Origin of the sequence: Streptomyces chrestomyceticus JCM 4735 (genome assembly GCF_003865135.1) — a bacterium.
Taxonomy (GTDB): domain Bacteria; phylum Actinomycetota; class Actinomycetes; order Streptomycetales; family Streptomycetaceae; genus Streptomyces; species Streptomyces chrestomyceticus.
In genome coordinates this window covers 2523644-2638986 of the sequence record NZ_BHZC01000001.1, presented here as the reverse complement: position 1 = coordinate 2638986, position 115343 = coordinate 2523644, and the positions used below count along the sequence as shown (strand labels likewise).

At 71.7% G+C, this 115343-nt stretch carries 75 protein-coding genes, 1 tRNA gene, 3 rRNA genes and 6 pseudogenes (1 of these 85 cut by a window edge); 58 read left to right on the top strand and 27 right to left on the bottom strand.

Features of this window, described 5'->3' with window-relative positions:
* The 6 genes from EJG53_RS10720 to EJG53_RS10695 form a co-directional block, all read left to right on the top strand.
* On the top strand, positions 1-567 hold the 3' end of the coding sequence (locus tag EJG53_RS10720; protein WP_125044660.1) for a ribonuclease J. 1119 nt of this gene lie to the left of the window's left edge; 567 of the gene's 1686 nt are visible here — the last part of the coding sequence; the start codon falls outside the window, past its left edge; it ends in the stop codon at positions 565-567.
* A gap of 694 nt (positions 568-1261) precedes the next feature.
* Positions 1262-2790 (top strand): 16S ribosomal RNA (locus tag EJG53_RS10715).
* 305 nt (positions 2791-3095) lie between these two features.
* Positions 3096-6216, top strand: a 23S ribosomal RNA gene (locus EJG53_RS10710).
* Positions 6217-6290: 74 nt separating this feature from the next.
* A 5S ribosomal RNA gene (gene rrf, locus EJG53_RS10705) occupies positions 6291-6407 on the top strand.
* Together the 16S, 23S and 5S rRNA genes form the textbook arrangement of a ribosomal RNA operon.
* Before the next feature lie 114 nt (positions 6408-6521).
* Positions 6522-7220: a DegT/DnrJ/EryC1/StrS family aminotransferase gene (locus EJG53_RS10700; protein ID WP_125044659.1), complete on the top strand. Its 699-nt coding sequence runs from the start codon at positions 6522-6524 to the stop codon at positions 7218-7220.
* 108 nt (positions 7221-7328) lie between these two features.
* Positions 7329-7404 (top strand) — tRNA-Thr (locus EJG53_RS10695).
* A 93-nt stretch (positions 7405-7497) separates the two neighbouring features.
* Here the strand turns inward: EJG53_RS10695 and EJG53_RS10690 are convergent.
* Positions 7498-10140 carry a SpoIIE family protein phosphatase gene (locus tag EJG53_RS10690; protein WP_241269455.1) on the bottom strand — a complete coding sequence of 881 codons (2643 nt, stop codon included), beginning with the start codon at positions 10138-10140 and terminating at the stop codon, positions 7498-7500.
* 287 nt (positions 10141-10427) lie between these two features.
* On the opposite strand from EJG53_RS10690, the gene EJG53_RS10685 reads away from it, so the two are divergent.
* From EJG53_RS10685 to EJG53_RS10645, 9 genes and pseudogenes are all read left to right on the top strand, one after another.
* Positions 10428-15938 (top strand): HAMP domain-containing protein, encoded by a 5511-nt coding sequence (locus EJG53_RS10685; RefSeq protein WP_125044658.1) that lies wholly within the window; start codon positions 10428-10430, stop codon positions 15936-15938.
* A 253-nt stretch (positions 15939-16191) separates the two neighbouring features.
* A complete protein-coding gene (locus EJG53_RS10680) occupies positions 16192-16851 on the top strand; it encodes a response regulator (RefSeq protein ID WP_031008240.1) in 660 nt (219 codons plus the stop codon).
* A gap of 229 nt (positions 16852-17080) precedes the next feature.
* Positions 17081-19903, top strand: a complete 2823-nt coding sequence (locus EJG53_RS10675; RefSeq protein WP_174856393.1) for a DNA translocase FtsK — start codon at positions 17081-17083, stop codon at positions 19901-19903.
* A 358-nt stretch (positions 19904-20261) separates the two neighbouring features.
* Positions 20262-21077, top strand: a complete 816-nt coding sequence (locus tag EJG53_RS10670) for a helix-turn-helix domain-containing protein (RefSeq protein ID WP_125044656.1) — start codon at positions 20262-20264, stop codon at positions 21075-21077.
* Between the two features lie 102 nt (positions 21078-21179).
* Complete coding sequence (rimO, locus tag EJG53_RS10665) at positions 21180-22673, top strand: 30S ribosomal protein S12 methylthiotransferase RimO (RefSeq protein WP_125044655.1); 1494 nt, start codon at positions 21180-21182, stop codon at positions 22671-22673.
* Positions 22670-23413 carry a CDP-diacylglycerol--glycerol-3-phosphate 3-phosphatidyltransferase gene (gene pgsA, locus EJG53_RS10660; RefSeq protein ID WP_125044654.1) on the top strand — a complete coding sequence of 248 codons (744 nt, stop codon included), beginning with the start codon at positions 22670-22672 and terminating at the stop codon, positions 23411-23413. Before rimO ends, pgsA begins: the two co-directional genes overlap by 4 nt.
* 45 nt (positions 23414-23458) lie before the next feature.
* Entirely contained in the window at positions 23459-24022 is a 564-nt protein-coding gene (locus EJG53_RS10655; protein WP_125044653.1) for a CinA family protein, read from the top strand.
* A gap of 109 nt (positions 24023-24131) precedes the next feature.
* Positions 24132-24514 (top strand): annotated as a pseudogene (locus EJG53_RS10650) (helix-turn-helix domain-containing protein).
* Between the two features lie 316 nt (positions 24515-24830).
* Positions 24831-25301, top strand: coding sequence for a Dps family protein (locus EJG53_RS10645; RefSeq protein ID WP_125044652.1), 471 nt, complete (start codon positions 24831-24833; stop codon positions 25299-25301).
* Between the two features lie 24 nt (positions 25302-25325).
* Here EJG53_RS10645 and EJG53_RS10640 read toward each other — a convergent pair whose 3' ends face one another.
* Positions 25326-26396: a methyltransferase domain-containing protein gene (locus tag EJG53_RS10640; protein ID WP_244955095.1), complete on the bottom strand. Its 1071-nt coding sequence runs from the start codon at positions 26394-26396 to the stop codon at positions 25326-25328.
* Between the two features lie 316 nt (positions 26397-26712).
* Here EJG53_RS10640 and EJG53_RS10630 point away from each other — a divergent pair, with 316 nt between their 5' ends.
* A complete protein-coding gene (locus EJG53_RS10630; protein ID WP_031008222.1) occupies positions 26713-27132 on the top strand; it encodes a PPOX class F420-dependent oxidoreductase in 420 nt (139 codons plus the stop codon).
* A 75-nt stretch (positions 27133-27207) separates the two neighbouring features.
* On the opposite strand, the pseudogene EJG53_RS10625 reads toward EJG53_RS10630, so the two are convergent.
* The 4 genes and pseudogenes from EJG53_RS10625 to EJG53_RS10605 all read right to left on the bottom strand — a co-directional run.
* Positions 27208-27444, bottom strand: a pseudogene (locus EJG53_RS10625) (hypothetical protein); the annotation flags it as partial.
* Between the two features lie 135 nt (positions 27445-27579).
* Positions 27580-28599, bottom strand: a complete 1020-nt coding sequence (hemC, locus tag EJG53_RS10620) for a hydroxymethylbilane synthase (RefSeq protein ID WP_125044649.1) — start codon at positions 28597-28599, stop codon at positions 27580-27582.
* Positions 28600-29467: 868 nt separating this feature from the next.
* Positions 29468-30304 carry an Fpg/Nei family DNA glycosylase gene (locus tag EJG53_RS10610; protein ID WP_125044647.1) on the bottom strand — a complete coding sequence of 279 codons (837 nt, stop codon included), beginning with the start codon at positions 30302-30304 and terminating at the stop codon, positions 29468-29470.
* Between the two features lie 127 nt (positions 30305-30431).
* Positions 30432-35209 (bottom strand): annotated as a pseudogene (locus tag EJG53_RS10605) (ATP-dependent helicase).
* Between the two features lie 143 nt (positions 35210-35352).
* Between EJG53_RS10605 and EJG53_RS10600 the strand changes: the two are divergent.
* From EJG53_RS10600 to EJG53_RS10590, 3 genes are all read left to right on the top strand, one after another.
* On the top strand, positions 35353-36339 hold the full coding sequence (locus EJG53_RS10600; RefSeq protein WP_125044646.1) for an AraC family transcriptional regulator: 987 nt from the start codon (positions 35353-35355) through the stop codon (positions 36337-36339).
* 100 nt (positions 36340-36439) lie between these two features.
* Positions 36440-37237, top strand: a complete 798-nt coding sequence (locus EJG53_RS10595) for an AzlC family ABC transporter permease (protein ID WP_125049303.1) — start codon at positions 36440-36442, stop codon at positions 37235-37237.
* The gene (locus EJG53_RS10590) at positions 37234-37542 is read left to right on the top strand and encodes an AzlD domain-containing protein (protein WP_125044645.1); all 309 of its coding nucleotides are present in this window, start codon (positions 37234-37236) and stop codon (positions 37540-37542) included. The genes EJG53_RS10595 and EJG53_RS10590 overlap by 4 nt, the downstream gene beginning before the upstream one ends.
* A 214-nt stretch (positions 37543-37756) precedes the next feature.
* Here EJG53_RS10590 and EJG53_RS10585 read toward each other — a convergent pair whose 3' ends face one another.
* Positions 37757-38683 (bottom strand): hypothetical protein, encoded by a 927-nt coding sequence (locus EJG53_RS10585; RefSeq protein WP_125044644.1) that lies wholly within the window; start codon positions 38681-38683, stop codon positions 37757-37759.
* A gap of 226 nt (positions 38684-38909) precedes the next feature.
* Here EJG53_RS10585 and EJG53_RS10580 point away from each other — a divergent pair, with 226 nt between their 5' ends.
* The 5 genes from EJG53_RS10580 (at position 38910) to EJG53_RS10560 (ending at position 44860) form a co-directional block, all read left to right on the top strand.
* Entirely contained in the window at positions 38910-39104 is a 195-nt protein-coding gene (locus EJG53_RS10580; RefSeq protein WP_031008196.1) for a DUF3046 domain-containing protein, read from the top strand.
* A 145-nt stretch (positions 39105-39249) separates the two neighbouring features.
* Positions 39250-40542, top strand: a complete 1293-nt coding sequence (locus EJG53_RS10575) for an AI-2E family transporter (protein WP_125044643.1) — start codon at positions 39250-39252, stop codon at positions 40540-40542.
* A gap of 219 nt (positions 40543-40761) precedes the next feature.
* On the top strand, positions 40762-41889 hold the full coding sequence (recA, locus tag EJG53_RS10570; RefSeq protein ID WP_125044642.1) for a recombinase RecA: 1128 nt from the start codon (positions 40762-40764) through the stop codon (positions 41887-41889).
* A gap of 6 nt (positions 41890-41895) precedes the next feature.
* Positions 41896-42588 (top strand): recombination regulator RecX, encoded by a 693-nt coding sequence (recX, locus tag EJG53_RS10565; protein WP_125044641.1) that lies wholly within the window; start codon positions 41896-41898, stop codon positions 42586-42588.
* A 955-nt stretch (positions 42589-43543) separates the two neighbouring features.
* A complete protein-coding gene (locus EJG53_RS10560) occupies positions 43544-44860 on the top strand; it encodes an alpha/beta hydrolase (protein WP_244955094.1) in 1317 nt (438 codons plus the stop codon).
* A gap of 163 nt (positions 44861-45023) precedes the next feature.
* Here the strand turns inward: EJG53_RS10560 and EJG53_RS10555 are convergent, their stop codons facing one another.
* The 9 genes and pseudogenes from EJG53_RS10555 to EJG53_RS10525 all read right to left on the bottom strand — a co-directional run bounded on the left by EJG53_RS10555 (position 45024) and on the right by EJG53_RS10525 (position 52165).
* A complete protein-coding gene (locus EJG53_RS10555) occupies positions 45024-45413 on the bottom strand; it encodes a rhodanese-like domain-containing protein (RefSeq protein WP_125044640.1) in 390 nt (129 codons plus the stop codon).
* Positions 45410-45949 (bottom strand): cupin domain-containing protein, encoded by a 540-nt coding sequence (locus EJG53_RS10550; RefSeq protein WP_125044639.1) that lies wholly within the window; start codon positions 45947-45949, stop codon positions 45410-45412. The genes EJG53_RS10555 and EJG53_RS10550 overlap by 4 nt, the downstream gene beginning before the upstream one ends.
* Positions 45950-46025: 76 nt before the next feature.
* Positions 46026-46112, bottom strand: a complete 87-nt coding sequence (locus tag EJG53_RS43855) for a putative leader peptide (protein ID WP_324607239.1) — start codon at positions 46110-46112, stop codon at positions 46026-46028.
* Positions 46113-46218: 106 nt separating this feature from the next.
* Entirely contained in the window at positions 46219-46902 is a 684-nt protein-coding gene (locus tag EJG53_RS42380) for a hypothetical protein (protein WP_244955093.1), read from the bottom strand.
* Complete coding sequence (locus tag EJG53_RS10545) at positions 46899-48353, bottom strand: FAD-dependent oxidoreductase (RefSeq protein ID WP_244955092.1); 1455 nt, start codon at positions 48351-48353, stop codon at positions 46899-46901. The genes EJG53_RS42380 and EJG53_RS10545 overlap by 4 nt, the downstream gene beginning before the upstream one ends.
* 163 nt (positions 48354-48516) lie before the next feature.
* A pseudogene (locus EJG53_RS10540) lies at positions 48517-49481 on the bottom strand (amino acid ABC transporter permease).
* On the bottom strand, positions 49478-50125 hold the full coding sequence (locus EJG53_RS10535) for an amino acid ABC transporter permease (RefSeq protein ID WP_030020338.1): 648 nt from the start codon (positions 50123-50125) through the stop codon (positions 49478-49480). The pseudogene EJG53_RS10540 and the gene EJG53_RS10535 overlap by 4 nt, the downstream one beginning before the upstream one ends.
* 290 nt (positions 50126-50415) lie before the next feature.
* Complete coding sequence (locus EJG53_RS10530; RefSeq protein ID WP_125044638.1) at positions 50416-51324, bottom strand: glutamate ABC transporter substrate-binding protein; 909 nt, start codon at positions 51322-51324, stop codon at positions 50416-50418.
* A 55-nt stretch (positions 51325-51379) separates the two neighbouring features.
* The gene (locus EJG53_RS10525; protein ID WP_125044637.1) at positions 51380-52165 is read right to left on the bottom strand and encodes an amino acid ABC transporter ATP-binding protein; all 786 of its coding nucleotides are present in this window, start codon (positions 52163-52165) and stop codon (positions 51380-51382) included.
* A 337-nt stretch (positions 52166-52502) separates the two neighbouring features.
* On the opposite strand from EJG53_RS10525, the gene EJG53_RS10520 reads away from it, so the two are divergent.
* The 4 genes from EJG53_RS10520 (at position 52503) to EJG53_RS10505 (ending at position 56765) form a co-directional block, all read left to right on the top strand.
* Positions 52503-53243: a response regulator transcription factor gene (locus EJG53_RS10520; RefSeq protein WP_031008168.1), complete on the top strand. Its 741-nt coding sequence runs from the start codon at positions 52503-52505 to the stop codon at positions 53241-53243.
* Between the two features lie 18 nt (positions 53244-53261).
* Positions 53262-54668 (top strand): sensor histidine kinase, encoded by a 1407-nt coding sequence (locus EJG53_RS10515; protein WP_125044636.1) that lies wholly within the window; start codon positions 53262-53264, stop codon positions 54666-54668.
* Positions 54669-54893: 225 nt separating this feature from the next.
* Positions 54894-55097: a cold-shock protein gene (locus EJG53_RS10510; protein ID WP_031008163.1), complete on the top strand. Its 204-nt coding sequence runs from the start codon at positions 54894-54896 to the stop codon at positions 55095-55097.
* A 231-nt stretch (positions 55098-55328) separates the two neighbouring features.
* A complete protein-coding gene (locus tag EJG53_RS10505; RefSeq protein ID WP_371858674.1) occupies positions 55329-56765 on the top strand; it encodes a DEAD/DEAH box helicase in 1437 nt (478 codons plus the stop codon).
* Between the two features lie 67 nt (positions 56766-56832).
* On the opposite strand, the gene EJG53_RS10500 is transcribed toward EJG53_RS10505, so the two are convergent.
* On the bottom strand, positions 56833-57831 hold the full coding sequence (locus EJG53_RS10500) for a TAXI family TRAP transporter solute-binding subunit (protein ID WP_125044634.1): 999 nt from the start codon (positions 57829-57831) through the stop codon (positions 56833-56835).
* Positions 57832-57909: 78 nt separating this feature from the next.
* Between EJG53_RS10500 and miaB the strand changes: the two genes are divergently transcribed.
* Together miaB and EJG53_RS10490 are read left to right on the top strand one after the other, a co-directional pair.
* Positions 57910-59391, top strand: a complete 1482-nt coding sequence (gene miaB / locus EJG53_RS10495; protein WP_125044633.1) for a tRNA (N6-isopentenyl adenosine(37)-C2)-methylthiotransferase MiaB — start codon at positions 57910-57912, stop codon at positions 59389-59391.
* A gap of 103 nt (positions 59392-59494) precedes the next feature.
* Positions 59495-60205, top strand: a complete 711-nt coding sequence (locus EJG53_RS10490) for a class III extradiol dioxygenase subunit B-like domain-containing protein (RefSeq protein ID WP_125044632.1) — start codon at positions 59495-59497, stop codon at positions 60203-60205.
* A 258-nt stretch (positions 60206-60463) separates the two neighbouring features.
* Here EJG53_RS10490 and EJG53_RS10485 read toward each other — a convergent pair whose 3' ends face one another.
* Together EJG53_RS10485 and EJG53_RS10480 are read right to left on the bottom strand one after the other, a co-directional pair.
* On the bottom strand, positions 60464-60730 hold the full coding sequence (locus EJG53_RS10485; RefSeq protein ID WP_125044631.1) for an antitoxin: 267 nt from the start codon (positions 60728-60730) through the stop codon (positions 60464-60466).
* Positions 60731-60767: 37 nt separating this feature from the next.
* The gene (locus EJG53_RS10480; protein ID WP_125044630.1) at positions 60768-61058 is read right to left on the bottom strand and encodes a gliding motility protein; all 291 of its coding nucleotides are present in this window, start codon (positions 61056-61058) and stop codon (positions 60768-60770) included.
* A 182-nt stretch (positions 61059-61240) separates the two neighbouring features.
* Here EJG53_RS10480 and miaA point away from each other — a divergent pair, with 182 nt between their 5' ends.
* The 6 genes from miaA to hflX all read left to right on the top strand — a co-directional run bounded on the left by miaA (position 61241) and on the right by hflX (position 70121).
* The gene (miaA, locus tag EJG53_RS10475; RefSeq protein WP_125044629.1) at positions 61241-62179 is read left to right on the top strand and encodes a tRNA (adenosine(37)-N6)-dimethylallyltransferase MiaA; all 939 of its coding nucleotides are present in this window, start codon (positions 61241-61243) and stop codon (positions 62177-62179) included.
* 107 nt (positions 62180-62286) lie between these two features.
* Positions 62287-62856 (top strand): hypothetical protein, encoded by a 570-nt coding sequence (locus tag EJG53_RS10470; protein ID WP_125049301.1) that lies wholly within the window; start codon positions 62287-62289, stop codon positions 62854-62856.
* Positions 62857-62960: 104 nt separating this feature from the next.
* The gene (gene dapF / locus EJG53_RS10465; protein WP_125044628.1) at positions 62961-63902 is read left to right on the top strand and encodes a diaminopimelate epimerase; all 942 of its coding nucleotides are present in this window, start codon (positions 62961-62963) and stop codon (positions 63900-63902) included.
* A gap of 184 nt (positions 63903-64086) precedes the next feature.
* Positions 64087-66414: a RelA/SpoT family protein gene (locus EJG53_RS10460; protein WP_125044627.1), complete on the top strand. Its 2328-nt coding sequence runs from the start codon at positions 64087-64089 to the stop codon at positions 66412-66414.
* A gap of 261 nt (positions 66415-66675) precedes the next feature.
* Positions 66676-68403, top strand: coding sequence for a M1 family metallopeptidase (locus tag EJG53_RS10455; protein WP_125044626.1), 1728 nt, complete (start codon positions 66676-66678; stop codon positions 68401-68403).
* A 230-nt stretch (positions 68404-68633) separates the two neighbouring features.
* Positions 68634-70121 carry a GTPase HflX gene (hflX, locus tag EJG53_RS10450; RefSeq protein ID WP_125044625.1) on the top strand — a complete coding sequence of 496 codons (1488 nt, stop codon included), beginning with the start codon at positions 68634-68636 and terminating at the stop codon, positions 70119-70121.
* Positions 70122-70273: 152 nt separating this feature from the next.
* Here hflX and EJG53_RS10445 read toward each other — a convergent pair whose 3' ends face one another.
* Positions 70274-71461 carry a trypsin-like serine peptidase gene (locus EJG53_RS10445; protein ID WP_125044624.1) on the bottom strand — a complete coding sequence of 396 codons (1188 nt, stop codon included), beginning with the start codon at positions 71459-71461 and terminating at the stop codon, positions 70274-70276.
* 692 nt (positions 71462-72153) lie between these two features.
* Between EJG53_RS10445 and EJG53_RS10440 the strand changes: the two genes are divergently transcribed.
* From EJG53_RS10440 to EJG53_RS10420, 5 genes are all read left to right on the top strand, one after another.
* Positions 72154-73737 carry a diaminobutyrate--2-oxoglutarate transaminase family protein gene (locus EJG53_RS10440; protein WP_244955091.1) on the top strand — a complete coding sequence of 528 codons (1584 nt, stop codon included), beginning with the start codon at positions 72154-72156 and terminating at the stop codon, positions 73735-73737.
* Between the two features lie 244 nt (positions 73738-73981).
* On the top strand, positions 73982-76321 hold the full coding sequence (locus EJG53_RS10435) for an IucA/IucC family protein (protein WP_125044623.1): 2340 nt from the start codon (positions 73982-73984) through the stop codon (positions 76319-76321).
* Between the two features lie 186 nt (positions 76322-76507).
* Entirely contained in the window at positions 76508-77263 is a 756-nt protein-coding gene (locus tag EJG53_RS10430) for a GNAT family N-acetyltransferase (RefSeq protein ID WP_174856392.1), read from the top strand.
* Between the two features lie 847 nt (positions 77264-78110).
* On the top strand, positions 78111-79907 hold the full coding sequence (locus tag EJG53_RS10425; protein ID WP_125049299.1) for an IucA/IucC family protein: 1797 nt from the start codon (positions 78111-78113) through the stop codon (positions 79905-79907).
* 41 nt (positions 79908-79948) lie between these two features.
* Complete coding sequence (locus EJG53_RS10420) at positions 79949-81922, top strand: ATP-dependent DNA helicase (RefSeq protein ID WP_125044622.1); 1974 nt, start codon at positions 79949-79951, stop codon at positions 81920-81922.
* Between the two features lie 384 nt (positions 81923-82306).
* Here EJG53_RS10420 and lexA read toward each other — a convergent pair whose 3' ends face one another.
* Positions 82307-83095: a transcriptional repressor LexA gene (lexA, locus tag EJG53_RS10415; RefSeq protein WP_030020363.1), complete on the bottom strand. Its 789-nt coding sequence runs from the start codon at positions 83093-83095 to the stop codon at positions 82307-82309.
* 542 nt (positions 83096-83637) lie between these two features.
* Here lexA and nrdR point away from each other — a divergent pair.
* Both nrdR and EJG53_RS10405 read left to right on the top strand, forming a co-directional pair.
* A complete protein-coding gene (nrdR, locus tag EJG53_RS10410) occupies positions 83638-84168 on the top strand; it encodes a transcriptional regulator NrdR (RefSeq protein ID WP_031009186.1) in 531 nt (176 codons plus the stop codon).
* Between the two features lie 119 nt (positions 84169-84287).
* A complete protein-coding gene (locus EJG53_RS10405; protein ID WP_125044621.1) occupies positions 84288-87164 on the top strand; it encodes a vitamin B12-dependent ribonucleotide reductase in 2877 nt (958 codons plus the stop codon).
* A 188-nt stretch (positions 87165-87352) separates the two neighbouring features.
* Here EJG53_RS10405 and EJG53_RS10400 read toward each other — a convergent pair whose 3' ends face one another.
* Both EJG53_RS10400 and EJG53_RS10395 read right to left on the bottom strand, forming a co-directional pair.
* Positions 87353-87874 (bottom strand): TerD family protein, encoded by a 522-nt coding sequence (locus EJG53_RS10400; protein ID WP_125044620.1) that lies wholly within the window; start codon positions 87872-87874, stop codon positions 87353-87355.
* Positions 87875-88213: 339 nt separating this feature from the next.
* Positions 88214-88801, bottom strand: a complete 588-nt coding sequence (locus EJG53_RS10395; protein ID WP_125044619.1) for a TetR/AcrR family transcriptional regulator — start codon at positions 88799-88801, stop codon at positions 88214-88216.
* A 122-nt stretch (positions 88802-88923) separates the two neighbouring features.
* Between EJG53_RS10395 and EJG53_RS10390 the strand changes: the two genes are divergently transcribed.
* Together EJG53_RS10390 and EJG53_RS10385 are read left to right on the top strand one after the other, a co-directional pair.
* Positions 88924-90351, top strand: a complete 1428-nt coding sequence (locus EJG53_RS10390; RefSeq protein ID WP_125044618.1) for an amidase — start codon at positions 88924-88926, stop codon at positions 90349-90351.
* 68 nt (positions 90352-90419) lie between these two features.
* Positions 90420-91025: a YdbC family protein gene (locus EJG53_RS10385; protein ID WP_031009175.1), complete on the top strand. Its 606-nt coding sequence runs from the start codon at positions 90420-90422 to the stop codon at positions 91023-91025.
* Between the two features lie 181 nt (positions 91026-91206).
* Here the strand turns inward: EJG53_RS10385 and EJG53_RS10380 are convergent.
* Positions 91207-91922 (bottom strand): annotated as a pseudogene (locus tag EJG53_RS10380) (TetR/AcrR family transcriptional regulator).
* 106 nt (positions 91923-92028) lie between these two features.
* Between EJG53_RS10380 and abc-f the strand changes: the two are divergent.
* The 5 genes from abc-f to EJG53_RS10355 all read left to right on the top strand — a co-directional run bounded on the left by abc-f (position 92029) and on the right by EJG53_RS10355 (position 97120).
* The gene (abc-f, locus tag EJG53_RS10375; RefSeq protein WP_125044617.1) at positions 92029-93687 is read left to right on the top strand and encodes a ribosomal protection-like ABC-F family protein; all 1659 of its coding nucleotides are present in this window, start codon (positions 92029-92031) and stop codon (positions 93685-93687) included.
* 75 nt (positions 93688-93762) lie between these two features.
* A complete protein-coding gene (locus EJG53_RS10370; RefSeq protein WP_125044616.1) occupies positions 93763-94422 on the top strand; it encodes a histidine phosphatase family protein in 660 nt (219 codons plus the stop codon).
* A gap of 11 nt (positions 94423-94433) precedes the next feature.
* On the top strand, positions 94434-95339 hold the full coding sequence (locus tag EJG53_RS10365; RefSeq protein WP_125044615.1) for an ADP-ribosylglycohydrolase family protein: 906 nt from the start codon (positions 94434-94436) through the stop codon (positions 95337-95339).
* 356 nt (positions 95340-95695) lie between these two features.
* Complete coding sequence (locus EJG53_RS10360) at positions 95696-96397, top strand: ribonuclease HII (RefSeq protein WP_125044614.1); 702 nt, start codon at positions 95696-95698, stop codon at positions 96395-96397.
* A gap of 66 nt (positions 96398-96463) precedes the next feature.
* Positions 96464-97120: a hypothetical protein gene (locus tag EJG53_RS10355; protein ID WP_125044613.1), complete on the top strand. Its 657-nt coding sequence runs from the start codon at positions 96464-96466 to the stop codon at positions 97118-97120.
* Between the two features lie 422 nt (positions 97121-97542).
* On the opposite strand, the pseudogene EJG53_RS10350 reads toward EJG53_RS10355, so the two are convergent.
* Both EJG53_RS10350 and EJG53_RS10345 read right to left on the bottom strand, forming a co-directional pair.
* Positions 97543-98094 (bottom strand): annotated as a pseudogene (locus tag EJG53_RS10350) (hypothetical protein); the annotation flags it as partial.
* A gap of 233 nt (positions 98095-98327) precedes the next feature.
* On the bottom strand, positions 98328-100493 hold the full coding sequence (locus EJG53_RS10345; RefSeq protein ID WP_125044612.1) for a RecQ family ATP-dependent DNA helicase: 2166 nt from the start codon (positions 100491-100493) through the stop codon (positions 98328-98330).
* Between the two features lie 126 nt (positions 100494-100619).
* Between EJG53_RS10345 and EJG53_RS10340 the strand changes: the two genes are divergently transcribed.
* From EJG53_RS10340 to EJG53_RS10310, 7 genes are all read left to right on the top strand, one after another.
* Entirely contained in the window at positions 100620-102317 is a 1698-nt protein-coding gene (locus EJG53_RS10340; protein ID WP_244955090.1) for a DUF4192 domain-containing protein, read from the top strand.
* A 113-nt stretch (positions 102318-102430) separates the two neighbouring features.
* Positions 102431-104518 carry a glycogen debranching N-terminal domain-containing protein gene (locus EJG53_RS10335; protein WP_125044611.1) on the top strand — a complete coding sequence of 696 codons (2088 nt, stop codon included), beginning with the start codon at positions 102431-102433 and terminating at the stop codon, positions 104516-104518.
* Between the two features lie 48 nt (positions 104519-104566).
* Positions 104567-105331: an NUDIX hydrolase gene (locus EJG53_RS10330; protein ID WP_125044610.1), complete on the top strand. Its 765-nt coding sequence runs from the start codon at positions 104567-104569 to the stop codon at positions 105329-105331.
* 206 nt (positions 105332-105537) lie between these two features.
* Complete coding sequence (locus EJG53_RS10325) at positions 105538-107952, top strand: ATP-binding cassette domain-containing protein (protein ID WP_125044609.1); 2415 nt, start codon at positions 105538-105540, stop codon at positions 107950-107952.
* Between the two features lie 192 nt (positions 107953-108144).
* Positions 108145-109077, top strand: coding sequence for a FadR/GntR family transcriptional regulator (locus EJG53_RS10320; protein WP_125049297.1), 933 nt, complete (start codon positions 108145-108147; stop codon positions 109075-109077).
* A gap of 584 nt (positions 109078-109661) precedes the next feature.
* Positions 109662-111221, top strand: a complete 1560-nt coding sequence (locus tag EJG53_RS10315; protein ID WP_125044608.1) for an RNA polymerase sigma factor — start codon at positions 109662-109664, stop codon at positions 111219-111221.
* 151 nt (positions 111222-111372) lie between these two features.
* Complete coding sequence (locus EJG53_RS10310; RefSeq protein WP_125044607.1) at positions 111373-112185, top strand: S1 family peptidase; 813 nt, start codon at positions 111373-111375, stop codon at positions 112183-112185.
* A gap of 227 nt (positions 112186-112412) precedes the next feature.
* Here EJG53_RS10310 and EJG53_RS10305 read toward each other — a convergent pair whose 3' ends face one another.
* Positions 112413-112643, bottom strand: coding sequence for a DUF7455 domain-containing protein (locus EJG53_RS10305; protein ID WP_003981845.1), 231 nt, complete (start codon positions 112641-112643; stop codon positions 112413-112415).
* A 446-nt stretch (positions 112644-113089) separates the two neighbouring features.
* On the opposite strand from EJG53_RS10305, the gene EJG53_RS10300 reads away from it, so the two are divergent.
* Complete coding sequence (locus tag EJG53_RS10300) at positions 113090-115210, top strand: DNA gyrase/topoisomerase IV subunit B (RefSeq protein WP_125044606.1); 2121 nt, start codon at positions 113090-113092, stop codon at positions 115208-115210.
* Positions 115211-115343 lie beyond the last annotated feature (133 nt).

Sequence of the window (115343 nt, the reverse complement as noted above, 5' to 3'; positions counted from 1 at the left end):
GTCTCGGGCCACGCATCGGCCGGCGAGCTGCTGTACTTCTACAACATCTGCAAGCCGAAGAACCTGATGCCGGTGCACGGCGAATGGCGCCATCTGCGCGCCAACGCCGAACTCGGCGCGCTGACCGGTGTCCCCAAGGACCGGATCGTCATCGCCGAGGACGGCGTGGTCGTCGACCTGGTCAAGGGCGTCGCCAAGATCGTCGGCAAGGTCCAGGCGGGCTACGTCTACGTCGACGGCCTCTCGGTCGGCGACGTCACCGAGTCCTCCCTCAAGGACCGCCGCATCCTCGGCGACGAGGGCATCATCTCGGTGTTCCTGGTCGTGGACTCCAGCACCGGCAAGATCGTCGGCGGGCCGCACATCCAGGCCCGTGGCTCGGGCATCGACGACGCGGACTTCGCCGCGGTGATGCCCAAGATCGACGAGATCCTCGCCAAGGCCGCCCAGGACGGCGTCGCGGAGCCGCACCAGCTCCAGCAGCTCGTCCGCAGGGCCATCGGCAAGTGGGTCTCCGACAACTTCCGCCGGCGCCCGATGATCCTTCCGGTGGTCGTCGAGGTCTGACCCTCAGGGGCCGCCTGCACAGGTACGAGGAGCGGGGCAACCGGATTTGCATCCGGGCGCCCCGCTCCAGTACGTTTACGGCTCCGCCTGACGGGGAACCCGGTACGCCTACGCGTCCGGTGGACCTCCCTGACAGGACGGAATTCCGGCCCAGAGAAATCTGATAGCGTCGGAACAGCCGAAAGGCAAACCCCTCCGACAATCATCGGAAACGAATTCTGTCCGGCCACGGACCGGAAATCGGATCTGATAGAGTCGGAAAGACCGAAAAGCGAAAGCCGGACGGTCGCCCCGCTCCGACAGGGGCCGGAAACGGAAAGCGGAAACGCCGAACGGATCTGGTAAGGTTGGAACCGCGAAGAAGCCGAAAGGCGGAAACGCACCGGCGGAAATCAGGACCGTGAGGATCTGATAGAGTCGGAAACGCAAGACCGAAGGGAAGCGCCCGGAGGGCCTGGTGAAACAGGCACAAAGGAAGCGTCCGTTCCTTGAGAACTCAACAGCGTGCCAAAAGTCAACGCCAGATATGTTGATACCCTGTCCACCGGCAGCAGCCGGAGGATGAGGTTCCTTTGAAAAGCCCACCAGCATCCACGCGGTGCGGGTGGCACACACAGCGAGGACGCTGTGAACGGGAAGCCTATTCCGCTTCCTGTTCCGCTCTCGTGTGTGTTACCGGGATGACCCGGAAACATTCACGGAGAGTTTGATCCTGGCTCAGGACGAACGCTGGCGGCGTGCTTAACACATGCAAGTCGAACGATGAACCTCCTTCGGGAGGGGATTAGTGGCGAACGGGTGAGTAACACGTGGGCAATCTGCCCTGCACTCTGGGACAAGCCCTGGAAACGGGGTCTAATACCGGATACGACACGGGATCGCATGATCTCCGTGTGGAAAGCTCCGGCGGTGCAGGATGAGCCCGCGGCCTATCAGCTTGTTGGTGGGGTAATGGCCTACCAAGGCGACGACGGGTAGCCGGCCTGAGAGGGCGACCGGCCACACTGGGACTGAGACACGGCCCAGACTCCTACGGGAGGCAGCAGTGGGGAATATTGCACAATGGGCGCAAGCCTGATGCAGCGACGCCGCGTGAGGGATGACGGCCTTCGGGTTGTAAACCTCTTTCAGCAGGGAAGAAGCGCAAGTGACGGTACCTGCAGAAGAAGCGCCGGCTAACTACGTGCCAGCAGCCGCGGTAATACGTAGGGCGCAAGCGTTGTCCGGAATTATTGGGCGTAAAGAGCTCGTAGGCGGCTTGTCACGTCGGATGTGAAAGCCCGGGGCTTAACCCCGGGTCTGCATTCGATACGGGCAGGCTAGAGTTCGGTAGGGGAGATCGGAATTCCTGGTGTAGCGGTGAAATGCGCAGATATCAGGAGGAACACCGGTGGCGAAGGCGGATCTCTGGGCCGATACTGACGCTGAGGAGCGAAAGCGTGGGGAGCGAACAGGATTAGATACCCTGGTAGTCCACGCCGTAAACGTTGGGAACTAGGTGTGGGCGACATTCCACGTCGTCCGTGCCGCAGCTAACGCATTAAGTTCCCCGCCTGGGGAGTACGGCCGCAAGGCTAAAACTCAAAGGAATTGACGGGGGCCCGCACAAGCGGCGGAGCATGTGGCTTAATTCGACGCAACGCGAAGAACCTTACCAAGGCTTGACATACACCGGAAAACCCTGGAGACAGGGTCCCCCTTGTGGTCGGTGTACAGGTGGTGCATGGCTGTCGTCAGCTCGTGTCGTGAGATGTTGGGTTAAGTCCCGCAACGAGCGCAACCCTTGTTCTGTGTTGCCAGCATGCCCTTCGGGGTGATGGGGACTCACAGGAGACTGCCGGGGTCAACTCGGAGGAAGGTGGGGACGACGTCAAGTCATCATGCCCCTTATGTCTTGGGCTGCACACGTGCTACAATGGCCGGTACAATGAGCTGCGATACCGCGAGGTGGAGCGAATCTCAAAAAGCCGGTCTCAGTTCGGATTGGGGTCTGCAACTCGACCCCATGAAGTCGGAGTCGCTAGTAATCGCAGATCAGCATTGCTGCGGTGAATACGTTCCCGGGCCTTGTACACACCGCCCGTCACGTCACGAAAGTCGGTAACACCCGAAGCCGGTGGCCCAACCCCTTGTGGGAGGGAATCGTCGAAGGTGGGACTGGCGATTGGGACGAAGTCGTAACAAGGTAGCCGTACCGGAAGGTGCGGCTGGATCACCTCCTTTCTAAGGAGCACTTCTTACCGGCCTTCGGGCTGGTCAGAGGCCAGAACATCGGCGAATGTCCGGTGCTGGTTGCTCATGGGTGGAACGTTGACTACTCGGCACACTCGGTATGGGGATCACTAGTACTGCTTCGGCATGGAACGTGTATCACCAGACGGGAGTGTCGGGCACGTTGTTGGGTGTCTGAGGGCACGGACTGAGAGTCTGTACCTTCAAACGCCGGCCCCAGTGAACTCGCCGAGTGTGGCGGGGTGGTGGGTGGCTGGTCGTTGCTTGAGAACTGCACAGTGGACGCGAGCATCTGTGGCCAAGTTTTTAAGGGCGCACGGTGGATGCCTTGGCACCAGGAACCGATGAAGGACGTGGGAGGCCACGATAGGCCCCGGGGAGCTGTCAACCGAGCTTTGATCCGGGGGTGTCCGAATGGGGAAACCCGGCAGTCGTCATGGGCTGTCACCCATACCTGAACACATAGGGTATGTGGAGGGAACGCGGGGAAGTGAAACATCTCAGTACCCGCAGGAAGAGAAAACAACCGTGATTCCGGGAGTAGTGGCGAGCGAAACTGGATGAGGCCAAACCGTATTGGTGTGATACCCGGCAGGGGTTGCCAGTGCGGGGTTGTGGGATCTCTTTTCTGCAGTCTGCCGGCTGTGGGACGAGTCAGAAACCGTTGATGTAGGCGAAGGACATGCGAAAGGTCCGGCGTAGAGGGTAAGACCCCCGTAGCTGAAACATCAGCGGCTCGTTTAAGAGACACCCAAGTAGCACGGGGCCCGTGAAATCCCGTGTGAATCTGGCGGGACCACCCGCTAAGCCTAAATATTCCCTGGTGACCGATAGCGGATAGTACCGTGAGGGAATGGTGAAAAGTACCGCGGGAGCGGAGTGAAATAGTACCTGAAACCGTGTGCCTACAAGCCGTGGGAGCGTCGCTATGCAGCTTGCTGCATAGTCGTGACTGCGTGCCTTTTGAAGAATGAGCCTGCGAGTTTGCGGTATGTTGCGAGGTTAACCCGTGTGGGGAAGCCGTAGCGAAAGCGAGTCCGAAGAGGGCGTTGAGTAGCGTGCCCAAGACCCGAAGCGGAGTGATCTAGCCATGGGCAGGTTGAAGCGGAGGTAAGACTTCGTGGAGGACCGAACCCACCAGGGTTGAAAACCTGGGGGATGACCTGTGGTTAGGGGTGAAAGGCCAATCAAACTCCGTGATAGCTGGTTCTCCCCGAAATGCATTTAGGTGCAGCGTCGTGTGTTTCTTGCCGGAGGTAGAGCACTGGATAGGCGATGGGCCCTACCGGGTTACTGACCTTAGCCAAACTCCGAATGCCGGTAAGTGAGAGCGCGGCAGTGAGACTGTGGGGGATAAGCTCCATGGTCGAGAGGGAAACAGCCCAGAGCATCGACTAAGGCCCCTAAGCGTGTGCTAAGTGGGAAAGGATGTGGAGTCGCAGAGACAACCAGGAGGTTGGCTTAGAAGCAGCCATCCTTGAAAGAGTGCGTAATAGCTCACTGGTCAAGTGATTCCGCGCCGACAATGTAGCGGGGCTCAAGCACACCGCCGAAGTCGTGTCATTGCAGCATGAGACCTAACGGTTGCTGTGATGGGTAGGGGAGCGTCGTGTGCCGGGTGAAGCAGCACCGGAAGGTAGTTGTGGACGGTTCACGAGTGAGAATGCAGGCATGAGTAGCGATACACACGTGGGAAACGTGTGCGCCGATTGACTAAGGGTTCCTGGGTCAAGCTGATCTGCCCAGGGTAAGTCGGGACCTAAGGCGAGGCCGACAGGCGTAGTCGATGGACAACCGGTTGATATTCCGGTACCCGCTTTGAAGCGCCAAACATCGAATCAGGCGATGCTAAGTCCGTGAAGCCGCCCTGAGCTCTTCGGAGCGTAGGGGAGTGGTGGAGCCGATGATCCAGACTTGTAGTAGGTGAGTGATGGGGTGACGCAGGAAGGTAGTCCAGCCCGGGCGGTGGTTGTCCCGGGGTAAGGGTGTAGCCCGTCATCTAGGCAAATCCGGATGACATGGAGGGTGAGACCTGATGCCGAGCCGATTGTGGTGAAGTGGATGATCCTATGCTGTCGAGAAAAGCCTCTAGCGAGTTTCATGGCGGCCCGTACCCTAAACCGACTCAGGTGGTCAGGTAGAGAATACCGAGGCGTTCGGGTGAACTATGGTTAAGGAACTCGGCAAAATGCCCCCGTAACTTCGGGAGAAGGGGGGCCATTGCTGGTGATGAGTCTTGCACTCTGAGCTGGTGGTGGCCGCAGAGACCAGCGAGAAGCGACTGTTTACTAAAAACACAGGTCCGTGCGAAGCCGTAAGGCGATGTATACGGACTGACGCCTGCCCGGTGCTGGAACGTTAAGGGGACCGGTTAGCTCTGTTTCGACAGGGCGAAGCTGAGAACTTAAGCGCCAGTAAACGGCGGTGGTAACTATAACCATCCTAAGGTAGCGAAATTCCTTGTCGGGTAAGTTCCGACCTGCACGAATGGCGTAACGACTTCTCGACTGTCTCAACCATAGGCCCGGTGAAATTGCACTACGAGTAAAGATGCTCGTTTCGCGCAGCAGGACGGAAAGACCCCGGGACCTTTACTATAGCTTGATATTGGTGTTCGGTTCGGCTTGTGTAGGATAGGTGGGAGACTGTGAACTCGTCACGCCAGTGGCGGGGGAGTCGTTGTTGAAATACCACTCTGGTCGTGCTGGATGTCTAACCTGGGTCCGTGATCCGGATCAGGGACAGTGTCTGGTGGGTAGTTTAACTGGGGCGGTTGCCTCCTAAAGAGTAACGGAGGCGCCCAAAGGTTCCCTCAGCCTGGTTGGCAATCAGGTGTTGAGTGTAAGTGCACAAGGGAGCTTGACTGTGAGACTGACGGGTCGAGCAGGTACGAAAGTAGGGACTAGTGATCCGGCGGTGGCTTGTGGAAGCGCCGTCGCTCAACGGATAAAAGGTACCCCGGGGATAACAGGCTGATCTTCCCCAAGAGTCCATATCGACGGGATGGTTTGGCACCTCGATGTCGGCTCGTCGCATCCTGGGGCTGGAGTCGGTCCCAAGGGTTGGGCTGTTCGCCCATTAAAGCGGTACGCGAGCTGGGTTTAGAACGTCGTGAGACAGTTCGGTCCCTATCCGCTGTGCGCGTAGGAGTCTTGAGAAGGGCTGTCCCTAGTACGAGAGGACCGGGACGGACGAACCTCTGGTGTGCCAGTTGTCCTGCCAAGGGCATGGCTGGTTGGCTACGTTCGGAAAGGATAACCGCTGAAAGCATCTAAGCGGGAAGCCTGCTTCGAGATGAGGGCTCCCTCCTCCTTGAGAGGGTAAGGCTCCCAGTAGACGACTGGGTTGATAGGCCAGATATGGAAGCCTGGTAACGGGTGGAGTTGACTGGTACTAATAGGCCGAGGGCTTGTCCTCAGTTGCTCGCGTCCACTGTGTTAGTTCTGAAGTAACGAACTCGCCTTGTCGGCTGGAGTTCATCTTCATAGTGTTTCGGTGGTCATAGCGTTAGGGAAACGCCCGGTTACATTTCGAACCCGGAAGCTAAGCCTTTCAGCGCCGATGGTACTGCAGGGGGGACCCTGTGGGAGAGTAGGACGCCGCCGAACAATTTTTCAGCTCTGGTCCCTGAACCTCTGGTTCAGGGACCAGAGCTTTTTTGTTCTCACGGTGCAGTGCGGCGCGTTACTTCATGTTCACTTCATGTGGTCAGGCTCCGGGGTATGGGGACAGGGGAAACGCTCAGGTCGGCCGGTGTCCGCGAAGGCGACGAGGTGGTGGTGCCGGCGTTCGGCAGCCGCGAGACCGCCGAGGCGGTCGTGGAACTGGGCGCGCTGCCGGTCTTTGCCGACGTGGACGCTGACAGTTTCTGTCTCGACCCGGCCGCGGTGGCCGACGCGGTCACCCCGCGCACGGCGGCCGTCGTCGCCGTACACCGCTTCGGGCGGCCGGCGGACATGGACTGGATACGGGAGACCGGGCAGCGGTACGGCCTGCTGGTCGTCGCCGCCGACGAGCCCGGTGCCGGGCGGCCGGGCCAGGACGACGTACGGCGCAGGCAGGACCGCGCCGCCTATCTGGACGAGCGGCTTACCGGCGTGCTGACGCCGTCCGCCGTCGCGGGCCACACCTACGAGCAGTACGTCGTGCGGGTGCCGGGCAACGGGCGACCGGACCGGGACGCCTTCGCGCTGGCCCTGCGTTCCCGTGGCGTCGCCTGCCGCGTCCCCGTACAGGCGCCTGTGTACCGCCTGCCGGGGCTGCGGCGGGACGTGTTCCTGCCGCAGACCGAGCGGGCCGTGGACGAGACGCTCGCGCTGCCGGTACGCGTCGAGCTGTCGCGACGCGAATTGCAGAAGATGGCCGGTGCCTGCAACGCACTCGGCGGACTGCTGCGGCCGGCGCCGCAGCCGGCGTTCTGAAAGTCCCTTTTGCGGGGGAGTGGTGTGCACCCCGCGGGCACTCTTCCGGGTGAGCGCTCCTTGATTCGGTTTATCGGACGAGTTCGGGTAGAGTTTTCCTCGTTGCCGGCCCCAATAGCTCAGTCGGCAGAGCGTCTCCATGGTAAGGAGAAGGTCTACGGTTCGATTCCGTATTGGGGCTCCACAGGGAAAGGCCCCCGCCGTACGGCGGGGGCCTTTTTCGTCTGCGGATCCGTCTGCGGAAAGGCGGAAAGGGAGGGCCCGGCGGGCCCCCGGGTCACGCGTCGAGCGGGACCTCGGGGACACGCATGGCGAGGATGGCCATGTCGTCGGACGCCGGTTCGGCGGCGAAGCGCTCCACCGCCCGCAGGATGCGCGCGGCCACCGCGCCGGCGGTCAGACCTGTACAGGTCGTCAGCACGTCCGTGAGACCGTCGTCACCCAGCATCCGGGTGCCCTCGCGGCGCTCGGTGACGCCGTCGGTGACACACAGCAGCACGTCGCCCGGGTCGAGCGTGACGGTCTGCTCGTACAGCTCCAGGTCCTCCATGACACCCAGCAGGGGCTGCGGCTCGGCGGCCGGCTCGACCGTGCCGTCCTGGCGCAGACGCAGCGGCAGCGGGTGGCCCGCGCAGACGACCTTCAGGACGGCGCTGCCGTCGCGCTGCGGCCACAGCTCGCCGTACAGCAGCGTCAGGAAGCGGCTGCGGGCGCCCTCGTCGAGGATCGCGGCGTTCAGGCGCTCCAGGACGGCGGGGCCGCCGAAGCCCTCGCGGGCGAGCAGACGCAGCGCGTGCCGGGCCAGGCCGGTGACGGCGGCGGCCTCCGGGCCCGTACCGCAGACGTCGCCGATGGCGAAGCCGTACGCGCCGTCCCGGATGGGGAAGAGGTCGTAGAAGTCGCCGCCGACCTCGTTGCCCTCGCCGGCCGCGCGGTAGATGACCTCGACCTCGACGCCCGGGACCTCGGGCAGCTCCGGGGGCAGCAGGCTGCGCTGGAGGGACTGGCTGATGGCCGTGCGCTCCGAGTACAGACGCGCGTTGTCCAGGGCGAGCGCGGCCCGGCGGGAGAGGTCCTCGGCGAGTTCCAGGATCTCCTGGCGGAAGTGTTCCTCGCTGGGCTTGCCCAGGGTGAGCATGCCGATGACGCGGTTGCGGGCGACCAGGGGCAGCACGACGGTCTCGCCGCCCACCGCCGAGGCGGTCGCCAGGGTGGCGCCGGGGCCCTTGGAGGGGCGGGCCGAGTTGCCGAGGCCCAGGCTGCGCAGGGAGGTGCGCAGGGCCGCGTCGTGGGCGGCGTCGGTCGGCGCGTTCCACAGGCGGGCGCCGGGCGTGGGGACCGGCTCGGGCGGGTCGACCTTCATCAGGAGCGACTTGAGGCCGTCGATGCGGTCCTCGTCCTCGTGCAGGACGTAGGACAGCTCCGGTTCGGACGCCTGGTCGGCGACGGTGTAGACGGCGCACCAGGTCGCGAGGGTGGGGACGGTCATCTGGGCCATCAGGGCCAGCGTCTGGTCCCGGTCGAGGGTGCCGGCCAGCAGGTCGGACGCCTCGACGAGGAAGGAGAGGGAGCCGCGGCGCAGCCGTTCCAGCTCGGTCAGGCGGGCCCGTTCGACGGCCAGCGCGATGCGGTCGGCGGCGAACTGGAGGCGCAGCGCCTCCTCGTTCGTGTAGCGGCCGGGGGCTTCGGCGGCGACGCCCAGGGAGCCGGTCAGGCGGCCCTCGACCTTCAGGGGGACCGTGACGACCGAGCGCATGCCCGTACCGGAGAGCAGCGGTACGGCGCCCGGTACGGCGGTCAGGTCCTCGTGGACGGCCGGCATCCGGGCGGAGCCGTACCGTCCGGAGCCCGCCTCGACCGGGACGCGGGCGAAGCGCTGGCGGGCGGAGGGCAGGCCGGTGGAGGCCCGTACCTCCAGCTCGGTCTCGTCGTCGGTGGCCAGGAGCAGGTACGCGGCGTCGCCGTCGAGCATGTCGCGGGCGCGCTCGACCGTGCGCTGGAGCAGGCCGTCCAGGTCGTCGGGGGCCGGCGAGCCGATGAAGACCTCGAACGGGTCGGCGGGGCCGCGGCCCTCGGGCGGCTGAGCGGCCTGGTCGGGGGCGGGCGTGCGCAGCGGGCTCTGCAGGACGGCACGCTCGTGGTCGCGCACCAGGAGGCAGACCGTGTACGGCTCGCCGTCGGCGTCGCGGACGCGCAGGTGGGAGGCGTACACCGGGACGACCCGGCCGTCGGCGCCCCGTATGCCGTACGAGCCCTCCCAGCGGGAGAGCTGGAGGGCCTCGGCGATGCCGGTGCCCGTGCCGGGGGTGTGCGGCCAGGCCGCGAAGTCGGTGAGGGGCTTGCCGGCGACCTGCTCGGGGTCGTACGCGAAGAGGTCCCGGGCGTCCTCGTTCCAGAAGCTGATGCAGCCGCCGCGGTCGACCTGGACGACGGCGACGCGGACCCGGCTGTCGGCGACCGGCAGGGCGTCCACGGGCAGGGCGGGGCCCGCCGAGCGGGTGCCGGCCGGGCGCTCGGGCAGGTCGAGCTGGAACCACACGTGCTTCTGGGAGGCGGTGTACTCCACGCCCCAGCGGCTGGCCAGCGCGCCGCACAGCAGCAGCCCGCGGCCGCCCTCGCGGTCCGGATGGGCGAACGCGCGCCCGGCATTCTGCAGCGGGATCTCGCGCTCCGGATAGCGGTCCGCGACCTCGATGCGGACGCCGGTGTCCGTGCGCAGGCACAGTACGTCGGCGGCGGTGCCCGCGTGGACGACGGCGTTGGTGACCAGTTCGCTGGTCAGGACGACGGCGTCGTCGACGATGTCGCCGTAGCCCCAGCCCTGGAGGGTGTCGCGCACGAAGGCGCGGGCGGTGGCGACCGAGCGGCCGACCGGCTCGAACGTGGCAGCGGCCCGCGCGGTGATCACTGGTCTCCTCATGCGTGTGTCGGTGATCTGCTCTCCCACCATGGCGGCGCCCCTCCGAAAGCCTGGTGTGCTCGCCCACCGCCCGTGCTGGACGGCCAGGGCGGGTGGACAGCCGGATGCCAGGTTACTTACCTTCGCCGCGCGTGCGGATGCCGGTCACGTCTGATTGCGCCCCGATCGTGCTCGGGACGGTATGCGATGCTGCCGAACTGTTATGGCCTGGTTGGGCCATGGTGAAACACTGGGCAAGCTCAAAGAGAAGGCCCGGGTAGAACGGTCGACCCTGCGGGAGGGACACGGTGGAGTCTGGCGCAGCGGCGCGGGGCACGAGCACGCGCGCGAAAGGCGGACGTTCCCGGAGCAACGGGACGACTGAGGTGGATACGGCTGCGCTGAACCGGCTGCTGGCTGCTCTGGTCTCGATGCGGGACGGGAATTTCCGTAGGCGGCTGACGGTCTCCGGCGACGGACCGCTGTCGGAGATCGCCGCCGTCTACAACGAGGTGGCGGACCGCAATCTGCACCTGACGGGAGAGCTGGCGCGGGTGCGCCGGGTCGTCGGCCGTGAGGGAAAACTCACGGAACGGCTGGAGGCCGGAGCCTGTGAGGGTTCCTGGGCCGCGGCCATCGACGCCTCGAACGCCCTGGTCGACGATCTCGTACGGCCGGTGTCCGAGGTGGGCCGGGTGCTCTCCGCGGTGTCCGAGGGCGACCTGGAACAGCGGATGGACCTGCGCTCGCGCGGTACGGACGGGACCTCGGCGCATCCGCTGCGCGGCGAGTTCCTGAAGGTGGGCCGCACGGTCAACGGTCTGGTCGACCAGTTGTCGGCCTTCACCGACGAGGTGACGCGGGTCGCCAGCGAGGTCGGTACGGAGGGCAAGCTCGGCGGGCAGGCGCGGGTGCGCGGCATGTCCGGGTCCTGGAAGGACCTGACCGAGTCCGTCAATACGATGGCGTCCCGGCTGACGGCGCAGGTGCGGGACATCGCGCTGGTCACCACGGCGGTCGCCAAGGGTGATCTGTCACGCAAGGTGACCGTGCATGTCGCCGGCGAGATGCTGGAGCTGAAGAACACCGTCAACACGATGGTGGACCAGCTCTCCTCCTTCGCCTCCGAGGTCACCCGGGTGGCGCGTGAGGTCGGTACGGAGGGTGAGCTGGGCGGCCAGGCGCAGGTCCCGGGTGTCGCGGGGGTCTGGAAGGACCTGACGGACTCCGTCAACCTGATGGCCGGCAATCTCACCGCCCAGGTGCGCGGGATCGCCCAGGTGACCACGGCGGTCGCCAACGGCGACCTGTCGCAGAAGGTCACGGTCAGCGCGCGCGGCGAGGTCGCGCAGCTCGCCGACACGATCAACACGATGACCGAGACGCTGCGTACATTCGCGGACGAGGTCACGCGGGTCGCCAACGAGGTCGGTGCCGAGGGCCAGCTCGGCGGGCAGGCGCAGGTGCCGGGTGCCGCGGGGACGTGGAAGGACCTCACCGACTCGGTGAACAACGCCTTCCGCAACCTGACCGGGCAGGTCAGGGACATCGCGCAGGTGACGACGGCGGTTGCCAACGGTGATCTGTCGCAGAAGGTCACCGTCGATGTCGCGGGCGAGATGCTCGAACTGAAGAACACCGTGAACACCATGGTGGACCAGCTCTCCTCGTTCGGTGCCGAGGTGACGCGCGTCGCGCGGGAGATCGGCGTCGAGGGCGAGCTGGGCGGCCAGGCCGCCGTACCGGGCGCGGCGGGGACGTGGAAGGACCTCACGGACTCCGTCAACACCGCGTTCCGCAACCTCACCGGCCAGGTGCGCAACATCGCGCAGGTGACGACGGCGGTCGCGAACGGTGATCTGTCGCAGAAGGTCACCGTCGACGTGTCCGGCGAGATGCTCCAGTTGAAGAACACCGTGAACACCATGGTGGACCAGCTCTCCTCGTTCGCCGACCAGGTCACCCGGATGGCCCGGGACGTGGGCACCGAGGGCCGTCTGGGCGGTCAGGCCCGGGTGGACGGCGTCAGCGGTACCTGGAAGGAACTGACCGACTCCGTCAACTTCATGGCGGGCAACCTGACGTCCCAGGTGCGGCAGATCGCCCAGGTGACGACGGCGGTCGCGCGCGGTGACCTGTCGCAGAAGATCGACGTCGACGCGCGCGGCGAGATCCTGGAGCTGAAGAACACCATCAACACGATGGTCGACCAGCTCTCCGCCTTCGCGGAGCAGGTCACCAGAGTGGCCCGAGAGGTGGGCACGGACGGCAGGCTCGGCGGCCAGGCGCAGGTGCCGGGCGTCGCGGGCGTCTGGCGCGACCTGACCGACTCGGTGAACGGCATGGCGGGCAACCTGACCGCCCAGGTCCGCAACATCGCGCAGGTCGCGACGGCGGTGGCCCGCGGTGACCTGTCGCAGAAGATCGACGTGGACGCCCGGGGCGAGATCCTGGAGCTGAAGAACACCCTGAACACGATGGTCGACCAGCTTTCGTCGTTCGCCGACCAGGTGACGCGCGTCGCCCGTGAGGTGGGCACCGAGGGCATCCTGGGCGGCCAGGCCGAGGTGCAGGGCGTCAGCGGTACGTGGAAGGACCTCACCCAGTCCGTCAACTTCATGGCGAACAACCTGACGTCCCAGGTGCGCAGCATCGGCGAGGTGACCACCGCGGTCGCGCGCGGCGACCTGTCGAAGAAGATCACCGTCGACGCCAAGGGCGAGATCCTCGAACTGGTCACGACCGTGAACACGATGGTCGACCAGCTCTCGCTCTTCGCCGAGCAGGTGACGCGCGTCGCCCGCGAGGTGGGTACGGAGGGCCAGCTCGGCGGCCAGGCCCGGGTGCCGGGCGTCACCGGCATCTGGAAGGACCTGAGCGACAACGTCAACCTGATGGCCAACAACCTGACCATCCAGGTGCGCAACATCTCCCAGGTCTCGGCGGCGGTCGCCAACGGCGACCTGACCAAGAAGGTCACGGTCGAGGCGCGCGGCGAGGTCGCGCAGCTCGCCGACACGGTCAACACGATGGTCACCACGCTGTCGTCGTTCGCCGACGAGGTCACCAGGGTGGCCCGTGAGGTGGGCACCGACGGCATCCTGGGCGGCCAGGCCCGCGTACCCGGCGTCGCCGGTACGTGGAAGGACCTGACCGAGTCGGTGAACTCGATGGCCAACAATCTGACCGGCCAGGTGCGCAACATCGCGATGGTCACCACGGCCATCGCCAAGGGCGACCTGACCAAGAAGATCGACATCGACGCGCGGGGCGAGATCCTGGCCCTGAAGACGACCATCAACACGATGGTCGACCAGCTCTCCTCCTTCGCCGAGCAGGTCACCCGGGTGGCTCGCGAGGTGGGTACGGACGGCCAGCTCGGCGGCCAGGCCCAGGTGCGCGGCGTGGCCGGCACCTGGAAAGACCTGACGGAGTCGGTGAACGAGATGGCGGGCAACCTGACCCGCCAGGTGCGGGCCATCGCCGCCGTCGCCGCCGCGGTGACCCTGGGCGACCACAACGTCCGGATCGACGTGGACGCGGCGGGCGAGATCCTGGAGCTCCAGGACAACGTCAACACGATGATCGCCACGCTCCGCGAGACCACCCTGGCCAACGAGGAGCAGGACTGGCTCAAGGGCAATCTGGCCCGGATCTCCGGCCTGATGCAGGGCCGCCGCGACCTCAAGGACGTGGCGACGCTGATCATGAGCGAGCTGTCCCCGGCGGTCTCGGCGCAGCACGGCGCGTTCTTCCTCGCCGCGCAGCCCGGCGACAGCAACGAGATCGGCGCGGACGGCGGCGAGCCGGGCGCCTACGAGCTGCGGCTGATGGGCTCGTACGGCTACTCGATGGGCAGCATGCCGACGACGTTCCGGCCGGGGGAGACCCTGATCGGCACGGCGGCGGCGGAGAAGCGCACCATCCTGGTGGAGAACGTGCCCTCCGGCTATCTGAAGATCGCCTCCGGGCTCGGCGAGGCGCCGCCGGCCAATGTGATCGTGCTGCCGGTGCTCTTCGAGGACAAGGTGCTCGGCGTGATCGAGCTGGCCTCCTTCCAGCCGTTCACCCAGATCCAGAAGGACTTCCTCAGCCAGATCGCGGAGATGATCGCGACCAGCGTCAACACCATCTCCGTCAACACCAAGACCGAGTTGCTGCTCAAGCAGTCGCAGGAGCTGACCGAACAACTCAAGGAACGTTCGGGAGAGTTGGAGAGCCGGCAGAAGGCGCTGGAGCTGTCCAACTCCGAACTGGAGGAGAAGGCCGAGCAACTGCGCGCGCAGAACCGCGACATCGAGGTGAAGAACACCGAGATCGAGGAGGCGCGGCAGGTCCTGGAGGAGCGCGCCGAGCAGCTCGCCGTCTCGATGCGCTACAAGTCGGAATTCCTGGCGAACATGTCGCACGAGCTGCGGACACCGCTGAACTCGCTGCTGATTCTCGCCAAACTGCTCGCCGACAACGCGGAGGGGAATCTCTCCCCGAAGCAGGTCGAATTCTCCGAGACCATCCACGGCGCCGGTTCCGACCTGCTCCAGCTCATCAACGACATCCTGGACCTGTCGAAGGTCGAGGCGGGCAAGATGGAAGTCAGCCCGACCCGTATCGCGCTGGTCCAGCTCGTCGACTACGTCGAGGCCACGTTCCGGCCGCTGACCGCGGAGAAGGGACTCGACTTCTCCGTACGGGTCTCCCCGGAGCTGCCCGCCACGCTGCACACCGACGAGCAGCGGCTGCTCCAGGTGCTGCGCAACCTGCTGGCCAACGCGGTGAAGTTCACCGACAGCGGCGCCGTCGAGCTGGTCATCCGGCCGGCCGGCGACGACGTGCCGACGGACATCCGCGAGCATCTGCTGGAGCACGGGGCGCTGCGCGAGCCGGACGCCGACATGATCGCGTTCTCGGTGACGGACACCGGTATCGGCATCGCGTCCAGCAAGATGCGGGTGATCTTCGAGGCGTTCAAGCAGGCGGACGGCACCACGAGCCGCAAGTACGGCGGTACGGGCCTGGGCCTGTCCATCAGCCGGGAGATCGCGCGGCTGCTGGGCGGCGAGATCCACGCCGCCAGTGAGCCGGGCCGCGGCTCGACGTTCACGCTCTATCTGCCGTACAACCCGGGCGGGCTGCCGCCGCAGGGCTACCCGCAGCTCGTCGCGGGCGGGCTGGCGATGGACGCCGAGGCGCGCGACGCGGAACTCGGGCGGCAGGCCGCGGAGGACGCCGTACAGAACGGCGTCGCGCCGTCCTCGGGCACATGTCCGGGGATCGCCCGGCGGCGCCGCCGGGCGGCCGCCGTCGAGACGCCGCGGCCGGAGCTGCCGGCCGCGCCCGCGCCGTCGGCGCCGCAGCCCGCTGAGGAGCCCGCGCGGCCGCCCGTCGAGGAGCCCTGGATCGGCAACGGCCAGGACCTGGTGTCGTCCGGGTTCGACGGCGGCTTCCACGGCGAGAAGGTGCTGATCGTCGACGACGACATCCGCAACGTGTTCGCGCTCACCAGTGTGCTGGAGCAGAACGGCCTGTCGGTGCTGTACGCGGAGAACGGCCGGGAGGGCATCGAGGTCCTGGAGCAGCACGACGACGTGGTGCTGGTCCTGATGGACATCATGATGCCGGAGATGGACGGCTACGCGACCACGGCCGCGATCCGGCGGATGCCGCAGTTCGCCGGGCTGCCGATCATCGCGCTGACCGCGAAGGCGATGAAGGGCGACCGGGAGAAGAGCATCGAGGCCGGGGCGTCCGACTACGTGACCAAGCCGGTGGACACCGACCACCTGCTGACGGTGATGGAGCAATGGATGCGCACGCGGTGACACGTTCGTCAAATGAGGCTCGTAAGGTTCCCCGCATGTTGACTCAGTGTGGCCGGCCACGTGTGGGAGAGCGGTATTCGGGGAACCTTCTGGTCTCTCACTGCGTTTGTGCTACGTGCACAGTGACATCGCGGTGACAGGGTGTGGCGACAGGCGGGGTGCGGCTACGATGACCGGCACAAGGACGGGCGGCATGACAGAGCCGTCCCCTGGGGCGGCGTCCGGTTCATTGCCGGGGCGAGGAGGACGGGCCATGGTGCAGAAGGCCAAGATCCTCCTGGTCGATGACCGGCCGGAGAATCTGCTGGCGCTGGAGGCGATCCTCTCCGCGCTCGATCAGACACTGGTGCGGGCATCGTCCGGGGAGGAAGCGCTCAAGGCACTGCTCACCGACGATTTCGCGGTGATCCTGCTCGATGTGCAGATGCCGGGGATGGACGGGTTCGAGACGGCCGCGCACATCAAGCGGCGCGAACGCACCCGCGACATCCCGATCATCTTCCTGACCGCCATCAACCACGGCCCGCACCACACCTTCCGTGGTTACGCGGCGGGAGCGGTCGACTACATCTCCAAGCCGTTCGACCCGTGGGTGCTCCGCGCCAAGGTCTCGGTCTTCGTCGAGCTGTACATGAAGAACTGTCAACTGCGGGAGCAGGCGACGCTGCTGCGGCTGCAACTGGAGAGCGGGCGTGCCGCGGCGGACGAGGCCAGGGAGCCCGCGGGGCTGCTCGCCGAGCTGTCCGCCCGGCTCGCGGCCGTGGAGGAGCAGGCCGAGGCGCTGTCCAAGCAGCTCGACGAGTCGGCGGACGCGGCGGCCATCGCGACCGCGGCCCATCTGGAGCGCAAGCTCACCGGACTGCGGCGGGCGCTGGACGCCCTGGAGCCCGGCACGGGCAACGCCGCTTCCTGACGCGCGCCTTGCCGAGGCGCCGTCAGGCGCCCCAGCGGCCCGCTGGACGGCCTGCGGGCCATGGCGGCGGGTTCCCGGTCCCGGCGCGGCCCTGACGGGCCATCACCAGCCGTGCGCGGTGCCGGTGTCGTGCGCCGTCGGCGTGAAGTGTCCGGCGCGGGGTGCGACACGAATGGGTGAAGGGCCGAGCGCTCGTGTCACTGTGGCCGTCGCCTGTAATCTCGTCACCATGGCCTCACGTACGTCCGGCAAGGGTTCCCAGAGCACGGCGGGCCCCTCGAAGCAGCGCGCCGGACAGCCCGGGGGCGCCGCCAAGAAGGCCGCCGCGAAGAAAGCACCGGCGAAGAAGGCGCCCGCTCCGGCCAGGAGGGCGCCCGCCAAGAAGACCGCACCGGCCAAGCGCGCGCCGGCGAAGAAGGCGGCCGCCAGGAAGGCGCCGCCGAGACCCGCGCCGTCGCCCACCGGCGGCGTCTACCGCCTGGTGCGGGCCTGCTGGCTCGGGCTGGCGCACGCCGTCGGCGCGATGTTCCGCGGCTTCGGGCGCGGCGCGAAGAACCTCGACCCGGCGCACCGCAAGGACGGGCTGTCGCTGCTGCTCCTCGGCCTCGCCCTGGTCGTCGCGGCCGGCACCTGGTCCAACCTCAGCGGCCCGGTCGGCGACCTCGTCCAGTTGCTGGTCACCGGGGCCTTCGGCCGCCTGGACCTGGTCGTACCGATACTGCTGGGCGGTATCGCGCTGCGGCTGATCCGGCACCCGGAGCAGCCGGAGGCCAACGGACGGATCGTGATCGGCCTGTCCGCCCTGGTCATCGGCATCCTGGGGCAGGTCGCGATCGCCTGCGGGTCGCCCGGCCGAAACGACGGCATAGCGGCCGTGCAGGACGCCGGGGGCTATGTCGGCTGGGTCGCGTCCAAGCCGCTGATCTTCACCGTCGGCCAGACCCTGGCGGTGGCGCTGCTGGTGCTGCTCACCGTCTTCGGGCTGCTCGTCGTCACCGCCACCCCCGTCAACGCCATCCCGCAGCGGCTGCGGCTGCTCGGCGCCCGGCTGGGCCTGGTCGAGGTGTACGAGCCCGAGCCGGTGGCCGTCGAGCCCGAGGAGTACGACGACCGGCGCGACCGGTCCGGGCGGGGCGCGCGGCGCGCGGCCGGGCCGGACCCCGTGGACGATCCGGACGCCATAGAGGAGGCGGCGCTGGCCAAGCGCCGCCGCGGGCGCCGTACGCCCCTGCAGCCCGCCGACCGTCCCATGGACGCGGTCGACGTGGCCGCCGCGGCCGCCGCCTCGCTGGACGGGGCCGTCCTGCACGGCGTCCAGCCCTCACCCCTGGTCGCCGACCTCAGCAGCAGCATCTCCGGCGAGCGCCGCGACGGTGACCAGCACGACGGTGAGCGCCGCGACGACGAGCGGCCCACGCCCGGGAAGAAGCAGGACAGCGGCGCGGTGCCGCCCGCCCGCGGCCCCGGCCAGGCCGACACGGACAAGCCCTCGGGCCCGGTGCCGGACTTCACGAAGTCCGCGCCGGAACCGTCCGGCGAGCTGCCCTCGCGGGCCGAGCAACTGCTGTTGTCCAACGACATCACCTACGCGCTGCCGTCGCTGGACCTGCTCACCCGGGGCGGCCCCGGCAAGACCCGCAGCGCGGCCAACGACGCCGTCGTGGAGTCGCTGACCACCGTCTTCCAGGAGTTCAAGGTCGACGCGGCGGTCACCGGCTTCACCCGCGGCCCGACGGTCACCCGGTACGAGATCGAGCTGGGCCCCGCGGTGAAGGTCGAGAAGATCACCGCGCTGGCCAAGAACATCGCGTACGCCGTCGCCAGCCCGGACGTAAGGATCATCAGCCCGATCCCCGGCAAGTCCGCGGTCGGCATCGAGATCCCCAACAGCGACCGGGAGATGGTCAACCTCGGCGACGTGCTGCGCTCGGCGGAGTCGGTGGGCGAGGACCACCCGCTGCTGGTCGGCCTCGGCAAGGACGTCGAGGGCGGGTACGTCTCGGCCAACCTGGCGCGGATGCCGCACATCCTGGTGGCCGGTGCGACCGGCTCCGGCAAGTCGTCCTGCATCAACTGCCTGATCACCTCGGTGATGGCGCGCGCCACCCCCGACGAGGTGCGGATGGTGCTGGTCGACCCCAAGCGCGTCGAGCTGACCGCGTACGAGGGCATCCCGCACCTGATCACCCCGATCATCACCAACCCCAAGAAGGCCGCCGAGGCCCTGCAGTGGGTCGTGCGCGAGATGGACCTGCGCTACGACGACCTGGCGGCCTACGGCTACCGGCACATCGACGACTTCAACGCGGCCGTGCGCAGCGGCAAGGCGAAGCCGCCGGAGGGCAGCGAGCGCGAGCTGTCGCCGTACCCGTACCTGCTGGTGATCGTGGACGAGCTGGCGGACCTGATGATGGTCGCGCCGCGCGACGTGGAGGACTCCATCGTCCGCATCACCCAGCTCGCGCGCGCCGCCGGCATCCACCTGGTGCTGGCCACCCAGCGTCCCTCGGTGGACGTGGTGACCGGTCTGATCAAGGCGAACGTGCCGTCCCGGCTGGCGTTCGCGACCTCCTCGCTCGCCGACAGCCGGGTCATCCTCGACCAGCCGGGCGCGGAGAAGCTGATCGGCAAGGGCGACAGCCTGTTCCTGCCGATGGGCGCGAACAAACCCGTACGGATGCAGGGCGCGTTCGTCCAGGAGGACGAGGTCCAGCAGGTCGTCCAGCACTGCAAGGACCAGATGGCGCCGGTCTTCCGGGACGACGTCACCGTCGGCACGGCCAAGAAGAAGGAGATCGACGAGGACATCGGCGACGACCTGGACCTGCTGTGCCAGGCCGCTGAGCTGGTGGTCTCCACCCAGTTCGGGTCCACCTCCATGCTCCAGCGGAAGCTGCGGGTGGGCTTCGCCAAGGCCGGGCGGCTGATGGACCTGATGGAGTCGCGCAACATCGTCGGGCCGAGTGAGGGGTCCAAGGCGCGCGACGTGCTGGTCAAGCCGGACGAGCTGGAGGGCGTACTGGCGGTCATCCGGGGGGAGACGCCCTCATAGGGGCTGCTGTTCTCCGGCTGCCGTCGGCCGGAAGCCGTTCTTCCGGAGCCGTCGTCCGGGCCCGTCCACCGGGCGCGCGGCGACGGCGGCGGGAGTCCGGGTCGCACGCTCCAAGTTCACCCGTACGGGCGGTCCGAAGCGGCTGTCGGAGATCGAAAGCAACCGTTTCCTCCGTCGCTACGTCAAGTTGAGGGAGGTGGTGGAAGGATGATGCACCATCGGCAACCGGACCGGGCGTCCGGCGGCCTCACCCGGCCTTCTGATGGCGTACAAAGTCCGCTCTTCCGCTTGCCCGACCCTTTCGGTACACCCCTAGACTGAACCTCCAGCAGGTGGCTCACGCTCGAAAGGCGCCCACGTGTCCATCGGCAACTCCTCCGAAGACGACCGGCCCTCCATCGGCCACGCCATCCAGCAGGCCCGTATCGCGGCGGGACTGACCGTCGACGAGGTCAGTACCACCACCCGGGTGCGCGTGCCCATCGTGCAGGGCATCGAGCAGGACGACTTCTCACGGTGCGGCGGCGACGTCTACGCGCGGGGGCATCTGCGCACGCTCGCGCGCGCCGTCGGACTCGATCCGGAACCGCTGGTCGCGCAGTTCGACGGGGACCGCGGCGGCCGCCCCGAGCCCACCCCCGCGGCGCCGCTCTTCGAGGCCGAGCGCATCCGGCCCGAGCGGGGCCGCCCGAACTGGACGGCGGCGATGGTCGCGGCCATCGTCGTGGTCGTCGGATTCGTCGGCTTCACCCTCTTCAGCGGCGGCGGCAAGGGGAGCGCGGTCGCCGAGGGGGAGAACACCGTGGCGCCGGTGCTGCCGACCAAGCCCGCCGCTGGCAAGTCCGGCAAGACCGCCAGGCCCAGCACCGTCCCCGGTCCCGGGCCCTCGGAGAGCGCCATCGCGGGCGTCCCGAAGGACAAGGTCACCATCAAGATCACCGCGAAGGACGGGCAGAGCTGGATCTCCGCCAAGGACGCCAACGGCCGGCTGCTGGAGGATGGCCTGCTCAAGAAGGGCGAGTCCCGGACCTTCACGGACAAGAAGCGGATCGACCTGGTCGTCGGCAACGCCGGGGTCGTGCAGTTGTTCGTCAACGGCAAGGAGGTCGAGAAGGTCGGCGACAAGGGAGCGGTCGAGCGGCTGAGCTACTCGGCGGGCCCGCAGGCGGGCTGACCAGGCCGGGACCGGGCCGCGGCACGGGCCGGACCGGGGCGCCGGCCGGCCGGGGCAACCCTGGCAGCGATGGAGGTTGCGGGGACAAAGTACGCTGACTCCATGCCCGAACGCCGTACCGTCGCCCTTGTCACTCTTGGCTGCGCCCGTAACGAGGTGGACTCGGAGGAGCTCGCAGGCCGCCTGGCAGCGGACGGCTGGGACCTCGTCGAGGACGCCGCCGATGCCGATGTCGCCGTCGTCAACACCTGCGGTTTCGTCGAGGCCGCCAAGAAGGACTCCGTCGATGCCCTGCTGGAGGCCAACGACCTGAAGGACCACGGCCGCACCCAGGCCGTCGTGGCCGTCGGCTGCATGGCCGAGCGGTACGGCAAGGAGCTGGCCGACGCCCTCCCGGAGGCCGACGGCGTCCTCGGCTTCGACGACTACAGCGACATCTCCGGCCGGCTGCAGACGATCCTGAGCGGCGGCAGCGTCGAGGCCCACGCCCCGCGCGACCGCCGCAAGCTGCTGCCGATCAGCCCGGCCGAGCGCCAGGACGCCGCAGGCGTCGCGCTGCCCGGCCACGGCGCGGCGGAGCCGGCCCCGGCCCCCGCGGACCTGCCGGAGGGCGTGGCGCCCGCCTCAGGGCCCCGCGCGCCGCTCCGGCGCCGCCTGGGCACCAGCCCCGTCGCCTCCGTGAAGCTGGCCTCCGGCTGCGACCGCCGCTGCTCCTTCTGCGCCATCCCGTCCTTCCGCGGCTCCTTCATCTCCCGCCGCCCCTCCGACGTGCTCGGCGAGACGCGCTGGCTGGCGGAGCAGGGCGTGAAGGAGATCATGCTGGTCTCCGAGAACAACACCTCGTACGGCAAGGACCTGGGCGACATCCGCCTGCTGGAGACGCTGCTGCCGGAGCTGGCCGCCGTCGACGGCCTGGAGCGCGTCCGGGTCAGCTACCTGCAGCCCGCCGAGATGCGCCCCGGCCTGATCGACGTGCTGACGGAGACCGACAAGGTCGCCCCGTACTTCGACCTGTCCTTCCAGCACTCGGCGCCGGGCGTGCTGCGCGCCATGCGGCGCTTCGGCGACACCGACCGCTTCCTGGGCCTGCTGGAGCAGATCCGCGGCAAGGCGCCGCAGGCCGGCGCCCGCTCGAACTTCATCGTCGGCTTCCCCGGCGAGACCGAGGACGACGTCGCCGAGCTGGAGCGCTTCCTGACCGGGGCCCGGCTGGACGCGATCGGCGTGTTCGGCTACTCCGACGAGGACGGCACCGAGGCCGCCACGTACGACAAGAAGGTCGACCCGGACGAGGTCGCCGAGCGCCTCGCGCACATCTCCCGGCTGGCCGAGGAACTGACCGCGCAGCGCGCCGAGGAGCGGCTGGGGGAGACCGTCACGGTCCTGGTGGACAGCGTCGACGAGGAGGACGGGGTCGTGGGGCGCGCCGCGCACCAGGCCCCCGAGACCGACGGCGTCACCTTGCTGCGCACCTCACTCGACCTTGCGCCGGGTCGTATGGTCGAAGCAAAGGTCGTGGCCAGTGAGGGCGTCGACCTGGTGGCCGAGGTGCTGTCGGTGGACGGCGCGCCGTGTACTGAGGAGGCGGGCAGATGACCGGAGTCCCGGCTTCCGCGGCCGGTGGGCACCACCGCCCGGCGCCGGCCGTCCGGACGGCCGGGCTGTGGAACATCGCCAACGTCCTGACGATGGTGCGGCTGCTGCTCGTACCGGCTTTCGTGATGCTGCTGATGCACGGCGACGGCTACGACCCGGCCTGGCGCTCGTTCGCCTGGGCGGCGTTCGCCATCGCCATGATCACCGACCTGTTCGACGGCCATCTGGCGCGCCAGTACAACCTGGTCACCGACTTCGGGAAGATCGCCGACCCGATCGCGGACAAAGCGATCATGGGCGCGGCACTGGTCTGCCTGTCCATCCTGGACGATCTTCCCTGGTGGGTGACGGGCGTCATCCTCTTCCGTGAGCTGGGCATCACCCTGATGCGGTTCTGGGTGATCAAGCACGGGGTGATCCCCGCCAGCCGCGGCGGGAAGCTGAAGACCCTCGCGCAGGGCACCGCGGTCGGCATGTACGTGCTCGTGCTGACCGGGCCGCTGGCGTCGTTCCGGTGGTGGGTGATGGCGGTGGCCGTGGCGCTGACCGTCGTGACCGGGCTGGACTACGTACGGCAGGCGGTCGTCCTGCGACGGGCCGGGCTGGCCGAGGCGCGGGCCGTGCAGGCCGAGCAGCGGGCCAGGACGGCCGCCGAGGCGCACGGCGACGCCCCCGCCGGGAGCACGGGAGCCGCGGGCCGGTCCGGGGCCGTGGCGGACGACGGGAACTCCGTACGGTGAATCCGGAGCTTGCCGTCCGGGCGACCTTCCGAAGTGGCTGCGGAAATGTGCGCTGATACGGGCCGGGAGGCGGGCGACGGGGAGCCGGCAGCCGAGACGTGGTCCGTGGCGGCGCGGGCGCTCGACGCGCTCGCGGCGCGCGGGCAGACCCTGGCCGTGGCCGAATCGCTCACGGGCGGACTGGTGGCCGGAGCGCTGACCGGGGTACCCGGAGCCTCCCGGGTCTTCCGGGGCTCGGTGACGGCGTACGCGACCGGGCTCAAACGGGACATTCTCGGGGTCGACGGGCCGCTGCTCGAAGCGCGCGGAGCCGTGGACGCCGAGGTTGCCCGGCAGATGGCCCGTGGTGTAAGGCGTGTGCTGGGCGCGCACTGGGGTATCGCCACTACAGGGGTTGCCGGCCCTGACCCCCAGGACGGACAGCCCGTAGGCACCGTTTTCGTCGCGGCCGAGGGCCCCGGCGGAGCGGGCGGTGTGCTGCGCCTCACGCTGGACGGCGACCGCCGGCGGATCCGCCGGGACACGGTGGCGGCGGTGCTCCGGCTGCTGGTGAGCCAACTGACCGAGAACGCGGCGGCACAGGATACGGAACAACGGGGGGAAATTTGATGTTTGCAGCCCTGAGTGAACACGAACTCGCGCCCCGCACGGCCGAGGCCCGAGGCGGTACGGTGGGGCGAGAAGGATCCGGATCCGAGGTCCGAGGAGGGAGCCAGCGATGATTCTGCTTCGTCGCCTGCTGGGTGACGTGCTGCGCCGACAGCGTCAGCGCCAGGGCCGCACCCTGCGCGAGGTCTCCTCCTCCGCCCGGGTGTCGCTCGGCTACTTGTCCGAGGTCGAACGGGGGCAGAAGGAAGCCTCTTCCGAACTGCTCTCGGCGATCTGTGACGCGCTGGACGTGCGCATGTCCGAGCTCATGCGGGAGGTCAGCGACGAGCTGGCGCTCGCGGAGCTGGCGCGGTCCGCCGCCGCGAGCGACCCGGTGCCCGCACCGGTCCGTCCCAAGCTGAACTCGGTGTCCGTGACCTCGCTGGCCGGGGTGCCGGAGGACCGCGTGACGATCAAGGCCCCGCGGAGGCCGTGGACGTGGTGGCGGCCTGAGGCCGGCGGCCGTCGCGGCCCGAGACCGCCGGGTTCCCCGCGTGTCTCCCTGAGCGCTCTCTCGACTTTCCTGGACCCCGTCCGGCGCCGCCGGGCGGGGTTCGAGGCGTTACCGGGCCGGACGGGGGAACGCGAGGAAAGGGCGAGAGGCCCGACTGCCGGGGAGCGGAAGGCGGGAGGGGTGAGGACCTTTGTCCTCAAGGTGAAACGCCCGCGCATTACCGCAGCGCATCTGGGTACCCGATCCGTACAGACAGGACCAATCGTTTGTACGATGGGCGAAGCGGAGTCATTCGCCCTGAAAAGGAGTAAATGGATGTCTGTCGTCAAGAGCACGCTGTCCGACGACGCGCGCAAGGTGGTCGGGGACGCACTGCAGGGAGCCCTCGTCGACCTGGTGGATCTCTCGCTCGTGGCGAAGCAGGTCCACTGGAACATCATCGGCCCGCGTTTCCGGTCCGTACATCTTCAGCTCGACGATGTCGTGGACACGGCCCGCGCCTACGCCGACACGGTGGCCGAGCGGGCCTCGGCGATCGGCGTCTCGCCGGACGGCCGGGCCGAGACGGTCTCGAAGACCAGCGGCATCGACACGGTGCAGGACAACTGGATCAAGGACGCCGAGGTCGTCCGCGTGGTGACCGACGCGCTCGGCGCCGTCATCGCCCGGATGCGTGAGCGCATCCGCGTCACGGACGAGCCCGACCCGGTCTCCCAGGACATTCTCATCGGCCTCACCGCCGACCTCGAAAAGCACCACTGGATGTTCCAGGCCGAGTCCGCCTGACGTCCGGCGTCATGACCCGCCTTCTCAGCGCCCCTCCGACACCGTCGGTGGGGCGCTCGGCCGTTGCGGGCGGAGCCGGACGTGCTGCCCTTCGGGGGCGACGGTGAGGCCATGGCGGGCGATCTCCGGTTCACCGGCCCGCACCCACCGCTGGTGGGCCGCCTCGATCTCGTCCCAGAGCCGGCGCGGCCCGTGCTGCCGCACGAGGTAGGCGGCGGTCTGCCGGCCGTCGTAATCCACCGACGCCCACGACGTCGCGGCGTCGTCGGCCAGCCACAGGCGGGTGTGCGCCTCGTCGGTGCCGGAGTCCCAGGAGTGCCACACGTCGGGCACGCGCAGCCCGATCGCGAACTGCGCGTCGAGGCTTTCGCCGGCCACCGCCCAGGGAGACAGGGCCGTGCTGCTACGACGGGGACGCTGCCCCTCGCGCAGGAGGTCACGGTCGAGGTCGGCGGACGCGCGCCGGCCGCGCATCACCATGTAGGAGCCGTAACCGGCGAACCGGCCGTCGGCCGTGCCGTCCGGCCGACGCGTGAGGACGAGCGTGCCGTACGTGATCCAGCTACTGCTCCACGGCACGACGAGGCGGGCGCCGGGCAGCGTCTGCGCGAGCCAGGCGGCCGGGACGGACCGTACGGAGCAGGTACAGATGATCCGGTCGTACGGAGCGCCGGCGGCGTACCCGTGGGCCCCGTCACCGGTGATCACCGTCGGGGCGTGGCCGAGGGCTTCGAGGCGGGCGCGGGCCGTCTCGGCGAGCAGCGGGTCGACCTCGACGCTCACCACACGGCCGGCGCCGAGCCGGTGGGACAGGAGAGCCGCGTGGAAGCCGGTCCCGGTGCCGATCTCCAGGACGCGGTGCCCGTCGGCGAGCGCGGCGTCCGCGAGCATGCGCAGCACCGTGCTGGGCGCGGAGGCGGAGGAGGTGGGCTCCTGGAAACCGTCGTCGTCCTCGGTGAGCTGCGTGACGACCGGCACGTCACGGTACGCGGCCTCGGCCCAGCGCACCGGATCCGTGGCGCGGTCGCAGGGCACGTAACCGCCGTTCCCGTCCTGGAGCCAGATCCGGCCCGGCAGAAACCGGTCCCGCGGCACGGCCCGCACAGTCTCGGCCCAGACGGGCGGGACGAGGTGGCCGAGTGTGGCGGTGATGTGGGTCAGGAGGGTGGTTGTGGGGGGTGGGGTGGGGTTGGGGGAGAGGGGGCTGGGTGAGGTGGGGGTGGGGGTGACTGGCGCTCCGGCCCCTGGCGGTTGTGGTGCGGGGTGCCGAAGGTAGCGGACGGTGACGCGGTCGTGCGACCCGCGTGACGGCCGCGCCGCAGTGGCGTGTCTGTGAATCGGGAAGGTGCGGGCGGACGATCATGTTGGGGAGACGAACGCCGGAACAGCAACGTATGGAGGAGTGTCCGCTATGTCGAAACCCCCGCTGCCGCACGAGGCGGTTGCCATGCTGGAGAAGGCCAACCCGGCCGTCATCACGACCCTGCGGTCGGACGGGCAGCCGGTCTCCACGGCGACCTGGTACCTCTGGGACGACGGCCGGGTGCTCGTCAACATGGACGAGGGCCGCAAGCGCCTGCAGCACCTGCGGAACGACCCCCGGGTGACGATTACCGTCCTCGACGAGTCGAGCTGGTACACCCACATCAGCATCATCGGCCGCGTCACCGAGTTCCGTGAGGACAAGGACCTGGCCGACATCGACCGGCTGGCGCACCACTACCTCGGCGACGCCTATCCGCAGCGCGACCGCGCCCGGGTCAGCGCCTGGATCGAGATCGACCGCTGGCACGGCTGGGGCACGCTCAAGGACAGCAGCCAGGCGGGCTGACGTTCCATGGGCCGGACCTCCCCCGGAATTCGGGGGAGGTCTTGCCGATGTTCGTTCCTGTGGCCTGATCGACGGTCAGGCGGCGAGTTGGTACGCCTCCAGACATTTGATCATTCGGCGGACCACCAGCAGGGGAATCACGCCGAAGACGCCGAACGACATGTCGAGCAACTGCCAGTAGAACGGAATTCCCCGGATCGGGCCGCAGACGAGGGCCAGTGGAATGATTCCCGCGCAGGCGATGATGCCGAAGTCGACGACCCAGATGTTGCGGACCGGATCGCGGAACGGGCCGTAGAACGCCACCGCCAGATACGAATACGGCGCCGAAGCGCCTTACGCCCCTCCATGATCGGGAGCGTACGCCTGCCTTCTCCGGTCTTTCGGGCCGGGGTCGGTGGGCGAAATGCGGGAGGTCGGTCCGGGAAAGCGGTTCGGCGCGAAGGTTCAGAGCGGAATTCCGGTGTCGATCAGCGAGCGGGCGCCCTGACTGAGGAGTTCGGTGGCGGCGTGCGCGCCGAGTGCCGCCGGGTCGTGCGGGGCGTCGCTGCACAGATGGACCTGCGCGAAGGCGGCGCCGTCCGGGGAGAAGACCATGCCGCGCAGGGAGAGCCGGCCGTCCGGGCCGGTGACGCAGTAGCCCGCGATGGGGCTGTTGCAGTGCCCGCGCAGGCCCTGGAGCATGACGCGTTCGGCGGTCGCCTCGGTGAGCGTGGGCTCGTGGTTGAGCTGCTCCAGCAGGGCGGCGACGGCGGTGTCGTCGCGGCGGCACTCCAGGGACAGGACGCCGGCACCGACGGCCGGCAGCAGTTCCTCGACCTCGAAGATCTGCCGCGCCCGGTGGCTCAGGTTGAGCCGCGCCAGCCCGGCGCTTGCCAGGATCAGGGCGTCGAGGTGGGTGGGGTCGGCAGGTTTGCTGGCGTCGGTGGGGTGAGTGGGGTCGGTGTGGGTGGTGGGTCGGCCGTCCAGGAGGTCGAGGCGGGTGCCCACCGCGCCGCGTACCGGAACGATCCGCAGATCGGGGCGGAGGCGCAGGAGCTGCGCCCGGCGGCGTACGGAGGCGGTGCCGACCCGGGCACCGGGCGGGAGGTCGTCGAGGTGGCGCACCGCCGAGTGTTCCGGGGCGACCAGGACGTCCCGGACGTCGGCGCGCTCCAGGTGCGCGGCGACGACCAGGCCCGCGCGGAGCGGCACATCTCCGGGCACGTCCTTGAGGCAGTGCAGCGCGAGATCGATGTCGCCGCTCTGCAACCGTACGTCGAGAGCCTTGACGAACAGGCCCTTCCCGCCGACGCCGGACAGCTCGCCGTGCCAGCGATCGGCCTCGGTCCGGACCGGGACGGCCACGGTCCGCAGCCGCGGGTCGAGCTGGTGCAGCAACTGGGTGACGCGGGCGGTCTGGGCGAGGGCCATGGGGCTCGTACGGGTTCCGATGCGCAGCTCGCGGGCAGGAAAATCGGTGCTCACGGGCGGCCTCCGTTCGGTGGATCTCGGGCGGTGCCCGCCGTCGGCGGTGATCATTCAGTGCAGCGTAAGAGACACCGGGCGACGGGCCGGGGAGGTACGGGTTCGGGCTGGTGTACGGGGCGGAAAGGGGGCGGCCGCGCCGGTGCGCGCGTCCTTCGCGCCGGGCGCGGGACGCGGGGCGTCTGGATGCGGGCCGGGGGGCGGCGGGCGAAAATACCGGGAAGACAGAGATCCGTGAGAACGGGGCATGGACGAGCGGGCCCCGTCGAAACGTTCGCGCCGGTTGTGCCCCGGTGCGCCCTCCCGCTGGGCGGCTGCGTCCGTCTAGCGTCGGCCGGAGGAGGCAGCCATGGCTAGGCACGATTTCTTCGCCCGGTTCGGTATATCCCCGGCCCGGCTGGCGGCCAGGGTTGCTGCGGCGGGCCTGTGGTGGTGGGCCGTACTCCGGCTGACGCTGTGGCCGGGCACACAAGGGATCGTCGAGGGCGCGGTGGCGGCCGGCGGGTGGGGGTTGAGCCTGTTGCCGGTGCACTGCGTGCCGTGGGCGGGGCGGATGAGGGGCAGGGGCGGGAACGGGAGTGGGGGCGGTCAGAGGAACAGGAGGCGGAGCGGGCGGGGTCGGGGAGGGGGCTGGAAGCGGGGTGGATGTGCCGGCGGCCGGTGGTGAAGGGGTGTTCGGGTTCGGCGGGGCCCTGGGAGGAGAGGGAGGTCACCCGATCGGGTGAAGGGGGTGGAAGGGCGGATCAGCCGGGGTGGCGGCGTGGTGGTGGCCGCTTCGCTGGCGGAGCGGGGCGCGGGCGCGGTGGTGACGAGTGGGGAGTTGATGGGGTGGAGGCGGGGAGGGGCAGGGCCCTGAAGTGACGTCGCGTCAGGTTCCTTCCCAGTGCGTGGGTTTGTGGCCCCCCGATGCCCTCCCGTCCTCCTCCGGCTGGCAGGTGGGGCACCAGTAGGTGACGCGTTCCTGGGTGGGCGGGCCCTGTTCTCCCGTACGGATCGGTGTGCCGCAGCGGAAGCAGGGCCGGCCGGCGCGGCCGTAGACCCACTGGCGGCGGTCCGGGCGGGCGCTCGGTGTCGTGACGCGGGCGAGACGGTCCTTGTTGGCTTCCAGGAGCTTCTTGGCGAGGGTGGTGGCGCGTTCCGGCGTCGGCAGGCGGCCGATCGGGAGCCAGGGGGAGGCGCGCAGCAGGAAGCACAGTTCGCACTTGAAGACGTTGCCGATGCCGGCCAGGTTGCGCTGGTCGAGCAGCGCCTCGCCGAGGGGGCGGTCCGGGTCGGCGAGCAGGCGGCGCAGGGCCTCGGCCGGGTCCCAGTCGGGGCCGAGCAGGTCGGGGCCCAGGTGACCTACGGCGTCGTCCTCGTCGGCGGTGCGCAGGAGGTCGAGGACGGGGAGGCGGTAGCCGACGGCGGTCCGGTCGGCGGTGGCGAGGATCGCGCGGATCTGGTGGGCGGGGCCGCCCCGCCAGCGCTCGGCGGGTGCGTAGATCTGCCAGGCGCCGTCCATGCGCAGATGGGAGTGGAGGGTCAGGCCGCCTTCGACGCGCGTGAGGAGGTGCTTGCCGCGCGGGACCACCTCCAGGACCGTACGGCCGGACAGGTCGGTGGTGGCGAGCTTCGGCACGCGCAGATCGGATCGGGTCAGCGGCTTGCCGGCCAGCGCTTCGTGCAGACGGCGGGCGGTGCGCCATACGGTGTCGCCTTCGGGCATGGGGACATTGTGCCGGGCGTCGCGATGCCGCGGAGATGCATCAGGAGCGCCCTGGCCGTGCACCGCGTACGGATGCGGTCCGCGGGCGGTCGCGTCGTGGTGGTCAGGGGCGGTCGCGTCGCTGTGGTCAGGGGCGCAGGCGGAAGCCGCGTGGGGTGGGGTGGAAACCGGCGGCCTCCAGGGCTGGGGCGAGTGGGGCGGTGAGGGCGGCGGTGCCGTTGACGCGCTCCACGGTGATCGTGCCGAGGGCGCCCGCGCGGGCCGCGTCGGTGAGCGCTTCGAGGGCGAGTCGCTGTCGGGTGGCGGCGGGGGAGCCGCTGTCGGGCGCGGTGCCGTCGGCGGTGTGCGTCCAGGCCAGGAGTGTCTTGCCGCCGCGTTCCATGTAGAGCGTCAGCTCGCCGTCGACGAGGACGACCAGGGAGCCCGCCTTGCGGCCCGGTTTGTGCGTCGAGCCGTCGGGCGGCTCGGGCCAGGACAGGGCGGCTCCGTACGCGTTGGCCGGGTCGGCGGCGGCCAGCACCAGGGCCCGCTGCGGTCCGGCGGAGCGGCGGTCCCCCGGGCCGTCCTGCGCGTACTCGTCGGCGACCCGCTCGCGGCCGGTGTTGACGGCGCGGAGCCGGTCGACCGCGCCGTCCATCGCGAACTGCGCCGCTCCCAGCCCTTCGACCACATAGCCGCGCCGGGCCTGCCCGGTCTCCTCGAAGACGGCAAGGACGCGGTACGCGGCGGAGAAGCCGCCCTCGACGCCTTCGGCGGCCACGGCGCCGCGGGTGACGACGCCGTGGCGGTCCAGGAGTGTGCGCGCCAGGGCGTGGGCGCGGTGGGTGGGTTCCGGTTCGGGGCGGGGAGCAGTGACCAGCGGCCGGCGACGGTGGGCGGGCCGGAGCGGGAGGCGGTGGGGCGGCCCGTACGGCCGGTGGCGGCGGTCAGTGTGCCGTACCGGCCGCGGGGGACCGCGCGTTTGGCGCGGTGGGCGGTGGAGCCGGACGTGCGGCCCGAGCCGAGGAGGGACCGGAGCGGGGCGAGGGTGTCGTTGGTGAGGCGGCCGGACCAGGCCAGGTCCCACAGGGCGTCGGCGAGTTGGGGGTCCGTCACCTCGGGGTGGGTGGTGGCGCGTACCTGGTCGGCGAGCTGGCGGAAGAAGAGGCCGTAGCCGGGGGCGAGGGCCTGGAGGACGGACTCGTGGAGGGGGGACAGCTCCAGCGGGTGCGGTGGCGGCAGGAGCAGCGGGGCGGTGTCGGCGAGGTAGAGGGACACCCAGCCGTCCTTGCCGGGCAGCGCTCCCGCGCCGGCCCACAGGACTTCGCCGGTGGAGGTCAGTTCGTCCAGCAGGGCCGGGGCGTAGTCGCCGACCCGGGACGGCAGGATCAGTTTCTCCAGGGCGGAGGCGGGCACGGACGCCCCTTGCAACTGCTCGACGGCGCGGACCAGGCCGTCGATGCCGCGCAGGCCGTACGAGCCGCCGCGCTGAGCACCCGTCCCGCGCGCCCCCGATCCGTACGGAGCCTTGGGCGCCAGGGGCCCCACCTGCTGCCACTGCGGGAGGAAGGAGGCGAGGGCGGCGGGCGGTACGGGCTCCAGCTCGTGCCGCAGGGCGGCCAGGGAACGGCGGCGCAGGCGTCGCAGTACCTGGGCGTCGCACCATTCCTGGCCGATGCCGGAGGGATAGAACTCACCCTGGACGATGCGGCCGGCCGCGGCCAGGCGCTGGAGCGCGCCGTCCGTGACGGCCGTGCCGAGGCCGAAGCGGGTGGCGGCCTGCTCGGACGTGAACGGGCCGTGCGTACGGGCGTAGCGGGACAGGAGGTCGCCGAGGGGGTCCTTGACGGGCTCGGTGAAGGACTCGGGGACGCCGACCGGCAGGGCCGTGCCGAGGGCGTCGCGCAGCCGGCCCGCGTCCTCGATGGCGGCCCAGTGGTCCTGGCCCGCGATGCGGACGGTGATGGCCCGGCGGGCCGAGGCCAGCTCCCGGACCCACCCGGGCTCGGCGCCGCGTTCGGCCAGCTCGTCGTCGGTGAGCGGGCCGAGCATCCGCAGCAGGTCGGCGACGCCTTCCGGGTCCTTGACCCGGCGGTCCTCGGTGCGCCACTGCAGTTCGCTCTCCAGCTCGGCCAGCACGTCGGCGTCGAGCAGTTCGCGCAGTTCGGCCTGGCCGAGCAGTTCGGCCAGCAGCCGGGAGTCCAGGGAGAGGGCGGCGGCCCGGCGCTCGGCGAGGGGGGAGTCGCCCTCGTACAGGAACTGGGCCACGTACCCGAACAGCAGGGAGCGGGCGAAGGGGGAGGGCTCGGGGGTGGTGACCTCGACGAGGCGGACCCGGCGGGCCTCGATGTCGCCCATCAGCTCGGTCAGGCCGGGTACGTCGAAGACGTCCTGGAGGCACTCGCGGACGGCTTCCAGCACGATCGGGAACGATCCGAACTCGCCCGCCACCTGGAGGAGCTGGGAAGCGCGCTGCCGCTGCTGCCACAGGGGGGTGCGCTTGCCGGGGGTGCGGCGGGGCAGCAGCAGGGCGCGGGCCGCGCACTCGCGGAACCGGGAGGCGAACAGGGCCGAGCCGCCCACCTGGTCCGTGACCACCTGGTCGACCTCGCCCTTGTCGAAGACGACGTCGGCGGCGCCCACGGGGGACTGGTCGGGGTCGTACTCCATGCCGCGGGCCGCCGGGTCGAAGTCGCCGGTGTCGCTGTCGAGCAGGTCCAGGCCCATCAGGTCGGCGTCCGGCAGGCGCAGCACGATGCCGTCGTCGGCGTGCATGACCTGCGCGTCCATGCCGTAGCGCTCGGCGAGGCGGGCACCGAGGGCGAGCGCCCACGGGGCGTGCACCTGCGCGCCGAACGGGGAGTGCACCACCACGCGCCAGTCGCCCAGCTCGTCGCGGAAGCGCTCGACGACGATCGTGCGGTCGTCCGGCACATGGCCGCAGGACTGCTTCTGCTCCGTGAGGTACGCGAGGACGTTGCCCGTCGCCCAGTCGTCCAGGCCGGCGGCGGCCAGCCGCTCGCGGGCGGCCTCCGGGGCGAGGGAGCCGATCTCGCGGAGGAACGCGCCCAGCGCACGGCCCAGTTCGAGGGGACGGCCGAGCTGGTCGCCCTTCCAGAAGGGCAGCCTGCCGGGCACTCCGGGGGCCGGGGAGACCAGCACCCGGTCACGGGTGATGTCCTCGATGCGCCAGGACGTCGTACCTAGGGTGAACACATCGCCGACGCGGGACTCGTAGACCATCTCCTCGTCCAGCTCCCCGACCCGTCCGCCGCCCTTCTTCGGGTCGGCACCGGCCAGGAAGACACCGAAGAGGCCCCGGTCGGGAATCGTGCCGCCGGACGTGACGGCCAGCCGCTGCGCCCCCGGGCGGCCGGTGACCGTCTGCGCCACCCGGTCCCAGACGACGCGCGGGCGCAGCTCGGCGAAGGCGTCGGAGGGGTAGCGGCCCGCGAGCATGTCCAGCACGCCGTTGAACGCCGACTCGGGCAGGGCCGCGAAGGAGGCGGACCGGCGGACCAGGGCCAGCAGCTCGGTCACGTCCCAGGTGTCCATCGACGCCATCGCGACCAACTGCTGGGCCAGCACGTCGAGCGGGTTGGCGGGGACGCGCAGCGACTCGATGGAGCCCGCGCGCATCCGCTCCGTGACCACCGCGGCCTGCACGAGGTCGCCGCGGTACTTGGGGAAGACCACACCCCGGGACACCGCGCCGACCTGATGCCCGGCCCGGCCGACCCGCTGGAGGCCGGAGGCGACCGACGGCGGGGACTCGACCTGCACCACCAGGTCGACCGCGCCCATGTCGATGCCCAGCTCCAGGCTGGACGTGGCGACCACGGCCGGCAGCCGGCCCGCCTTCAGGTCCTCCTCCACCTGGGCCCGCTGCTCCTTGGACACCGAGCCGTGATGGGCGCGGGCCAGCAGCGGGGGCGCCCCCTTGGCGGCGCCGGCCTCCGCCATCAGCTCGGCGGGGGAGTGGTCCTCGGGCAGCGCCTCGCCGGTGGCGCGCTCGTACGCGATCTCGTTGAGCCGGTTGCACAGGCGCTCGGCGAGGCGCCGGGAGTTGGCGAAGACGATCGTCGAGCGGTGCGCCTGGACCAGATCGGCGATCTTCTCCTCGACATGCGGCCAGATGGAGGGCTTCTCCCCGGTGTCGCCCTCCTGGACGGGCGAGCCGCCCAGCTCGCCCAGATCCTCGACGGGAACGACCACCGACAGGTCGAACTCCTTGCCGGACGGCGGTTGGACGATCTCCACCCGGCGCTGCGGCGACAGATAGCGGGCCACCTCCTCCACAGGGCGCACGGTCGCCGACAGACCGATGCGCCGGGCCGGACGCTCCAGCAGGTGGTCGAGCCGCTCCAGGGAGAGCGCGAGGTGGGCGCCGCGCTTGGTGCCCGCGACGGCGTGCACCTCGTCCACGATCACCGTCTCGACGCCTTCCAGCGCCTCCCGGGCCGAGGAGGTCAGCATCAGGAAGAGCGACTCGGGGGTGGTGATGAGGATGTCCGGCGGACGGTTCGCGATCGCCCGGCGCTCGGCGGCCGGGGTGTCACCGGAGCGGATGCCCACCCGGATGTCGGGCTCGGGCAGCCCGAGCCGCACGGACTCCTGGCGGATGCCGGTCAGCGGGCTGCGCAGGTTGCGCTCGACGTCGACCGCCAGGGCCTTCAGCGGGGAGACGTACAGCACGCGGCAGCGCTTCTTCGGCTCGGCGGGCGGCGGGACGCTCGCGAGCCGGTCGAGCGAGGCGAGGAAGGCGGCCAGGGTCTTGCCGGAGCCGGTCGGCGCGACCACCAGCACGTCCGAGCCCTCGCCGATGGCCCGCCAGGCACCTTCCTGTGCGGCGGTGGGCGCGCGGAACGCCCCCGTGAACCAGTCGCGGGTCGCGGGGGAGAACGAGTCGAGCGCTGCCTTGGCCATGTCCCCCATCGTGCAACGGACCACTGACAATCGCCGGTGACCCGCCGTTCACCTGCGGTGATGCGGGCGCGCGGCGGTGGCCGGATCCGTCCACGTGCCGGACGGACCGGCCACGGCGGGCCGGGCGGCAGCACAATTGAGCCATGACGGGGTACGGGGCGGAGGACACGCGCGGCGCGGAAGGCGGGACGGGGGCGGGGCTGACGGACCCGGTGGCGGCGGGCGCGGGAGCCCGTACGGGCGGGCCCCGGGCCGCGGCGCCCGCCGGCCGCAAGGAGGGCGAGTGGGCCCGGCACTGGCAGTACGCCGAACTCCCCGGCCTGGACCTGCTGCGCGCCCGCTACGTACGGCACTCCTTCCCGCGCCACTCCCACGACGGCTACGTCCTGGGCGCCGTCACCGGCGGCGTCGAGCGGGTCGGACTGCCGGACGGCGTCACGGACGCCGGGCACGGCGGCATCATCATGATCAACCCCGAGGTGCCGCACACCGCGCAGGCCGGTGCGCCGGAGGGCTGGTCGTACTCCACGCTCTACCCCTCCGAACAGCTCGTCGCCGGTATCGCGGCCGAGACGACCGGCCTGACCGGCACCGCCGCGTTCACCGAGACCCTCGTGGACGACACCCTCGCCGTCCACCTCGTCAACGGCGTGCACCGCGCGGCCGAGGAAGGCAACGCGCTGGCCGCCGACAGCCTGCTGCGCATCGTGGTGGCCCGGCTGCTGCGGCGCCACGGCGGCCCGCTGCCGACCCGTACGCCCGCCACGGCGGGCGCCCGTACCGCCGAACACGCCAGAGCGCTCCTGGAGGCACGGCTGACCGCGCCACCGACCCTGGAGCAACTGGCCAGGGAACTGGGCACCGGCCCGTTCGCCCTGCTGCGCGCCTTCAAGAACGCGTACGGGATGCCGCCGCACGCCTGGCTCACGAACGCCCGCGTACGCCGGGCACGCCGGCTCCTGGAGGCCGGTTCGGCACCGGCGGAAGCCGCCGTCGCCGTCGGGTTCACCGACCAGCCCCATCTGAACCGGCACTTCACCCGGATCGTGGGGGTGCCGCCGGGCGCTTACCGGCGGGAGCGGGCGGGCGGCGCAAGAACGTACAAGACCGCGGGGGAGGGCGCTTCCTAGGGTCCGGAGCGTGGCACAGGAAACGCAGCGAGAACGAGATCAGCAGTCCCAACTGCCCCGAGAGATTCGTACGTCCGAAGAGTTCCGGGGGACCCGGAAAATTCGAGAAGCTCAAGAGCTTCATGAGCCTCAGGCACCACAGTCACGCCAGACCAAGCCGTCCTCCGCAGTCGTCAGGGACGCGCTCGGCGTCGGCGTCGCCGTCGGGCTGTCCGGCTTCGCCTTCGGGGTGACCGCGGTCGGCTCGGGCCTGTCGGTGCTGCAGACCTGTGCGCTGAGCCTGCTGGTCTTCACCGGCGCCTCACAGTTCGCGCTGGTCGGCGCGCTGGCCGCGGGCGGCAATCCCTTCACCGCCGCGGCCGGGGCGTTCTTCCTGGGCACCCGTAACGCGTTCTACGGGCTGCGGCTGTCCGGCCTCCTGGGACTCCGGGCCGCGGCCAAGCCGTTCGCCGCCCACTGGGTCATCGACGAGACCTCGGCCGTCGCCCTGACCCAGCCCGACCGGCGCAGCGCGCGCCTCGGGTTCGCGGTCACCGGGGTGACCCTGTACCTCCTGTGGAACCTCACCACGTTCGCCGGGGCCAGGGGCGCCGGGGCCCTGGGGGACCAGGCGGCCTGGGGCCTGGACGCAGCCGGCCCCGCGGTCTTCGTGGCGCTGCTGGCTCCCCTGCTGACCTCGACGGTGGAACGTTTCGCCGCGGGGCTCGCGGTAGTGCTGCTCCTGGTGACGCTGCCGCTCCTGCCGGCGGGCGTGCCGGTCCTGGTCGCGGCGCTCGCCGCACCGGCCGTCCTGTACGTGGAGGGGCGCCGGGCCCGTATACGTACCTCTGACGAGCCGGAAACCGGCGTGGACGTACACGTACGAGGGAACGGCGCGGGAGAGGCGGACGCACGATGAATGTCTGGATCGCGATCGGCGTCACCGCCGTGGGCTGCTACCTGGTGAAGTACCTCGGGCTCCTCGTACCGGCGGGTGCGCTGGAGAAGCCGCTGGTCAAGCGCCTCGCCGCCCTGCTGCCGGTGGCGCTGCTCGCCGCGCTCACCGCCCAGCAGACCTTCAGCGACGGGCACCACCTGCTGTTCGACGCCAAGGTGGCGGGCGTCGGTGCCGCGGTAATCGCGCTGCTGCTCCGCGCGCCGTTTCTGGTGGTGGTAGCGGTCGCGGTGGCGGTGACGGCGGGGGTGCGGGCGCTGGGCGGGTGAGGGCGGGAGGGTACGGGCGGTACGGGGCGCGTGAGGCGTGGTGCGCGAGGTGCTCAGCCCCGCACGACCGTCCCCTCCGCCACCCCCAGCCGCCGCGCCAGGCCCGCCGACGCTCGGAAGCAGTCATTCCGTTGAGTTCGCCGGAGTGCGCCCCGGCCCCGGCCGCACGGGTCACCGAACGATTCCGGTGTCCCCCGGGGCCCGGCGGCACCCGCTACCGGTCGATGAGACGCCCGTACGCGCGCAACGTCAGCAGCGCCTTGACCGTCACCATCGGACGGCCCTCCAGCGCCGTTCCCGGGGCCCACACGCGCCAGTTCACGGGCCAGCCGCCGTCCTCCCGCTGGAGGGCGGTCAGGTGGTCCAGCGCCCGGTCCGTCTCCGTGTCCGTGAACCAGCGGCGGGCGAGCGAGCCTGGTGTCGCCGCGTAGTCGTACGCGAAATGGTGCTCACCGGGCGCGTAGCCGTCGGGTACGGGGGCGTCCGCCGCCCGGTCCGGGTCCAGGAGGACCAGCCGCTGCTCACGCACCAGGGTGCCCAGGCGCCGCGCGGCCGCCTCGGCGCGCGGCCGGTCGGGTGCGCCGTCCAGGAAGGCGAGCGCCGCCTGCACCTCGTACGGATGGGTCCGCTCCAAGGACTCCACCGCCTGCCAGCAGAAGTCCGTGGCCCGGAAGAGCCAGGCGTGCCACACCTCGTTGCGGTGCAGCAGGCCCACGACGGGCCCGGTGGTCAGGAGGGCGCTCGGCGGGTCGGCGGGTACCGGAAGCCACGGCGCGGCCGGATAGCCGCGCAACTCGGGACGCACGGCCGGCAGCGCGCCCTCCGGGGTGGACACACTGGTCAGATAGCGGCAGATCCGCTCGGCCCGCTGCCCGCCGCAGCGCCCGATCAGGTCGAGGACGTACAGGGCGTGCGCGGTGTGCAGCGGCTGGCTTACCGGGCCGCGCAGGTCGGGCTCCAGGGCGTGCCCGTAACCGCCGTCGGGATTCGCGTACGCGGTGAGCGCGGCGTCGACACCGTCCGCGCTCCCTTCCAGGAAGTGGTACGCGAAACGGCGCTGTTCGAGCACCCGGGCAGTGAGCCAGATGAAACGCTCGGCACGTGCCAGTGAGGTCGGCTGTGGTGCTCCGTTTTCCGCCATGGACCGACGGTAGGGCCGTGCGCTCCGCCCGGCACCGGCGTGGACGCGGCTGCACTCTCAGGGGCGGGATACCGGACGTGTGCGGTTGACGGCCGGTCGGCGGAGGTCGGCCGCCCGGCGGTGTCGGACCCGGGCTCTACGCTGCGTACAGGAACGTCCTTCGTGTCGGCGCGGGAGTGCGCGGGACGAGATACGTGCAGGTCGAAGCGATTGTGGAGTGGGTTTCATGCGGTTGACGGTCTTCTGGGAGCGGATGGCGGAGCACTTCGGTGAGGCGTACGCCGACTCGTTCGCGCGCGATCATGTGATGTCCGGGCTCGGCGGGCGGACCGTGCACCAGGCGCTGGCGGACGGGTGGGAGGCCAAGGACGTGTGGCGGGTGGTCTGCGCGGCGATGGACGTGCCGTACGACAAGCGCTGACGGCCGCCACGGCTCCAGGGGCGGCGGGCCCGGGGACGGCCCGAGGGAGGCGGCAGGGGCCGCACGGAGGTATCGGGCGGCGCCGGGCGGCCGTGCCGAGCGGGGCAGGGCGGGAGTTGTCAGACGGGTGAGCGACACTGGGCCCGTGTCAGCGACCGAGAATCCCACCACCCCCGACGACCCGCGCCCCGGGGACGCCGCCCGGCGGATGCCGCGGTGGCTGCCCCGCGCCATGGTGCTGGCGCTCGCCCTCGTGGCCTGCTTCCAGCTCGCCAGTTGGGCGTTCCACCAGCTCATCTCGCTGCTGCTGAACGTGCTGATCGCCTTCTTCCTCGCCCTGGCCGTCGAGCCGGCCGTGGACTGGATGGCGGCCCGCGGGATGCGCCGGGGAGGCGCCACCGGGCTGGTCTTCCTCGGCATACTCGTCGGGACCGCGGGCTTCTTCGCGCTGCTCGGCTCGATGCTCGCGGGCCAGATCGCCACCATGGTCCAGGAGTTCCCGCAGTACCTGGACTCGGTGATCAGTTGGATCAACACCACCTTCCACACCCACCTCTCGCGGGTCGAGGTGCAGAACAATCTGCTGAAGTCCGACTGGCTGCAGAAGTACGTCCAGGACAGCGCCAACAACGTGCTCGCCGTCTCCGCGACCGTCCTGGGCAGCCTGTTCAACCTCCTGACCGTGGCGCTGTTCTCCTTCTACTTCGCCGCCGACGGCCCCCGGCTGCGCCGCGCCCTGTGCTCGGTCCTGCCGCCGTCCCGGCAGGCCGAGGTGCTGCGCGCCTGGGAGATCGCGGTCGCCAAGACCGGCGGGTACCTCTACTCCCGCGGCCTGATGGCACTGATCTCCGGCATCGCGCACTACGTCCTGCTGGAGATCCTGGGCGTGCCGTACGCACCGGCGCTCGGCATGTGGGTCGGGCTCGTCTCCCAGTTCATCCCGACCATCGGCACATACCTCGCCGGTGCGCTGCCGATCCTGATCGCCTTCACCGTCAATCCCTGGTACGCGCTGTGGGTCTTCGGGTTCGTCGTGGTCTACCAGCAGTTCGAGAACTATCTGCTCCAGCCGCGCATCACGGCCAAGACCGTGGACATCCACCCGGCCGTCGCCTTCGGGTCGGTGATCGCCGGTACGGCGCTGATGGGCGCGGTCGGCGCGCTGATCGCCATCCCGGCGACCGCCACGCTGCAGGCGTTCCTGGGGGCGTACGTGAAGCGGTACGAGGTCACGGACGACGTCCGGGTACGGGGCGGCGGCCGGCGCCGGCGTGCGACCTCGGCCCTGCGGCGGCTGCGCCGGTCCCTGCGCGACGAGCCGCCGGCCGCGCCGCTGGATGGCCGCGAAACCGGTGGGGACGGGGACAGGAGCGGTGACGAGGACGGTCGGGGCGGGCCCGGCGGGGGCGGGCCCGGCACCGGGGGCAAGGAGGGCTGAGCGGCCGGGTGACCGGTCCGGGGCGACCGGACCGGGCCCGGCGTGGTGCGCTTGACACTGAAATCGAACATCTATTCTTATGAGACGTCCGACCCGTGTTTCCGCCCGGAGTTCCCGGGAGTTATCCACAGGCCGGAGCCGGGTCCGGGCGCGTTGTCAGTGGCAGGCGTTAGCGTCATGGACGTGAAGCGATCGACTCAAGCAAACCGGGTGGAAGCCATGGCAGGCACTGACCGCGAGAAGGCGCTGGACGCCGCGCTCGCACAGATTGAACGGCAATTCGGCAAGGGCGCCGTGATGCGGATGGGCGAACGCCCGAACGAGCCCATCGAGGTCATCCCCACCGGGTCGACCGCACTCGATGTCGCGCTCGGCGTCGGCGGCATCCCGCGCGGCCGTGTGGTGGAGGTCTACGGCCCGGAGTCCTCCGGCAAGACGACCCTGACCCTGCACGCGGTGGCGAACGCGCAGAAGGCCGGCGGCTCCGTCGCCTTCATCGACGCCGAGCACGCGCTCGACCCCGAGTACGCCAAGAAGCTGGGCGTGGACACGGACGCGCTGATCCTGTCCCAGCCGGACAACGGCGAGCAGGCCCTGGAGATCACGGACATGCTGGTCCGCTCCGGCGCGCTCGACCTCATCGTGATCGACTCGGTCGCCGCGCTGGTGCCCCGGGCCGAGATCGAGGGTGAGATGGGCGACTCCCACGTGGGTCTCCAGGCCCGGCTGATGAGCCAGGCACTGCGGAAGATCACCAGCGCGCTCAACCAGTCCAAGACCACCGCGATCTTCATCAACCAGCTCCGCGAGAAGATCGGCGTGATGTTCGGCTCGCCGGAGACCACGACCGGTGGCCGCGCCCTGAAGTTCTACGCCTCGGTGCGGATCGACATCCGCCGTATCGAGACCCTCAAGGACGGCACCGAAGCGGTCGGCAACCGCACCCGCTGCAAGGTCGTCAAGAACAAGGTCGCCCCGCCCTTCAAGCAGGCCGAGTTCGACATCCTGTACGGCCAGGGCATCAGCCGCGAGGGCGGCCTGATCGACATGGGTGTGGAGCACGGCTTCATCCGCAAGTCCGGCGCCTGGTACACCTACGAGGGCGACCAGCTCGGCCAGGGCAAGGAGAACGCCCGCAACTTCCTCAAGGACAACCCCGACCTCGCCAACGAGGTGGAGAAGAAGATCAAGGAGAAGCTGGGCATCGGCGTCAAGCCGACGGAGCTGGCGGAGCCCGGCGCGGACGCGGCGGGCGCGGCGGCCGACGCGGAGGCTCCGGCCAAGTCCGTACCGGCACCGGCCGCCAAGGGCGCCAAGGGCACCAAGGCCGCCGCGGCCAAGAGCTAGTCCGTCGTGACGCGGCGAACGGAATGGCCCGACGGCCACGGCCACGGCCCCGGCGTGGAAGCCGGTCACGACGTGGGGCGTGACGACGACGGCCGGGGCGGGAGCGGCAGTGCTGCGGGCGGCGCCGAGAACCGTAGGAAACGCAAGGACGGCGGTGGTTCCTCCTCGTCGAGGGCCGAGGCGGGACCGCCGCGTACGCCCGAGGAGCAGGCGCGGGCCATCTGTCTGCGCCTGCTCACCGGGTCAGCGCGGACGCGCAAGCAGCTCGGGGACGCCCTGCGTGAGCGGGGCATCCCCGAGGACGCCGCCCAGGAGGTGCTGTCCCGCTTCGAGGAGGTGGGGCTGATCGACGACGCGAAGTTCGCCGGCGCCTGGGTGGAGTCCCGGCACCACGGCCGGGGGCTGGCCCGCCGGGCGCTCGCCCGCGAGCTGCGCACCAAGGGCGTCGACCCCGCGACGGTCGACGAAGCCCTCGGACAGCTCGACTCCGAGCAGGAGGAACGCACGGCCCGCGAACTGGTCGACCGCAAGCTGCGGACGACCCGGGGCCTGGACCGGGAGAAGCGGATACGGCGCCTCGCGGGAATGCTGGCCCGCAAGGGCTACCCGGAGGGCCTGGCCCTACGGGTGGTCCGGCAGGCGCTGGAGGAGGAGGGGGAAGATCCGGAACTGATGGAGTACCACTTGCCGGAGGCGTGAGCCGGTGGGGATGTGAGCCGATGGGGATGTGAGCCGATGGGGGCGTGGCCTGGTGGGGGTGTGATCCGGCGGGGACACGCGCCGGTGAGGGACGCGTGCTGGTGGGGACGTGGCTTGGCGGGGTGATGGCTCGGCGGGGGCGCGCTGGTGGGGGCGTGGCCTGGCGAGGGGGCGGCTTGGCCGGGGGATGGCACGGTGGGGCCTGAGGGCGAGGAGGGGTGGCTCGGTGAGAGGTGTGACTTCGTGGAGCGGTGGCTGCGGCGAGGGGTGAGGCCGTAGGTGTGCGGCCGGGGAGTGACAGCAGGCGTGGCGGGGCGAGGGGGCCGTCGGCTGCTGCCGGTCGGCCGTCGGCCGGGGGCGCGGACGCTCGCAGGCCGGGTGGCCATGCTGCGGGTGCGTGTTGCTACGTGCTGTGGGCCCGTGACCGTGCGGTTGTCTCGTTTGTCTCGTTCTCGGCAGGCTCAGCGCACAGTGCGGTGCCTCAGGGTGGGGTCTCCCGGGCCCCCGGCTAGGCCCTGTCGTCACATTCCCGCCTGCCGCGCGACTCTCCCAGCTACCGCTGGGAGGTGCCCCCACGCTGCGTTGCCGAAACGCCCGCGTAGCTCTGCCCTCAAGGCCCGAAGGACCAGGGGGTACCCCCATCGAGGGCGCTCCGGCGCCTGGCGATCGGCTCGGCTTCCGAAGGACGGATGAAGGAGCCGAGACGGAGCGCAGCGGGGTGCACCAGACGCCGCGCGGCCCGCCCTTCCGGCGGACAACGGGAATGTGACGACAGGACCTGGTGACGGTCGGTACGGCCTGCGACGTGCGGCCCGGCCCTGCGATGTGCGGTCCGGTCCCGCGACATTCCGTCCGGCCCGTTTACGGGCAGTCCGGCTTCCGGGGGAAAACCCCCCTCCGGCGCGGAGGCTGGCCGCAATGTGCTCTGCATGCTGTGGGCGGCAGAGTGCGGTGCATGATCTTCACTCGAATACGCCGTGGGTGGTCCGCCACTCCCGGCGTCCTCGTCCTGGGATGCGCCGCGGCCGTACTGGCCACGGGGACAGTGGCGACGACCACGGCGTCAGCGATGTCCGAGAGCCCGGGTCCGGGCAAGGGCACGGGCACGACGGCCGCACCCCCAACCCCAACCAGAACCGCCACGGCCGGACCCGACGCCGCCGAGCAGCGCTCGACCCCCGGTTCGGTCGTTTCCGTCACTCTCGTTGCCGACCTGGACGCGAAGGGGGTCGCGGACCGACTGGAGAAGGCCGGTATCGACGCGGCCCAGGTGCGTTACGGCGTACGCGCCCACCGCGTCGTCTACCGCACCCGCGGCCTCCGGGGCGAGCCCACCACGGCCAGTCAGTTGGTCGCCGTACCGAAGAACGGCGAGCGTGCTCTCCAGACCGTGTCCTGGCTGCACGGGACGACCGTGTACCGGGGCGACGTGGCCTCGGTGAACGAGCAGTCCACCGACCGGGCGGCGGCCCTGCTCTTCGCCTCGACCGGCCGGGCCGTCTCCGCGCCGGACTACCTGGGGCTGGGCGAGGGCCCCGGCATTCACCCGTACGGCCATCCGCGGGCGACCGTCACCGCCTCGGTCGACGCGCTGCGCGCGGCCCGGGCGTCCGTCCGGCGGGAGCAGCGGGTCCTCGACAGGAACGTACTGGTCAGCGGCTTCTCCCAGGGCGGGCCCGCGACCATGATGGTCGGCCGGGCCCTCCAGCGGGGCGCCGACCCGTACTTCCGGCTGGGGGCGCTCGCCCCGATCGCCGGGCCCTTCGACCTGAGCGGGTTCGAGGCCGCCGCGGCCGACGACGAGGTCGTCCGGTCGTCGCTCTACCTGGCGTACTTCGCGACCGCGTGGGACCGGATGTACGGCTTGTACGACACACCGGGGCAGGCGTTCCGTGCGCCGTACGACAAGACGGTGGAGTCCCTCTTCGACGGCGATCACCGGGCGTCGGAGATCGCGGCGGCGCTGCCGGCGACCTCGAAGGAACTGTTCACGCCGGAATTCCTCGACACGGTCCGCAGCCCGCGGGGGAAGCTGCGGCGAGAGCTGGAGGCATTGGACACCACCTGTGACTGGCGTCCGGAGGTGCCGGTGCATCTCTACCACGCCAAGGGCGACAAGGACGTGGCGTTCGAGAACGCGCGCCACTGCGCGCGGCAGCTTACCGCCAACGGGGCCGCCCACCGGCTCACGGACGTCGGGGACGTGGACCACAACGGGACGGTGCGCAAGGCCCTGCCGCTCGTGATCCGGCAGTCCGACGCCGCACCCTGAGACGCCGCACACCGAGACGCCGCACACCGAGACGCCGCACACCGAGACGCCGCATACCGAGACACCGCAGCACTTCGAGCCGCAGCACATCGAAACGCAGCACACCGAAACGCCGCGCACCGAGCCGACGGCGGGTCCGCCTCCGGGCGGACCCGCCGCCACCTCAGCCGTGGACGCGGGCGCGGACCGGAAGCCCCGCCGCCCGCCATGCCTGGAAGCCGCCCACCAGGTCGGTCGCCCGGTACAGGCCCAACTGCCGCAGGGAGGCGGCCGCGAGGCTCGACGCGTAGCCCTCGTTGCAGACGACGACCACCGCCAGGTCGTGACCGGTGGCTTCCGGGGCGCGGTGGGTGCCGGTGGGATCCAGGCGCCACTCCAGTTCGTTGCGTTCGACGATCAGCGCACCCGGGATGGTGCCGTCACGTTCGCGCAGCGCCGCGTAACGGATGTCGACCAGCAGCCCGCCGTCCCGCTGGACCGCCGCGGCCTGCTCGGGGGACACCCGGTCCAGTCCGGCGCGCGCCGCCTCCAGGAGCGCGTCGACGGCGCTCACCGCCAGTCCTCGGGCAGCTCGACCTCTTCGAGGCGCAGGACGGGACCGGTGCGGCTGTAGCGGCGCATCAGCGGCAGCGGCGGATAGTAGGCGTGCACCGAGACGGCGTGCGTGTCCTCGGAGAGGTTGAGCACCTGGTGGACGTGGTGCGGGCCGAAGGCGCGGCCGCGGCCGCCGGCCAGCTTCCGCTGCCGGTCCACGCCGTCCGCCAGTTCCAGCGTCTTCCAGCCCTCGGTGGGCAGTTGGGCGGCGAGCGACTGCTCGGTCAGCTCGCCCGAGGCGGCGGCGAACGCGCCGTGCGAGCCGCCGTGGTCGTGCCAGCCGGTGCCCGTACCGGGCGGCCAGCCGATCAGCCATGCCTCACTGCCGCCGGGACCGTCCAGACGGATCCAGGTCCGGCCTTCGGGGTCGAGGGGCAGCGAGGCGACGAGCGGGGCGTCGGCGGCGGTACGGCGGGCGAAGTCGAGGAGTTCGGCGGCGGTGGGGCCGCCGGTGGCGTCCGGACGCGGGCGCGCGGGGGTACGTACGTCGGGCACAGGAACCGTCCTGAGTGATCGCGAAGAGGCGCGCGACCAGCGGCGGACGCGGCGGCGCGCGGGGAAAGGGTGCGGATCAGCAGGACGGACGACACACACAGCCCGCGTAGCGGACCAGGTCCAGATGGACCCTCCGCCAGAAGCGCGAACCGTTCTCCGTCACGTTCCGGAGTCAAGCACGGGGCTTCCCGCAGGGTCAACCGCCGACCGGCGCACCGGAGTGTGCCAGGGGCGCACGCCGACCGGCGCGTCGAGGCTCGCGGGAGCGCTCACCGACCGGCCCCGCCCCCCGACCGGACCTCCGCTTCCGTCACGTCCCGGCCCGCGTCCCCAGCCATCTCCCGGTCAGTGCCCCGATCCGTGCCACGAGCCATGTCCCGGTCCGTGTCGCTGCCGGCCTGCGGGGACGCCGCTCCCTCGGCAGGCTCCGACGGCTCACCGTCCGGCCGCGCCGGATGCGCGAACGGCCCCTCCGGCCCCGTACCGTTCCCGTTCTCGGCCCTGGCCCGCTCCGCCCCCTCGAACGTCACCGCGGCCTCCACGCGCCCCGCGCCTCCCGGACCGCCCCCCGCCCCGTCTCCCGGGCCACTCCCCGCACCTCCGCCCCGTACCGCCTCCGCGCACGCGTACAGCTCCGCCGGCCGGACGCCCCCCATGGCCGCGACCAGATGCCCGTCCGGCCGTACGACCAGGACGGTGTGGGCGACCGCGCCCGGGTACGACTCGGCGACCAGCACCTCGGCGGGCATCGGCAGGGCGTCCACCGTCTTCGAGAGGCGCGGCATCAGACCGGCCGACTTCCAGTGCCGCCGGTCCCACACGCCCGTGCCGGGCGCCACCAGCACCACCAGCAGCCCCCGGCCCAGCCGGGTCCGCAGCGGTACCTGGGCGCCGTCCGGGGCCGTCACGGGGACGTCCGCGACCGGCGCGCCGACCTGCGTGCCCACCGTCATCGCGCACGACGGGTCGATGTCCGGGGCGAGCGGGGAGCGGGCGTACGCGGGGGCGCGCCGAGCGGCCCGCGCCCCAGGTGCCCGTCGGTGAGCATCGCCGTGTGCCCGCGGGCGGCCCCCGGCAGGACGGCCCGCCACCGGCCGCCCCGCTCACCGTCGCGCAGCAGCGGCAGGGCACGGTCGGCGGCGCGCAGCCGGGCCGTGACGGCGTCCCTGCGCTCGGCCTGGTAGCTGTCCAGCAGGGCCTCCGAAGCGCCCTGGTGCCAGGCCAGGGCCAGCTTCCAGGCGAGGTTCTCGGCGTCCCGCAGGCCCTCGTCCAAGCCCTGGGTGCCGAGCGCGCCGAGCAGGTGGGCGGCGTCGCCGGCGAGGAAGGCGCGGCCGCGCCGCCAGCGCCGGGCCAGCCGGTGGTGCACCGTGTGCACGCCGGTGTCGAGGAGTTCGTACGGCGGTACGGCGGGGACGTGCGGGCCGCCCCGCCCCCCGCCCTTCCTGCCGGAACCACGCACCGGCCCGGCACCCGCTCCCGCCCCCGAACCGGCCCGGTTCCCGGCCCCCGGCCCGACTCCGGCGTCGGCCCCCGCACCGACCCCAGCTCCCGACCCGGCCCCCACCCCCGCCTCCGCCGTCCACACCGCCAGCGAGTCGCGGATCCGGGCCACCAGCGCGTCCGGAGTGACCAGGTCGCGGCCGGGCGGCAGCAGCCAGTCCAGCCGCCACACCCCGCCGGGCAGCGGCCGGGCGGTCACCTCGCCGCCGGACCCGCCGCCGCCCTGCCGCGCGGGCGAACGGTGCAGCAACGCCTCGCCCGGCCAGGGAAGTTCCGTACGCAGCGCCGCCACCGCGTGCCGTTCGACCGCCGTACGCCCCGGGAAGCGGATCTCCAGCAGCTTGCGGACCGTCGAGCGCGGGCCGTCGCAGCCGACCAGGTAACTGGCGCGCCACCACGCGCCGTTGGCGCCTCGGGTGTGGGCGCTGACCCCGTACTCGTCCTGCCGCAGTTCGTCGAGCCGGCTGCCGGCGACGATATGGACGCCGGGCTGCGCCGCGAGCGCGGTGCGCAGCGCCCGGGTCAGCGCGTGCTGCGGCACGTGTACGGGAGAAACGGGAGCAGCAGAGGGAACAGGAGGAACGGGGGAAACGGGAGAAATGGGGGAGGTGGAGGAAACGGGGGCAGGCCCCCCCACCCCGAACTCCACCCGCTCCAGCAACCGCCTCCGCCGCACCGACCGCCAGGCCGTCCACCGGGTGCCCGCCGAGTCCAGGGCCGGGCCGCAGCCCAGCCGCTCCAGGAACGCGGTGGTGTCCGGCCGCAGGACGACGGTGCGGGCGGGCCGCGGATCGATCGCGCCGGGGGCTTCGTCCAGCACCACGCACGGGACGTCGAGGCGGGCGAGGGAGAGGGCGAGGGCGAGGCCGACGGGGCCGGCCCCGACGACGATCACCGGGTCCACGGCGTGGCTCCCCCGGTCCGCGGGTTCTTACGGGACGTACAGGAACTGGCAGTTGGAGCCCGGTGCGCGATCACACAGCGTATGCAACCCATTGCGGGCGCCCGCGTCAAGTGACGGGGGCAGCGGCGCACGCGGCACTGCCCCCGTTCACGGTGTCACACCGTCAGGGCGTGAAGCCGCCCCCGCCGCCCAGGTCCGGCGGCCGCCGGGTGTCGACCGGGCCGCCGGGCGTGCCGTCGGCCCCTTCCAGCGCGTCCGACGCGGTGACCGGCTCGCCCGCCCCGGCCATCACGATGCCGGTCTTGGCCCGCCGGCCGCGCCGCTCGATCCAGTTGGCCAGCCCGGACAGCGCCAGACACATCGCCACGTAGATCGCGCCGGCCACGATGATCATCGGCACGTACGGGTTCTCGTCGTTGACGACGATGGTGCTGGCCATCTGCTGGATCGTGTACAGCAGTTCCTCGAAGGTGATCACGTAACCGAGCGAGGTGTCCTTGAGGGTCACCACCAGTTGGCTGATGATCGTCGGCAGCATCGCCCGGACGGCCTGCGGCATCAGCACCGTCGTCATGACCTGCGTCTTGCTCATGCCGAGCGCGTACGCCGCCTCGCGCTGCCCCGGGGCACCGCGTTGATGCCGGCCCGCAGCACCTCCGCCTGCACCGAGCCGTTGTAGACGGTCAGGCCGACGACCAGGGCCCAGAACTGCGGGGAGTCGCCGGTCAGGCCCAGCTCCTCCTTGTAGGAGAGCAGGATCACCCACAGGGCGTAGATCGTGATCAGCAGCGGGACGGCCCGGAACAGCTCGATGAACCCGGTCGCCAGCCAGCGCACCGGCTTGTGGTCGGAGAGCCGGGCGACGGCGAGCAGCACGCCGAGCGCGAGGGAGAGCACCGCGGCGACCGCGAAGACCTGGAGGGTCGTCAGGACACCGTTGCGGATGTTGGTCCGCACGCCGGCGTTGTTGAAGATGTTCCACATCTCCGGCTCGAACTGGCCCTTGGCGGCCAGCCGCAGCACGGCGAAGAGGAGCAGGCCGAGGACGGCGAGCGCGCCGACGACGGTGTAGACGCGGTTGCGGACCTTGGCCTTGGGCCCCGGGGCGTCGTAGAGGACGCTGGTCATCGGGCCACCTCCAGGCGGCGTTCGAGCAGCCGGAAGATGCCGCTGATGGCGAACGTGATGATCAAGTAGGCGAGGGCGATCCAGAGGAAGATCCAGCCGATCGGCCGGCCCTGGTCGTTCAGGAGCTTGGAGACGTTGAACAGCTCCGCGTTGCTGAAGGCGCCCGCGATGGCCGAGTTCTTGGTGAGCGCGATCAGGATGCTGCTCAGCGGCGGGATCACGGTGCGGGTGGCCTGCGGCAGGACGATGATCCGCAGCGTCTGGACGAAGGTCATCCCGATGCTGCGGGCGGCCTCCGCCTGGCCCAGCGGCACGGTGTTGATGCCCGAGCGGACGGCCTCGCAGATGAACGAGGACGTGTAGAAGCCCAGGGCCAGCGTCGCGAGCACGAACGGGCTGATGCCCGGGAAGAAGATCTGCGGGACGACGAAGAAGGCGACCAGGAACAGCAGGGTGAGCGGGGTGTTGCGCAGCAGCGTCACCCAGGCCGTCCCGAAGGCGCGCAGCGGGGGCACCGGCGAGACCCGGAATCCGGCGATGAGGAGGCCCAGCAGGATGGCGAGCGCCCCGCTGGCCGCGGTGAGCGACACGGTTCCGAGGAACCCGGTGCGGAACTCGGGAAGATAGTCGAGGAGTACGTTCATGGGTTCTCCGCGGTAGCGGTCAGGTCAGCGGCGGACGGGTGGACGGCCCGGCGCGGGGCGTGCGCGGCGCGCGGGGTACGGGAGCGCGGCCCCGGCGTGCGGTCGCTCGCGTGCGCGGCGTACCGGTGGTGCGGGCGGCGTACCGGCGTACGGCCGGGAGCGCGGGCGCGGCCCGCGACGGCGTGCGCACGGGCGTCCCGGCGCGTGGTTCCTCAGGCACCCACGCCCCGCACGCCCGCCGAAGCGGCGTACGGGGCGTGCGGCGGCGGACGGCGGGTGTGCGGCCCGGGTCAGTCGCGGGGCAGCGGCGTCTCCGGCGCGACGAAGCTGGTCCCGGACTTGCCGAGGGTGCCTTCGTACGCCTTCTTGTAGTCGCCGTTCTTGATGTGCTTCTCCAGCGCGTCGGTGATCGCGTCGCGCAGCGCCTTGTCGCCCTTCATCAGGCCGACGCCGTACGGCTCCTTGGTGAACGGCTTGCCGACGACCCGCAGCTTCTTGGGCCGCTCGGCCGCGTACCCCTTGAGGATCGCGTCGTCCGTGGTGACCGCGTCCACCTGGCCGTCGAGGAGCTGCTTGACGCACAGCGAGTACTTGGCCAGCTCGGTGGTCTGCGCGCCGTACTTCGGCTTCTTGATCTCCTGGAGCGGGGTGGAGCCGACGATCGAGCAGACCTTCTTGCCCTTGACGGTGTCCGGGCCGGTGATGGACTTGTCGTCCCGGCGCACCAGGAGGTCCGCGCCCGCGGTGTAGTACGGGCCCGCGAAGTCGATCTGCTTCTTGCGCTCCTCGTTGATCGTGTACGTGCCGACGTAGTAGTCGACCTGGCCCTTGGAGATCGCGGTCTCGCGGACGTTGGAGTCGACCGTCTTGAACTCGATCTGCTTCTCGGAGAAGCCCAGGTCGGCGGCGATCATCTTGGCGATCTCGATGTCGAAGCCGGTCCGCTTGCCGGTGGTGTCCTGGAAGCCGAGGTAGGGCTGGTCGGCCTTGGCGCCGATGGTGATCTTCCCGGCCTGCTTGGCCTTCTTCCAGGCCGGCGAGTTCACGTTCGCCTTGTCGTTGACCGGGTACGTCCCGCTGTAGACCTCCCCGCCGGACGCCTTGTCGCCGGCCGTGCCCGACTCGCCGCCACATGCGGTCGCCGTCGCCGTCAGCGCGAGCACCACCGCACCCGCCGCGGCCGTCTTACGAATCCTCATGGTGAACATCCTTCGGTTCAGCGGAAGTTGGCAATCATGATGACCGGCCGCACGGTCAGTGGTGGAGGATCTTCGAGAGGAAGTCCTTGGCCCGGTCGCTGCGCGGGTTGTTGAAGAACTGGTTCGGCTCGGCCTCTTCGACGATCCGGCCGTCCGCCATGAAGACGACGCGGTTGGCCGCCGAGCGGGCGAAGCCCATCTCGTGCGTGACCACGACCATCGTCATGCCGTCCCGGGCGAGCTGCTGCATGACCTCCAGCACCTCGTTGATCATCTCCGGGTCGAGTGCGGAGGTCGGCTCGTCGAAAAGCATGACCTTGGGGTCCATCGCCAGGGCCCGGGCGATGGCCACCCGCTGCTGCTGTCCGCCGGAGAGCTGGGCGGGGTACTTGTCCGCCTGAGTGCCGACTCCCACCCGGTCCAGCAGGGCCCGGGCCTTCTCCTCGGCCGCCTTCTTGTCCGTGCGGCGGACCTTGGTCTGGCCCAGCATCACGTTCTCCAGCACCGTCTTGTGCGCAAAGAGGTTGAAGGACTGGAAGACCATGCCCACGTCGGCACGGAGCCGGGCCAGCTCGCGCCCCTCCTGGGGCAGCGGCTTGCCGTCGATGGTGATGGCGCCGGAGTCCACGGTCTCCAGCCGGTTGATCGTGCGGCACAACGTCGATTTGCCGGACCCGGAGGGCCCGATCACCACGACCACCTCACCGCGCCGGATGGTCAGGTCGATGTCCTGGAGTACGTGCAGCGCGCCGAAGTGCTTGTTCACGTTGTCCAGCACGACCAGCGGGTCGCCCGCCGACGCGGGCCCCTTGTCGCTCTTGGTCACCGATACTTCGCTCATCGGCGTACAGCTCCGTCCTCCTCGGTTGGGGAGGACCCTAGTAACGCCCTGCGACCAGCGTCATTACATCTGAGCGGGATTTGAGCATAACGATACGGCCGCGAAGGGACACGCGGCGTGCACGGGGCGCGTGGACCGGCGCCCCGGTGTACCGGCTGCATAACGGAACCGGCCCTCCGGGAATACCCCCTTGACGTGCGTGCCGTCCATCGCCGTAGATGCCTTTTGGCCGCTCCGTGACGGCCCGCGATCCGTACGCGCCCGCGTACGGGTGTACACCTATGCACCCGCGCGTCCAGGTATGCGCGGCCGGGCACACAACGTGAGGAGGGGGCCGGTGCGGCTGCTGCTCGTGGAGGACGACGACCATGTCGCGGCCGCCCTGTCCGCCGTGCTGTCCCGGCACGGCTTCGACGTCACCCACGCCCGCAACGGCGAGGAGGCGCTGCAGGCCCTGCTGCCCGGCGGCCGGGAGCCCTTCGGGGTGGTCCTGCTCGACCTCGGCCTGCCCGACCAGGACGGCTTCGAGGTCTGTGGCCGGATCCGGCGGATGTGCGGCAGCCCGGTGATCATGGTGACCGCGCGGGCGGACGTCCGTTCCCGTATCCACGGCCTGAACCTCGGCGCCGACGACTACGTGGTCAAGCCCTACGACACCGGCGAACTGCTCGCCCGTATCCACGCCGTCAGCCGCCGCCGCGCCGCCACGCCCGCCGCCCCGGGGGAGCCGCCCGCCCAGGAGGGTGCCCCGCCCGGCGACCTGCGGCTGGGCGCCGTCACCATCGAACTGTCCACCCGGCAGGTGTCCGTGGGCGGCACCGCCGTCCCCCTGACCCGCAAGGAGTTCGACCTGCTCGCCCTGCTCGCGCAGCGGCCGGGCGTCGTCTTCCGCCGCGAACAGATCATCAGCGAGGTGTGGCGCACAAGCTGGGAGGGGACCGGCCGGACCCTGGAAGTGCACATCGCGTCGCTGCGCGCCAAGCTGCGGATGCCCGCGCTGATCGAGACCGTGCGCGGGGTCGGCTACCGGCTCGTGACGCCGCCCGCCGCCGTGTCACCGGCCGGCCCGGCCTCCTGACGGCCGGCGGCCCGCACCGTGCGCACCCGACTCCTCCCGCTCCTGATCGTCCTGCTGGCCGGGGTGCTGCTCGCGCTCGGCTTCCCGCTCGCCGGCATCACCGCGGGCGTCGAACAGCAGCGGGTGGTCGTCGACCGGATCGACGACGCGGCGCGCTTCGCCTCCCTCGCCCAGTACGTCACCGCCCGCCCGGGCGCGGGCAAGACCCCCGACGAGGACGAGCGGCAGACCACGCTGAGCGCCGAACTCAAGCGCTACCACGAGCTGTACGGCATCCGCGCCGGCGTGTTCTTCCGCGACGGCACGCCCATGGCGGCGGCCCCCGCCGACTGGCGCGTACCGGAGAAGGGGGAAGGCGCGCGGGCCTTCAGCGAGGCCCTGGCGGGCCGCCGCAGCCACGACCCCCACCAGATCTGGCCCTGGGACGACGACGGCCGGATCCCCGTCGCCTCGCCCGTCGTCCGGGACGGCGACGTGGTGGCCGTCGTCGTCACCGACTCGCCCACCGGGCGGATGCGCTCCCGCACCCTGCACGGCTGGCTGCTGATCGGGGCGGGGGAGTGCGCGGCCATGCTCGTCGCGGTGGGCGCCGCCTTCCGGCTCACCGGCTGGGTGCTGCGCCCGGTGCGCATCCTGGACGCCGCGAGCCACGACATCGCCACCGGCCGGATGAAGTCCCGGGTCGCGGCCGCTTCCGGGCCTCCGGAACTCCGCCGCCTGGCCCGTTCGTTCAACGAGATGGCCGACAACGTCGAGGAGGTGCTGGAACAGCAGCGGGCCTTTGTCGCCGACGCCTCGCACCAACTGCGGAACCCCCTCTCCGCACTGCTGCTGCGCATCGAGCTGCTCGCCCTGGAACTCCCCGACGGCAACGAGGAGATCGCCTCCGTCCGTACGGAGGGCAAGCGCCTGGCCCGGGTCCTGGACGACCTCCTCGGCCTGGCGCTGGCCGAGCACGCCGCCGCCGACCTCCAGCTCACCGACATCGCCGCGCTCGCCGCCGAGCGGGTCGGCTCCTGGCGCCCGCTGGCCGACGAGGAAGGGGTGCTGCTGTCCTACGAGGGCCAGCGGGCCGTGACGGGCTGGGCGGACCCGGTCGCCCTGTCCAGCGCCCTGGACGCCCTGGTCGACAACGCCCTGAAGTTCACGCCCGCCGGGGAACGGGTCACCGTCGGGGTGGTGCCGGACGGCGAGACCGTACGGATCACCGTCTGCGATCACGGCCCCGGCCTCACCGAGGACGAACTGGCCCGGATCGGCGACCGTTTCTGGCGCAGCGGCCGCCACCAGAACGTCTCCGGCTCCGGACTGGGCCTGTCGATCACCCGCGCGCTGCTCGCCGGCGGCGGCGCCACGCTCTCCTTCGCGCCGCACCGGCCGCACGGGCTGCGGGTGACCGTGGTGGTGCCGCGCAACGCGCCGTGACCGCCCGGCCCGGGCCCGGCCGCGGGCGGCCCTGCCGGGACCGTGAAGGTGTGTTACCGTTGACGGCGTTGCAGTTGTGGTACCCATGAACTTTGTGCGCGCCCGGTGGCTGGAAGCCCCGGGCGTTCCTTGTTTTCCGGACCTTTCTCCGGTGTGGGGCGATCATCTCGGCGACAGGGAGGCCGCGCAGTGCGGTCTCCGGTTTGCCCCTAGAAGGAGAAAAACATGGCCACCGGCACCGTGAAGTGGTTCAACGCGGAAAAGGGCTTCGGCTTCATCGAGCAGGACGGCGGCGGCCCCGACGTCTTCGCCCACTACTCGAACATCCAGGCGCAGGGCTTCCGTGAGCTCCTGGAGGGCCAGAAGGTCAGCTTCGACGTGACCCAGGGCCCGAAGGGCCCGCAGGCGGAGAACATCATCCCCGCCTGACGCACCGCACGTCAGCGGACGGGGCCCGCACCGGCCGGTGCGGGCCCCGTCCGTATCCGTACGGCCCACCGCCGTACGCCCCGCGCACGGCTCGCCGTCCGCACCGCACGTCGTCGCGCGAGCGCACCGCAGCCGCACGACCCGTATGCGTACGTCCCGTACCCATGCGGCCCGAGACCGCACGGCACCGTGCCGTACGCGCTCGGCCTCCCCGCCACAGAAGGGCTTTCAGTGACCCGAGCGACCGCACCGCGACAGAGCGCCGCACCCCAGCCGTCCCCGCGGACGGCCCCCCAGCCGCCCGCCGTCTCCTTCGACGAGCTGCCGCTGGCACCGGCCCTTCTCACCGCGCTGCGCGCGCAGGGCGTCACCGAGCCGTTCCCCATCCAGGCCGCGACGCTGCCCGCCACCCTCGCGGGCCGGGACGTCCTCGGCCGCGGCCGGACCGGCTCCGGCAAGACCCTGGCCTTCGGACTGGCGATGCTCAGCCGTACGGCCGGACGCCGCGCCGAGAGCAAGAGCCCCCTCGCGATGGTGCTCGTGCCCACCCGTGAGCTGGCCACCCAGGTCACCCAGGCGCTCGCCCCGTACGCCACCGCGGTCGGCCTGCGCACGACCACGGTCGTCGGCGGCACCTCGATCAACCGCCAGGTCGACGCGCTGCGCAAGGGCGCCGAGATCCTGGTCGCCACCCCGGGCCGGCTCGCCGACCTGCTGGACCGCCGCGCCTGCAAGCTCGACCAGGTCGCCATCACCGTCCTCGACGAGGCCGACCAGATGACCGACATGGGCTTCCTGCCGCAGGTCACCCGCCTGATGGAGAAGGTGGACCCGGACGGCCAGCGGATGCTGTTCTCCGCGACGCTGGACCGCAACGTCGACAAGCTCGTACGCCGCTTCCTGACCGACCCGGTCACCCACTCCGTGGACCCGTCGGCCGCGACGGTCACCACCATGGAGCACCACGTCCTGTACGTGGACGACACCGACAAGCGGGCCACCACGACCGAGATCGCCGCCCGCGACGGCCGCGTGATCATGTTCGTGGACACCAAGCGCGGCGCCGACCGGCTCACCAAGCACCTGCTGTCGCAGGGCGTACGGGCCGCGGCGCTGCACGGCGGCAAGTCCCAGCCGCAGCGCACCCGCACCCTGGAGCAGTTCCGCACCGGCCAGGCCACCGTGCTGATCGCCACCAACGTCGCCGCCCGCGGCATCCACATCGACGGCCTCGACCTGGTGGTCAACGTCGACCCGCCGACCGAGGCCAAGGACTACCTGCACCGCGGCGGCCGTACCGCGCGGGCCGGTGAGTCGGGCACCGTCGTCACCCTGGTCACGCCCGGCCAGCGCCGGGACATGACCCGGCTGATGTCCCGGGCGAAGATCACCCCCGGTACGGCCCGGGTCCGGCCCGGCGACAGCGAACTCATACGGATCACGGGCGCGCAGGCGCCGTCCGGCCAGCCGGTCGTGATCGCGGTCCCCGCGCAGCAGGAGCGGCCCAAGTCCACGGGCGGCGGTGGCGGGCGCCGACGGCCGCGCCGCGGCGGCTCCGGCGGCGGCTCGGCGGGCGGCGGCACCGGCGCCTCGGGCGGCGGCCGTCCGTCCCGGCGTCCCTCCCGCGCCCCCAAGGCGCCGCGCACCCCGCGAGCGCCCAAGGCGTGACGCGCGCCGGGGCGTGCACGGAGGCCCGTGCATGCCCCGGCGCCTCCGGCCCCCCGGAAGCGGCCCGTTACGGCTTCTCCGACACGTAATAACGCCGCGCGCCCTCGTGCAGCGGCAGCGGATCGGTGAACACCGCGGTCCGCAGGTCCACCTTCTGCGCGGCGTGCACCTCGGTACCGATCCGGTCCCGGCTCCTTATGACGGTCCGGGTGATCGCCTCCGTCCGTACCGGGTCCTCCCGGTCGGTGGTGACCAGGAGATTCGCGACCGCGATCGTCCTGACCGCCTGCCCCTTCTGGACCAGCGGATAGGCGTCGGCCGGCATCACGGCCGCCCGGTAGTAACGGCTTCGCCCGCCCTGCCGGTGCAGCGCCGGAATCAGGTCCCCGAGCTGGACGAGCCGTATCGGCATCCGCCGGGCCACCTGCTGCACGGCCGAGGTCGGCAGTCCGCCCGACCAGAAGAAGGCGTCCAGCTTCCCCTCCTCCAGCAGCTTCGGCATCCGGTCGATGCCGACCCGCACCGCCTCGATGTCGTGGTCGAAGTCCAGCCCGGCCGCCGCGACCAGCCGCCGGGTGGTGAGCTGGACTCCGGAGCCGTCCGCCCCCACCCCGACGCGCAGCCTCCCGAGGTTCCTGGCCGAGTCGACCGGCGAGTCCGCGGGGACGATCAACTGCAGGTAGTCGTCGTACAGCCGTGCGCAGGCCCGCAGCCCGGCCGCCTGCCGCGGATGGAGACGCTGCCGCTCGGCCACCGCGTCCGCGGTCGCGATCGCGAACTGCGCCTTGCCGGTCGCCAGGTGCTCCAGATTGTCCAGCGACCCCGCGCTGTTCATCAGCCGTACGTCCACCCGCGGCAGGTCCCGGCGCAGATCCTGCTTGAGGAGCTCCCCGTAACGCGCGTACACCCCGGAGCGCACGCCGGTGGACAGTGTCAACCGCCCGCCGGGCTCGGGCGGCCCGGCCATCGACGGCAGCCACCACAGCAGCAGGCCGAGCACGGCCAGCACCGCGGCACCCGCGAGCAGCGCCCGGCGGCGGCCGGAGCGGGGGAGTACGGAGACCATGGCCGGGATCCTGCCAGCCCGGTACCGGGAAAGGGAGGGGCGAGGGGGCGGCGGGAGCACGTACCCTGGTCGATTGAGATGAGTGCGAAGACATACGAGGTGCGCACCTACGGGTGCCAGATGAACGTCCACGACTCCGAGCGGCTGTCGGGCCTGCTGGAGGACGCCGGATACGTCCCCGCGCCGCAGGGCGCCGACGGGGCCGATGTCGTCGTCTTCAACACCTGCGCGGTGCGGGAGAACGCCGACAACCGGCTCTACGGCAACCTCGGCCAGCTCGCGCCCAAGAAGGCGGCGCGGCCCGGGATGCAGATCGCGGTCGGCGGCTGCCTGGCGCAGAAGGACCGCGACACCATCGTCAAGAAGGCCCCCTGGGTCGACGTGGTCTTCGGGACGCACAACATCGGCAAGCTGCCGGTGCTCCTGGAGCGCGCCCGCGTCCAGGAGGAGGCCCAGGTCGAGATCGCCGAGTCGCTGGAGGCGTTCCCCTCCACGCTGCCCACCCGCCGTGAGAGCGCGTACGCGGCCTGGGTCTCGATCTCCGTGGGCTGCAACAACACCTGCACCTTCTGCATCGTCCCGGCCCTGCGCGGCAAGGAGAAGGACCGCCGCCCCGGCGACATCCTCGCCGAGATCGAGGCGCTGGTCGGCGAGGGCGTCTCCGAGATCACCCTGCTCGGCCAGAACGTCAACGCGTACGGCTCCGACATCGGCGACCGCGAGGCGTTCAGCAAGCTGCTGCGCGCCTGCGGGAAGATCGAGGGCCTGGAGCGGGTCCGGTTCACCTCGCCGCACCCCCGCGACTTCACCGACGACGTCATCGCCGCCATGGCCGAGACCCCGAACGTGATGCCGCAGCTCCACATGCCGCTGCAGTCCGGCTCGGACACGGTCCTCAAGGCGATGCGCCGCTCGTACCGCCAGGAGCGCTTCCTCGGCATCATCGAGAAGGTGCGCGCCGCGATGCCGGACGCCGCCATCTCCACGGACATCATCGTCGGCTTCCCGGGCGAGACCGAGGAGGACTTCGAGCAGACCCTGCACACGGTCCGCGAGTCCCGCTTCGCGCAGGCCTTCACCTTCCAGTACTCCAAGCGCCCGGGCACCCCGGCCGCCGAGATGGAGGGGCAGATCCCCAAGGAGGTCGTCCAGGCCCGCTACGAGCGGCTGGTCGCCCTCCAGGAGGAGATCTCCTGGGAGGAGAACAAGAAGCAGGTCGGCCGTGTCCTGGAGGTCATGGTCGCCGAGGGTGAGGGGCGCAAGGACGACGCCACGCGCCGCCTGTCCGGCCGCGCGCCCGACAACCGCCTGGTGCACTTCACCCGCCCCGAGGAGCCGGTCCGCCCCGGCGACATGGTGACCGTCGAGATCACCTACGCCGCGCCGCACCACCTGCTCGCCGAGGGCCCGGCCCAGGCCGTCCGCCGTACGCGCGCGGGCGACGCCTGGGAGAAGCGCAACGCCGCTCCCGCCGCCCCGGCCGGTGTCATGCTCGGCCTGCCGACGATCGGCGCGCCGGCGCCCGCCCCGGCCCCGGCCGCGGGCTGCGGGTGCGACTGACGGCCTGAGGGGCGCATCGCCCCGTACGACCGGCGCCGGAAGCACCGCGGACCCGCGCCCGGGACCGCGGGCCCGGCGCCGCGGCCTTGCTAGGGTTCCAGCCATGCTTGTCGCCGCCGCCGTCTGCCCGTGTCCGCCGGTGCTCGTCCCGGAGGTCGCCTCCGGAGCCGCACCCGAGCTGGACGGCCCGCGGGCCGCCGCCCTCGACGCGATCGGGCTGCTCGCGGCGGCCCGGCCGGACCGGCTGGTCGTCGTCGGCCCCGCCGACGAGGCCGGCCGCGGGGCGTACGCGCAGGGCTCGGTGGGCTCGTTCCGCGGCTTCGGCGTGGACCTCGACGTGCGGCTGGGCGCCGCCGCGACCACCCCGGAACGACCGCTTCCGCCGTCGCTGTCGGTCGGCGCCTGGCTGCTGGCCCGTACCGACTGGGCCGACGCGCCGGTCGAAGGGCTGGGCGTCGGCGAGCCGCTGGCCACCGACCGCTGCGTGCAGGCCGGACGGGACATCGCGGCATCGGCGGAGCGAGTCGCCCTGCTGGTCATGGGCGACGGCAGCGCGTGCCGCACGGTGAAGGCGCCGGGCTACTACGACGAGCGCGCCGAGGACTTCGACGCCGCCGTGGGACGCGCGCTGGGAGCCGCCGACACCGAGGCGCTGACCGGGCTGGACGCGGAGCTGGCGGAGGAGCTGAAGGTTTCGGGCCGGTCCTCCTGGCAGGTCCTGGCAGGCGCCGCACAGGACGCCGGCCTGCACGGCGAGCTGCTGTGCGAGGAGGCGCCGTACGGGGTGGGGTACTTCGTGGCGGCGTGGTCCTGAGGTTTAGCGAGCGGTCTGAGGCGCGCGGGAGCGTTCTGAGACGTATGGGAGCGTGCTGAGGCGCGTGGCAGTGTTCCGAGGCGCGTGGCAGCGTTCCTAGGCGTACGGGAGCGGCGGGCGCCGGGTTCCGCGCCGTACGCAAGCGGCGTCCGCCACGGCCCCCTCCGGGACCACGCGCGACGGCCGCGGAGCGGGTCGCTCCGCGGCCGTGATGCTGCTGTCTGTCCGGGCCGCCCCGCCGCGGGCCCGGCGAGAAGGTCAGGAAGCCGGTCCCTGCGGGCCGGAGCCGCCGGCGCCCTGGTCCCCGGAGCGGCGGGACTCCTCCGACAGCCGGCCGAGGGCTTCCTTCGCCTTGCCCGCCCCGGTCCCGATCTGGCTGCTGTACTTGCCCTGGGTCCTCTCGTCGACCGCCCGTGCGGCCTTGTCGAGCCCCTGCTCGATCTTGTCCCCGTGCTGTTGCGCGAGGTCACCGGCCTTGCTCTTCAGAGGACCGAGCTTGGCCTTGAGGTTGTCCAGCAGACCCATGGCACCTTCCTTCGTGCTGCTTCGTGCGGCGTGCGTCCTATTTACGGGCGCCTTCCCCGGCGTCGCTGTCCGCAGCCTCCTCGGCCGACTGCTGCTTGGGGATCTCGACCCCCTCGGCGGCGGCCGCCTCGCCGGCCTCCTCGGCGGACGGCTTCCCGTCCGCCCCTGCCGCCGCGCCCTGCTCCGCCTCCGGAGCGGTCTCGGCGGACTGCTCCGCGGCGGGCTCCCCGCCCTCCGCGGCCGACGGCTCCGCCGTCAGCGTGGCGGCGGCGGCTTCCTCCGTCGATGCCTCTGCTGCCTTACGACGAAACCGTGAAAACACGCCCATAACTACTCCATACCTTACTCGTGTGGGCGAAATCCCGGGGCGCCCGGAGCGTCCCATTGCGCCGCCCGCGGGCCCCGGTCCGTGAACCGGCGGCCGGAACCTCGCAACAGGCAACGAACACGGAGGCGAGTCGTCACGTCGCTCGTTCGAGATGCGGCCCGCGGGTTTGCGAGACTGGGCCGGTGAACACCGCAGTTCCCGTACCCCGGGTCATCGCCGTCGTCGGTCCCACCGCGGCCGGAAAGTCCGATCTGGGCGTCGCACTCGCCCGCCATCTCGGTGGCGAAGTCGTCAACGCCGACTCCATGCAGCTCTACCGGGGAATGGACATCGGCACCGCCAAGCTGACGGTGCCCGAGCGCCACGGCGTCCCGCACCACCTCCTGGACATCTGGGACGTGACCCGGGCCGCGAACGTCGCCGAGTACCAGCGGCTGGCCCGCGCCGAGATCGACCGCCTGCTCGCCGAGGGCCGCACCCCCGTCCTCGTCGGCGGCTCCGGCCTGTACGTACGCGGCGCCATCGACGCCCTCGACTTCCCCGGCACGGACCCGGAGGTGCGGGCCCGGTTGGAGGCCGAGCTCGCCGAGCAGGGCAGCGGCGCCCTGCACGCCCGGCTCGCCGCCGCCGACCCGGAGGCGGCCCGCGCCATCCTGGCGAGCAACGGGCGCCGCATCGTGCGCGCCCTGGAGGTCATCGAGATCACCGGCCGCCCCTTCACCGCCAACCTCCCGGGGCACGAGGCGGTCTACGACACCGTCCAGATCGGCGTCGACGTGGCCCGCCCCGAGCTGGACGAGCGCATCGCCCGCCGAGTGGACCGGATGTGGGACGAGGGTCTGGTGGACGAGGTGCGGCGGCTGGAGGGTGAAGGGCTGCGCGAGGGCCGTACCGCCTCCCGTGCCCTCGGCTACCAGCAGGTCCTCGCCCAGCTCGCGGGGGAGTGCACGGAGGAGCAGGCGCGGGCCGAGACGGTCCGTGCCACCAAGCGCTTCGCGCGCCGCCAGGACTCCTGGTTCCGCCGGGACCCCCGGGTCCACTGGCTCAGCGGCGCCGCCGCGGACCGCGCGGAACTCCCGGGGCGGGCGCTGGCGTTGGTCGAACGACCGGTCACAGCCTGATCACGTCATGGCATCGGGACGCTCCGCCCGTCATCCGGGCCCCCGGGAGCGTGTCATCATCGACCTTCGATCGAGGCGTGCAGTCGGAGTGGGGAGGGCGCGTGGCGATGGAGGCCGGCCCTCGCAACAGACCGCAGCAACCGGACGGGCCGAGAGACGGACAGCGGGACGCGACCGAGTCGCTGACCCAGGACGGACCCGGGGCCGTGGGCCCGGACGGGCCTGCCCTGGGCCATGCCGCGGCGGTCGGTCCCGACGGCCCGGACGCCCTGGGAGAACCGGTTCGCCCGGCCCCCCTGGACACCGGGGACGGCCCCGGCGAGACGGCCGGGGGCGGTGAGTCCTTCCGGGAACTGCGCCCGCCGCGGCGGCTGCGCATCTGGCAGCTCGCGCCGATCGTGGGCCTGGCCATCCTCGGCTCGCTGATGTTCGCCTTCCCGCTGGCCTTCGAGTTCGGCGGGGACGGTGGCGCGGTGATCTCCATGCTCGGTCTGCTGCTCTTCGGCTGCGCCGCGGGCTGGGGCATGATGGCGGCCCGCCGGGTCGGCCACACCTGGCCCGGCCTGCCCGCCCGCGGCTCCGGCCGCCGCCCGGACTGGCGCGTGGTCCTGGCGTACGCCGCGGTCGTGGCCGTCCTGGCGCTGCTCGCCGTGTGGCGCGTCGCCCGGTTGCACTGACCGCCGGACGTGCCGGGGGCGGAGCCGGCCCCATCGCTGGGGCCGAGACATGCACCGGCCGGGGCGGAACCCGGTCTGTCACTGCCGCGCCGTACGATGCAGACATGACCAACGCACAGGGGACCGCAGAGGCCACGGAGGCCGCAGTGAGCGCCGCCACGACCGCCGCGGGCGGCGCCGGCCGGGGCATCGCCTTCCTCAAGGGGCACGGCACGGAGAACGACTTCGTGATCGTCCCCGACCCGGACGGCGTCCTGGAGCTGTCGGCCGACGCCGTCGCCCGGATCTGCGACCGCCGGGCCGGCATCGGCGGCGACGGCCTGCTGCGCGTGGTGCGCTCCGCCGCCGACCCCGCGGCCCGCGCCATGGCCGGCGAGGCCGAGTGGTTCATGGACTACCGCAACGGCGACGGCTCCGTCGCCGAGATGTGCGGCAACGGCGTCCGCGTCTTCGCCCGCTACCTCCAGCACGCCGGCCTGATCGGCGAGGGCGAGCTGGCCATCGCCACCCGCGCCGGTGTCCGTACGGCCCGCCTGGCCGCGACCGGCGAGGTCACGGTCTCCATGGGCCGCGCCGAGCTGCTCCCGGACGGCGTGACGGTCACCGTGGGCGACCGTAGCTGGCCCGCCCGCAACGTGAACATGGGCAACCCGCACGCCGTCGCCTTCGTCGAGGACCTCGACCACGCCGGTGACCTGCGCGAGGTCCCGCCGTTCAGCCCAGCCGCCGTCTACCCGGACGGTGTGAACATCGAGTTCGTCGCCGACCGCGGCCCGCGCCATGTGGCGATGCGGGTCCACGAGCGCGGCGCCAGCGAGACCCGCTCCTGCGGCACGGGCGCCTGTGCCGTCGCGGTCGCCACCGCCCGCCGGGACGGCACCGACCCCGCGGCCACCGGCAGCCCCGTCACGTACACGGTCGACGTACTGGGCGGCAGCCTGACGATCACCGAGCTGCCGGACGGCACGGTCGAGATGACCGGCCCCGCGGTCATCGTCGGCCAGGGCACGCTGGACCCCGCCTGGCTGGTCACGGCCCTGGGCTGAGGCATGGCGCCCGGGTCGTCACCCCGTACGGGACAGGGCCCGGGCGCATACCTCGAATGGGTGATCCGGTTCACGCTGGGCGAGAGCGGGACAGCGCTGCGTGATGGGCTCGGTAGCATCAAGCACCGGCCCGGGCGACTGACTGCGGGCGCCCAACCGCCGGTCGACGCCGCCGGAGGTGCCCATGAGCGCAGAGGCCACGAACCCTGGTAACCCCGTCGCGCCTGCCCAGGCCGGTCCGGCCGCCGCCCCGGCGGGCCCGACCGACCTGGGGGAAGCCGCCCATCGCAGACGCGGCCGCCCCCGTCTGGAACTGCGCGGGCTGCGGCGCATCGGCCGGGCCGCGCTGCTCGGGCCGGCCCCCCGCGACGGCCTGCCGGACGCCCTGGAGCACGTCGCGAAGGTGCACCGGGCCCACCACCCGGACGCCGACCTGGACACCCTGAGCCGGGCCTACGCGCTCGCGGAGTCCTCGCACCGCGGACAGATGCGCAAGAGCGGCGAGCCCTACATCACCCACCCGCTCGCGGTGACCCTGATCCTGGCCGAACTGGGCGCCGAGACCACGACCTTGACCGCCTCCCTCCTCCACGACACCGTCGAGGACACGGAAGTGACGCTCGATCAGGTGAGCCGGGAGTTCGGCAAGGAGGTCTGCTACCTGGTCGACGGCGTGACCAAGCTGGAGAAGGTCGACTACGGCGCCGCCGCCGAACCCGAGACCTTCCGCAAGATGCTGGTCGCCACCGGCAACGACGTCCGCGTGATGTCCATCAAGCTGGCCGACCGGCTGCACAACATGCGCACCCTCGGCGTGATGCGCCCCGAGAAGCAGGCCAGGATCGCCAAGGTGACGCGGGACGTGCTGATCCCGCTCGCCGAACGGCTGGGCGTGCAGGCGCTCAAGAGCGAGCTGGAGGACCTGGTCTTCGCGATCCTGCACCCGGAGGAGTACGCCACCACCCGCGCGCTCGTCCTCGGGCACGCCGGCCGCCCGGGCCCGCTCGACGCCATCGCGGAGCGGGTGCGCACCGTACTGGACGAGGCCGACATCGACGCCGAAGTCCTCATCCGGCCGCGGCACTTCGTCTCCGTGCACCGGGTGCGCCTGGCGCGCGGCACGGTCACCGGCGCCGACCTCGGCCGGCTGCTGGTGCTCGTCGCCGAGGACGCCGACTGCTACGCCGTCCTGGGCGAGCTGCACACCTGCTTCACCCCGGTGGTCTCGGAGTTCAAGGACTTCATCGCCGCGCCGAAGTTCAACCTCTACCAGTCGCTGCACACCGCCGTCTCGGACGAGGACGGCGCCATTGCCGAAACGCTCATCCGGACCCACCGGATGCACCGGGTGGCGGAGGCCGGGGTGATCGCGCTGGGCAACCCGTACGCCCCCGCGGACGGCTCCGACCCGTCCGAGGCGGTGGCGGGCGGCGCGGCGGGGGGACCGGCGGCCGAGGACGGCGAGCGCGTCGACCCCACCCAGCCCGGATGGCTGTGCCGCCTCCTGGAGTGGCAGCGCGCCACCCCCGACCCGGACACGTTCTGGACCTCGCTGCGCGACGACCTCGCGCAGGACCGGGAGATCACGGTCTTCTGCGCGGAGGGCGGCTTCGACGACGGGAGCGGCACGGTCGCGACGGACCGTACGGGTACGGGCGCGCCGGGCAGCGGCACCGTCGGTCTGCCCGCAGGTGCGAGCTGCGTGGATGCCGCGTACGCGCTGTATGGCGAGGGGGCCCACCACTGCATCGGCGCGCGCGTCAACGGCCGCCTGGCGACGCTCTCCACGGTCCTGTGCGACGGCGACAGCCTGCACCTGCTCATGGCCCCCGACTCCGCCGCCGGACCCTCGCCGGACTGGCTCGACCACACCCGTACCCCGGCGGCCCGGCTCGCCATCTCGCGCTGGCTGGACGCTCATCCCGGCGCGGAGGCGGGAGCGGGGGAGGGCCCGGTGGGGGCGGGCGCACCGAGCGGGTCCGGCGAGTCGCGGGGCGCCGGGGCCGCCGCCGCGTCCGGGCACCACGGCGGTGACACCGCCGGCCTGTCCACCGACCTGCCCGGCGCGACCGTACGGCTCGCGGGCTGCTGCACCCCCGTACCGCCGGACCACGTCACGGGCTTCGCCGTCCGGGGCGGCATCGTCACCGTGCACCGGGCGCTGTGTCCCGTGGTGGCCCGGATGGCCGCGTCCGGCCGGCAGCCGGTCGGCGCACGCTGGCGCGGCGCGGGCAACCGCGTACAGGGCTGCCGGGTCACCCTCCTCGCGGAGGCGTTCACCAGGCCGCACCTGCTCGCCGACCTCACGGAGGCCATCGCGTCCGAAGGCGCCGCCGTGGTCGCCGCAGCCGTCGAACCGCCCCGTGAGCAGCGCGTACGGCACACCTACACCCTCCACCTCCCGGACGCGGCCAAACTGCCGTCCCTGATGCGGGCGATGCGGCAGGTGCCGGGCGTCTTCGACGTGCTGCGGGCGGGGCGGGCGCAGTCGACGGTGGCGGCGCGTTCTTGAGGGGCGTCCGGGGCGGGGCGTCCGGTGTCGGGGGAGGGGCGTCGGGGCGCGCGGTGTGAGGGTGTGCGCGGGGGCGTGGTGGCGTGCGCCGGAGCGGCGCTCGGGCCGGTGCTCCACAGGATGCGGTACCGGTGCGGTGCGCGTACGGCCCGGCACCCACACGCGCCCCTCCGGCCTCGACGGACGCACGGAACCCCCCGTTCGGGTGCCGTACTGTCGCGTCGGCCACGGGTGGGCGCACCGCGCTGATAGCGGTTTGTCATGCCGCTTTCCTCGTCCCACCCCGCCACCGGCCCCGGCTTCGCCCCCGGCCGGGACCCCGAAGGCGCCACGCCCGGCCCGCGCCGCCGCTCCGGGGCCGCCGCCCGCCGCCGGAGCGCCCTCGGGCTGCTCGCCGCCGCCGCACTGGTCGCCGCCGGTCTGCCGGACGCCACGCCGCTCGGCGTCGGCGACCGGCTCTATCCGCACCTCGGCAACCCGGGGTACGACGTCCGCGCGTACGACATCGCCCTGACGTACTCCGGCCGCAACGACCGGCCGCTGGACGCCGTCACGAAGATCACCGCGCGGGCCACCGCCCGCCTGAAGCGCATCAACCTCGACTTCGCCCACGGCACCGTCCGGTCCGTCGAGGTCGACGGCCGGCCCGCGGCCCACGTCAGCCGCGGCGAGGACCTGATCGTCACGCCGCACCGCACCGTGCGCGCCGGCACCCCGGTGCGGATCGTCGTCCGGCACACCAGCGACCCGCGTCCCCCCAAGGGCGGCAAGGACAAGGAGGTCGGCTGGCTGCGCACGAAGGACGGGCTGGTGATGGCCAACCAGGTCGACGCCGCCCACCGCGTCTTCCCGGGCAACGACCACCCCTCGGACAAGGCCCTCTACACCTTCCGCGTCACCGCGCCCCAAGGACTGACGGTCGTCGCCAACGGAACGCGCGTGGCACGCCACCCGGGCGCCCCGCCGAGGCCGGGGAAGAGCGCGGTCCGTACGGGGCCGGACGTACGGCAGGAGCGGGCGGCCCCCGCCATGACCACCTGGGTCTACCGCACCGCCCACCCCATGGCCACCGAGGTGGCGCAGGTGTCCATCGGGCGCTCTGCCGTCGTCCGGCGCACCGGACCCCGCGGCCTGCCGCTCCGCGACGTCGTACCGGCCGCCGACCGCAAGCGTCTGGAACCGTGGCTGGCCAAGACACCCGGCCAGCTCACCTGGATGGAGAGCAAGGTCGGCCAGTACCCCTTCGAGACGTACGGCATGCTGCTCGCCCAGGCCGAGACCGGCTTCGAGCTGGAGACCCAGACGCTGTCCCTCTTCGAGGAACGGCTGTTCACCGGACAGCAGTACCCCCGCTGGTACGTCGAAGCGATCATGGTCCACGAGCTGGCGCACCAGTGGTTCGGCGACAGCGTCACCCCGCGCACCTGGTCGGACGCCTGGCTCAACGAGTCGCACGCCACCTGGTACGAGGAGCTGTACGCGCACGAGCACTCCAAGATGTCCATGGACGAGCGGACCCGGCGCGCCTACAGCGTCTCGGACCGGATGCGCGCCGAAGGCGGCCCGCCCGGGGCGCCGAAGGCCCCCACCCCCGGCAACAAGACCGGCATCTTCCGCCCGGTCATGTACGACGGCAGCGCCCTCGTGCTGTACGCGCTGCGCGCCAAGATCGGACACGCCGCCTTCGACCGGCTGGAGCGCGCCTGGGTGACCCGGCACCGCGACGGCGTCGCGGGCACCGCCGACTTCGTCGCGCTGGCCTCGCGCATCTCGGGCCAGGACCTCGGCGGCTTCTTCCGCAGTTGGCTGTACGACGTGAAGACGCCGCCGATGCCGGGCCACCCGGACTGGAAGAGCCACCACCGGACCCCGCAGCCACCGGCACGGAAGCCGGGGGCGAAGCCTGTGGGGCAGGCGGCCGGGAAGCCCGCAGTAAAGCCCGCCGGTAAGCCTGCGGACAGGCCCGGCAGCGCGAAGCCGCGCGGGTGAACCCGCCGCCCGATCCGGGAAGGCCCGGTCCGCCCCCTCGACCCCCTCGCCCCTCCCGTCCCCCGCACCCGGAAAACCCGTGTGACGGCGACCGGCGGCCGTGCGACCATCGTCTGGCCGATGACGGGGCCGGCACCGGGAATCTCCCGGGCGGGCCGGACGTTGTCACGATCGAGAGTCCCGGGGCCGCAGGGCCCCGTACGGGACGTCCCAACGACGCAAAGGATCAAATGACCTCCTCTTCTTCCCTTCCACAGGACCGACAGCGCCTCCCCGAGAGCCGCCGGGCCGACGCCCTGATGGAAGAGGACGTCGCCTGGAGTTACGAGATCGACGGGGAGCGTGACGGCGCTCAGTACGACCGCACCGAGCGGGCCGCCCTGCGCCGCGTGGCCGGGCTGTCCACCGAGCTCGAAGACGTCACCGAGGTCGAGTACCGCCAGCTCCGCCTGGAGCGCGTGGTGCTGGTCGGTGTCTGGACCACGGGCACGGTGCAGGACGCGGAGAACTCCCTCGCCGAACTGGCCGCGCTGGCGGAGACCGCCGGCGCGCTGGTGCTCGACGGCGTGGTCCAGCGCCGCGACAAGCCCGACCCGGCCACCTACATCGGCTCCGGCAAGGCCCTGGAGCTGCGCGACATCGTCCTGGAGTCCGGCGCCGACACGGTGGTCTGCGACGGTGAGCTGAGCCCCGGCCAGCTCATCCACCTGGAGGACGTCGTCAAGGTCAAGGTCGTCGACCGTACGGCCCTGATCCTCGACATCTTCGCCCAGCACGCCAAGTCCCGGGAGGGCAAGGCGCAGGTCTCGCTGGCGCAGATGCAGTACATGCTGCCCAGGCTGCGCGGCTGGGGTCAGTCGCTGTCCCGGCAGATGGGTGGCGGTGGCTCCGGCTCCGCGGGCGGCGGTATGGCCACGCGTGGTCCCGGTGAGACCAAGATCGAGACGGACCGCCGGCGGATCCGCGAGAAGATGGCGAAGATGCGCCGGGAGATCGCGGAGATGAAGACCGGCCGCGACATCAAGCGGCAGGAACGCCGTCGCCACAAGGTCCCCTCGGTGGCCATCGCCGGCTACACCAACGCGGGCAAGTCCTCCCTGCTCAACCGCCTGACCGGGGCCGGCGTCCTGGTGGAGAACGCGCTGTTCGCCACCCTGGACCCGACCGTGCGCCGGGCCGAGACGCCCAGCGGGCGGCTCTACACCCTCGCCGACACCGTCGGCTTCGTCCGCCACCTGCCGCACCACCTCGTCGAGGCGTTCCGCTCCACGATGGAGGAGGTCGGCGACTCCGACCTCATCCTGCACGTGGTCGACGGCTCGCACCCGGTGCCGGAGGAGCAGCTCGCCGCCGTGCGCGAGGTGATCCGTGACGTGGGCGCCACCCACGTACCGGAGATCGTCGTCGTCAACAAGGCGGACGCCGCCGACCCGCTGGTCCTCCAGCGGCTGCTGCGCAACGAGAAGCACGCGCTGCTCGTCTCGGCCCGCACCGGCCAGGGTATTGACGAGCTGCTCGCGCTGATCGACGAGGAGCTGCCGCGCCCGCAGGTCGAGATCGAGGCACTGGTGCCGTACACCCAGGGCGCGCTGGTCTCGCGGGCGCACGCCGAGGGCGAGGTGATCTCCGAGGAGCACGTCGCGGAGGGCACCGTCCTCAAGGCGCGGGTGCACGAGGAGCTGGCCGCCGAGTTCCGGCCGTACGTACCGGCCGCGTGACGCGGCAGGCGTAACAGGGCGTCGTGAGCACGACGCCGTAGGCAGTACGAAGGCCCGCCCCTGGGAACGGGGGCGGGCCTTCGTACTACCGCCTACGGCCACAGGGCGAGGGCCCGCCCCGGAAACCGGGTGCGGGCCCTCGTCCGCCGCGACTACTTCGACGCGAACTTCTTGCTCATCGCGTTGTACAGGCTCTTGGCCTCCGGGCCGAGGTGCGGGCCCGCCAGCCAGCCGGCCGGACGCGGACCGATCGAGGTGTTGGACACCAGCGCCGGCTTGCCGTCCGAGCCCTTGGCGAACCAGGGGCCACCGGAGGAACCGGCGGTCATCAGGCAGCCGATGCGGTACATGGTCGGCTTCTTGGCGTCCAGCGAGAGCCGGCCCGGCTTGTCGGTGCACTGCTGCAGCGTCGCACCGTCGAACGGCGCCTCGGCCGGGTAGCCCTGGGCGGTGATGCTCTTGATGTCCGGGATCGCCGAAGCGTTGAAGTCGACCGAGTAGGCGCCGCCGGCGACCTCTTCGAGGGACTTGCTGCCCGCGCCCTTCTCCGGCGTCACGTGCATGATCGCGAAGTCGTACGGCGCCATCGGCACGCTGTTGCCCTGCGGGCCGCCCTGGCCGATCCACTGGCTGGAGGTCGACGCGCCGTCGGCCCACCACACGCCCTTGGGGAACATCTGCTCACGCGAGGCGTTCTCCAACTGGGCCGCGCTCTTGCCGGTGTCGTTGAACGACGGGGCGAAGATCATGTTGCGGTACCAGCCACCGGTCTTGCCGGCGTGCACGCAGTGACCCGCGGTCCACACCAGGTTCGACTTGCCCGGGTGCGCCGGGTCCTTGACCACCGCGCCGGAGCAGACCGCGTGGCCCTCGGGCGTGTCGAAGAAGATCTTGCCGAGACCGGGCGCGTTCTGGCCGAACGGCGGCTTGACGGCCTTGGCCTGGACCGGCCGCGGGTCCGGGTCGGTCCGCCCCTGGTCACCCGAGATGTCCTTGGGGGTGGGCTCCTTCGGCGGCTTGGCCTTGCTCGCCCGGTCCGGGTCCCACAGCCCCTTGATGATCGGGTTGATGAACTCACTGGCCTCGCGGAGCCACTTGTCCTTGTCCCAGTTCTTCCACTCGCCGTTCTTCCACTTGTCCAGGTCGACGCCGTGTTCCTTGAGCTTGTCCTGGATGTCCTTGGGGATCGTGAAGCCACCCCCGCCCGCGCTGCCCTGTTCCGCGGACTGGCTGGGCTTGCCGTCCGCCTGGTTGCCCTCGGGCCCGCAGCCGGTGGCGGTCAGCGCCACCACGGCGGTGAGGGCGGCCGCGGCCAGGGCCGGCCGACGTATGGATCGCATGGGTGAACTCCCCCTGGTCTGTTCAGGCTTGCCGCAGGTGTCCGTCCGGCCCGGGCGGCCGTGCCGCGCCGTGGGTGATCGTGCCGGTCTTGCCCCGGACGTGCCCGCATCTGCTGTTTTGTCATGCACCGGAAAGCCGGGCGCAGGTCCCCACTATGCCGGTGCCGTTGGGGACGGCGGCGGGCGGGTCCCCGGTTCCGGTCCGGTGCGGATCTTTGCGTGGGGGTGGTGCGGGGCGGCGTGCCGGGGTGGTGCGAGGTGCCGCGCAGGGGTGGTGCGGGGGTGCGCGCGGGGCGCTGTACGGGGGAGGGGCGCGCGGGTGGCGCGCCGGTGGGCGCCCGTCGTCGCGTCGCCCCGTCGTCGCGGCGCGGCGCCCGGGCCCGGCAAGGATCTTGTGACAGGCCGTGTTCTCCCGCGTACGCCGTCGTTGATACGTACGGGGGACGGCTCAGCCGTGTCCGGCGGCAGGTAGAACGGTCCGTCCATCGGCCGGCCAGGTCCGACCAGACCCGTCCACGCCCGGCGGCCTGCCCACAGCGGACCAGGCCCGGTTCGCGAGGGAAGCGGCCCGACGGGGCGCGGCCGGCGCGCGGCGGGCCCGCCCGCAGTGCGCCGTAAGCGCCCCCGCACCGCGTCCGCCGGTGCGTCCGCAGTTCAACAGAAGAGTCCAGCAGCAGGAGGACCGAACCGCCGTGGCCTTGACCCAGCCTCTGCCGATGGCACCCCCTCCCGCCCACGAGGGCATCCTGCGGCGGCAGTCGCTCCGCGAGTCCGCCGCCCGTACGTACGCGCGCTCGCTCCCCATCGTCCCGGTGCGCGCCCGCGGGCTGACCATCGAGGGCGCCGACGGCCGCCGCTACCTGGACTGCCTCTCCGGGGCGGGCACCCTGGCGCTCGGCCACAACCACCCCGTCGTCCTGGAGGCGATCCGTTCCGTCCTGGACTCCGGCGCCCCGCTGCACGTCCTCGACCTGGCCACCCCGGTCAAGGACGCCTTCGTCACCGAACTCTTCGCCACCCTGCCGCCCGAACTGGCCGACCACGGCCGTATCCAGTTCTGCGGGCCGGCCGGCACGGACGCCGTCGAGGCCGCCTTCAAACTGGTGCGGACCGCGACCGGCCGGGACGGACTCGCGGCCTTCACCGGCGCGTACCACGGCATGACGGCGGGGGCGCTCGCGGCGTCCGGGGGCGCGCAGGACACCTCCGTGACCCGCCTCCCGTATCCGTACGCCTACCGCTGCCCCTTCGGCACCGGCGGCGAGCAGGGCGCGGAACTGGCCGCGCGCTGGACGGCGAACGTGCTCGACGACGACAAGAGCGGCGTCGCCAGGCCGGCCGGAATGATCCTCGAACCGGTCCAGGGCGAGGGCGGCGTGATCCCCGCGCCCGACGGCTGGCTGCGCCGGATGCGCGAGATCACGGCCGCGCGCGGCATCCCCCTCATCGTGGACGAGGTGCAGACCGGCGTCGGCCGCACCGGCGCGTTCTGGGCCGTCGGACACAGCGGCGTGGTGCCCGACGTCCTTGTCCTCTCCAAGGCGATCGGCGGCAGCCTGCCGCTCGCGGTCATCGTCTACCGCGAGGAACTGGACGCCTGGCGCCCCGGCGCGCACGCGGGCACCTTCCGCGGCAACCAGCTCGCGATGGCGGCCGGCGCGGCCACCCTCGCGTACGTCAGGGAGAACGACCTGGCGCGGCGCGCGGGCGAACTGGGCGCCCGTATGACGTCCCGGCTGGACGCGCTGGCCGCCGAACACGGCTGCGTCGGTGACGTACGGGGCCGGGGCCTGATGCTCGGCCTGGAACTGGTCGACCCGGACACCGCCCCCGACCCGTCCGGAGCCCGCCCGGCCGCCCCCGCGCTGGCCGCGGCGGTCCAGCGGGAGTGCCTCGACCGGGGCCTGATCGTCGAGCTGGGCGGCCGCCACGGCTCGGTGGTCCGGCTGCTGCCCCCGCTCACCATCACCGACGAACAGGCGGACGCGGTCCTCGACCGCCTCGCCGACGCGCTGGCGGCTGGGGCGCGGTTGGGGGCGGGTGGGGTGAGTGGGGTGTCCGGGAGTGCTGGAGCGTCCGGGGGTGCCGGGGTGCCTGGGGCTGTTGGGGTGCCCGGGAATGCCGAATCGTTTGGGGCTGCCAGGGATGCAGGGGGCGCCGGGGCCGCCGGGGTGGGTGTGGCAGGCCCCGAGCAGGAGAGGGACGCGGAGTCCGCACCGGACGGGGAAGGCCGTGCGGTACCGCGGCAGGGGTCGTCCTCCGGGGTGACCCCGTGAGCGGGCGCCCGCACCGTTCCGGACGTACGAGAGCCCGGCGCGCGGCGCGCCGCCGCGCACTTGCGCTCCGGCCCGTACGCCTCCACCGCGCCCCGCCTCTGCGTGACCGCCCATACGGGCGCACCGCTCCTCATGGGCACCCGGCCGCTCCCGGGCGCACGCCCGCCCCCTGCCCAACGTCCTCTCACCGCCCCCTCACCGTCCAGACCGCGTCGACCGCGCCGACCCTGCGAGGCACACCCCGATGAACGAACGCCCCGGCCCCGACGGGACCCCGGCCGACGAGCGACGTCTGCCCCGTGAACCCCTGACCCGGCTGCGGGAACCCGCCGTGCCGCGGCAGAACCGGCGCGCCGGCGCCCACGACAGCGGCGAGAACGGGGAGCACGGCGGCCACACCGGCTGTGCCGTACGGCTCGGACACCACGAGCGGCACGGCCTTGAGGACTGCCACGGCCTCGGAGCCACCCGGATCGTCACGGTGTACGGGGACGACGAGACCGACGCCGAACCCCCGGCCGAGGGCGGTCATCAGGACCTCGATCATCAGAATCCCGACCATCAGAATCCCGACCATCGGGATCCCGACCACCAGGGCAGCGCGCGGGCTCCGGCACCGGACCTGGCCGAGGACATCGATGACGTCGAGTATGGCGAGCACGTCGAGGCCGTCGAGGACCCGGACTCGGCGCGGGCCCCCGAGCAGGCTGGGCTGGAGCACCAGGACCGGCTGGAGCACCGTGACCCGGCCGTCGCCGCCGACGCCGCCGGGGCCGAGAGCCTGCTCCGCTGCTGGATTCGCGAGAGCGGTACGCCCCGCCCGCCCGGCGACCGGCTGCGCATCCCTCTCGACGCCAGCGCGGCGGCCCTGCACGTACCCGTCCTGTACTGGTCGGAGACCGGCTGGCACCGTCTCGGCGCACCCGTACTGGAAGGCGCTCCCGCCGACGCCGCGACGCTGGACGCCGTGACCCTCGCCGCCCTGCTGCGCCGCGAGGCCGTACGCGTCGGCGGCGCGGGCGGCAGCACCGGCAGCGCTCTCGGCCGTACCGACGACGTCCGCAGCGCCCTGACCAGTACGGGTGCGTCCAGGACCGCCCCCGGTCACCCCTCCGGCGCGCCGGACAGCGAGAGCGCCGACCTCGTCGGCCGCGTCGCCGACTCGGTGCGGCACACCGCGGTGTTCCTCGCCGGCCGGCGCGCCGCCCCGGCCGACGACCTCGGTACCTCCCGCTTCCTCGCCGCCGAACAGGCGCTGCTCTTCGGCCACCCCATGCACCCGACCCCCAAGAGCCGGGAGGGCCTGACCGACGCCGAGACGCACGTCTACTCCCCGGAACTGCGCGGCGCGTTCCGCCTCCACTGGACGGCCGTCCACCAGGACGTGTTCGCCGCCGCCTCGGCCTGGACCGAGCGCGGCCGGACCGTCCCCGCCGAGCAGTTGGCCGCCCGCCTCGCCGAAGGAGCACCCCCGGCGCCCGCCGGCACCCTGCCGCTGCCGATGCACCCGTGGCAGGCCCACCAGTTGGGCCACCGCCCGGACATCGCCGGACTGTACGAGGCGGGCCACCTCCACGACCTGGGCCCCGGCGGCCCGGACTGGCACCCCACCTCCTCCGTACGCACCGTCTTCCGGCCCGGCTGCGACGCCATGCTCAAGCTCTCCCTGGGCGTACGCATCACCAACTCCCGCCGCGACAACCTCCGCAAGGAACTGGTACGCGGCGTCGAGGTGCACCGGCTGCTCCGCACCGGCCTGGCGGCACAGTGGCGGGCGGCCTTCCCCGGCTCCCCGGGCTTCGACATCGTCCGCGACCCGGCCTGGTTCGGCGTCACCGGAGCCGACGGCGAGCCGGTGCACGGCCTGGACGTGGTCGTCCGGCACAACCCCTTCGGCGCCACCGACGACGCCGTCTGCATCGCCGCCCTCACCTCGCCCCGCCCCTGGCCCGGGCGCACCGGCCTGCGGTCCCGCCTGGCCGACGTCATCGGCAGACTCACCGCCCGCACCGGGCGGCCCGCGGGCGCCGTCGCCACCGAGTGGTTCCTGCGCTACCTCGAAGCGGTGGTACGGCCCGTCCTCTGGCTCGACGGCACCGCGGGCGTCGCACTCGAAGCGCACCAGCAGAACACCCTGGTCCTGCTGGACCGGGACGGCTGGCCGGCCGGCGGCCGCTACCGGGACAACCAGGGCTACTACTTCCGCGAGTCGCGCCGTACGGAGCTGGAGCGGCGGCTGCCCGGCATCGGCTCCACCAGCGACACCTTCGTCACCGACGAGGTCACCGACGAACGCTTCGCCTACTACCTCGGCATCAACAACGTCCTCGGCCTCATCGGCGCCTTCGGCTCCCAGCGCCTGGCCGCCGAGAAGGTGCTCCTCGCGGCCTTCCGGCGGTTCCTCGCCGACGCCGCCACCGGGCCGGCGGAACACCGTTCGCCGCTGCCCGGCCGGCTCCTGGAAGCCCGCACCCTGCGCTGCAAGGCCAACCTGCTGACCCGGCTGCGCGGCCTCGACGAACTCGTCGGCCCCGTCGACACCCAGTCCGTCTACGTCACCATCCCCAACCCTCTGCACCCCTGACCCCCGCCCAGCCCCAGCCCTGTCCCTGTCCCTGTCCCAGCCCCTGCTCCACCTCGCCCCCGGCCCGGCGCCCGAGCGCGTCGGGCCGTCTCTCCCCCTTCCGTCCCTCATCCCGCCGGTTCCCCGACTCCCCGCCCGCCCACCCCGTGACCTCGTGAGGAGGCCCGGAAAGGAGAGAGCGCCATCGTGCCCCCCACCGAATCCGGCATCGATCCAGGATCCGAGGAAGCCTTCGACCACCCCCTCGAAGCCTCTCCGGACGACGCGCTCGACGACACCCTCGACCTGCACCTGCCGCCCGACATCACGGCGCTGTTCACCGAGGCGCCCTTCGCCGCCTCCACCGACCCGGCCGACAGCCCGGGTGACGGGGTCCTGCTCGACCACATCGCCGGCTGGGGGCCCGCGGCCACCGCCGCCGGGCCGTTCCAACTCGTACCGGTACGCCTCGAACGTGACCTGCCGCTGATCTCCGCCTGGATGAACGACCCGGCCGTCGCGGCGTTCTGGGAACTGGCCGGGCCCCAGGAGATCACCGCCGCCCACCTGCGCGCCCAACTCGACGGCGACGGACGCAGCGTGTCCTGCCTCGGCGTACTGAGCGGTGTCCCCATGAGCTACTGGGAGGTCTACCGCGCCGACCTGGACCCGATCGCCCGCCACTACCCGGCCCGTCCGCACGACACCGGACTGCACCTGCTGATCGGGGGCGTCGCCGACCGGGGGCGCGGCATCGGGACCACACTGCTGCGGGCCGCCGCCGACCTCGTACTCGACCACCGTCCGCAGTGCGGCCGAGTGATCGCCGAGCCCGACCTGCGCAACGTCCCCTCCGTCGCCGCCTTCCTCGGCGCCGGCTTCCGTTACGGCGACGAGATCGACCTGCCCACCAAGCGCGCGGCCCTCATGATCCGCGACCGTGCCCACCGCCACCTCCTGTGACCGTCCCCGCCCTCCGCCCTCACCGCCGACGCCCCCTCGCCGGCGGCCTCCACCTGCCCTCCAACGCCCTCGCGGCCCCGGCCCGCCTGCCTACCCGGTACGGCCCACCCACCTCGTACGGCCTGCCGAACTCATGCCGCCCTCCGACCTGGTGCCGTCCCTCGACCTCCGGCCGCCTGCTGTCCCGGTACGGCCGGCCGACTTCGTACCGTCTCCCGACCCCCGGCCGCCTGTTGCCCCCGTACGGCCGACCGACCCCATGCCACCTCCCGGCCACCATCTCCGCCGACAGCCCCCTCGGACGCCCCACCCCCACCCACAGCCCGCACGACCACTCGCCTCTCTCCAACATCTCCTGCACCTCCAATCCCTCACACCCCTCAACCCCCTCCACCCGCCCCCTTCGCACTGCCCGCGTCTCCACACCTGACCCCTTCTCTCCGCGCACCATCCGTGTCGCTCAGGTCTCGTCCCCAGGAGTCCCGCCTTGCGTCCTTCTTCCGAACCCCTCCATAGCCCCGCTTCCGGCGCCGGTGACCCCGGCAGCGACAGCCCGGGCCCCCGCAACCGCGGCGCCGACAGCCCCGAGGTCACCGCTCCCGGCGGCAGCCATCTCAGCCGCCCCGGCGTAGGCGACCCCGACCCCGCCTCCGGGCCCGTTCCCGCCTCCGGGCCCGCCCCTGCCTCGGGCAACCCGGACGCCGCCCACCCCGCGGCCGTCGCCCCCACCGACACCGGCCACGCCTTCCCCGCCCCCGGAGCTTCCGGAACATCCGAAGCCCCCGGGGACGAGCCGCCCGGCGGCGGCACGGACAGCCACCGCGCATGGCAGAGAGCCGCTCGCCGGCTGCTCGCCAAGACCCTGGCGGAGTTCGCGTACGAGGAGGTCGTCACCCCGGAATCCGACCTGAGCGCCGCCTCCGTCCCCGGACCGCGCGACGGACACGGCGCCCCCGGCAGCACCTCCGGCGGTACCCCTGACGGCATCACCGACGGCACTGCCGACGACTCCCGCCCCTACCGTCTACGGCTGACCGACGACGTCACCTACCGCTTCCGGGCCCGGCGTGGCGCGTACGGGCACTGGCGTGTCGACCCCGACTCCATCACCCCCACAGGCGACCCCCTTCACTTCCTCTTCCACGCCCACGACAACGTCCTGGGCCTGTCCGGTGACACGACCGGCCACCTCATCCGCGAGCTGACCGCCACGCTCGCCGCCGACACCCGGCTGGACGCCACGGCCCTCAGCGCGGCGGAGCTCGCCGACCTCGACTACGCCGCACTGGAAGGCCACCAGACCGGCCACCCCTGGCTCGTCGCCAACAAGGGACGGCTGGGCTTCTCGGCGGCCGACGCCGCCGTCTGGTCACCCGAGGCCCGCACCCCGCAGCGGCTGCCCTGGATCGCCGCGCACCGCCGGCTGGCCGTCTACCGGGGCATCCCGGCCCTGGCCACCCCTGATCGTCTCTACGCCGATGAACTCACCCCCGCGGTCCGTGCCGCCTTCACCCGTACCCTCTCCTCGCAGGGCCTCGACCCCGCCGACTACCTCTACCTCCCCGTCCACCCCTGGCAGTGGGACGAGACCGTCGCGCCCCTCTTCGCCCCCCAACTCGCCGACAAATCCATCGTCCCACTCACCACTGACAACGACCTGCGGCTGCCCCAGCAGTCCATCCGCACCTTCCTCAACCTCAGCCGCCCCAGGGCCCGTACGGTCAAGCTTCCGCTCTCCGTCCTCAACACCCTGGTCTGGCGCGGCCTGCCGACCGAACGCACCATCGCCGCCCCCGCCGTCACCGCCTGGGTCCACGGCCTGCGCGACGCGGACCCGTACCTGCGCGACGAGACCCGGGTGATCCTGCTCGGCGAGACCGCGTCCGTCACCGTCGAACACCCCCTGTACGACCGGCTGCCCGGCGTCCCGTACCAGTACAAGGAACTGCTGGGCTGTATCTGGCGGGAGCCGATCAGCCGCTGTCTGGACCCGGGGGAGCGGGCCCGCACCTTGGCCGCGCTCCTGCAGACCGACCCGTACGGGCGGGCTTTAACAGCCGAGCTGGTGCACCGTTCCGGCCTGGCACCCCGCGTCTGGCTGCGCCGCCTCTTCGCCGCCCTGCTGCCGCCCCTGCTGCACTTCCTCTACCAATACGGCACGGTCTTCTCCCCGCACGGCGAGAACGCCATCGTCGTCTTCGACCAGCAGGACGTCCCCACCCGCCTCGCGGTCAAGGACTTCGTCGACGACGTCAACACCAGCGCCGAGCCGCTGCCGGAGCACGCCACCATGCCCGCCGACGTCCGCGCGGTGCTGCTCACCGAACCGCCGGACTTCCTCACCCAGTTCATCCATTCCGGTCTCTTCGTCGGGGTCTTCCGCTACCTCGCCCCGCTGTGCGAGCAGCAACTGGCGGTCCCGGAGGCCGAGTTCTGGTCGCTCGTACGGGCGGAGATCCTGCGCCACCAGGGGCGCTTCCCGCACCTGAAGAAACGCCACGAGACCTTCGACCTGCTCACCCCCCGCATCGCCCGGCTCTGCCTGAACCGCAACCGACTCCACCTCGACGGATACCGCGACCGTGCCCAGCGCCCGCACGCCGCCGTCCACGGCACCGTGCCGAACCCCCTCCACCACCCGTGACCGAGCAGATTGTCAGTGGGCCCGCGTAGGGTGGCAACGCTATGACGAAGCCCTCCCTCCCCGATCTGCTGCACGCCGCCGTCACCGCTGTCGGCGGCACCGAGCGCCCCGGCCAGGTCGCCATGGCCGAAGCCGTCGCCGAAGCGGTCGAAGACAGCTCCCACCTGCTCGTACAGGCCGGCACCGGCACCGGGAAGTCGCTCGGCTACCTGGTGCCGGCGCTGGCCCACGGCGACCGTGTGGTGGTGGCCACCGCCACCCTCGCGCTCCAGCGCCAGCTCGTCGAGCGCGACCTGCCGCGCACGGTCGAGGCCCTGCATCCGCAGCTACGCCGCCGTCCGCAGTTCGCCATGCTCAAGGGCCGCTCCAACTATGTCTGCCTGCACCGGCTGCACGAGGGCGTCCCGCAGGAGGAGGAAGAGGGCCTCTTCGACCCCTTCGAGCACGCGACGCCCACCAGCAAGCTGGGCAAGGACCTGCTGCGGCTGCGCGACTGGGCGGACGAGACGGAGACCGGGGACCGTGACGACCTCACCCCCGGCGTCTCCGACCGCGCCTGGGGGCAGGTCTCGGTCTCCTCGCGCGAGTGCCTGGGCGCCTCGAAGTGCGCGTACGGCGCGGAGTGCTTCGCCGAGGCCGCCCGCGAGCGCGCCAAGCTCGCCGACGTGATCGTCACCAACCACGCCCTGCTGGCCATCGACGCCATCGAGGGCGCCCCGGTGCTGCCCCAGCACGACGTACTGATCGTCGACGAGGCCCACGAGCTGGTCTCCCGGGTCACCGGCGTGGCCACCGGGGAGCTCACCCCCGGCCAGGTCAACCGGGCCGTCAAGCGGGCCGCGAAGCTGGTCAACGAGAAGGCCGCCGACCAGCTCCAGACCGCCTCGGAGACCTTCGAGCGCCTGATGGAGCTGGCCCTGCCCGGCCGCCTGGAGGAGATCCCCGAGGATCTCGGGTACTGCCTGATGGCGCTGCGGGACGCGGCCCGTACGGTGATCTCGGCCCTCGGCTCGACCCGCGACAAGTCCGTCCAGGACGAGGACGCCGTACGCAAGCAGGCCCTCGCCTCCGTCGAGAACGTCCACGCCGTCGCCGAGCGCATCGCCAACGGCTCCGAGTACGACGTCGTCTGGTACGAGCGCCACGACCGCTTCGGCGCCTCGCTGCGCGTCGCGCCGCTGTCCGTCTCCGGCCTGCTCCGGGAGAAGCTCTTCGCCGACCGTTCCGTCGTGCTCACGTCAGCCACCCTCAAGCTGGGCGGGGACTTCAACGGCGTCGGCGCCTCCCTGGGCCTGGCCCCGGAGGGCACGGAGGGCGAGGACGTCCCGCAGTGGAAGGGCCTGGACGTCGGCTCCCCGTTCGACTACGGCAAGCAAGGCATCCTCTACGTCGCCAAGCACCTCGCCCAGCCGGGCCGCGAGGGCAGCCGTACGGACATGCTCGACGAGCTGGCCGAACTGATCGAGGCCGCCGGCGGCCGTACGCTCGGCCTGTTCTCCTCCATGCGCGCCGCCCAGGCCGCCGCCGAGAACCTCCGAGGGCGGCTTGACATGCCGATCCTCCTCCAGGGCGAGGAGACCCTCGGCGAACTGATCCGTACCTTCGCCGCGGACGCCCGTACGTGCTTGTTCGGCACCCTCTCGCTGTGGCAGGGCGTCGACGTGCCGGGCCCGAACTGCCAGCTCGTGGTCATGGACCGGGTGCCGTTCCCGCGCCCCGACGATCCCCTGATGAGCGCCCGGCAGAAGGCCGTGGAGGAGGCCGGCGGCAACGGCTTCATGGCGGTCGCGGCGACCCACGCCGCCCTGCTCATGGCCCAGGGAGCGGGCCGCCTCGTGCGCGCCACGGGCGACCGCGGCGTAGTCGCCGTACTGGACCCGCGCGTCGAGCGCGCCCGCTACGGCTCGTTCCTGCGCCGGTCCATGCCCGAGTTCTGGTACACCACCGACCGCAACCAGGTCCGCCGCTCCCTGGCCGCCATCGACGCGGCAGCCAAAGCCACAGAAGAGGCGTGACCGCCCCCGCAGCCACCAAACGGAACCCCACCCTCCACCCGCCCCCCGGGGACGTAGCGGCATCACAGCCGCCCCCAGCCGCCCCCTCAGCCCCCGGCGCCGCTCCCTCACGGAACCCGCGCCGCCGGGGACGTACGGGCCACTCCACGTTCGGCCAGCCACCGCGCCATCCCGTGCGGACGGCCAGGGGACGTTCGCCGCACGCCCACCAGCACCTCCCGCGGCCCGCCCCCCTGGACCCCACCCCACCCCGCACTAACCCCCACCATCAATTGAGCAACCCCCACGACGCCCAGCCCCCTCCGCGAAAGCGGCGCCGGCTTAGGCGCAAAGGCAAGCCCCGGGACCGGCGCAGTGGTCCCGGGGCTCGGTCGAGGGGAGGGGTCAGACCCGCCGCAGCACCGCCACCACCTTGCCGAGGATGGTGGCCTCGTCGCCGGGAATGGGCTGGTACGCGGCGTTGTGCGGGAGCAGCCAGACATGGCCGTCCTCGCGCTTGAAGCGTTTGACCGTGGCCTCGCCGTCCAGCATGGCGGCGACGATGTCGCCGTTCTCCGCCACGGGCTGGCGGCGCACGGTGACCCAGTCGCCGTCGCAGATCGCGGCTTCGATCATCGAGTCACCGACGACCTTCAGGACGAACAGTTCGCCGTCGCCGACCAACTGCCGGGGCAGCGGGAAGACGTCCTCGACCGACTCCTCGGCGAGGATGGGACCGCCCGCGGCGATCCGTCCGACGAGCGGGACGTAGGACGCGGCGGGCTTGCCGGCCGTGTCGGTGGGCGCGCTGCTCGGCTGGTCGGAGCCGCGGACCTCGTACGCCCGGGGGCGGTGCGGGTCGCGGCGCAGGAAACCCTTGCGCTCCAGAGCCATGAGCTGGTGGGCGACGGACGAGGTGCTGGACAGCCCCACCGCCTGGCCGATCTCGCGCATGGACGGCGGATAGCCGCGACGCTGGACGGAATCCCGGATGACCTCGATGACCCTGCGCTGTCGGTCGGTGAGTCCCGAACTGTCGGCGCGGATGCCTGGAGGACGGCCGGGCAGTGAGCGGGCTGGCTTCTGCCCCTCGGGGTTCATGGCGTCGTCCATCGGCGGTTTCCGGGTCGGATCGAATCGGCTCTGGGAGTGGCTCTGGGCGGTGATGGTGGCGCTGTCTGCGGTGGTGGTCACGTCGGCCCCTCTCGGAATGTGCTCCCTAGTTAGCCAACGGTAGTTGCTTTCGAAAGGTTGCGCCAAACACACGTTCGAGTGAAAATTTCAGGATTAGCTGACCTGATCACGGGCTTAGGTGTATAGCCGAAAGGCAATTCGGGTCATTGCGGTACTCTTCGCCCCGAGCTGATGGCCGGGCGTGCGAGCCGTCCCGCCGGGCCCGGTCGGGCGCCGCGACGTGCCGATTCTGTCATCCCCGCCCCGCCGGAGCCGCCCCCGGGTCCCGTCCCGTACCCTCGTCGGCGGCCCTCCGCGCGGCCCCCGACGGCCCGCCCCGCTGCGACACGCAGGGGACGCGGATGACCTCCCGACACCACATGTAGTGCTTTGATGACTACGGCTGCCCAGAAGTTGTGGTGCTGGTGTCTTTCGGGGCTCCCGGGATCGCCTATGCTTGGGGTCGCTCCGAGGGGCCCGTGAGGGCGGCCCGGAGGTCATCAGCCGTACGCCGGGACCGTGGGCGTACGACCGTAATTTTCGAGGGTGAGGAGGGTGAATTCATGCATTGCCCCTTCTGCAGGCACCCCGACAGCCGGGTGGTCGACAGCCGTACCACCGATGACGGCACTTCGATCCGCCGGCGCCGTCAGTGCCCGGACTGCTCCCGCCGTTTCACCACCATCGAGACGGCGTCACTGATGGTGATCAAGCGGAGCGGGGTCACCGAGGCGTTCAGCCGCAACAAGGTCATCGCCGGCGTACGCAAGGCGTGCCAGGGCCGGCCGGTCACCGAGGACGCCCTCGCCAAGCTGGGGCAGCGGGTCGAGGAGGCCGTGCGCGCAACCGGCAGCGCCGAGCTGTCCACCCACGACGTCGGGCTGGCCATACTGGGCCCGCTGCAAGAACTCGACCTCGTCGCGTACCTGCGCTTCGCGAGCGTGTACCGCGCCTTCGACTCGCTGGAAGACTTCGAGGCGGCCATCGCCGAGCTGCGGGAGCAGAGCGAGCGGGCGGCGCCCGCGCGGGAGTGCGGGTGCGAAGGGGGCGCCGGGCAGCCGGCGGTCCCGGTGCCTGCCACCGCCGCCGACTGAGATCGGCACATCACAGACCTGACCAGGGCAAATGCAGGCGCCCTGGTGCCAGACAGACACACACCGTGCCACGGGAAGAAGTGCGCACATATGGGCGTTTGCCCGTACAGGGAGGCGGAATGACAGAGACGACGAGCGGCCCGGCACGAGGCTCCCGCGCCAAGGGCAGCAAGGCGAGCAAGGGTCTGCGTATCGAGCGCATCCACACCACTCCCGGCGTGCACCCGTACGACGAGGTGGCGTGGGAGCGCCGTGACGTCGTCATGACCAACTGGCGCGACGGCTCGATCAACTTCGAGCAGCGTGGCGTCGAGTTCCCCGAGTTCTGGTCGGTGAACGCGGTCAACATCGTCACGAGCAAGTACTTCCGCGGCGCGGTGGGCTCCGACACCCGGGAATCGAGCCTCAAGCAGCTCATCGACCGGGTCGTGAAGACGTACACGAAGGCCGGCGAGGCCAACGGCTACTTCGCCTCCCCGGCGGACGCCGAGATCTTCGAGCACGAGCTGGCGTACGCCCTGCTCCACCAGGTCTTCAGCTTCAACTCGCCGGTGTGGTTCAACGTCGGCACGAAGCAGCCGCAGCAGGTCAGCGCGTGCTTCATCCTCTCCGTCGACGACTCCATGGACTCGATCCTGGACTGGTACAAGGAAGAGGGGATGATCTTCAAGGGCGGCTCCGGTGCCGGCCTGAACCTCTCCCGCATCCGCTCCTCCAAGGAGCTCCTGTCCTCCGGCGGCAACGCCTCGGGCCCGGTCTCCTTCATGCGCGGCGCCGACGCGTCCGCCGGAACGATCAAGTCGGGCGGCGCCACCCGCCGCGCGGCCAAGATGGTCGTCCTGGACGTGGACCACCCGGACGTCGAGGCCTTCATCGACACCAAGGTGAAGGAGGAGGAGAAGGTCCGCGCCCTGCGGGACGCGGGCTTCGACATGGACCTGGGCGGCGACGACATCACGTCCGTCCAGTACCAGAACGCCAACAACTCGGTCCGCGTCAACGACGAGTTCATGAAGGCCGTCGAGACCGGTTCGAAGTTCGGCCTGCGCGGCCGGATGAACGGCGAGGTCATCGAGGAGATCGACGCCAAGAGCCTGTTCCGCAAGATGGCGGAGGCGGCCTGGGCGTGCGCCGACCCCGGCATCCAGTACGACGACACGATCAACCACTGGCACACCTCGCCGGAGTCGGGCCGGATCACCGCCTCGAACCCGTGCAGCGAGTACATGCACCTGGACAACTCCTCGTGCAACCTGGCCTCGCTGAACCTGATGAAGTTCCTGCGCGACGACGACAAGGGCAACCAGTCGTTCGACGCCGAGCGCTTCGCCAAGGTCGTCGAGCTGGTCATCACCGCGATGGACATCTCCATCTGCTTCGCGGACTTCCCCACCGAGAAGATCGGTGAGACCACCCGCGCCTTCCGCCAGTTGGGCATCGGCTACGCCAACCTCGGCGCCCTGCTGATGGCCACCGGTCACGCGTACGACTCGGACGGCGGCCGCGCCCTGGCCGGTGCCATCACCTCCTTGATGACCGGCACCTCCTACAAGCGCTCCGCCGAGCTGGCCGCGGTCGTCGGCCCGTACGACGGTTACGCCCGCAACGCCGACGCCCACAAGCGCGTCATGAAGCAGCACTCGGACGCCAACGGTGTCGCCAAGCGCATGGACGACCTGGACACCCCGGTCTGGGCCGCGGCCACCGAGGCGTGGCAGGACGTCATCCGCCTCGGCGAGAAGAACGGCTTCCGCAACGCGCAGGCGTCGGTGCTCGCGCCGACCGGCACCATCGGCCTGATGATGGACTGCGACACCACGGGCGTCGAGCCGGACCTGGCCCTGGTCAAGTTCAAGAAGCTGGTCGGCGGCGGCTCCATGCAGATCGTGAACAACACGGTCCCCAAGGCGCTCAAGCGGCTCGGCTACCAGCCGGAGCAGGTCGAGGCGATCGTCGCCCACATCGCCGAGAACGGCAATGTGATCGACGCCCCCGGCCTGGACCCCGCCCACTACGAGGTCTTCGACTGCGCCATGGGCGAGCGCTCCATCTCGGCCATGGGTCACGTACGGATGATGGCGGCGGCCCAGCCGTTCCTGTCCGGCGCGATCTCCAAGACCGTCAACCTCCCCGAGTCGGCCACCGTCGAAGAGGTCGAGGAGGTCTACTTCGAGGGCTGGAAGCTCGGTCTGAAGGCCCTGGCGATCTACCGCGACAACTGCAAGGTCGGCCAGCCGCTCTCCGCCAAGAAGAAGGAGGAGGAGAAGAAGGCCGAGGAGAAGCCGGCCGAGAAGGTCGTCGAATACCGTCCGGTCCGCAAGCGTCTGCCCAAGGGCCGTCCCGGCATCACCACCTCCTTCACGGTCGGCGGCGCCGAGGGCTACATGACCGCCAATTCCTACCCGGACGACGGTCTGGGCGAGGTCTTCCTGAAGATGTCCAAGCAGGGCTCGACCCTCGCGGGCATGATGGACGCCTTCTCCATCGCCGTCTCGGTGGGCCTCCAGTACGGCGTGCCGCTGGAGACGTACGTCTCGAAGTTCACCAACATGCGCTTCGAGCCGGCCGGTATGACGGACGACCCGGACGTGCGGATGGCGCAGTCGATCGTCGACTACATCTTCCGCCGCCTGGCGCTGGACTTCCTGCCCTTCGAGACCCGTTCCGCGCTCGGCATCCACTCCGTCGAGGAGCGTCAGCGCCACCTGGAGACCGGTTCGTACGAGCCGGTCGAGGAGGAGGAGCTCGACGTCGAGAGCCTGGCCCAGTCCGCGCCGCGCCGCCTGGAGCCGGCCGCGGAGCCCTCGACGGCCGAGATCGTCGAGGAGACCGCGGCCCCGGCCCCCAAGCAGGCGCACACCAACGCGGAACTGGTGGAGATGCAGCTCGGCATCAACGCCGACGCTCCGCTGTGCTTCTCCTGCGGTACGAAGATGCAGCGCGCGGGTAGCTGCTACCTGTGCGAGGGCTGCGGCTCGACCAGCGGGTGCAGCTGACACCGGCACCTTCGGGTGACTGATTGACCAGGGTGGGGATCCGGAATTCCGGATCCCCACCCTGCGTTTTCCCGACCCTGCGTCTTTGTGCCCGGACCGTGCGGGTCCGCCCGCGGGACGCAGTGGAATGCCGGAGCCTTACCCACGCCCGACAGTGTTTTCGCCGATGTCTCGGCGTATACCGTCCGTCAGTCGCCCATGACCGTGACGAACGTTTCCGGGTCGGTGTCGAAGCCCCGTACGGTCGAAAGGAACCGCCATTCGTCCGACCCGTCCCGCTCGAATTCCGCTATCACCGCCGCGGTCGCGCCGGCGGTCTCCGAGAAGTCGCCCGCCGCCAGTTCGTCGTATCCCTCGTTGACGCGGAAAGCGGTGTTGGCCACTTCCCCGAACGTCTTGCGTCCGCCGCGCTGCTGGATGGCCACGCCGACGACCACGCGTGCGTAGGTGTCCGCCAGCCGGTTCAGTTCCAGCACCATGGCCTCGTCGGTGCCGAAACCCAGGCCGGTGCGGCTGTCACGGCTGAGGATGATGGTGCCGTCGGGCGAGCGGCTGTCGAAGTGCACGAGGTAGTCGGGTGCCCCGCGCGGGTCGTCCTTGGTGTAGGTCGCGGCGATGAGGTCCAGGTCGTTGGCCGAAGCGCCTGCGGGGCTGGGGTCCCACTTGAGGGTCACTTCGACTTTGTCGATCCCTTTGTTGAGGCTGCTCACAGAGATCCCTTCCGTGTTGCAACTCCCGGGCTGTGCAAGGCGTTCCCTCCATGGTGTCACGCTCCGCAAGCCCTGCCCCGGCGGTCGGGGCGACGCCGTCCGGTCGGCAGGACTGGTACGCGTACTGCTACTCCGACGTATCGAGTAGGACTGAAGTACCATCAGTGACCCGTACGGGTTATGCGCGTTGGGCGGTGCGAAGGCTGGATCGCTGGTCAGGGCCGTTGTGCGGCCGCGCCGCGATGTGGGCGCCTTGGGCGGCAAGTTGACGCCAGGTCGGAGGCCGGAGGCGGTGGAGTCGCAGGGCGCGCGTCGCGGACTGTGTGCATGGAGGGCCGATCAGGCGGCCGTTTCTCCCCAGAGGCGCGTCAAGTGGCTGTCCAGCGCGTCGAGTGCCGCCTCGGGTGCGAGGTGGCCGATCAAGACGTGGGTGGTCAGGCCGTCGGTCAGGGCGAGGAGGGTGCGCGCCTCGCGCTCCGCGTCGGGTGTCCCGGTGGCTTCGGCGATGAGGCGGGTGAACAGGCTGTGCAGGCCCGTGTAGTTGCCGCGCAGGATCTCGGCGAGCGCGGGGCTGACCGCGGCCTGGGCGACGAAGGCGAGCCAGACGCGCGCCTCGGCCCGGTGCTCGGCGCGCAGCAGGGAGATCTCGGTGGTCGCGTGCCCGAGTGCCGTACGGGCCGACTGCGCCGGGGACTCGGCGAGCCGCGCCGCCACCCGGGCGGAGATCCGCGCCCCGATGTGGCCGAGCGCGAAGACCAGCATCTCCTCCTTGGTGCGGAAGCAGCGCTGGACCGCGCCCATGGACACGTCGGCGCGCGCCGCCACGTCTCTGAGGGTGACGCCCTCCAGGCCGTGCTCGTCGGCGAGGCGGCAGACGGCCTCGGCGATCTGCCGGCGGCGGCTCTCGTGGTCCACCTGCTTGGGCATGGGGCGCTCCCGTATTGCGATGCGTGTGTATCGATGTCAAGGGTACGATGTGATGCACTTGCATCGGAACGTGTGTGCGGCGGCCTGTCCGTCGCCGACGTCCAAGGACGAGGGAGTGCGAAGTGGGAGCGCAGCAGGCTCTGTGGGAGCTGCCGGCCCAGGCCCAGGCGGCCGCCGTACGGAGCGGCGAGGTCACCGCCGTCGAGCTGGCCGAGTGCCATCTGGAGCGGATCGCCGAGGTCAACCCGGCCGTCAACGCCGTCACCCAGCTCCTCGCCGACCGGGCGCGCGCGGACGCGGCCGCGGTGGACCGGCGGCGCGCCGCGGGGGAGGACCCGGGGCCGCTCGCCGGTGTGCCCTTCACGGTCAAGGAGACCACCGCCGTCGAAGGGGTGCCGACCACGTACGGCGCGGAACGCTTCCGCCACCATGTCGCGCGCTCCGACGCGCCCCCGGTGGCGCGGCTGCGCGCCGCTGGTGCGGTGCCGATCGGGCACAGCAACATGCCGACGCTCGTCCTCGCGGGCGTCCACACGCGCAGTGAGCTGTACGGGGACACCGTCAACCCCTGGGCGTCCGGTGTCACGCCGGGCGGGACCAGCGGAGGCGACGCCGCCGCCGTGGCCAGCGGCATGGCCGCGATCGGACTGGGCAACGATTCCGGCGGATCGGTGCGACTGCCGGCGTCCTTCTGCGGTGTGGCGGGCCTGAAACCCACGTACGGGCGCTTCCCCGCCGATCACCGCATGGGCGCGGAGGACCCCGCACTCGCCACACAGGTGCTGGTGGTCGACGGCCCGCTGGCCCGTACGGTCGGCGATCTGCGCCTGGCCTACGAAGCGCTCGCGGGTACCGATCCGCGGGACCCGAGGGCCGTGCCGGTGCCCCTGTACGGTGCGGAGCTGCCGCGGCCGGCGAAGGTCGCGATGGTCACCGACCCGGGCGGCGCGGGTGTCCATCCCTCGGTGCGCAAGGCTGTCGAGGACGCGGCGGACGCGCTGCGCGACGCCGGGTACGAGGTCAGCGAGGTCCCGGACGTACCGCGTCTGGATGAAGCGCTTGAGGTGTACGGCCGTATGACGTTGGCCGAATTCGCCCCCACTTGGCCCGTGGTGCGCAACCTCCTGGGCAAGGAAGGGCATGGCTACATCGAGATGTCGATGGAGGCGGCGGGGGACGCCCTCCGGATGGACGTGCCGGAATACCTCCGCCTGACCGGCGCACGGCTCGGCATCCAGAGGGCGTGGGCGGAGTTCCTCGACACCTACCCCCTGTTGCTGGCGCCCGTCTTCACCGAGCCGCCCTTCGAGCCGGGGCTGGAGGTGCGTGACCAGGAGGGGCACGCGCGCGTCCAGCGGGCGATGCGCCTGTGCACGGCCACGAGCTTCGTGGGCGTCCCGGCGGTGGCCGTGCCGACCGGGGTGGTGGCGGGACTCCCGTACGGCGTGCAGCTCGTCGGCCGCGCCTACCGGGAGGATCTGTGTCTGGAGGCTGCCGAGGCCGTGGAGCGGAGGCTCGGAGTGATCACTCCCATCGACCCGCGTCCGTAGGGGAGTTCGGTGTGGTGGGAGCGTGACGCGCGGTGATGCCGGGCCCCGCTGAGCCGTACGATGGCGCGGTGCTGGTCAAGTGGATTAGATGCACGGTCGTGGACCGCCGGGGGTTCGAGAGGGGGCAGCGGAAATGGGCGGGGCTGCTCGGTGAGCCGGGCTTCCGTGGGCAGGGCGGCGGGTGGAGCCGGACGCGGCCGTCGGTCGCGCATCTGGTCGCCTTCTGGGAGAGCAGGGCGTTCTACGACTCCTTCATGGCGCGCTCGCACGACCGGCTGGCGGCGGCCCAGGTGGGCACGTTCAAGGACTCCCGGGTGCGCCTGTTCGAGTACGAACTCGACGTGAAGGTCGGCTTCCAGCCGGTGTTCGCCGACGCCGACGTGCTGCGGATGGCGCACTGCCAAGTGCGCGCCGACCGGGTGGACCACTTCATGCTGATGCAGGAGAAGGTGTGGAATCCGGCCATGGCCGGCTCCCCGGGGATGCTGCGCGGGTTGATGGGGCGCGCGCCGGGGGAAGAGTTCTTGATCCTGTCGATGTGGGAGTCGGCGGCCGAGCGGGGGAAGTACCGACCGGAGCGGGTGGAACGGCTCGGCCTCCGCGCGCAGACGGAGGCCGACGTGCGGGCCGTGACGGGCGATGTGGCCGATCTCGAACCGTCGTGGACGGTGTGAGTGGCGCGGCTTGTGGTGGGGTGCTGGGTGCTGCTTCCGGCGGTGTGTGCACCCCTCTTCATGGCGGTGCGGACGCCTTCGCTCAGGGCGGTACGGATGCCTTCTCCAGGGCGGCGTGAGCACGTTCGCCCGGGTGGGTGCGGGCAGTCGGTTCACGGCTGGGTGGACGCTCGGTTCGTGTTCACGGCTCCGTGGTCGTGCCGGTCTCCTTGGCTGCGCTCGCTCCGCTGTCTGACGCGGCGCGCGCCGCACCGCTCGGCGGGGTGAAAACTCCGGCATGCGCGGCTGCCACCGCCGCCGCGGCAGCCTGGTCGGCGGTGCGCTCGTCGACCGGTTCGCGGGTGATGAAGAGGCGGAAGAAGAGCGGTGCGCACGCGGCGCGCGCAAGCGCTCCGGCGTCGATGCCTTCCTCCCGGGCGGCCGGGAGCTCGCCGCGTTCGACCGCGCGCTGCACCAAGGGCTCGCAGCGCTTGAAGCGCTCCCCGTAGTAGGCGCTCAACGCGTCGGCGGCCCGCTGCGACTGGAAAGCGGCCGCGATGATCGCGGAGCCGGAGACCGACGTGGCGGGATCGGTGAACGACTCCACCACCTCGCGGGCGAGCGCCCGCAGATCGCCTTCCAGCGATCCGGTGTCGGGCGGCGTCCAGTTGTCTTCGCCGGCCAGGTCGAGAGCGTCGGCCAGCAGCCCTTCGAGGCTGCCCCAGCGGCGGTAGAGCGTCGTCTTGTGCACCCCGAATGCTCTGCGACGTACTCGACGGTCAGGCCGGGGTAGCCGTGTTCGACCAGGCCGGCCAGCACGGCGTCGCGGACGGCGGCGCGGGTGCGGGCGGTGCGCCCGCCCGGGCGGCGGGTGCCGGGCCCGGGGGTCGGGGGCTCCGGGGTTCTGGACAACTGCAACTCCTGTTGTGTTAGTGCGGCGACTGTGTCATCATCGACGTAATGCTACAAGCGTAGCGTTTGAGTTCGTCGGTGCGGTGCCGCACCGACGAGTCAGGGGGCCCGCATGACCACACAGATCTCGCTGCACGAGGTGACCAAGTCCTACGGCGACCGGCTTCTGCTGGACGGTGTCTCCCTCTCGGTGCGCCCCGGCGACCGGGTCGGCATCGTGGGGGAGAACGGTGCGGGCAAGTCGACCTTGCTGCGGATCCTGGCCGGTCTGGAGCGGCCGGACGAAGGCCGGGCCGTGCTGACCGCCGACGGCGGTACGGGCTATCTCGGCCAGGTCCCCGACCTGCCGACGCACTGCACGGTCGGTCAGGCGGTGGACGCGGCCCTGGCGGAGTTCCGCGCCATGGAAAGCCGGCTGCGAGCACTGGAGGCGCGGCTGGGTGCCGGGAGACCCGAAGACATGGAGGAGTACGGCCGACTGCTGAGCATCTTCGAACTGCGCGGTGGTTACGAGGCCGACGCGCGGGTCGACAAGGCGCTCCACGGCCTCGGGGTGGGGCATGTGGAGCGGGACCGGCCGTTCGGCAGCCTCTCCGGCGGTGAGCAGGCCAGGCTGGGCATCGCCTGCCTGATCGCCGCGTCACCCGAAGTGATGCTGCTCGACGAGCCGACCAACCACCTCGACGGGGAGGCGCTGGACTGGCTGGAGGGCGCGCTCACGGCCCACCGCGGCACGGTCCTCGCGGTGTCCCACGACCGTCTCTTCCTGCAGCGCGTGGCAGACACGATCGTCGAGGTCGACGCGGACCGCCGGACCGTCGTCCGGTACGGCGGCGGATACGGCACCTTCACCGCCGCCAAGGCCGCGGCCCGCCGCCGCTGGGAGCAGGAGTACGAGCAGTGGTGCGCCGAGACCGTGCGGCTGACGGAGTTCGCGGCGGGCGCCGCGCACGACGTCGCCCAGGGGCGGGCGATCAGGGACAACAACAAGATGGCGTACGACCGGGCCGGCGGACGGGTCCAGGCGTCGGTGGCCGGCCGGGTGCGCAACGCTCAGGAACGGCTCCGTCGGCTGCACGCGGCTCCGGTCCCCAAGCCGCCCGAGCCCCTCCGATTCCGCGCGGGACCGGCGACCGGAGACGCCGAGGGCGCGCTGGTCGAGCTGGACAGCGTACGGGTGGGGGACAGGCTGACGGTGGACGCGCTGACCGTCGCCGCTGGGGAGCGGCTGCTGGTCCATGGGGCCAACGGGGCGGGGAAGAGCACACTGCTGCGGTTGCTGGCGGGGGTGCAGCAGCCCGATGCGGGCACCGTCGCGCGGCGGGGACGCATCGGCTACCTGGCACAGGAGATACCGATGTCCCGGCCGCGGGAGCGGCTGCTGACAGCCTTCACCCGGGGCCTTTCCGGCGACCCGGAGGGGCTCGCCGAACTTCTGCTGTCGTTCGGCCTGTTCCGGCAGGGTGATCTGCGGGTGCCGGTGGGGGCTCTCTCGGCGGGGCAGCGGCGTCGGCTGGCCCTGGCGCGTCTGCTGGCCCGCCCCGCCGATCTCCTGCTTCTGGACGAGCCGACCAACCATCTGGCGCTCGGCCTGGTGGAGGAGCTGGACGCGGCGCTCGCCGCCTGGCCCGGTGCCCTGGTCGTCGTCTCGCACGACCGGCTGCTCGGCCGCCGGTTCGACGGCCGCCGGTGCGAGATACGGGCCGGGCGGGCGGTGTGCGATGACCGTGGACCGGTGACCGAACGGGAGGGTGGAGTGGACGGACGGTGACGGTGCGGCTGGGTCGGCGGCAGCGGGGTACCCGGGCATGAGGCATGTACAGAGCAACCGTTTTAGGGTGGCGGCATGGCACGGCCCCGACGCATCGTCCTCATCCGCCACGGAGAATCGGAGGGGAACGCCGACGACACGGTCTACGAACGGGAGCCCGACCATGCGCTGAGCCTGACCAAGGACGGGCTGCGGCAGGCCGAGGAGGCCGGCGGTCCGCTGCGTGCGATGTTCGGCGACGAGGGGATCTCCGCGTACGTGTCGCCGTACCGCCGCACGCACCAGACCTTCCAGGCGCTCGGCCTCGACATGGACCGGGTCCGGGTCCGCGAGGAGCCGCGGCTGCGCGAGCAGGACTGGGGGAACTGGCAGGACCGCGAAGACGTACGTCTGCAGAAGGTCTACCGTGACGCCTACGGCCACTTCTTCTACCGCTTCGCGCAGGGGGAGTCCGGCGCCGATGTGTACGACCGGGTGGGCGCGTTCCTGGAGAGCCTGTGGCGCAGCTTCGAGCAGCCGGACCACCCGCCCAACGTCCTGATCGTCACCCACGGGCTGACCATGCGGCTCTTCTGCATGCGGTGGTTCCACTGGACCGTGGCGGAGTTCGAATCCCTGTCCAACCCGGGGAACGCGGAATGGCGCTCACTGCTCCTGGGCCCGGACGGCCGGTACACGCTGGACCGGCCGTTCGAGCGCTGGTGTGAACCGGAGTCGTACGGCATCACCGGTTAGAGTGCACACCGATGAGCGCCGACCACCGTGACGCAGACCGCTTCGAGCGGGCCCTCAGCAGCCTGCGCGGACTTTCCCTGGGCGATGCCCTCGGCTCCCAGTTCTTCGTTCCCGCCAACTACCCCCACCTGAAACGCCGTGAGCTGCCGCCGTCGCCGTGGCAGTGGACCGACGACACGGAGATGGCCTGCTCGGTCGTCGCCGTGCTCGCGGACCACGGCCGTATCGACCAGGACGCCCTCGCCCGGTCCTTCGCCGACCACCACGACTTCGACCGCGGCTACGGCCCGGCCGTGAACCGCATGCTCCGCCTGGTCCGGGAGGGCGGCGACTGGCGCGAGCTGGCCTCGGCGCTCTTCAACGGCCAGGGCTCCTGGGGCAACGGCGCGGCCATGCGCATCGCCCCGCTCGGCGCGTGGTACGCGGACGACCCCGAGCAGGCGACCCACCAGGCCGAGATCTCCGCCTACACCACCCACCAGCACCGGGAAGCGGTGGTCGGTGCGATGGCGGTGGCCGCCGCGGCCGCGCTGGCCGCCGCCCCCGGCCGTAAGCCCGCCCCCGAGGCACTGCTGGACGGCGTGCTGGCGCTGATCCCGCGCAGCGCCGTACAGGCCGGTCTGCGGCGGGCCCGGGACATGCTCGACTACGGCAACGCCGGCACGGTCGCCGCAGTGCTGGGCTGCGGGCGCAGGACCAGCGCTCACGACACCGTCCCGTTCACGCTGTGGGCCGCCGCGCGCCACCTCGGCGACTTCGAGCAGGCGTTGTGGGCCACCGCACAGGCGGGCGGGGACGTGGACACGACCTGCGCCATCGTGGGCGGGATCGTCGCGGCGGGTGGCGCCGCACCGCCCCAGGACTGGACGGACCGCACGGAACCGCTCCCGAGCTGGCTGCCGAAGCTCTCCGGGTGAGCAGGAGCTCTCCGGCTGGGCACAGTGGCTCTCCGGTGGCGCCGTAACGGGGGAGGCCGGGGCGTCGACTGGGCCGTGGCCACCTGGCTGGGCCCGTGGCGCGGGAGATCAGGGGCGGGCTGGCCGCCGGGATCAAGAATGCCCGCCGGGCGCATAGTTGATCTATCCCCTGACCGGGGAGGCGCCTACGCCCCCGACAGGCCGCCCTCCCGGAAGCCCCTGATCGGAAAGTCGCTGATCAGCGCCCGTGTCACCGTCTCCCCGGGCTGTTATCGATGATCGGCGACAGGAGTGCTGCGGTCAGGCGGCACCCGGTGCGCACGGCCGCCGGGATTAGGCGTACGCTTGCTGGCGCCATGCCGTACGAGCCCCCAACCCACACCGTCGAGCGATCGCTTCGCGCCACCACGGGCGCCAAGATCATCGCTGGGGTGGACGAAGTCGGGCGCGGCGCCTGGGCCGGCCCGGTCAGCGTCTGCGCAGCCATCACCGGACTGCGCCGCCCGCCGGACGGACTCACCGATTCCAAGCTGCTGACACCCAAGCGACGCAACGAACTCGCGGAAGTGCTCGACGGCTGGGTCACGGCGCACGCCCTGGGGCACGCCTCCCCGGAGGAGATCGACGACCTGGGCATGACCGCGGCACTGCGGCTCGCGGCCGTACGCGCCCTGGAGGCGCTGCCGGTCCGTCCGGACGCGGTCATCCTCGACGGCAAGCACGACTACCTCGGCGGTCCCTGGAAGGTCCGGACGGTCATCAAGGGTGACCAGTCCTGCATCGCGGTGGCCGCGGCCTCCGTGCTCGCCAAGGTCCGGCGCGACACGATGATGGGTGAACTGGTGGGCGTACACGCCGACTTCGCCTTCGCGGACAACGCCGGGTACCCGTCGCCGGCGCATCGTACGGCGCTGGAGGAGTACGGCCCCACGGCCTACCACCGGGTGTCGTGGTCCTACATGGACGCCCTGCCCCGCTGGCGCCACCTGAAGAAGGTGCGCAGCACCCCCGAAGCAGCCGCTCTGGAGGCCGGTGGCCAACTCGGCTTCGACTTCTGAGCGGTGCGGGCATGAATTCGGTACCCGATGACGTGTTCCGCACCTACGTTTGATAGACATCCTTTTATGCCTCTCATCCCCGAGGAGCCTCAGATTCACGAGAGTGTCCCGGGTCCCCGCGCAACTCCGGCCGCCGGCCGCACCGCGTCGACCCCCCGTCCTGTTCCTGGTCCCGGTCCCCGCCCCGCGCCTCCGCGCGGTGCCCCCGCGGCCAGCGCCCGCCCCGGCAAGCCCGGACCCGCCACGCCGTCCCGCGGGCCGGCCGGCGCTCCTCCGGCGCAGCGCCCGGGCCCCAAGCAGCCCACTGCGACCGCCGGTGCCGCCGGCGCCGCTTCCGGAGCGCAGATCCAGCTGATCCCGGCCCCGCAGAACGGCGCACTCGACGCCGCCGAAGAGGCCGTCGACCTGCTGCTGGACTCCGGACGCGCGCCGAGCGACATCCTGGTGCTCACCACCGGTGAGCTGCACCCGTGGGCCGCCCACGAACTGTCCTTCGGCGAAGCGGCCTACTGGGCGCAGCAGGATGCCGCGGACGACGTGTTCTACGCGGACGCCACCGCCGAGCGTGCGACCGGACGGCCCGTCGTGGTCGTCGCGGTCAACGGTGGCGACGAGCAGACCGTCGCCCGGGCGCTGCCCGCCGCGATGACCCTGGCCGGTGCGCTCCTGGTCGTCTGCGGCGACCCGGAGCGGATCAACGCCCTCCTGGGCGTACACGCCTGACCGGCGCTGTCAGGGGGAAGCCCGGCGGCCACGGGCCGTCCGGGCGTCTCGTGCCGGGCGCGCGCGGGCCGTCAGCGGGCCGCGGCACGCCGTCGCGCCTCCAGTGCGCCGGCCGTGCCGCGTCGTGGCGTGCGCCGTCCGTCGCTGTGCGGCGGTTCCGCAGGGGACCGCGGTTCTCCGGCGTACGGCTGCGGGCCTGGCGTGCGCGCCCGTTCCGCGAAACGGGACCGCTCCACCGGAGCACCTCGTTCCGGTGAACCGGGCGGCGACGGCGGTGGTCCGGAGCGTCGTATTCCGTCGATGCCCCTGGACGCTTCCGGCGGCACGGCGTCTTCGGCCTGCTCCGAATCTTTCGGCGGGCCCTGATCCGATGCCGCGCGCCGCTGGGCCGGACGGTGCGATTCCGGTACGCGCGGTTGCCCCGTGTCGCGAAGGTGGACGGGACGTGTGACGGAGCGCGGCCGCCGGCCGCCGCGCCCTTCGCCCAGCACTTGCCAGCCGCCGCGGGTCAGCGTGATGTACGCGCCGCAGCGCAGGCCGTGCAACGTACACGCATCGCGCAGTCCCCACATCCAGGCACCGTCCGCCTCCGTCCAACGTGGGTCGCCCTCCCGGCAGTAGAGCAGCACGGCCGTACGGACCGGCGCCCGTAACCGCAGGTCGTGCGGGACGACCTGGCGCAACTGAGTCAGCAGCGCGTTGCGGAACTCCCAGCCGTCCGGGGCCGCGGCGTGCTGAACGAACGACGCGCTGGCGACGACACGTTCCTCGGGCCCGAGCACCGCCACCACGGCTGTCCAAAGGCCCGGGAGATGCCGGTCGTGCAGGCCGGTGACGACCTCACGCGGGTTGCGCAGCAGGGGAATTCCGGCCGACGCCCACTCGGACGGCTCCAGCATGCGGCTCAGCCGGGCGGCGGAATCGGCGGACGTGGGCAGGGAAACATCCGGGGGCCGGTCGAAGCCGAAGGTCACGGTCCTCCCTTCGTCTACACGTCCGCACACCGGGCGGCGGCGGGCCGTGCGGGCACGGCTCCGGACCGCCGTACCGGGCCGCGGACGGCGGGTACGGGGAAGCGGGTCCAATTCTTACGTTCGTACAGACAAGCGGCAATGCACTCGTCGCACGCAGGGCCGGAATCGGGCGCCGCGGCTGCTTCATTCATGCCCGCCGCACGGGCCTCTGACGCCCGACCACCCCCTTCACCTCACCCTTGTACGGCAAGGACCAGCGGAAACACTCCGGAGGCTCCCGCCTGGCGCAGCAGGCGAGCGGCCACGGCCAAGGTCCAGCCGGTGTCCGCGTAGTCGTCCACCAACAGCACCGGACCGCCCGCCGCCGCCAGGGTCTGCGCCAACTCGGGCGGGACACTCAACGACCCGTGCAGCGCCCGCAGTCGCTGCGCGCTGTTGCTGCGCGGAATGCGGGTGTCCGGTCCGTGCTCCCCGTACGCCACTGTCCCCAGGAACGGCATCCGTCCGACGGCGGCGATGCGCTCCCCCAGGGAACGGACCAGGTGCGGCCTGGTACGGGAGTCGAGCGTCACGACCCCCACCGGACGCGCCGGGGCGTCCGGGGCCCCCGAGGCCCAGCCCCCGGGGCCCTTCGCCCAGTCGGCGAGCACCGTCACCACCGCGGACGCGACATCGTCCGGAATCGGCCCGTCGGGGGCCTGCGCCGTGAGCATCGGACGCAACCGGTTGCCCCACCCGATGTCGGAGAGCCGGCCCAGCGCACGCCCGGCGGCACTCTGCTCACCAGCCGGAATGCGTCCCTTGAGATCGACACCGACGGCAGGCAGCCCGGTCGGCCACATCCGCCGCGGCTCGACCTCCACCCCTGGTCGCCCCAGCTCGCCGCGTGCCGCGTCCAGCGAGGCGGCGGACACCTCCGCGGTGAAGCGTGCTCCCGCGCAGTTGTCGCAGCGACCGCACGGCACCGCGGCCTCGTCGTCGAGCTGCCGCCGCAGGAACTCCATCCGGCAGCCCGTGGTCGTGGCGTAGTCCCGCATGGCCTGCTGCTCGGCGGCACGCTGCCGCGCCACCCAGGCGTACCGCTCGGCGTCGTACGTCCACGGGTGGCCGGTGGCGGTCCAGCCGCCCTTGACCCGGTGGACCGCGCCGTCCACGTCGAGCACCTTCAGCATGGTCTCCAGACGCGAGCGGCGCAGTTCCACCAGCGGTTCCAGGGCCGGCAGCGACAGTGGGCGGTCCGCCCCCGCCAGGACGTCCAGCGTCCGGCGCACCTGCTCCTCGGGAGGGAACGCCAGCGAAGCGAAGTACTTCCAGATCGCCTCGTCCTCGCGGCCGGGCAGCAGCAGCACCTCGGCGTGCTCGACACCGCGCCCGGCACGTCCGACCTGCTGGTAGTACGCGATGGGGGAGGACGGCGAACCGAGGTGCACCACGAACCCGAGGTCGGGCTTGTCGAAGCCCATGCCCAGCGCCGAGGTGGCGACCAGGGCCTTGACGCGGTTGCCGAGCAGGTCGTCCTCGGCCTGCTGACGGTCCGCGTTCTCGGTCTTGCCCGTGTACGGGGCGACCGTGTGGCCGCGCTGCCGCAGGAAGGCGGTGACCTCCTCGGCCGCGGCGACCGTGAGCGTGTAGATGATCCCCGAGCCCGGCAGCTCGTGCAGATGATCGGCGAGCCAGGCCAGCCGGTGCGCGGCGTCCGGCAGCGGGAGCACGCCCAGGCTCAGGCTCTCCCGGTCCAGCGGGCCCCGCAGGACGAGCGCCTCGGCCGCCCCCTCGCCCGTGCCCAGTTGCTCGGCCACGTCGGCGGTGACCCGTGCGTTGGCCGTCGCCGTGGTGGCGAGCACGGGCACACCCGGCGGGAGGTCGGCGAGCATCGTACGCAGCCGCCGGTAGTCGGGCCGGAAGTCATGGCCCCAGTCGGAGATGCAGTGTGCCTCGTCGACGACCAGCAGGCCGGTGGCGGCGGACAGCTTGGGGAGCACCTGGTCACGGAAGTCGGGGTTGTTGAGGCGCTCCGGCGACACGAGCAGGACGTCGACCTCACCCGCCGCCACCTCGGCCTGGATCGTGTCCCAGTCCTCGGTGTTGGACGAGTTGATCGTGCGCGCGCGGATCCCGGCCCGGGCCGCCGCCTCGACCTGGTTGCGCATCAGCGCGAGCAGCGGCGAGACGATCACCGTCGGGCCGCTGCCGCGCTCGCGCAGCAGCGCGGTCGCGACGAAGTAGACCGCCGACTTGCCCCAGCCCGTCCGCTGCACCACGAGCGCGCGGCGGTGCTCGGCGACCAGCGCCTCGATCGCCCGCCACTGGTCCTCGCGCAGCCGGGCCGTACCGCCCGGGTCCCCGACGAGGCGGGAGAGGACGGCATCGGCCGAGGCGCGCAGGTCTTCGTTGCTCATGGCTCCATGCAACCCGATGCCACTGACAACGCGCGAACCGCCGCCCGATCCTGTGGACAACTTCCGTCACCCGCGAGTTATCCACAGGGGTCGCGGTGGCGTGGCGGATCGCGGGATCTTCGAGCCATGAACCAGCACAGCGAATCATCCAGCCAGTCCGGCCAGCCCGAGCAGTACAAGCGGTCCGGCCAGTCCGAGCGTCCCGGTCAGCCCGAGCGTCCAGGCCGGCCCGAGGAGCCCGGTCAGCCCGCGAAGTCCGGTCGACCCGGCCGTTCCGACCTGTCCCGCCCGTCCGTACCGACACGCCCGCCCACCCCGTCCCGGCCGACCTCGGCTTCCCACCCGGCCGTGACCGCTGCCACTGCCGCGGCCACCGGCGCGGCCCAGGCCACCGAGGACGGCGACGCGACCGAAGAGGCCCGGGTCATCCTGCGCGGCCCGGCCGAGCTGGCCGACGCGCTGCCCTACCTCCTCGGCTTCTTCCCGGACGACAGCGTCGTCCTCGTCGGCCTGCACGGTCAGCGGGGGCGGTTCGGCAGCCGGGCCCGCCTCGGCATCCCGACCGACCGGACCCAGTGGGGGTACGTGTCCGAGCAGCTCGCGGGCTCGCTCGTGTCGCTCGGTGAGGAGCGCCGCTCCCGCCCCGAAGGGATCATCGTCTACCTCTGCCAGGAACCGGCGCGGGGAGAGAGCGGCTGGGACGTGAAGGAGCGCCTCCGCCCGCTCGCACAGATGCTGCGCGTCGCCTGCGGGGCGCTGGACGTCCCGGTGCTCGACGCACTGTGCATCTCCGACGGCCGCTTCTGGTCCTACTGCTGCCCCGACTTCCGCTGCTGTCCCGCCGCAGGCACGCCGCTGACCCCGCCGGGTACGTCGGTGATGGCCGCCGCCGCTGCCTACGCGGGCATCCAAGTGCGCGGGTCACTGCGCGAGTTGGAATCCCGGCTGGCCGCCTGGACCGGGCCGCGCGCGGCGGGGCAGACCACCGCGCTGGACGCCGAGGCCCACGCGCTCGTCCCATGCATGATCCACGAGGACGCGGCGGCACCCGTACGGGCGGAGACCCTGGCACGGGCGAGCGACCTGCTCCGCCGGTTCCGTGAGGACCCGCCCACGGGCAGCCGCCGGGCCAGGGACGCCTGTGACGACGCGCTCCTGACGGATGCCGAGGCCGCCCGTCTCATCGTCGGGCTCCAGGACCGCGTCGCCCGGGATCGCGCGGCCGAGTGGATGGAGGGGCCCGACGCCGAACCCTCGCTGCGCCTGTGGCAGGCGCTCTCCCGCCGCTGCGTCGGCGGCTACGCCGAGTACGCCGTGGCACCGCTCTCCCTGGCGGGCTGGGTCGCCTGGGCTACGGGCGATCAGCCGTCCGCCCGCGTCGCGCTCGGCCGCGCGCTGACCCTGGACCCCGAGTACCTCTTCGCCCAGCTCCTGCACCGCGGCATCAACCAAGGGCTGGACCCGGAAACACTGCGCCGCTGCCTGCGGGAGGAGCGGGACGAACGAGCCGATGGCGCGTCGGCGAGCGGTGTCGTACTGGCGTCCAAGCGTGACTCCGTACCGGTGCTCGTGGACGGCCCTGCGGCTGCGCCCGGTGCCTCTCCGGGGACGGCCCGGCCGGGTGAGACCGGCCGCGGTGACGGGTCGGAGCGGCCCGCCGCGTCGGACGGCCCCGGCGGGGCGGGGCGCCCCGGCGGTAGCGGACGTTGCGGTGGCTCCGACCGCCCTGGCGGTCCGCGCGGCAGCACCCGTCCCGCCTCGCGTACGGGCACCGGACGGGGTGGGCGGCGGTCCGCCCGCCCCGGTGACCGGAGCCGGCCGTGAGCCCGCCGGTGCGGGAGCGCCGGCGTGACCTGGGCGCCGGCCCTGGCGTTCACCTCTGTGGCGCAGTCCGTTTGGAGCCCAGACCCCAGCAGGGAGCGCAGAGAGTGTCAGGCATGGTCCCCACCACTCAGCCGGCCCGCCGGGCACCCGGAGATCACCGTTCCGGGGTGCCCCGGCCACCGGAACCGCAGCCGGTCCACCGGACCTTGATCTGCGTGGCGCTGCCCGCGCTCGCCATCTCCTCCGACCAGGGCCAGCTCACCGGCCGGGGGACGGACGGCTTCTACCGGGCCGGGCGGCGCGTCCTGTCCCGGTGCCAGCTGAGCGCGGGCGGCGCCGAGCCCGTGATCGTGCAGGGCCGGCTGATCGCGTCCGACCGCGCACGGTTCGTCGGGACGGTCCGTACGGCCGTCGACCGCGGCCCGGACCCCGAGATGCGCGTGGAACGGCTGCGCTCCGCCGACGGGGTCGAACGGATCACGTTCCACAGCAGCGCACCACGCCGGGTGCGGCTGCCGGTGGAATTGCGACTGGGCACGGACCTCGCCGATCTCGGCGCGATCGCCGTCGGTGTCGCCGGACCCGAACTGCCCGCCATCGTGCACGGGTCCGGGCTGCGCTGGTCCGCCGCGGGGACCCACGCCGTGATCGCCGCGACCCCGGCCCCCACCGACGTCATGGCCTCGGCCGGACTGCTGTGCTGGGAGCTGGACCTGCCACCCGGTGGCCAGCACACCATCGAGGTGCGGGTCCGGCTGGAGCATGCGACGTCGGGAGCTTTCGCCGGCCGGCCGGGTCCGCCGCTCCCGGCCACGCGCGGCGGCGAGCAGCCGCCCCGCCCGTGGTCGGCGGCGCGGCTCCAGTGCGACGACCCCCGGGCCGACGCGCTGCTGGCGGCCGGGCTCGACGATCTCCACGGTCTGCTGATGCGTGGCCCGGGTGCCCCCACGGACACGTACATCGCGGGCGGGGTTCCCTGGCGCTGCGGCCTCTCGCCGGCCGAGGCCCTCTGGGCAGCACGCATGCTGCTCCCTTTGGGCACCCGCCTCGCGGCCAACACGCTGCGCACCCTCGCACATGTCCAACTGACCGGAGCGGGGACGGATTCCGGCCGAATTCCGGGCGCGCTGCGGGACGCGGGCCCGTACGCCCCACCCAGTTGTACGGGCGTCGAGGCGACGCTGCTGTTCCCCGCGGTGCTCGCCGAAGCCCGCCGCTGGGGCCTGCCCGACCGCGACACGGAACAGTTGCTCCCGGCGGCGGAAGGCTGCCTGAAGTGGCTGCGTACGACGGTGGGCGACGACGGGAGCGTGCCCGGTGACGGAGCCCTGGGCGGAGGCAGCGGCTACGTCCCCGACCCGGCCCCCGGAGGGCCGTACCGCTGTGCGACCCAGGCACACGCGCACCGCGCCGCGCTGCTCGGCGCCGACCTCCTCGACGCCTGCGGCAGACCGGGAGCGCCCGCGCTGCGGGAGTGGGCGGCGGGACTGCGGACCCGGTTCCGTGAGGAGTTCTGGGTGGAGAGCCGCAGCGGTGGCAGCCCGGCCGTACTGCGCACGCCGGGCGGCCGGCTGCTGCCGCACTTCGGCTCCGCGGCCGTCCACCTCCTGGACACCGGACTGGTCGGCGGCGGGCGCACCGCCGTCGGCCTGCTCGACGCCGTACGCACGGAGCGCCTCGCCCGCCTCCTGGGAAGCCCGGCCATGGACTCGGGCTGGGGTCTGCGGGGGCTCGGAGCCCAGGAGAGCGGCTACAACCCCTTCGGGCACCGCAGCGGCGCCGTACGGGTCCACGAGACGGCGGTGGCCGTCGCCGGCCTGGCCGCCGCGGGCCATGAGAAGGAGGCCGCCTCCCTGGTCCGCGGGCTCCTCGACGCGGCACAGAGCTTCGCCTACCGGCTGCCGGAGATGTACGCGGGCGAGCAGCGCACCCGTGACGGCGCCCCCGTACCGCATCCCGCGGCCTGCCGGCCGGCCGCCGTGGCCGCCGCGGGCGCGGTACACGCCCTGACCGCGCTGGCCGGGGTGCGCCCCGACGTCCCGGCGGGGACCGTGGCGGTCCGTCCGGTCGGCAGCGCGCCGCTCGGCGCCATGCAGTTCACCGGGCTCAGCGTCGCCGGGCAGCCGTTCGCCGTGCGGATCAGCAGACTCGGCCTCGGGCTGGTCGAGGAGGCGGCGAATGGCTTGCAACTGGGGGCGTGAGATGCGTCAGGGCCTGATTATCGTCAGGCGGACGACTATGATCGCGCCATGCCTCCCTACGACCCGTCGGCCTTCCCCCCGTTCGCCGTTACCGTCGACCTGGTCGTGCTCACCGTGCGCAGGCACGCGCTGTGCGCGCTGGCCGTGCGACGCGGCGAGCCGCCGTTCCAAGGGCGCTGGGCCCTGCCGGGCGGGTTCGTGCGGAGCGACGAGGACCTGGAGGCCGCCGCCGCCCGGGAGCTGGCCGAGGAGACCGGGCTGCACGCCCACTGCCCGGCGGGTCCGCCGCCGCCCTACGGCGCGCACCTGGAACAGCTCGCCACGTACGGCGACCCCAAGCGCGACCCCCGTATGCGGGTGGTCAGCGTCGCCCACCTGGTGCTCGCACCGGACCTGCCCGCCCCGACGGCGGGGGGCGACGCCCACAGTGCGCGCTGGGCCCCGGTCGACACGCTCCTCGACCAGGACGGCGGCCTGGGGCGCGAGGGCGAGCAGACCGCGCCGCTCGCTTTCGACCATGCCCGGATCCTCGCGGACGGGGTGGAGCGGGCCCGCTCGAAGATCGAGTACTCCTCGCTCGCCACCGCCTTCTGTCCGCAGGAGTTCACCGTCGGGGAACTGCGCAGGGTGTACGAGGCGGTGTGGGGCGTGGCCCTGGACCCCCGGAACTTCCACCGCAAGGTCACCGGCACACCAGGCTTCCTGGTGCCCACCGGCGGGACGACGACCCGTCAGGGAGGCCGCCCGGCGCAGTTGTTCAGAGCCGGTGGTGCGACCCTGCTCAACCCGCCGATGCTGCGTCCGGAGGTCTGAGCGGTGGGCGGGTGACGGCCGTTCGGCGGCGGGAAGGGCGGAGGGTCCTGCCGCGTGGCGCCGTTGTCGGCGGAACGTGACACGCGTGAGCGTCAACTGGCGGGCATTACCGACAAAACGGACAGGCGGGGTTACCGTGGCCGGGTGAGTCCCCACCTCCTCCTCCCCACCGCCTCCGTGCGGTCCCGCACCCCGTGGGGGGCGCGATGATCCAGGCCATCGGGCTGACCGGCGGCTCCCGCGAGGGGCGGCGCCCCGCCGTCGACGACCTCAGCTTCGAGGCCCCGGCCGGCCGGATCACCGTCCTGCTCGGCGACGAGGGGGCCGGCAAGACCACCGCGCTGCGGCTCATGCTCCAGTTGGAGAGCGGTCGTGGTGTCGCGCTCTTCCGCGGCCGTCCGCTGCACCGGGTGCCGAACCCGGCCCGCGAGATCGGCGTGGTCCTCGGGGACGTGCCCGGTCATCCCGGCCGTACGGCGCGAGGGCACCTGCGGATGCTCAGCGCCGCCGCGGGAGTTCCGGCATCCCGGGCCGACGACGTCCTGGACGTCGTCGGCCTCAGTGGCCTGGCCGACGAAAAACTCGGCGCCTTCTCGCGGGGCATGGACCGCAGGCTCGGCCTGGCCGCCGCTCTTCTCGGCGACCCGCACACCCTCCTCCTCGACGAGCCCTCCCGGGACGTGTCCCCGCGCGAGGCGGCGTGGCTGCACGGCCTGCTGCAGGGCTATGCGGCGCAGGGCGGTGCCGTACTGGTCACCTCCAGCGACGCACGGGCGGCCGCCCGGCTCGGCCACCGGGTGGTCACCGTCGAGGACGGCCGTCTGGTCGCGGACCAGACGGCCACCGACTTCGCCCGGACCCGGCTGCGCCCGCGCGTCGTCGTCCGCTCCCCGCACGCCGACCGGCTCGCGTCTCTGCTCGTCGACGAGGCGCAGCGTGCGCGCCCGGGGGCGGATCCGCAGGCGGGCCGCGCGGTCGAAGTCGTACGGGAGAGCGGGAGCCGTATCGCCGTCTACGGCAGTAGCTGTGCCGCGGTGGGCGACACGGCGTTCCGGCACGGCATCCTCGTGCACCGGCTCGCCGACGAGGTGGGGTACACCGGACCCGTCACGCCGCTCGATCGCGCTGACGGCCGCGCCCGGAATCGCGCCGTACCGGCGGCCGCGGGCCCCGCCGCAGAGGGCGCGGTCGCGCGGAACCCGGTCGCGCAAAGCCCGGTTCGGCAGAGCCCGGCCGCTCAGGACCCGGCCGCCCAGGGCCCGGCAGCGCAGCACCCTGCCGCACACTCTCCGGCTACATCTGTCGCTGCTGCAGCCCCAAATGGCACAGCCCTCGACATCGTCGAGACGTGTGATGCCGCTGGGACGGCCGAGGCTGCCGCGGCCTTCAGGGCTCCCGATGACCCCACAGCTCCCGGGCGCCCCGAGATGCACGCGGCGTCGGCCGCACCAACCGTCGCTGCCGCTGTAGCTGCCCCAGCCCCCACCCCGCCGCCCGGTCCGGACGACACGACGCCCTCCGCGTACGTACTCCCTTCACCCGCCCCCATCCCGGCCGACCCGCGATCCGCCCCCACCGCCCCGATCGACCCGCGATCCGCCCCCACCGCGTCCATCCAGGCGGGCCCAGACCTGGCACCCGCTCCACCCGCCCTGCCTCACCCGAACCCCTCGCCTCCTCCCACCTCACCACCACCCCACACCTCCTCCAACTCCATTTCCACCTCCTCTACCTCCTCCACCTTCAAACCCCTCAAGCCCCTCCGCACCTCCCTCTCCCCGGGCTCTCCCGGCCCCGCCCCCGCTTCGCCGGAAGACGCCGCCCGGAAGCTCGTCAGCCTGCGCTTGTCGGGCCGTGGCCCGGCCTGGCCGCTGCGTTACGAGTTCCGCCGCGCCACGACCGACCCCGCCGGTCCGCTCGTGATCGTGCTCGCGCTGGCGGTGGCTCTGATCTTCGCGCTGGTGCTGGCCCGTGCCGGGGACACATCCCGGGTGCATGTGCTCACCGGTTGGCCGCGTCAACTTCCGTTCCCTCCGGTGGCGCTCGCGGCCGGGCTGATCGGGGCGCTCTCCTTCGGCCAGGAGTTCCGCTACCCGGCGCTCGCTCCCGAACAGGGCACGGTGCCCCGCCGCCTCGGCCTGCTCGTGGCCAAGCTGCTGGTCAGCGGTGGCGCGGCGGTGCTGCTCGCGATCGGTACGCTGCTGCTCGACGGCGTGGCGGTGCAGGGCCTGTTCGGTTCCGCCGGCCTGCCGCCCGGGGGTGATGTGAAGGTGCTGGCCGTCAGTTGGTCGGCCCTCCTGGCCGGTTGCGCGTGGGCGGGTGTGCTGGCGGCCGGTGTCTTCCGGTCCACCGCGACGGGAATGGCCGTGGTCCTGGCCGTACCGGTGCTCGTGCTGCCGCTCGTGCAGCATGCGTTGGCCGCTCCGGCGGCCCGGTCCCTGGTGGGAGTTCCCGCTCGGCTGCGCTCGGCGGCGCTGGTGCAGTGGCCGTCCGGGTTCGACCAGGCCGTCGAAGTGGTGCTGCGGCTGGCGGCCCAACCGGTAGGCGGCGCACTGTCGTTGTCGATCACCGCGCTGGTCCTCGCCTATGCCCTGACCGCTCTGCGGAGGAGGGCCCGCTGACCCTCAGGGGGCGCATTCGTGCGCAGTCGGCGCGGTAGGGGCCGAGCCCTCCCGTGGGGAGCACCTTTCTTTCCGATAAAGCGTCAATTGGGGAACGATGGGCGATCACCCTTTCGTGTGCTTTTCACCAAAGACCTCAAGGGGTCCCGGGGGGTCGCCGACAAATGATGCGTGAGTACCCTTGCGCACACCATGATGACCGCGGCTCGCCCCGCCGACGCCGGCCTCACCGGCCCGGGCGAGCTTGACCGCTACTCCTACGCCGCCGCGGGCGCACCCGGCCCCGGCGGTGTCGCCCACGCTCCGGGCGCCGAGCGGGCCGACCGCGTGCCGCCCGTCTGGGACGGGCCCGACGCGGACATGGCCCGGGCCGGCCGCCGCGCGGCGGGCAACCGAGGGCGCGGGCTGCACGGCCAACTCGTCCAGCAGCTCGGCCAGATGATCGTCTCCGGCGATCTCGGGGCGGACCGCCCGCTCGTCCCCGAGGAGATCGGCCAGCGCTTCGAGGTCTCCCGCACCGTGGTCCGTGAGTCGCTGCGCGTTCTGGAGGCCAAGGGCCTGGTCAGCGCCCGCCCGAACGTGGGCACCCGGGTGCGCCCGGTCAGCGACTGGAACCTGCTCGACCCGGACATCATCGAGTGGCGGGCGTACGGCCCGCAGCGCGACGACCAGCGGCGTGAACTGTCCGAGCTGCGCTGGACCATCGAACCCCTCGCCGCCCGGCTCGCCGCCGGCCACGGCCGCGACGACATCCAGCAGCGCCTCGCCGACATGGTCGAGATCATGGGCCACGCCGCCGCCCAGGGTGACACGCTGACCTTCGGCCGCGCCGACGCCGAGTTCCACACCCTGCTGCTCCAGCTCGCCGGCAACCGGATGCTGGAGCACCTCTCCGGCATCGTCTCCTCGGCCCTGCACGTCTCGGGCGGCCCGTCCGGCGGCTGCGAGCGGCCCGCGGAGAAGACCGTGGGCCAGCACATGCGGATCGTCGACGCGATCGGCGCCGGCGATGCGGCGGGCGCCGAGTCCGCGATGCGTGCCCTGCTGACCGCCCACGGAGAGGCCGGCGGCCAGGGCGCCGGCGGTGCCGGGGATCACACGGTCCCGCCGCCCCGCGAGCACTGAGGGGCCGACGCCGCCGAAGATCCCCGCCCACCCGGGGAGGCCCGTACCGGCCGGGAAGGCCCGGCCGAGAGGCGCGTACCCGTACGGGACGGGAAGCGCGTCCGCACGGGACGGACCGCCGGAGAGCGTGCGGGCCACCCGGGGGCGCGAAGAGCAGACGCCAGGCGCACGGAGTGCATGGGGGCGCACAGGGCGTGCGGAGGTCGGCGGAGCGCGCCGACGTGGGCGTGGGGTCCGCGACAAGTGCGCCACCGCGAGCGAGCGGCGTGCGCGGGCCGCAGTACGTCAGGCCGCCGGGCCCGGGAGCATGATCCGGGCCCGGCGTTTGCTTGGGAGGATTGCGCACCGTAGAGGGGGGAATGTCTCGTTATGCGGTGTGACTCGGGCCACGCAGATTGGGCGTAACGCTCGCCGGGGAGGCGCGATGACTTAAGAGGTGATAGCCGAGGAGGGAATGCGAGCGGCGTTTTCGGCGCTGTTCAACTCCCCGGCTTCCCCTGCGCCGTCGGTCCATCCCCGCCGACGGTCGTCGGCTCCGATCCACCGTGGACGGGGTCGGAAGCCGTTTCCATCGTTCCGAGAGGTTGTTCGTGTCGGCCAGCACATCCCGTACGCTCCCGCCGGAGATCGCCGAGTCCGAGTCAGTGATGGCGCTCATCGAGCGGGGAAAGGCTGATGGGCAGATCGCCGGCGATGACGTGCGTCGGGCCTTCGAGGCTGACCAGATTCCGCCAACCCAGTGGAAGAACGTTCTGCGCAGCCTCAACCAGATCCTCGACGAGGAGGGTGTGACGCTGATGGTCAGTGCCGCAGAGGCGCCCAAGCGCACCCGCAAGAGCGTCGCAGCGAAGAGTCCGGCGAAGCGCACCGCCACCAAGACCGTCGCGGCCAAGACGGCCACGGCGAAGAAGGCCACCACCGCGGCCGCCCCGATGGGTGACGTGTCGTACGGCGAGGCCGAGGGCGGGCCCGAGAAGAAGGCGGTGGCCAAGAAGGCCGCCGCGAAGAAGACGGTCGCGAAGAAGACCGCCGCCAAGAAGACCGTGGCGAAGAAGAGCGCCGCCAAGAAGGACGTCGACGAGCTCCTCGACGACGAGCCGATCGAGGAGGCGGCGCCCGCCGGCAAGGGCGGCGAGGCCGCGGCCGAGGTGCCCGAGGGTGCCGAGAACGCCGGGTTCGTGCTGTCCGACGACGACGAGGACGACGCCCCCGCGCAGCAGGTCGCCGCGGCCGGCGCCACCGCCGACCCGGTCAAGGACTACCTCAAGCAGATCGGCAAGGTCCCGCTGCTCAACGCCGAGCAGGAGGTCGAACTCGCCAAGCGCATCGAGGCGGGCCTGTTCGCCGAGGACAAGCTGGCCAACTCCGACAAGCTGGCGCCGAAGCTCAAGCGCGAGCTGGAGATCATCGCCGAGGACGGCCGCCGCGCCAAGAACCACCTGCTGGAGGCCAACCTCCGTCTGGTGGTCTCGCTGGCCAAGCGCTACACCGGCCGCGGCATGCTCTTCCTGGACCTGATCCAGGAGGGCAACCTCGGTCTGATCCGTGCGGTCGAGAAGTTCGACTACACGAAGGGTTACAAGTTCTCCACGTACGCGACGTGGTGGATCCGCCAGGCGATCACCCGCGCCATGGCCGACCAGGCCCGGACGATCCGTATCCCCGTCCACATGGTCGAGGTCATCAACAAGCTGGCCCGTGTGCAGCGCCAGATGCTCCAGGACCTGGGCCGCGAGCCCACTCCGGAGGAGCTGGCCAAGGAACTGGACATGACCCCCGAGAAGGTCATCGAGGTCCAGAAGTACGGCCGTGAGCCGATCTCGCTGCACACCCCGCTGGGTGAGGACGGCGACAGCGAGTTCGGTGACCTGATCGAGGACTCCGAGGCGGTCGTGCCGGCCGACGCGGTCAGCTTCACGCTGCTGCAGGAGCAGCTGCACTCGGTCCTGGACACGCTCAGCGAGCGTGAGGCGGGCGTGGTCTCCATGCGCTTCGGCCTCACCGACGGCCAGCCCAAGACGCTGGACGAGATCGGCAAGGTCTACGGCGTCACGCGTGAGCGGATCCGTCAGATCGAGTCCAAGACGATGTCGAAGCTGCGTCACCCGTCGCGCTCCCAGGTTCTCCGCGACTACCTGGACTGATCCGGAAGCGGCCGTTCCGGACGGCCGTACGAGTGCATTGCGGGCCCGGACCCCCTCGGAGGGGGCCGGGCCCGCGGTGTGTCCGGGTGCGTGATGCGCCCAACTGTCTCACCCTGGGTGTGCGAACACTTCCGCACAGTCAGGAGCGTGTATGCGTGCCTACGTCCGGGCCGCCATCGGGGCCCTCGTCCTGCTTCTCGCCGTACCGGTCACCGCGCAGGCGGACGCGGCGGTCGTGGGGGGCCGGCAGGTGAAGGTCTCCGACAACCCGTGGATGGTCGCCATCGCTTCCCGTTCCCGGTTCGGCGCCGACCGCTCGGGGCAGTTCTGCGGCGGTGTGCTGGTCGGCCGCGCGACGGTGGTCACGGCGGCGCACTGCCTGAGCCGCGCGGTGCTGGGTGTGGAGTGGCAGCAGGTCAAGGACCTGCGGATCATCGTGGGGCGCGAGGACATGCGGGGCCGGGGCGGGCAGGAACTGGTGGCGCGGCGGGTCTGGGTGAACCCGACCTACGACAGCTACAGCAATGCCGGTGACATCGCCGTCCTCACGCTCGGCAAGCAGATGCCGAAGGGCCGGGCGCTCGCGATGGCCAAGGCCGGTGACCCCGCGTACAAGGCGGGCACCAAGGCGAACGTGTACGGCTGGGGCGACACCACGGGTAACGGCTCGTACGCGTCCACGCTCCGCTCGGCGGAGGTCCAGATGTTCTCGAACGCGGCCTGTAGCAGGGCGTATCCGGGCAATGCGGACGGCCGGTATCTGTCCGGTTCCATGCTGTGCGCGGGAGTGCCGAACGGAGGCCGGGACGCCTGTCAGGGCGACAGCGGAGGTCCGCTGGTGGCGCGGGGGCGTCTGGTGGGGCTGGTGTCCTGGGGGACGGGCTGCGGGAGGGTGGGCAAGCCGGGCGTCTATACGCGCATCTCGGCGATGATCAAGCACGTGACCGCCCATGGGGCCGGCTGAGGGCCCCGGAGCGGACTTCCCGGTCCGTGGTGCGGGGGGTACGGCGGCAGCGCCCCAGAGCGCCGCGAGGGGCGCTTGAAGGCGCAACCGTCATGGTCGTGTCGGCGGCGGGCCGACGGTGGCCGCGGTGCGGGAGCTGACGAGTGCGGGCGGCCCCCCGGTGGTGCCGGGGGGCCGCCCGCCGCACGGCCCTAGGCCGCTGCTCGCTCGTCGTCGGATGCGATGTGTCAGCGTTCCTCATCGGAAGCAGACGCGGGAGAGGCGGTCAGCCGCTCCGTCTCGTCCTGTATTTCCGCGGCGATCTTCTTGAGTTCTGGCTCGAACTTGCGGCCGTGGTGGGCGCAGAAGAGCAGTTCGCCGCCGGACATCAGAACGACGCGCAGGTATGCCTGGGCGCCGCAGCGGTCGCAGCGGTCAGCGGCCGTCAGCGGGCTCGCGGGGGTCAGAACAGTAGTCACGTCGCCTCTTCTCTAGCTCGACGAGCTGTCGTACCAGGGTCAACATCCAACCAGGCCGAAAACGTTCCCGCTCGTGCCTATTCCCTGAAAATTTTTTTCCAAGGGGGCCGGGTGTTGCCGGGTGGCGGCGAATGAGCCGTATTGCGTGGTGGTCTGATTCACGTTGGTTGCTGGGCTTTTGTCCTCCCGGCTGGCTTGCCGGTTGTTCAAGAGGACGTGCCCGGAGCCTAAATGGTTCATGCCTCGAAGGGAACGTGATGTGCGCGGCACTGCGCTCTCACTCCAACGAGGGATCGAACACCTGAACGAAAGTCTACTACCATGGACACCGTCACGGGTGGCGTCACATCGGCTCTACCGGGCCTCGGTACGCTCTCACCGGCGACACCGCCACGACCGGGTCCGCGGAATGCGGGCCACCAGTAATTCAGCGAGGAGCGAACCGCGTGACCGCCGAGATGTCCGTGCCGTCCACCGCCGTGCTGACCGGGGCTGACCGGGACGGGTCCAACTACACCGCGCGGCATCTGCTCGTCCTGGAGGGACTGGAGGCCGTCCGCAAGCGTCCGGGCATGTACATCGGTTCGACGGACAGCCGCGGCCTGATGCACTGCCTCTGGGAGATCATCGACAACTCCGTCGACGAGGCACTGGGCGGCTACTGCGATCGTATCGACGTCATCCTCCACGGCGACGGCTCGGTGGAGGTCCGGGACAACGGCCGTGGCATCCCGGTCGACGTGGAGCCCAAGACCGGCCTGAGCGGCGTCGAGGTCGTGATGACCAAGCTGCACGCCGGCGGCAAGTTCGGCGGCGGCTCGTACGCGGCCTCCGGCGGTCTGCACGGCGTCGGCGCCTCGGTCGTCAACGCGCTCTCCGCCCGGCTGGACGTCGAGGTGGACCGCAACAGCAAGACCCACTCGATCAGCTTCCGCCGCGGCGTGCCCGGCATCTTCACCGAGTCCGGCCCCGACGCCCCCTTCGATCCGGCCAACGGCCTGCTCAAGGGCAAGCGCATCCCCAAGACCCGGACCGGCACGCGGGTGCGCTACTGGGCCGACCGGCAGATCTTCCTCAAGGACGCCAAGCTCTCTCTGGAGACGCTGCACGCGCGGGCGCGCCAGACGGCCTTCCTGGTGCCCGGCCTGACCCTCGTCGTACGGGACGAGCGGGGCGTCGAGAGCGAGGGCCCGACGGAGGAAACCTTCCGGTACGACGGCGGTATCAGCGAGTTCTGCGAGTACCTGGCGCAGGACAAGGCCGTCTGTGACGTGTTGCGGCTGTCCGGGCAGGGCACGTTCAAGGAGACGGTGCCGGTCCTGGACGACCGCGGCCACATGACCCCCACCGAGGTGACCCGGGAGCTGGGCGTCGATGTCGCGCTGCGCTGGGGCACCGGCTACGACACCACCGTCAAGTCCTTCGTCAACATCATCGCCACCCCCAAGGGCGGCACGCATGTGTCCGGATTCGAGCGGTCCGTGGCCAAGACCGTCAACGAGGTCCTGCGGTCGGCCAAGCTGCTGCGCGTCGCCGAGGACGACGTCGTCAAGGACGACGCCATGGAGGGGCTCACCGCGGTCGTCACCGTACGGCTCGCGGAGCCGCAGTTCGAGGGGCAGACCAAGGAGGTGCTGGGCACCTCGGCCGCCTCCCGGATCGTCGCGCAGGTCGTCGCCAAGGAGCTCAAGGCGTTCCTGACCTCCACGAAGCGGGACGCCAAGCAGCAGGCCCGCGCCGTCCTCGACAAGATCGTCGCGGCGGCCCGCACCCGCATCGCGGCCCGCCAGCACAAGGAGGCCCAGCGCCGTAAGACGGCCCTGGAGTCCTCCTCGCTGCCCGCCAAACTGGCCGACTGCCGCAGCGACGACGTCGAGCGCAGCGAGCTGTTCATCGTCGAGGGCGACTCGGCGCTGGGCACCGCCAAGCTGGCGCGCAACTCCGAGTTCCAGGCGCTGCTGCCGATCCGCGGCAAGATCCTCAATGTCCAGAAGTCGTCGGTCTCGGACATGCTCAAGAACGCCGAGTGCGGCGCGATCATCCAGGTCATAGGAGCGGGTTCCGGCCGTACCTTCGACATCGACGCGGCCCGTTACGGCAAGGTCATCTTCCTCGCCGACGCCGATGTCGACGGCGCGCACATCCGGTGCCTGCTGCTGACGCTCTTCCAGCGCTACATGCGTCCGATGGTCGAGCAGGGGCGGGTCTTCTCGGCCGTGCCGCCGCTGCACCGGGTCGAGCTGACCCAGCCCAAGAAGGGCCAGGACAAGTACATCTACACGTACTCGGACAACGAGCTGCGCCAGACCCTGCTGGAACTGCAGCGCAAGAACATCCGTTACAAGGACAGCATCCAGCGCTACAAGGGTCTGGGCGAGATGGACGCCGACCAGCTCGCGGAGACCACCATGGACCCCCGCCACCGCACCCTGCGCCGGATCAACATCAGCGACCTGGAGGCCGCCGAGAAGGCATTCGACCTGCTCATGGGCAACGAGGTCGCTCCGCGCCGGGAGTTCATCACCAGCTCCGCCGCCACGCTGGACCTCTCGCGCATCGACACGTGACGGGCCGCCGCGGGGGCGCGTGAAGCGTCCGCCCGCGCCGGTACGGGCGCCTGTCCACCCACGGGTGGAGAGGCGCCCGCCGTGTTTTCCACCCGGAGCCCACCCACACGCCGATCCGGCCGACGGTGCCCGC

What these genes read in the sequence shown, in the direction of transcription:
- EJG53_RS10345 (WP_125044612.1), bottom strand. Translation starts at nt 100,493, where the DNA reads ATGAGCAACGAAGACCTGCGCGCCTCGGCCGATGCCGTCCTCTCCCGC.
- EJG53_RS10470 (WP_125049301.1), top strand. Translation starts at nt 62,287, where the DNA reads ATGGAGGCCGGCCCTCGCAACAGACCGCAGCAACCGGACGGGCCGAGA.
- EJG53_RS10480 (WP_125044630.1), bottom strand. Translation starts at nt 61,058, where the DNA reads ATGGGCGTGTTTTCACGGTTTCGTCGTAAGGCAGCAGAGGCATCGACG.
- EJG53_RS10355 (WP_125044613.1), top strand. Translation starts at nt 96,464, where the DNA reads ATGCCTCTCATCCCCGAGGAGCCTCAGATTCACGAGAGTGTCCCGGGT.
- EJG53_RS10655 (WP_125044653.1), top strand. Translation starts at nt 23,459, where the DNA reads ATGTGCGCTGATACGGGCCGGGAGGCGGGCGACGGGGAGCCGGCAGCC.
- EJG53_RS10490 (WP_125044632.1), top strand. Translation starts at nt 59,495, where the DNA reads ATGCTTGTCGCCGCCGCCGTCTGCCCGTGTCCGCCGGTGCTCGTCCCG.
- EJG53_RS10485 (WP_125044631.1), bottom strand. Translation starts at nt 60,730, where the DNA reads ATGGGTCTGCTGGACAACCTCAAGGCCAAGCTCGGTCCTCTGAAGAGC.
- EJG53_RS10690 (WP_241269455.1), bottom strand. Translation starts at nt 10,140, where the DNA reads ATGAGGAGACCAGTGATCACCGCGCGGGCCGCTGCCACGTTCGAGCCG.
- EJG53_RS10405 (WP_125044621.1), top strand. Translation starts at nt 84,288, where the DNA reads ATGACAGAGACGACGAGCGGCCCGGCACGAGGCTCCCGCGCCAAGGGC.
- EJG53_RS10525 (WP_125044637.1), bottom strand. Translation starts at nt 52,165, where the DNA reads ATGAGCGAAGTATCGGTGACCAAGAGCGACAAGGGGCCCGCGTCGGCG.
- EJG53_RS10560 (WP_244955094.1), top strand. Translation starts at nt 43,544, where the DNA reads ATGATCTTCACTCGAATACGCCGTGGGTGGTCCGCCACTCCCGGCGTC.
- EJG53_RS10435 (WP_125044623.1), top strand. Translation starts at nt 73,982, where the DNA reads ATGAACGAACGCCCCGGCCCCGACGGGACCCCGGCCGACGAGCGACGT.
- EJG53_RS10395 (WP_125044619.1), bottom strand. Translation starts at nt 88,801, where the DNA reads ATGCCCAAGCAGGTGGACCACGAGAGCCGCCGCCGGCAGATCGCCGAG.
- EJG53_RS10535 (WP_030020338.1), bottom strand. Translation starts at nt 50,125, where the DNA reads ATGAACGTACTCCTCGACTATCTTCCCGAGTTCCGCACCGGGTTCCTC.
- abc-f (WP_125044617.1), top strand. Translation starts at nt 92,029, where the DNA reads ATGACCACACAGATCTCGCTGCACGAGGTGACCAAGTCCTACGGCGAC.
- EJG53_RS10700 (WP_125044659.1), top strand. Translation starts at nt 6,522, where the DNA reads ATGGGGACAGGGGAAACGCTCAGGTCGGCCGGTGTCCGCGAAGGCGAC.
- pgsA (WP_125044654.1), top strand. Translation starts at nt 22,670, where the DNA reads ATGACCGGAGTCCCGGCTTCCGCGGCCGGTGGGCACCACCGCCCGGCG.
- EJG53_RS10455 (WP_125044626.1), top strand. Translation starts at nt 66,676, where the DNA reads ATGCCGCTTTCCTCGTCCCACCCCGCCACCGGCCCCGGCTTCGCCCCC.
- nrdR (WP_031009186.1), top strand. Translation starts at nt 83,638, where the DNA reads ATGCATTGCCCCTTCTGCAGGCACCCCGACAGCCGGGTGGTCGACAGC.
- EJG53_RS10675 (WP_174856393.1), top strand. Translation starts at nt 17,081, where the DNA reads ATGGCCTCACGTACGTCCGGCAAGGGTTCCCAGAGCACGGCGGGCCCC.
- EJG53_RS10585 (WP_125044644.1), bottom strand. Translation starts at nt 38,683, where the DNA reads ATGGCGGAAAACGGAGCACCACAGCCGACCTCACTGGCACGTGCCGAG.
- EJG53_RS10530 (WP_125044638.1), bottom strand. Translation starts at nt 51,324, where the DNA reads ATGAGGATTCGTAAGACGGCCGCGGCGGGTGCGGTGGTGCTCGCGCTG.
- dapF (WP_125044628.1), top strand. Translation starts at nt 62,961, where the DNA reads ATGACCAACGCACAGGGGACCGCAGAGGCCACGGAGGCCGCAGTGAGC.
- EJG53_RS10630 (WP_031008222.1), top strand. Translation starts at nt 26,713, where the DNA reads ATGTCGAAACCCCCGCTGCCGCACGAGGCGGTTGCCATGCTGGAGAAG.
- EJG53_RS10310 (WP_125044607.1), top strand. Translation starts at nt 111,373, where the DNA reads ATGCGTGCCTACGTCCGGGCCGCCATCGGGGCCCTCGTCCTGCTTCTC.
- EJG53_RS10365 (WP_125044615.1), top strand. Translation starts at nt 94,434, where the DNA reads ATGAGCGCCGACCACCGTGACGCAGACCGCTTCGAGCGGGCCCTCAGC.
- EJG53_RS10370 (WP_125044616.1), top strand. Translation starts at nt 93,763, where the DNA reads ATGGCACGGCCCCGACGCATCGTCCTCATCCGCCACGGAGAATCGGAG.
- EJG53_RS10340 (WP_244955090.1), top strand. Translation starts at nt 100,620, where the DNA reads ATGAACCAGCACAGCGAATCATCCAGCCAGTCCGGCCAGCCCGAGCAG.
- EJG53_RS10420 (WP_125044622.1), top strand. Translation starts at nt 79,949, where the DNA reads ATGACGAAGCCCTCCCTCCCCGATCTGCTGCACGCCGCCGTCACCGCT.
- EJG53_RS10335 (WP_125044611.1), top strand. Translation starts at nt 102,431, where the DNA reads ATGGTCCCCACCACTCAGCCGGCCCGCCGGGCACCCGGAGATCACCGT.
- EJG53_RS10645 (WP_125044652.1), top strand. Translation starts at nt 24,831, where the DNA reads ATGTCTGTCGTCAAGAGCACGCTGTCCGACGACGCGCGCAAGGTGGTC.
- rimO (WP_125044655.1), top strand. Translation starts at nt 21,180, where the DNA reads ATGCCCGAACGCCGTACCGTCGCCCTTGTCACTCTTGGCTGCGCCCGT.
- EJG53_RS42380 (WP_244955093.1), bottom strand. Translation starts at nt 46,902, where the DNA reads ATGACGGTGGGCACGCAGGTCGGCGCGCCGGTCGCGGACGTCCCCGTG.
- hflX (WP_125044625.1), top strand. Translation starts at nt 68,634, where the DNA reads ATGACCTCCTCTTCTTCCCTTCCACAGGACCGACAGCGCCTCCCCGAG.
- EJG53_RS10510 (WP_031008163.1), top strand. Translation starts at nt 54,894, where the DNA reads ATGGCCACCGGCACCGTGAAGTGGTTCAACGCGGAAAAGGGCTTCGGC.
- EJG53_RS10360 (WP_125044614.1), top strand. Translation starts at nt 95,696, where the DNA reads ATGCCGTACGAGCCCCCAACCCACACCGTCGAGCGATCGCTTCGCGCC.
- EJG53_RS10330 (WP_125044610.1), top strand. Translation starts at nt 104,567, where the DNA reads ATGCCTCCCTACGACCCGTCGGCCTTCCCCCCGTTCGCCGTTACCGTC.
- EJG53_RS10600 (WP_125044646.1), top strand. Translation starts at nt 35,353, where the DNA reads ATGACGGGGTACGGGGCGGAGGACACGCGCGGCGCGGAAGGCGGGACG.
- EJG53_RS10460 (WP_125044627.1), top strand. Translation starts at nt 64,087, where the DNA reads ATGAGCGCAGAGGCCACGAACCCTGGTAACCCCGTCGCGCCTGCCCAG.
- EJG53_RS10590 (WP_125044645.1), top strand. Translation starts at nt 37,234, where the DNA reads ATGAATGTCTGGATCGCGATCGGCGTCACCGCCGTGGGCTGCTACCTG.
- recA (WP_125044642.1), top strand. Translation starts at nt 40,762, where the DNA reads ATGGCAGGCACTGACCGCGAGAAGGCGCTGGACGCCGCGCTCGCACAG.
- EJG53_RS10320 (WP_125049297.1), top strand. Translation starts at nt 108,145, where the DNA reads ATGATGACCGCGGCTCGCCCCGCCGACGCCGGCCTCACCGGCCCGGGC.
- EJG53_RS10500 (WP_125044634.1), bottom strand. Translation starts at nt 57,831, where the DNA reads ATGGTCTCCGTACTCCCCCGCTCCGGCCGCCGCCGGGCGCTGCTCGCG.
- EJG53_RS10580 (WP_031008196.1), top strand. Translation starts at nt 38,910, where the DNA reads ATGCGGTTGACGGTCTTCTGGGAGCGGATGGCGGAGCACTTCGGTGAG.
- EJG53_RS10325 (WP_125044609.1), top strand. Translation starts at nt 105,538, where the DNA reads ATGATCCAGGCCATCGGGCTGACCGGCGGCTCCCGCGAGGGGCGGCGC.
- miaB (WP_125044633.1), top strand. Translation starts at nt 57,910, where the DNA reads ATGAGTGCGAAGACATACGAGGTGCGCACCTACGGGTGCCAGATGAAC.
- EJG53_RS10610 (WP_125044647.1), bottom strand. Translation starts at nt 30,304, where the DNA reads ATGCCCGAAGGCGACACCGTATGGCGCACCGCCCGCCGTCTGCACGAA.
- EJG53_RS10680 (WP_031008240.1), top strand. Translation starts at nt 16,192, where the DNA reads ATGGTGCAGAAGGCCAAGATCCTCCTGGTCGATGACCGGCCGGAGAAT.
- EJG53_RS10445 (WP_125044624.1), bottom strand. Translation starts at nt 71,461, where the DNA reads ATGCGATCCATACGTCGGCCGGCCCTGGCCGCGGCCGCCCTCACCGCC.